The 114,180-nt window shown below is 64.8% G+C and carries 104 protein-coding genes, 4 tRNA genes, 1 other RNA gene, 2 pseudogenes and 1 riboswitch (2 of these 112 cut by a window edge); of the genes and pseudogenes, 43 read left to right on the forward strand and 68 right to left on the reverse strand.

Annotated elements, in window-relative coordinates; all coding sequences use genetic code 11:
• The 3 genes from EPN59_RS17565 to EPN59_RS17575 all read left to right on the forward strand — a co-directional run.
• Positions 1–512, forward strand: partial view of a hypothetical protein gene (locus EPN59_RS17565; RefSeq protein WP_293043366.1) — the final stretch only. It extends 973 nt beyond the left edge of the window; only the last 512 of its 1,485 coding nucleotides appear in the window; the start codon falls outside the window, past its left edge; its stop codon occupies positions 510–512.
• 17 nt (positions 513–529) lie between these two features.
• The gene (locus EPN59_RS17570) at positions 530–2,077 is read left to right on the forward strand and encodes a sigma-54 dependent transcriptional regulator (protein ID WP_293046520.1); all 1,548 of its coding nucleotides are present in this window, start codon (positions 530–532) and stop codon (positions 2,075–2,077) included.
• Between the two features lie 81 nt (positions 2,078–2,158).
• On the forward strand, positions 2,159–2,656 hold the full coding sequence (locus EPN59_RS17575) for a dihydrofolate reductase (RefSeq protein ID WP_293046523.1): 498 nt from the start codon (positions 2,159–2,161) through the stop codon (positions 2,654–2,656).
• A gap of 112 nt (positions 2,657–2,768) precedes the next feature.
• Here EPN59_RS17575 and pmbA read toward each other — a convergent pair whose 3' ends face one another.
• A complete protein-coding gene (gene pmbA, locus EPN59_RS17580) occupies positions 2,769–4,139 on the reverse strand; it encodes a metalloprotease PmbA (RefSeq protein WP_293039047.1) in 1,371 nt (456 codons plus the stop codon).
• A gap of 310 nt (positions 4,140–4,449) precedes the next feature.
• Between pmbA and yjgA the strand changes: the two genes are divergently transcribed.
• A complete protein-coding gene (gene yjgA, locus EPN59_RS17585) occupies positions 4,450–5,055 on the forward strand; it encodes a ribosome biogenesis factor YjgA (protein WP_293039050.1) in 606 nt (201 codons plus the stop codon).
• Positions 5,042–5,665 (forward strand): molybdopterin adenylyltransferase, encoded by a 624-nt coding sequence (mog, locus tag EPN59_RS17590; RefSeq protein ID WP_293039053.1) that lies wholly within the window; start codon positions 5,042–5,044, stop codon positions 5,663–5,665. The genes yjgA and mog overlap by 14 nt, the downstream gene beginning before the upstream one ends.
• An 81-nt stretch (positions 5,666–5,746) precedes the next feature.
• Here the strand turns inward: mog and orn are convergent, their stop codons facing one another.
• Entirely contained in the window at positions 5,747–6,388 is a 642-nt protein-coding gene (orn, locus tag EPN59_RS17595; protein WP_293039056.1) for an oligoribonuclease, read from the reverse strand.
• 120 nt (positions 6,389–6,508) lie between these two features.
• On the opposite strand from orn, the gene EPN59_RS17600 reads away from it, so the two are divergent.
• The 3 genes from EPN59_RS17600 to EPN59_RS17610 are packed head-to-tail and all read left to right on the forward strand — an operon-like array spanning position 6,509 to position 9,076.
• On the forward strand, positions 6,509–7,771 hold the full coding sequence (locus tag EPN59_RS17600) for a M48 family metallopeptidase (protein WP_293039059.1): 1,263 nt from the start codon (positions 6,509–6,511) through the stop codon (positions 7,769–7,771).
• Positions 7,768–8,739: a ribosome small subunit-dependent GTPase A gene (gene rsgA, locus EPN59_RS17605; protein ID WP_293039061.1), complete on the forward strand. Its 972-nt coding sequence runs from the start codon at positions 7,768–7,770 to the stop codon at positions 8,737–8,739. The genes EPN59_RS17600 and rsgA overlap by 4 nt, the downstream gene beginning before the upstream one ends.
• A 13-nt stretch (positions 8,740–8,752) precedes the next feature.
• Positions 8,753–9,076 carry a DUF2007 domain-containing protein gene (locus EPN59_RS17610; protein WP_293039063.1) on the forward strand — a complete coding sequence of 108 codons (324 nt, stop codon included), beginning with the start codon at positions 8,753–8,755 and terminating at the stop codon, positions 9,074–9,076.
• Positions 9,077–9,170: 94 nt separating this feature from the next.
• Here EPN59_RS17610 and EPN59_RS17615 read toward each other — a convergent pair whose 3' ends face one another.
• From EPN59_RS17615 to rpsP, 6 genes and pseudogenes are all read right to left on the reverse strand, one after another.
• Complete coding sequence (locus EPN59_RS17615; RefSeq protein ID WP_293046526.1) at positions 9,171–10,109, reverse strand: CobD/CbiB family protein; 939 nt, start codon at positions 10,107–10,109, stop codon at positions 9,171–9,173.
• A gap of 135 nt (positions 10,110–10,244) precedes the next feature.
• The gene (locus tag EPN59_RS17620) at positions 10,245–10,934 is read right to left on the reverse strand and encodes a CoA pyrophosphatase (RefSeq protein WP_293034521.1); all 690 of its coding nucleotides are present in this window, start codon (positions 10,932–10,934) and stop codon (positions 10,245–10,247) included.
• A gap of 168 nt (positions 10,935–11,102) precedes the next feature.
• Complete coding sequence (gene rplS / locus EPN59_RS17625) at positions 11,103–11,498, reverse strand: 50S ribosomal protein L19 (RefSeq protein ID WP_027795316.1); 396 nt, start codon at positions 11,496–11,498, stop codon at positions 11,103–11,105.
• 149 nt (positions 11,499–11,647) lie between these two features.
• Positions 11,648–12,415: a tRNA (guanosine(37)-N1)-methyltransferase TrmD gene (gene trmD / locus EPN59_RS17630; protein ID WP_293034522.1), complete on the reverse strand. Its 768-nt coding sequence runs from the start codon at positions 12,413–12,415 to the stop codon at positions 11,648–11,650.
• Positions 12,416–12,485: 70 nt separating this feature from the next.
• A pseudogene (gene rimM, locus EPN59_RS17635) lies at positions 12,486–13,121 on the reverse strand (ribosome maturation factor RimM); the annotation flags it as partial.
• Positions 13,122–13,398: 277 nt separating this feature from the next.
• Positions 13,399–13,653, reverse strand: a complete 255-nt coding sequence (gene rpsP / locus EPN59_RS17640; RefSeq protein ID WP_293034524.1) for a 30S ribosomal protein S16 — start codon at positions 13,651–13,653, stop codon at positions 13,399–13,401.
• Positions 13,654–14,016: 363 nt separating this feature from the next.
• Here rpsP and EPN59_RS17645 point away from each other — a divergent pair, with 363 nt between their 5' ends.
• On the forward strand, positions 14,017–15,108 hold the full coding sequence (locus tag EPN59_RS17645) for a PQQ-dependent sugar dehydrogenase (RefSeq protein WP_293034527.1): 1,092 nt from the start codon (positions 14,017–14,019) through the stop codon (positions 15,106–15,108).
• A 118-nt stretch (positions 15,109–15,226) separates the two neighbouring features.
• Positions 15,227–15,691: an NINE protein gene (locus EPN59_RS17650; RefSeq protein WP_293034525.1), complete on the forward strand. Its 465-nt coding sequence runs from the start codon at positions 15,227–15,229 to the stop codon at positions 15,689–15,691.
• Positions 15,692–15,751: 60 nt separating this feature from the next.
• Here EPN59_RS17650 and EPN59_RS17655 read toward each other — a convergent pair whose 3' ends face one another.
• Both EPN59_RS17655 and EPN59_RS17660 read right to left on the reverse strand, forming a co-directional pair.
• Entirely contained in the window at positions 15,752–16,888 is a 1,137-nt protein-coding gene (locus EPN59_RS17655; protein ID WP_293034528.1) for a PA0069 family radical SAM protein, read from the reverse strand.
• Positions 16,889–17,025: 137 nt separating this feature from the next.
• Entirely contained in the window at positions 17,026–17,514 is a 489-nt protein-coding gene (locus EPN59_RS17660) for an Lrp/AsnC ligand binding domain-containing protein (protein WP_293034526.1), read from the reverse strand.
• Between the two features lie 192 nt (positions 17,515–17,706).
• On the opposite strand from EPN59_RS17660, the gene EPN59_RS17665 reads away from it, so the two are divergent.
• Positions 17,707–18,993, forward strand: coding sequence for a D-amino acid dehydrogenase (locus tag EPN59_RS17665; RefSeq protein WP_293034072.1), 1,287 nt, complete (start codon positions 17,707–17,709; stop codon positions 18,991–18,993).
• Between the two features lie 106 nt (positions 18,994–19,099).
• Here the strand turns inward: EPN59_RS17665 and EPN59_RS17670 are convergent, their stop codons facing one another.
• The 7 genes from EPN59_RS17670 to EPN59_RS17700 all read right to left on the reverse strand — a co-directional run bounded on the left by EPN59_RS17670 (position 19,100) and on the right by EPN59_RS17700 (position 26,862).
• The gene (locus EPN59_RS17670) at positions 19,100–20,887 is read right to left on the reverse strand and encodes an acyl-CoA dehydrogenase (RefSeq protein ID WP_293034071.1); all 1,788 of its coding nucleotides are present in this window, start codon (positions 20,885–20,887) and stop codon (positions 19,100–19,102) included.
• A gap of 118 nt (positions 20,888–21,005) precedes the next feature.
• Positions 21,006–21,941, reverse strand: a complete 936-nt coding sequence (locus EPN59_RS17675) for an electron transfer flavoprotein subunit alpha/FixB family protein (protein WP_293034070.1) — start codon at positions 21,939–21,941, stop codon at positions 21,006–21,008.
• 20 nt (positions 21,942–21,961) lie between these two features.
• Positions 21,962–22,711: an electron transfer flavoprotein subunit beta/FixA family protein gene (locus EPN59_RS17680; RefSeq protein WP_293034069.1), complete on the reverse strand. Its 750-nt coding sequence runs from the start codon at positions 22,709–22,711 to the stop codon at positions 21,962–21,964.
• 336 nt (positions 22,712–23,047) lie between these two features.
• The gene (locus EPN59_RS17685) at positions 23,048–23,701 is read right to left on the reverse strand and encodes a methionine ABC transporter permease (RefSeq protein WP_293034068.1); all 654 of its coding nucleotides are present in this window, start codon (positions 23,699–23,701) and stop codon (positions 23,048–23,050) included.
• Positions 23,691–24,725: a methionine ABC transporter ATP-binding protein gene (locus EPN59_RS17690; protein WP_293034067.1), complete on the reverse strand. Its 1,035-nt coding sequence runs from the start codon at positions 24,723–24,725 to the stop codon at positions 23,691–23,693. The genes EPN59_RS17685 and EPN59_RS17690 overlap by 11 nt, the downstream gene beginning before the upstream one ends.
• Before the next feature lie 249 nt (positions 24,726–24,974).
• Entirely contained in the window at positions 24,975–25,784 is an 810-nt protein-coding gene (locus EPN59_RS17695) for an enoyl-CoA hydratase (protein WP_293034066.1), read from the reverse strand.
• A gap of 151 nt (positions 25,785–25,935) precedes the next feature.
• Positions 25,936–26,862, reverse strand: coding sequence for a histone deacetylase family protein (locus tag EPN59_RS17700; RefSeq protein ID WP_293034065.1), 927 nt, complete (start codon positions 26,860–26,862; stop codon positions 25,936–25,938).
• Between the two features lie 240 nt (positions 26,863–27,102).
• Between EPN59_RS17700 and mltB the strand changes: the two genes are divergently transcribed.
• The gene (gene mltB, locus EPN59_RS17705) at positions 27,103–28,440 is read left to right on the forward strand and encodes a lytic murein transglycosylase B (protein ID WP_293034064.1); all 1,338 of its coding nucleotides are present in this window, start codon (positions 27,103–27,105) and stop codon (positions 28,438–28,440) included.
• A gap of 130 nt (positions 28,441–28,570) precedes the next feature.
• Here the strand turns inward: mltB and cysM are convergent, their stop codons facing one another.
• The 16 genes and pseudogenes from cysM to gyrA form a co-directional block, all read right to left on the reverse strand.
• On the reverse strand, positions 28,571–29,473 hold the full coding sequence (gene cysM, locus EPN59_RS17710; RefSeq protein WP_293034063.1) for a cysteine synthase CysM: 903 nt from the start codon (positions 29,471–29,473) through the stop codon (positions 28,571–28,573).
• A 311-nt stretch (positions 29,474–29,784) separates the two neighbouring features.
• Entirely contained in the window at positions 29,785–30,144 is a 360-nt protein-coding gene (locus tag EPN59_RS17715) for a helix-hairpin-helix domain-containing protein (protein WP_293034062.1), read from the reverse strand.
• Positions 30,145–30,222: 78 nt separating this feature from the next.
• On the reverse strand, positions 30,223–31,215 hold the full coding sequence (rfaD, locus tag EPN59_RS17720; RefSeq protein ID WP_293034061.1) for an ADP-glyceromanno-heptose 6-epimerase: 993 nt from the start codon (positions 31,213–31,215) through the stop codon (positions 30,223–30,225).
• An 89-nt stretch (positions 31,216–31,304) separates the two neighbouring features.
• Positions 31,305–32,303, reverse strand: coding sequence for a D-glycero-beta-D-manno-heptose-7-phosphate kinase (gene rfaE1 / locus EPN59_RS17725; RefSeq protein ID WP_293034060.1), 999 nt, complete (start codon positions 32,301–32,303; stop codon positions 31,305–31,307).
• The gene (locus EPN59_RS17730; RefSeq protein WP_293034059.1) at positions 32,266–33,672 is read right to left on the reverse strand and encodes a UDP-glucose/GDP-mannose dehydrogenase family protein; all 1,407 of its coding nucleotides are present in this window, start codon (positions 33,670–33,672) and stop codon (positions 32,266–32,268) included. Before EPN59_RS17730 ends, rfaE1 begins: the two co-directional genes overlap by 38 nt.
• A 108-nt stretch (positions 33,673–33,780) precedes the next feature.
• Positions 33,781–34,956 carry a lipopolysaccharide assembly protein LapB gene (gene lapB, locus EPN59_RS17735; RefSeq protein WP_293034058.1) on the reverse strand — a complete coding sequence of 392 codons (1,176 nt, stop codon included), beginning with the start codon at positions 34,954–34,956 and terminating at the stop codon, positions 33,781–33,783.
• A gap of 65 nt (positions 34,957–35,021) precedes the next feature.
• Positions 35,022–35,465 (reverse strand): LapA family protein, encoded by a 444-nt coding sequence (locus tag EPN59_RS17740; protein ID WP_293034057.1) that lies wholly within the window; start codon positions 35,463–35,465, stop codon positions 35,022–35,024.
• 187 nt (positions 35,466–35,652) lie between these two features.
• Positions 35,653–35,976 carry an integration host factor subunit beta gene (locus EPN59_RS17745; protein ID WP_293035314.1) on the reverse strand — a complete coding sequence of 108 codons (324 nt, stop codon included), beginning with the start codon at positions 35,974–35,976 and terminating at the stop codon, positions 35,653–35,655.
• Between the two features lie 23 nt (positions 35,977–35,999).
• Entirely contained in the window at positions 36,000–37,712 is a 1,713-nt protein-coding gene (gene rpsA, locus EPN59_RS17750; RefSeq protein ID WP_293046530.1) for a 30S ribosomal protein S1, read from the reverse strand.
• A 287-nt stretch (positions 37,713–37,999) separates the two neighbouring features.
• Positions 38,000–38,665: pseudogene (gene cmk, locus EPN59_RS17755) on the reverse strand ((d)CMP kinase); the annotation flags it as partial.
• Positions 38,666–38,684: 19 nt separating this feature from the next.
• Positions 38,685–39,989: a 3-phosphoshikimate 1-carboxyvinyltransferase gene (gene aroA, locus EPN59_RS17760; RefSeq protein ID WP_293035310.1), complete on the reverse strand. Its 1,305-nt coding sequence runs from the start codon at positions 39,987–39,989 to the stop codon at positions 38,685–38,687.
• A 38-nt stretch (positions 39,990–40,027) separates the two neighbouring features.
• Entirely contained in the window at positions 40,028–40,951 is a 924-nt protein-coding gene (locus EPN59_RS17765) for a prephenate dehydrogenase/arogenate dehydrogenase family protein (protein WP_293035308.1), read from the reverse strand.
• A 137-nt stretch (positions 40,952–41,088) separates the two neighbouring features.
• Complete coding sequence (gene pheA, locus EPN59_RS17770) at positions 41,089–42,171, reverse strand: prephenate dehydratase (RefSeq protein WP_293035306.1); 1,083 nt, start codon at positions 42,169–42,171, stop codon at positions 41,089–41,091.
• Positions 42,172–42,259: 88 nt separating this feature from the next.
• Complete coding sequence (gene serC, locus EPN59_RS17775; RefSeq protein ID WP_293035304.1) at positions 42,260–43,342, reverse strand: 3-phosphoserine/phosphohydroxythreonine transaminase; 1,083 nt, start codon at positions 43,340–43,342, stop codon at positions 42,260–42,262.
• Positions 43,343–43,560: 218 nt separating this feature from the next.
• The gene (locus EPN59_RS17780) at positions 43,561–44,166 is read right to left on the reverse strand and encodes a DUF2059 domain-containing protein (RefSeq protein ID WP_293035302.1); all 606 of its coding nucleotides are present in this window, start codon (positions 44,164–44,166) and stop codon (positions 43,561–43,563) included.
• A 172-nt stretch (positions 44,167–44,338) separates the two neighbouring features.
• The gene (gene gyrA, locus EPN59_RS17785; RefSeq protein ID WP_293035300.1) at positions 44,339–46,960 is read right to left on the reverse strand and encodes a DNA gyrase subunit A; all 2,622 of its coding nucleotides are present in this window, start codon (positions 46,958–46,960) and stop codon (positions 44,339–44,341) included.
• A 561-nt stretch (positions 46,961–47,521) separates the two neighbouring features.
• On the opposite strand from gyrA, the gene ompA reads away from it, so the two are divergent.
• The 4 genes from ompA to ssrA all read left to right on the forward strand — a co-directional run bounded on the left by ompA (position 47,522) and on the right by ssrA (position 50,296).
• Positions 47,522–48,169 carry an outer membrane protein OmpA gene (gene ompA, locus EPN59_RS17790; RefSeq protein ID WP_293035298.1) on the forward strand — a complete coding sequence of 216 codons (648 nt, stop codon included), beginning with the start codon at positions 47,522–47,524 and terminating at the stop codon, positions 48,167–48,169.
• A 202-nt stretch (positions 48,170–48,371) separates the two neighbouring features.
• Positions 48,372–49,070 (forward strand): bifunctional 2-polyprenyl-6-hydroxyphenol methylase/3-demethylubiquinol 3-O-methyltransferase UbiG, encoded by a 699-nt coding sequence (gene ubiG, locus EPN59_RS17795; protein WP_293035296.1) that lies wholly within the window; start codon positions 48,372–48,374, stop codon positions 49,068–49,070.
• 40 nt (positions 49,071–49,110) lie between these two features.
• Positions 49,111–49,842 (forward strand): phosphoglycolate phosphatase, encoded by a 732-nt coding sequence (gene gph / locus EPN59_RS17800; RefSeq protein WP_293046533.1) that lies wholly within the window; start codon positions 49,111–49,113, stop codon positions 49,840–49,842.
• 85 nt (positions 49,843–49,927) lie between these two features.
• Positions 49,928–50,296: a transfer-messenger RNA gene (ssrA, locus tag EPN59_RS17805) on the forward strand.
• A 110-nt stretch (positions 50,297–50,406) separates the two neighbouring features.
• Here ssrA and EPN59_RS17810 read toward each other — a convergent pair.
• Positions 50,407–50,673, reverse strand: a complete 267-nt coding sequence (locus EPN59_RS17810; protein WP_293035292.1) for a hypothetical protein — start codon at positions 50,671–50,673, stop codon at positions 50,407–50,409.
• 103 nt (positions 50,674–50,776) lie between these two features.
• Positions 50,777–51,862 carry a substrate-binding domain-containing protein gene (locus tag EPN59_RS17815; RefSeq protein ID WP_293035290.1) on the reverse strand — a complete coding sequence of 362 codons (1,086 nt, stop codon included), beginning with the start codon at positions 51,860–51,862 and terminating at the stop codon, positions 50,777–50,779.
• Positions 51,863–51,993: 131 nt separating this feature from the next.
• Between EPN59_RS17815 and EPN59_RS17820 the strand changes: the two genes are divergently transcribed.
• The 4 genes from EPN59_RS17820 to EPN59_RS17835 are packed head-to-tail and all read left to right on the forward strand — an operon-like array spanning position 51,994 to position 57,315.
• Positions 51,994–52,551 (forward strand): NAD(P)H-dependent oxidoreductase subunit E, encoded by a 558-nt coding sequence (locus EPN59_RS17820; RefSeq protein WP_293035288.1) that lies wholly within the window; start codon positions 51,994–51,996, stop codon positions 52,549–52,551.
• Positions 52,548–54,113: a formate dehydrogenase beta subunit gene (locus EPN59_RS17825; RefSeq protein ID WP_293035286.1), complete on the forward strand. Its 1,566-nt coding sequence runs from the start codon at positions 52,548–52,550 to the stop codon at positions 54,111–54,113. Before EPN59_RS17820 ends, EPN59_RS17825 begins: the two co-directional genes overlap by 4 nt.
• A 15-nt stretch (positions 54,114–54,128) precedes the next feature.
• Positions 54,129–57,068, forward strand: coding sequence for a formate dehydrogenase subunit alpha (fdhF, locus tag EPN59_RS17830; protein WP_293035284.1), 2,940 nt, complete (start codon positions 54,129–54,131; stop codon positions 57,066–57,068).
• Between the two features lie 4 nt (positions 57,069–57,072).
• Entirely contained in the window at positions 57,073–57,315 is a 243-nt protein-coding gene (locus EPN59_RS17835; RefSeq protein ID WP_293035282.1) for a formate dehydrogenase subunit delta, read from the forward strand.
• Between the two features lie 136 nt (positions 57,316–57,451).
• Here the strand turns inward: EPN59_RS17835 and EPN59_RS17840 are convergent, their stop codons facing one another.
• The 3 genes from EPN59_RS17840 to EPN59_RS17850 all read right to left on the reverse strand — a co-directional run bounded on the left by EPN59_RS17840 (position 57,452) and on the right by EPN59_RS17850 (position 60,755).
• A complete protein-coding gene (locus tag EPN59_RS17840; protein ID WP_293035280.1) occupies positions 57,452–59,152 on the reverse strand; it encodes an FAD-dependent monooxygenase in 1,701 nt (566 codons plus the stop codon).
• Between the two features lie 101 nt (positions 59,153–59,253).
• Positions 59,254–60,435: a cation diffusion facilitator family transporter gene (locus tag EPN59_RS17845; protein ID WP_293035278.1), complete on the reverse strand. Its 1,182-nt coding sequence runs from the start codon at positions 60,433–60,435 to the stop codon at positions 59,254–59,256.
• Positions 60,435–60,755, reverse strand: coding sequence for a metalloregulator ArsR/SmtB family transcription factor (locus EPN59_RS17850; protein ID WP_293035276.1), 321 nt, complete (start codon positions 60,753–60,755; stop codon positions 60,435–60,437). Before EPN59_RS17850 ends, EPN59_RS17845 begins: the two co-directional genes overlap by 1 nt.
• A 132-nt stretch (positions 60,756–60,887) precedes the next feature.
• Between EPN59_RS17850 and EPN59_RS17855 the strand changes: the two genes are divergently transcribed.
• The gene (locus EPN59_RS17855) at positions 60,888–62,771 is read left to right on the forward strand and encodes a tetratricopeptide repeat protein (RefSeq protein ID WP_293046536.1); all 1,884 of its coding nucleotides are present in this window, start codon (positions 60,888–60,890) and stop codon (positions 62,769–62,771) included.
• Between the two features lie 248 nt (positions 62,772–63,019).
• On the opposite strand, the gene EPN59_RS17860 is transcribed toward EPN59_RS17855, so the two are convergent.
• Together EPN59_RS17860 and EPN59_RS17865 are read right to left on the reverse strand one after the other, a co-directional pair.
• On the reverse strand, positions 63,020–64,339 hold the full coding sequence (locus EPN59_RS17860; RefSeq protein WP_293039720.1) for a gamma-glutamyl-gamma-aminobutyrate hydrolase family protein: 1,320 nt from the start codon (positions 64,337–64,339) through the stop codon (positions 63,020–63,022).
• A gap of 132 nt (positions 64,340–64,471) precedes the next feature.
• Positions 64,472–66,229, reverse strand: a complete 1,758-nt coding sequence (locus tag EPN59_RS17865) for a cation:proton antiporter (protein WP_293039717.1) — start codon at positions 66,227–66,229, stop codon at positions 64,472–64,474.
• A 162-nt stretch (positions 66,230–66,391) separates the two neighbouring features.
• On the opposite strand from EPN59_RS17865, the gene EPN59_RS17870 reads away from it, so the two are divergent.
• The 9 genes from EPN59_RS17870 (at position 66,392) to EPN59_RS17910 (ending at position 78,616) form a co-directional block, all read left to right on the forward strand.
• Positions 66,392–67,798, forward strand: a complete 1,407-nt coding sequence (locus EPN59_RS17870; protein ID WP_293046539.1) for an amidase — start codon at positions 66,392–66,394, stop codon at positions 67,796–67,798.
• 247 nt (positions 67,799–68,045) lie between these two features.
• On the forward strand, positions 68,046–68,576 hold the full coding sequence (locus EPN59_RS17875) for a disulfide bond formation protein B (RefSeq protein ID WP_293036650.1): 531 nt from the start codon (positions 68,046–68,048) through the stop codon (positions 68,574–68,576).
• A 395-nt stretch (positions 68,577–68,971) separates the two neighbouring features.
• Positions 68,972–70,516, forward strand: a complete 1,545-nt coding sequence (gene xdhA, locus EPN59_RS17880) for a xanthine dehydrogenase small subunit (RefSeq protein ID WP_293036648.1) — start codon at positions 68,972–68,974, stop codon at positions 70,514–70,516.
• A 17-nt stretch (positions 70,517–70,533) separates the two neighbouring features.
• On the forward strand, positions 70,534–72,996 hold the full coding sequence (xdhB, locus tag EPN59_RS17885; protein ID WP_293046572.1) for a xanthine dehydrogenase molybdopterin binding subunit: 2,463 nt from the start codon (positions 70,534–70,536) through the stop codon (positions 72,994–72,996).
• Positions 72,997–73,064: 68 nt separating this feature from the next.
• A complete protein-coding gene (gene xdhC, locus EPN59_RS17890; protein WP_293036646.1) occupies positions 73,065–74,153 on the forward strand; it encodes a xanthine dehydrogenase accessory protein XdhC in 1,089 nt (362 codons plus the stop codon).
• 28 nt (positions 74,154–74,181) lie between these two features.
• Positions 74,182–75,225, forward strand: a complete 1,044-nt coding sequence (locus EPN59_RS17895) for an adenosine deaminase (RefSeq protein ID WP_293046542.1) — start codon at positions 74,182–74,184, stop codon at positions 75,223–75,225.
• A gap of 96 nt (positions 75,226–75,321) precedes the next feature.
• The gene (guaD, locus tag EPN59_RS17900) at positions 75,322–76,641 is read left to right on the forward strand and encodes a guanine deaminase (RefSeq protein ID WP_293038496.1); all 1,320 of its coding nucleotides are present in this window, start codon (positions 75,322–75,324) and stop codon (positions 76,639–76,641) included.
• Between the two features lie 273 nt (positions 76,642–76,914).
• Positions 76,915–77,607: a cysteine hydrolase gene (locus EPN59_RS17905; RefSeq protein ID WP_293038493.1), complete on the forward strand. Its 693-nt coding sequence runs from the start codon at positions 76,915–76,917 to the stop codon at positions 77,605–77,607.
• 199 nt (positions 77,608–77,806) lie between these two features.
• Positions 77,807–77,989, forward strand: a riboswitch (yybP-ykoY riboswitch).
• Between the two features lie 54 nt (positions 77,990–78,043).
• Complete coding sequence (locus EPN59_RS17910; protein WP_293038490.1) at positions 78,044–78,616, forward strand: TMEM165/GDT1 family protein; 573 nt, start codon at positions 78,044–78,046, stop codon at positions 78,614–78,616.
• Positions 78,617–78,700: 84 nt separating this feature from the next.
• Here EPN59_RS17910 and EPN59_RS17915 read toward each other — a convergent pair whose 3' ends face one another.
• A complete protein-coding gene (locus EPN59_RS17915; RefSeq protein WP_293038487.1) occupies positions 78,701–79,378 on the reverse strand; it encodes a DUF4136 domain-containing protein in 678 nt (225 codons plus the stop codon).
• A 252-nt stretch (positions 79,379–79,630) separates the two neighbouring features.
• On the opposite strand from EPN59_RS17915, the gene pepN reads away from it, so the two are divergent.
• A complete protein-coding gene (gene pepN, locus EPN59_RS17920; RefSeq protein ID WP_293041267.1) occupies positions 79,631–82,333 on the forward strand; it encodes an aminopeptidase N in 2,703 nt (900 codons plus the stop codon).
• Between the two features lie 122 nt (positions 82,334–82,455).
• Here the strand turns inward: pepN and EPN59_RS17925 are convergent, their stop codons facing one another.
• Positions 82,456–82,752, reverse strand: a complete 297-nt coding sequence (locus EPN59_RS17925; protein ID WP_293041266.1) for a hypothetical protein — start codon at positions 82,750–82,752, stop codon at positions 82,456–82,458.
• A gap of 319 nt (positions 82,753–83,071) precedes the next feature.
• On the opposite strand from EPN59_RS17925, the gene EPN59_RS17930 reads away from it, so the two are divergent.
• The 4 genes from EPN59_RS17930 to EPN59_RS17945 all read left to right on the forward strand — a co-directional run bounded on the left by EPN59_RS17930 (position 83,072) and on the right by EPN59_RS17945 (position 85,913).
• Positions 83,072–84,088, forward strand: a complete 1,017-nt coding sequence (locus EPN59_RS17930; RefSeq protein WP_293041264.1) for a class 1 fructose-bisphosphatase — start codon at positions 83,072–83,074, stop codon at positions 84,086–84,088.
• A gap of 61 nt (positions 84,089–84,149) precedes the next feature.
• Positions 84,150–84,225 (forward strand) — tRNA-Thr (locus EPN59_RS17935).
• Positions 84,226–84,963: 738 nt separating this feature from the next.
• Complete coding sequence (locus EPN59_RS17940) at positions 84,964–85,113, forward strand: hypothetical protein (RefSeq protein WP_293041263.1); 150 nt, start codon at positions 84,964–84,966, stop codon at positions 85,111–85,113.
• 209 nt (positions 85,114–85,322) lie between these two features.
• On the forward strand, positions 85,323–85,913 hold the full coding sequence (locus EPN59_RS17945) for a chorismate mutase (protein WP_293041262.1): 591 nt from the start codon (positions 85,323–85,325) through the stop codon (positions 85,911–85,913).
• A 29-nt stretch (positions 85,914–85,942) separates the two neighbouring features.
• On the opposite strand, the gene EPN59_RS17950 is transcribed toward EPN59_RS17945, so the two are convergent.
• Together EPN59_RS17950 and EPN59_RS17955 are read right to left on the reverse strand one after the other, a co-directional pair.
• Positions 85,943–87,100, reverse strand: a complete 1,158-nt coding sequence (locus EPN59_RS17950; protein WP_293041261.1) for an exonuclease domain-containing protein — start codon at positions 87,098–87,100, stop codon at positions 85,943–85,945.
• Between the two features lie 277 nt (positions 87,101–87,377).
• Positions 87,378–87,581 (reverse strand): cold-shock protein, encoded by a 204-nt coding sequence (locus EPN59_RS17955; protein WP_293041260.1) that lies wholly within the window; start codon positions 87,579–87,581, stop codon positions 87,378–87,380.
• Positions 87,582–87,994: 413 nt separating this feature from the next.
• On the opposite strand from EPN59_RS17955, the gene EPN59_RS17960 reads away from it, so the two are divergent.
• Complete coding sequence (locus EPN59_RS17960; RefSeq protein ID WP_293033127.1) at positions 87,995–88,204, forward strand: hypothetical protein; 210 nt, start codon at positions 87,995–87,997, stop codon at positions 88,202–88,204.
• Between the two features lie 582 nt (positions 88,205–88,786).
• Entirely contained in the window at positions 88,787–89,977 is a 1,191-nt protein-coding gene (locus EPN59_RS17965) for a porin (protein WP_293033125.1), read from the forward strand.
• Positions 89,978–90,069: 92 nt separating this feature from the next.
• Here EPN59_RS17965 and greB read toward each other — a convergent pair whose 3' ends face one another.
• Positions 90,070–90,633 (reverse strand): transcription elongation factor GreB, encoded by a 564-nt coding sequence (greB, locus tag EPN59_RS17970; RefSeq protein WP_293033123.1) that lies wholly within the window; start codon positions 90,631–90,633, stop codon positions 90,070–90,072.
• Between the two features lie 117 nt (positions 90,634–90,750).
• On the opposite strand from greB, the gene EPN59_RS17975 reads away from it, so the two are divergent.
• Positions 90,751–90,827: transfer RNA gene (locus EPN59_RS17975), tRNA-Arg, on the forward strand.
• An 80-nt stretch (positions 90,828–90,907) separates the two neighbouring features.
• Positions 90,908–90,984, forward strand: a tRNA-Arg gene (locus EPN59_RS17980).
• A gap of 91 nt (positions 90,985–91,075) precedes the next feature.
• Here EPN59_RS17980 and EPN59_RS17985 read toward each other — a convergent pair.
• From EPN59_RS17985 to EPN59_RS18005, 5 genes are all read right to left on the reverse strand, one after another.
• Positions 91,076–91,564 (reverse strand): phage protein NinX family protein, encoded by a 489-nt coding sequence (locus EPN59_RS17985; RefSeq protein WP_293033121.1) that lies wholly within the window; start codon positions 91,562–91,564, stop codon positions 91,076–91,078.
• Positions 91,565–91,716: 152 nt separating this feature from the next.
• Complete coding sequence (locus EPN59_RS17990; protein WP_293033119.1) at positions 91,717–94,083, reverse strand: bifunctional (p)ppGpp synthetase/guanosine-3',5'-bis(diphosphate) 3'-pyrophosphohydrolase; 2,367 nt, start codon at positions 94,081–94,083, stop codon at positions 91,717–91,719.
• 89 nt (positions 94,084–94,172) lie between these two features.
• Positions 94,173–94,376 carry a DNA-directed RNA polymerase subunit omega gene (rpoZ, locus tag EPN59_RS17995; RefSeq protein WP_293033117.1) on the reverse strand — a complete coding sequence of 68 codons (204 nt, stop codon included), beginning with the start codon at positions 94,374–94,376 and terminating at the stop codon, positions 94,173–94,175.
• A gap of 40 nt (positions 94,377–94,416) precedes the next feature.
• On the reverse strand, positions 94,417–95,109 hold the full coding sequence (gene gmk / locus EPN59_RS18000) for a guanylate kinase (protein WP_293033115.1): 693 nt from the start codon (positions 95,107–95,109) through the stop codon (positions 94,417–94,419).
• 14 nt (positions 95,110–95,123) lie between these two features.
• Positions 95,124–96,059, reverse strand: a complete 936-nt coding sequence (locus EPN59_RS18005; RefSeq protein WP_293033113.1) for a YicC/YloC family endoribonuclease — start codon at positions 96,057–96,059, stop codon at positions 95,124–95,126.
• Between the two features lie 359 nt (positions 96,060–96,418).
• On the opposite strand from EPN59_RS18005, the gene rph reads away from it, so the two are divergent.
• The 4 genes from rph (at position 96,419) to EPN59_RS18025 (ending at position 99,172) form a co-directional block, all read left to right on the forward strand.
• Positions 96,419–97,159, forward strand: coding sequence for a ribonuclease PH (rph, locus tag EPN59_RS18010; RefSeq protein WP_293033111.1), 741 nt, complete (start codon positions 96,419–96,421; stop codon positions 97,157–97,159).
• Between the two features lie 37 nt (positions 97,160–97,196).
• On the forward strand, positions 97,197–97,814 hold the full coding sequence (rdgB, locus tag EPN59_RS18015) for an RdgB/HAM1 family non-canonical purine NTP pyrophosphatase (protein ID WP_293033129.1): 618 nt from the start codon (positions 97,197–97,199) through the stop codon (positions 97,812–97,814).
• Complete coding sequence (gene hemW / locus EPN59_RS18020; RefSeq protein ID WP_293033109.1) at positions 97,811–99,028, forward strand: radical SAM family heme chaperone HemW; 1,218 nt, start codon at positions 97,811–97,813, stop codon at positions 99,026–99,028. The genes rdgB and hemW overlap by 4 nt, the downstream gene beginning before the upstream one ends.
• Before the next feature lie 54 nt (positions 99,029–99,082).
• Positions 99,083–99,172 (forward strand) — tRNA-Ser (locus EPN59_RS18025).
• Between the two features lie 119 nt (positions 99,173–99,291).
• Here the strand turns inward: EPN59_RS18025 and EPN59_RS18030 are convergent.
• The 18 genes from EPN59_RS18030 to EPN59_RS18110 form a co-directional block, all read right to left on the reverse strand.
• A complete protein-coding gene (locus EPN59_RS18030) occupies positions 99,292–99,804 on the reverse strand; it encodes a hypothetical protein (protein ID WP_293033107.1) in 513 nt (170 codons plus the stop codon).
• Between the two features lie 174 nt (positions 99,805–99,978).
• Positions 99,979–100,368, reverse strand: a complete 390-nt coding sequence (locus EPN59_RS19750) for a helix-turn-helix domain-containing protein (RefSeq protein ID WP_363928578.1) — start codon at positions 100,366–100,368, stop codon at positions 99,979–99,981.
• Between the two features lie 24 nt (positions 100,369–100,392).
• Complete coding sequence (locus EPN59_RS18035; RefSeq protein ID WP_293046546.1) at positions 100,393–100,692, reverse strand: hypothetical protein; 300 nt, start codon at positions 100,690–100,692, stop codon at positions 100,393–100,395.
• A 43-nt stretch (positions 100,693–100,735) separates the two neighbouring features.
• Positions 100,736–100,906, reverse strand: coding sequence for a hypothetical protein (locus tag EPN59_RS18040; RefSeq protein WP_293033103.1), 171 nt, complete (start codon positions 100,904–100,906; stop codon positions 100,736–100,738).
• A 285-nt stretch (positions 100,907–101,191) separates the two neighbouring features.
• On the reverse strand, positions 101,192–101,764 hold the full coding sequence (locus EPN59_RS18045; RefSeq protein ID WP_293033101.1) for a hypothetical protein: 573 nt from the start codon (positions 101,762–101,764) through the stop codon (positions 101,192–101,194).
• A gap of 64 nt (positions 101,765–101,828) precedes the next feature.
• Positions 101,829–102,737, reverse strand: coding sequence for a hypothetical protein (locus EPN59_RS18050; RefSeq protein WP_293033099.1), 909 nt, complete (start codon positions 102,735–102,737; stop codon positions 101,829–101,831).
• Positions 102,738–102,749: 12 nt separating this feature from the next.
• On the reverse strand, positions 102,750–103,010 hold the full coding sequence (locus EPN59_RS18055) for a hypothetical protein (protein ID WP_293033097.1): 261 nt from the start codon (positions 103,008–103,010) through the stop codon (positions 102,750–102,752).
• A gap of 35 nt (positions 103,011–103,045) precedes the next feature.
• Positions 103,046–103,372 carry a DUF5681 domain-containing protein gene (locus EPN59_RS18060; RefSeq protein WP_293033095.1) on the reverse strand — a complete coding sequence of 109 codons (327 nt, stop codon included), beginning with the start codon at positions 103,370–103,372 and terminating at the stop codon, positions 103,046–103,048.
• A gap of 159 nt (positions 103,373–103,531) precedes the next feature.
• Positions 103,532–106,069: a lytic transglycosylase domain-containing protein gene (locus EPN59_RS18065; RefSeq protein ID WP_293033093.1), complete on the reverse strand. Its 2,538-nt coding sequence runs from the start codon at positions 106,067–106,069 to the stop codon at positions 103,532–103,534.
• A 66-nt stretch (positions 106,070–106,135) separates the two neighbouring features.
• Positions 106,136–106,900: a hypothetical protein gene (locus EPN59_RS18070; RefSeq protein ID WP_293033091.1), complete on the reverse strand. Its 765-nt coding sequence runs from the start codon at positions 106,898–106,900 to the stop codon at positions 106,136–106,138.
• 11 nt (positions 106,901–106,911) lie between these two features.
• On the reverse strand, positions 106,912–107,790 hold the full coding sequence (locus tag EPN59_RS18075) for an SET domain-containing protein-lysine N-methyltransferase (RefSeq protein ID WP_293033089.1): 879 nt from the start codon (positions 107,788–107,790) through the stop codon (positions 106,912–106,914).
• A 12-nt stretch (positions 107,791–107,802) separates the two neighbouring features.
• Positions 107,803–108,081, reverse strand: coding sequence for a hypothetical protein (locus EPN59_RS18080; RefSeq protein ID WP_293033087.1), 279 nt, complete (start codon positions 108,079–108,081; stop codon positions 107,803–107,805).
• 316 nt (positions 108,082–108,397) lie between these two features.
• On the reverse strand, positions 108,398–110,812 hold the full coding sequence (locus EPN59_RS18085) for a primase-helicase family protein (protein WP_293033085.1): 2,415 nt from the start codon (positions 110,810–110,812) through the stop codon (positions 108,398–108,400).
• A complete protein-coding gene (locus EPN59_RS18090) occupies positions 110,809–111,270 on the reverse strand; it encodes a helix-turn-helix domain-containing protein (RefSeq protein WP_293033083.1) in 462 nt (153 codons plus the stop codon). Before EPN59_RS18090 ends, EPN59_RS18085 begins: the two co-directional genes overlap by 4 nt.
• Positions 111,271–111,281: 11 nt before the next feature.
• On the reverse strand, positions 111,282–111,491 hold the full coding sequence (locus tag EPN59_RS18095; protein ID WP_293033081.1) for an AlpA family phage regulatory protein: 210 nt from the start codon (positions 111,489–111,491) through the stop codon (positions 111,282–111,284).
• A gap of 135 nt (positions 111,492–111,626) precedes the next feature.
• Positions 111,627–112,775 carry a hypothetical protein gene (locus EPN59_RS18100; protein ID WP_293033079.1) on the reverse strand — a complete coding sequence of 383 codons (1,149 nt, stop codon included), beginning with the start codon at positions 112,773–112,775 and terminating at the stop codon, positions 111,627–111,629.
• Positions 112,776–112,868: 93 nt separating this feature from the next.
• Entirely contained in the window at positions 112,869–113,078 is a 210-nt protein-coding gene (xisR, locus tag EPN59_RS18105) for an excisionase family protein (RefSeq protein WP_293033077.1), read from the reverse strand.
• A 33-nt stretch (positions 113,079–113,111) separates the two neighbouring features.
• A protein-coding gene (locus EPN59_RS18110) for a site-specific integrase (RefSeq protein ID WP_293033075.1) crosses the window boundary here: on the reverse strand, positions 113,112–114,180 show its 3' portion. The gene runs 173 nt beyond the window's last position; 1,069 of the gene's 1,242 nt are visible here — the last part of the coding sequence; the start codon falls outside the window, past its right edge; the stop codon is at positions 113,112–113,114.

Here is a 114,180-nt window from a genome sequence, read left to right on the forward strand (position 1 = left end):
CGTTCGGCATCAAGCTCGTGCAGATCAGCGCCGACAACACCAACCTCGTCGCGCCGACCAGGCTGCCCACGGGCACCGGCTTCTGGAACATCACGGCGGGCCTGTCCGTGCTGAAGACCTACGACCCGGTCGTGCTGTTCGGCAGCTTCTCGTACACGTACAACATTGCGCGCTCGTTCGCCGATATTTCGTCGGTGGCCGGACAAGTCGAGCCAGCCGAAGTGAAGCTCGGCGATATCTACCAGTTCGGCGGCGGCGTCGCGCTCGCGTTCTCCGACAAGGATTCGGCCAGCATCGCCTACACGATGGCGATCTCGCCGCAGTCGCAGACCCGGGCGCCGGGCGGCGCCTGGGCCAGCGTGCCGGGCAGCCAGACCACCGCGTCGGTGCTCAACTTCGGCTTGAATCACGTGGTCAACAAACACCTGACGATCAACGGCGCGGTTGCCGTGGGCCTCACGCCCGACGCGCCGAACTTCGTCGTCGGCGTGCGGTTTCCCTATACCTTCTGACGAACACGAGGACGATTGTGCGTGAATCCTCTCCCATCAACGCCACCGTGACGCCACTCGCAGGCGCAGGCCAGCGGCCTGCTCTCGCGAGGCCGCCCGATGTGCCCGGCGCTGCGCACGAGACCGGCGAGCCCGCTTCGAATCCCGCTTCGAATCCCGCTACGAAGCCGGCGACAAAGCCTGCTGCAAAGCCCGTGGCGGATCCCGTGCGCACGCTGGTCTATCTCGCCCGCACGCCCGACGCGGCGCGCTCGGCCTACCTGACAAGCCGCGGCTGGGAGCTGGCGGCGGCGCGCACCGCGCACGAGGCGTCGCGGCTCGTGAAGCCCGAGTCCGCGTACGCGGGTCTCATCGATCTGACCGGCTTCGCGCTGCGCGACTGCGCGGGGCTCGAAGCGGTGCTGCGGCTCCAGCAAGTCGGCTGGATCGCGCTCACCGATGCGGCGCACCTCATCGATCCCGAAGTGCGCCGGCTGATCCGCCACTTCTGCTTCGACTTCGTGCATCTGCCGGTGACGGACGCGACGCTCGACTACCTCGTGACGCACGCGTACGGCATGGTGTCGCTCTGCGACCTCGACGCGCCCGCCACCACGGTCCAGGACGAAGACGAAATGGTGGGCACCTGCGAAGCGATGCAGCAGCTCTTTCGCACGATCCGCAAGGTCGCGGGCACCGACGCGACCGTGTTCATCTCGGGCGAATCGGGCACCGGCAAGGAACTCACGGCGCTCGCGATTCACGAGCGCTCGTCGCGCCGCAAGGCGCAGTTCATGCCGATCAACTGCGGCGCGATTCCGCACCATCTTCTGCAATCCGAACTGTTCGGCTACGAGCGCGGCGCGTTCACGGGCGCGAACCAGCGCAAGATCGGGCGCGTGGAAGCGGCCAACGGCGGCACGCTTTTTCTCGATGAAATCGGCGACCTGCCGATGGAAAGCCAGGCGAGCCTGCTGCGCTTTCTCCAGGAAGGCAAGATCGAGCGCCTCGGCGGCCACGAGCAGATTCCGGTGGACGTGCGCATCATCTCGGCGACGCACGTCGATCTCGAAACGGCGATGCACACCGGCGGCTTCCGCGCCGACCTCTTTCATCGCCTGTGCGTGCTGCGCGTGGACGAGCCGCCGCTGCGCGCGCGCGGCAAGGACATCGAGATCCTCGCGCATCACATCCTGCACAAGTTCAAGATGGACAGCGCGCGCAAGATCCGCGGCTTTGCGCCCGACGCGATCGAGGCGATGTACAACTACAACTGGCCGGGCAACGTGCGCGAGCTGATCAACCGCGTGCGGCGCGCGATCGTGATGGCCGAGAGCAAGCTGATCACCGCTGACGATCTCGACCTCGCCAACTTCACCGCGCAGCAGACCGTGACGCTTGCGCAGGCGCGCGAATCGGCGGAGAAGCGGGCGATCGAGGCCGCGCTCCTGCGTCATCGCCACCGTCTTGCGGAAGCGGCCGCGGACCTCGGCATCTCGCGCGTGACGCTGTACCGGCTGATGGGCGCGCATGGCCTGCGCGACGAAAAAACGATCTTTGGCGGCGAGGCCGAAAACGAGCCATAGGGTCCGAGGCAAGCGCCCACGAGAAGCAAGGCGGCGCTCGGGTAAAATCGGGGCGATGTTCCCAACCCTCTGCTCCATTCGATGACAACCCTCACGGTAATCGTCGCGCGCGCCCGCAACGGCGTGATCGGCCGCGACAACGAACTGCCCTGGCGGCTGCCCGAAGACCTCGCCTTCTTCAAACGGACCACGATGGGCGCGCCCATCGTCATGGGCCGCAAGACGCACGAATCGATCGGCCGCGCGCTGCCCGGACGGCGCAACATCGTCGTCACGCGCGACGGCTCGAAGCGCTTTCCCGGCTGCGACACGGTCACGAGCCTCGAAGCGGCGCTCGCGCTCGCGGCGCAGGACGAGGCGCCCGAGGCCTTTCTGATCGGCGGCGCGCAGCTTTACGCAGACGGGCTCGCGCTGGCCCACAAGCTCGTGGTCACCGAAATCGCCGCCGATTTCAAGGGCGATGCGAGTTTCCCGGCACCTGATCCCGCGCTGTGGCGCGAAACGTCGCGCGAGACGCTGCACGCCAATCCGCCCAACGACTTCGACTTCGCGTTCGTGACTTACGAGCGCCGCGACTGAAGCACGCCTCGTAAGCACACGCGACGCAAAAACAAAAACGGCACGCTAATGAAAGCGTGCCGTTTGCGTTGATTCAGGCCAAATTCAGGCCAAATTCAGGCCGATAGCCGCGTTACTGCCCCGCGACCGTCATCCGCTCGATCAGCACCGAACCGGTCTGCCGGGTGCCGCGCGCGAGCGTATCCGCGCCCACGGCGACGATATGGTGGAACATCTCCTGCAGCGTCGAGGCCACAGTGATCTCTTCGACGGGATACTGGATCTTGCCGTTCTCGACCCAGAAGCCCGACGCGCCGCGCGAATAGTCGCCCGTCACGAAGTTCACGCCCTGCCCCATGAGTTCCGTGAGCAGCAGACCGGTGCCGAGCTTCCTGAGCATTGCTTCGAAGTCGTCGCCGGGCTCGGTGAGCGAGCTCTTCAACTGCAGGTTGTGCGAGCCGCCCGCGTTGCCGGTGGTCTGCATGCCGAGCTTGCGCGCCGAATACGACGACAGGAAATAGCCCTGCACGATGCCGTCCTTCACGACTTCGCGGCGATGCGTGCGCACGCCCTCTTCGTCGAACGGTGCGCTGCCCGCTGCGCGCGCCACGTGCGGATCCTCGACGATCTGGATATGCGGCGCGAACACCTGCGTGCCGAGGCTGTCGACGAGGAACGACGTCTTGCGATAGAGCGCGCCGCCGCTCGTCGCCTGCACGAATGCGCCGAGCAGCCCGGCCGCGAGCGGCGCCTCGAACAGCACCGGCACCTTGCGCGTATCGAGGCCGCGCGCGTTCAGGCGCGACAGCGCGCGCTCGGCGGCGTAGCGGCCGACCGCTTCAGGCGAAGCCAGTTCGCTTGCGCTGCGCCGCGACGTGTACCAGTCGTCGCGCTGCATCTGGCGGCCTTCGCCCGCGATCGGCGCGCACGACACGTAGTGGCGCGAATAGGGGTAGCCGTGCAGGAAGCCGCCCGTCGTGCCGAGCACGAACTGCGAGTGCTGCGCGGAAACGCTCGCGCCTTCCGAGTTCTTCACGCGAGGATCCGTGGCGAACGCGGCGTCTTCGGCGCGGCGTGCGATCTCGACGGCTTCCTCCGCCGAAAGATTCCACGGGTGATAGAGATCGAGATCGCGCGGCGAGGTTTCGAGCAGATCGCGCTCGGCGAGACCCGCGCAGTCGTCGTCGGCGGTGAAGCGCGCGATGTTGTACGCGGCGGCGACCGTGTCCTTGAGCGCCTGCGGCGAGAAGTCCGAGGTGCTCGCATTGCCGCGCTTGTTGCCGATATAGACGGTCACGCCGACCATCTTGTCGCGGTTGTGCTCGATGGTCTCGACTTCACCGCGCCGCACGGAGACGGACAGCCCGTCGCCTTCGGAGATTTCCGTCGCCGCGTCGCTCGCACCGAGCGCCTTCGCGTGACGAAGGATGTCCGACGCGATCTCCTTCAGTTCGTCCTGGGTGTGCGGGAAAAAGCGCTGCCGGGCTTCGATGTCTGCTGCCATTGTCGTTACTGTCCGGTTCTGGGCCCATGAATGACCGGGGCCCGCTGGTGTGGTGTGTCGGATGATTCGGCGCCCTTGGCGCATCCCGGGATCATAGCAAGGTATCCGGTTCTCCACCGCAGTCGGGCAGCGGCGAAAACGCGCCGCGGCTTCGGGGCGCGGCGCGTTGCGCGATCGTTCCGGGCTGCGCGCGGCAGTATCGAGCGGCATCGGGCGGCATCGGGCGGCGAAATCGAGCGGCGAAATCGGGCGGTCGCGTGCGGGGCTTGCGCGCGCGGCCGGGCCGTCCCGGCACGCTACAATACCGCCCATGAAACGCAAAACCCGCATTCAACCGATGAACGACGCCGCCGCCGAGGTCGACGACAACGGCTACGACCGCCCGAGCAAGTCGCAGATCAAGCGCGAGATGGAAGCGCTCCAGGAACTGGGCGCGGCGCTCGTCGAGCTGCCGAAAGACGCCCTCAAGCGCATGCCGATGACCGAAGATCTCGCGGACGCCGTCCACGAGGCGCGCCGCATTACCGATCACGAAGGCAAGCGCCGCCAGCTCCAGTACGTGGGCCGCATGATGCGCGGCCTGACCGAAGCCGAAACGGCTGCGCTGCGCACCGCGCTCGACGAGCACCGCGGCGTGAACAAGGCCGCCACGGCGCGCCTGCACTGGATCGAGCGCACGCGCGAGAAACTGCTCGCCGACGACGCCGCGCTCACCGACTTCATCCGCCAGCATCCCGTCGCCGATCCGCAGGAGGGCCGCACGCTGATCCGCAACGTGCGCCGCGAGCAGCAGCAAGGCCGCCCGCCGAAGTACTTCCGCGAACTGTTCCAGTGGATCAAGACGGCGAGCGGCGCGGCGGAAGGCGACGAGGAAGACCACGACGCACAAGAGGAAGCCGGCGATGACGAAGCCTGAGCGCAACCATCCGGACGAACTGGTGATCGGCCTCGTATCGGTCAGCGACCGCGCGAGCGCGGGCGTCTACGAGGACAAGGGCATTCCGTCGCTGATGGAATGGCTCGGCGCGGTGCTGAAGTCGCCCTGGCGAGCCGAAACGCGTCTGATCCAGGACGACGCCGCAACGATCTCTGCAACGCTCGCGGCGCTCGTGGACGGCCTGGGCTGCGACCTCGTCCTGACGACGGGCGGCACCGGCCCGGCGCGCCGCGACGTGACGCCCGAGGCGACGCTCGCGGTCGCGACGAAGGAAATGCCGGGATTCGGCGAGCAGATGCGCCAGATCAGCCTGAATTTCGTGCCGACGGCGATCCTGTCACGCCAGGTGGCCGTGATCCGCGAAACCGAAGACCACGCGGCGCTGATCATCAACCTGCCGGGTCAGCCGAAGTCGATCAAGGAAACGCTGGAAGGTCTGCGCGACGAAACCGGCGCGGTGAAAGTGCCGGGCATCTTCGCGGCGGTGCCGTACTGCATCGACCTGATCGGCGGCCCGTATATCGAAACCGATCCGAACGTCGTCGCGGCGTTCCGCCCGAAGAGCGCGCAGCGCGCCCCGCGCGCGTAACTTGCCCTGCGTACAAAACGGGCGTGCGGTACGTGAATGACGCTCGACTGCCGTGCGCCGGGCGAGCCCGGCGCGGCGCGCTCACTTCGCTGCGCCGCCCGCCGGTACGCCTTCCGGGGCCACGCCTGACGCAGCCGGCACGAGGAAATGCTCACGGTAGTACTTGAGTTCGTCGATCGACTCGTGAATGTCGGCGAGCGCCGTATGCATCGCACGCTTCTGGAAGCCCTTGTAGATCGCGGGCTGCCAGCGGCGGCACAGCTCCTTGAGTGTGCTCACGTCGAGATTGCGGTAGTGGAAGAAACGTTCGAGCGTCGGCATCCAGCGCGCCATGAAGCGGCGATCCTGACAGATCGAGTTGCCGCACATCGGCGACTTGCCCGGCGGCACGTATTGCGACAGGAACGCGAGAATCTGCTCGGTAGCGCTCTCCTCGGTCACCGTCGAGGCGCGCACGCGCTCGATCAGGCCCGAGCGGCCGTGCGTATTGCGGTTCCACTCGTCCATGCGGTCGAGATCGGCCGGAGTCTGATGGATCGCCAGCACCGGGCCTTCCACCACCTTGTCGAGCGTCGAATTCGTCACCACCACCGCAATTTCGATGATCCGGTCGTTGTCGGGATCGAGTCCCGTCATCTCCATGTCGAGCCAGATCAGGTTCATGTCGGTGCGTTCGATGAGTGTTGCCTGGCCGTTCGACGTGGCGGAATTTGTATCTGTCATGATTTGCAACCCGGATCGGTGAGGACGCGGCTGCGCGCTGTCGACGCGCGGAATGCGTGGCGCAGCCGGCTAGAACATATAATTGTCGCATAGATACCACGGATCCCCCGGATGCCCAATATGTCTCCTGCGCTGGTCTTTAGTGCCCTCTTCGTGATCGCGGTCGTTGCCATGGTCGCGACCAAACTCTGGCTCGCTTCGCGCCAGGTGCGCTTCGTCGCCGCACATCGCGGCGCGGTGCCTGTGCAGTTCTCGGCCACGATCCCGCTCTCCGCCCATCAGCGCGCCGCCGATTACACGATCACGCGCACGCGGCTCGGCGTGCTCGAAATCCTGCTCTCCGCCGTGGTGCTGATCGTGCTGACGCTGCTCGGCGGCGTGCAGGCGCTCGATCTCGGCATTTCGGGCTGGCTCGGCCGCAGCTATGCCGGGCAGATGGCGCTCGTCGCGGCGGTGCTCGCCGTCAGCGGCATCGTGGAACTGCCGCTCGACTATTACCGGCAGTTCGTGATCGAAGAGCGCTTCGGCTTTAACCGCATGACGAAGCGCATGTTCTTCGTCGACCGCATCAAGGGTCTCCTGATCGGCGCGGTCTTCGGCATTCCGCTTCTGTTCGTCGTGCTGTGGCTCATGCAGCAGGCGGGCAGCCTCTGGTGGCTGTGGACGTGGGCCGTCTGGGTCGCGTTCCAGATGCTCGTGCTCGTGCTCTATCCGAGCTTGATAGCGCCGCTCTTCAACAAGTTCGAACCGCTCAAGGACGAAGCACTGCGCGCGCGCATCGAAGCGCTGATGCAGCGCTGCGGCTTCGCCGCCAAGGGTCTCTTCGTGATGGACGGCAGCCGCCGTTCGGCGCACGGCAACGCCTACTTCACGGGCTTCGGCGCGGCCAAGCGCATCGTGTTCTTCGACACGCTGCTCGACCGCCTGTCCGGCAGCGAAATCGAGGCCGTGCTCGCGCACGAACTCGGCCACTTCAAGCGCCGCCACGTCGTCAAGCGCATGGCCGTGACGTTTGCGATCAGCCTCGGGCTGCTCGCGCTGCTCGGGTGGCTGTCGCAGCGCGTGTGGTTCTACGAAGGGCTTGGCGTGCGGCCGTCGCTGCTCGGCGGCAACGAAGGGCTTGCGCTCGTGCTGTTCTTCCTCGCCGTGCCGGTGTTCCTGTTCTTCGTGACGCCGCTCGGCAGCCTCAGCTCGCGCAAGCACGAATTCGAAGCCGATGCCTTCGCCGCGACGCAGATCGACGCCCAGCACCTCGTCAACGCGCTCGTGAAGCTGTACGAGGACAACGCATCGACGCTGACGCCCGATCCCGTCTACACCGCGTTCTACTACTCGCACCCGCCCGCCTCGCAGCGGATCGACCGGCTGCTCGCACACGCATGAACCGGCGCGTCTCGAAGGGCAGCGCAGGCAGCACCGGTAGCACGAAAGGCGCGGCCGACGGCACGCTGCACGGGCTCGTGATCGCCGCGCACGGCCGCCACTATCTCGTCGCGCCCGAAGACGGCGGCGCGCCGCTCCAGTGCTTCCCGCGCGGCAAAAAGAGCGAGGTGGCCGTGGGCGACCGCGTCGAGTACCAGTCGACCTCGGCCGACCAGGGCGTAATCGTCGCGATCGGCGCGCGGCGCAACCTGCTCTATCGCTCCGACCAGTACAAGTCGAAGCTCTTTGCCGCGAACCTCGACCAGTTGCTGATCGTGCTCGCCACGGAGCCGCACTTCAGCGAGGATCTGCTGGGCCGCGCGCTCGTGGCCGCCGAAGCCAACGACCTCAAGCCGCTGATCGTGCTGAACAAGATCGACGTGGAAGCCGCGCTGCCGCTTGCGCGCGCGCGGCTCGAACGCTATCGGGCGCTCGGCTACACGGTGCTCGAAGTCTCCGTGAAAGGCCGGCCGGAAGCGGCGCGCGCGACGCTCGCCGAGCATCTGCACGGCCACGCGACGATCCTGCTCGGACAGTCGGGCATGGGCAAGTCGACGCTCGTGAACCTGCTGATCCCCGACGCCGAGGCGGCTACGCGCGAGATTTCGACGGCGCTCAACAGCGGCCGTCACACGACGACGTTCACGCGCCTCTACAAGCTGCCGGACGACGGAACGGCTGGCGACGGCGCGCTGATCGATTCGCCGGGGTTCCAGGAGTTCGGCCTCTACCACCTGACCGAAGGCCGGCTCGAGCGCGCATTCCCCGAGTTCAGACCGTTGCTCGCGCACTGCCGCTTCTACAACTGCCATCATCTGCACGAGCCGGGCTGTGCGGTGCTCGAAGCCGTCGAGGACGGCAGCGTCGCGCCGGAGCGCCAGGCGCTCTACGCGCAGCTCATGCACGAGATCAGCCAGATCGTGCGCTGAGCGGACCAATACCATGCTCAAGCTCGTAAGCGCCCCGAACCTGCTGATCGCCCAGCACTGGATGAACATCCTGGAAACGGCGGGCGTGCCGTGCGAGCTGCACAACCGCTACCTGAGCGGCGCGATGGGCGAGATTCCCGCCGAGCAATGCGCGCCGGAAATCTGGCTCGTCGACGAACGCGACGAGACGCTCGCGCTTCGCCTCATCGACGAAGCGAAGAGCGGGCCGCCCGCCGGCGCGCCTTCCTGGCGTTGCCCGCGCTGCGGCGAAACGCTGGAGGCTCAGTTCACGGTCTGCTGGCAGTGCGGGCGGGAGCGCGACGTGCGCGACGAATGACGGCACAGGTTCACAGCGCAGAATCACGGCACATCATGCAAACGGCCCGCTCGAAGCGGGCCGTTTGCATGTAAGCGTCAGAAAGCGCCGAAGCTCAGAACCACATGGCGATCGTGAGCATGAGCAGCAGGATCATCCACAGAATCACGGCGCGCCACACGAGGCCGACAGCCGACTGGAGCGTGCGCGGCGTGCAGTCGTCGCCGACCGTGTACGGACCGCCCTCGCCCGGCGTGGCGAGCTCATCGAGGCTGGACGGCTCGGCAAGCGGCCCCGACAGGCGCGCACCCAGCGCACCGCTGCCCGCCGCGAGCAGCACGCCTTCGTTGGTGTCGGGCCACTGGTTCGCGTGATTGCGCCAGGCGTAGATCGCATCTTCGAAATTACCGACGATCGCAAAGCCGAGCGACGTGAGGCGCGCAGGCACCCAGTCGATCACGAAGAACAGCTGCTGCGCGACCTTCGAGAACGGCTCGCTGCGCTCGCCGGTGGGGCGCGACCACTCGCGCGCGAGATATTCGGCGATGCGGTACAGCACGGCGCCAGCCGGGCCGAACGGCACGAGAAACCAGAAAAACACGCCGAAGACGTGCCGGTGCGACGCCACCACCGCGCGGATCAGCGTGTGGCGCACGATCTCGCTCGCGGGCATGTCGACGGTGTCCATGCCCGTCCACTCCTGCAGCACTTCGCGGGCGTGCGGCAGGTCGTCGTTGTTGAGCGCGAGGTGAATGTCGGTGAAATAGTGGCTGAACTGCCGGAAACCGAGCGTGAGGTACACCACCACCACGTTCCACAGGAACGCCAGCACGAAGCTGATGTGATAGAGCACGTAGTAGACGAGCGCCGTGACGAGCGTCCACGGCAGCACGACGACGAGCCACGCGATCAGACCGTGCTTCGGCTTGCCGGCGTCGAAGCCGTGCGCCGCCCATTCCGCATTGAGGCGCACGAGACCCATGATGGGGTTGTTCGGCGAAAGCGCCCGCATCTGTTCGATGACGAGAGCGAGCAATACGGAGAAGAAGGTCATGCGACGCGCCGTGCGATTCGTGGTTGTAAAGTTGGTTGTAACAATATCACAGGGCCAGATGTGCCTGAGCGGGGGAGGCAAACCTACAACACTACGGCGCACATGCGCTGTGGTGTTTGCGCGCACCGCACTGCGTCAGGCCAGCAGAAAGCGGTAGAAGTTGCGCAGCATGCCCGCCGTCGCACCCCAGATAAAATGCGGCGCGAGTATACCGCCTGCATCCGCGCCGGAATACGGCATGGCGAAGAAACGGCGCTCGCCGCCCGCCCAGCGCAGCAAGCGTACCTGGTGATGCGCGGGATCCATGAGGAAGCTGAGCGGCACTTCGAAGATCTCCGCCACTTCGAGCGCATCGGCGGCGAGACTGAACGGCTCGTGCACGAGGCCGACCACGGGCGTCACGCGAAAACCCGTGCCGGTCAGATAGTCGGGCAGCGCGCCGAGCACTTCGACACGCGCCGGGTCGAGATTCACTTCCTCATGCGCCTCGCGCAGCGCGGCGGCAACCGGGGTGGGATCGGCGGGTTCGAGACTGCCGCCCGGAAAGCTCACCTGGCCGGCATGGTTGCTCAGATGATCGGCGCGCTGCGTGAGCAGCACCGTCACGCCCGATGCGCGCATCGCGAGCGGCATCAGCACCGCAGCCCGGCGCGGATCGCGCACGTCGAACAGCGCGGCTTCCTGCGGCTCGGGATCCCACGGCAGGCTCTGTTCGAAGCGCGCGCGCAATCCCTGTGGCGTGAGCCGATCGGCGGCCACGAGCGGCAGCCTGGCGCCGGTGGATTCGATCGGCAAGCTTTCAGGTTCAAAAACGGGGCGAATCAACGGTTCTCTCGAAATACACGCACTCCAAGTGCGAATGATCCGCACTTCCCTGCCGCTGGCGGCCATTGGCGGCCGTCGGCAAGGTGGCGGAGCGAACTGTCCTGCACGGCAAACATTTTGCGTCGAAAATAAAAAAAGCACCCCGAAGGGTGCTTTTTCTTACAGCTTTTACGCCTGCTCGCCCGGAGCGGCTGCGCGGTCTTTCGACACCAGCTTTTCCTTGATGCGAGCCTTCTTGCCCGACAGGTTGCGCAGGTAGTAGAGCTTCGCACGACGCACGTCGCCGCGACGCTTCACCACGATGCTGGCCAGCAGCGGCGAGTACGTCTGGAACGTACGCTCGACGCCTTCGCCCGACGAGATCTTGCGCACGATGAACGACGAGTTCAGGCCGCGGTTACGCTTCGCGATCACGACGCCTTCGTATGCCTGAACGCGCTTGCGGTTACCTTCAACCACGTTCACGTTGACGATCACCGTATCGCCGGGGGCGAATTCGGGGATGGTCTTCTCGCCCAGCACGCGCTGGATTTCTTCCTGTTCGAGTTTTTCAATCAGGTTCATGGATACACTCCAAAAGCCATCGTGTCGGCGTTCGCACCTGTGCCGGATTCCGGCAGCCACGGCCCCGATAGAGGATGGGTTCACAACTGGCGCCGTTCACGCATGAAGCGGCGCCGCCTATGCGCCTCGCGGCGCGCCCGTCCGAAGCCTTACGCTCCGCCCGGACCTTTCGCGAGACTAGCAAGCCATGCCTCGTCGGCACGGCTGAGCATCTTGTTCTTTCTGGCCCGCGCGATCAGATCGGGCCGCTTGTTCCACGTATTGCGCAGCGCCTCGCGGCGGCGCCACTGCTCGATTTCCGCATGATGGCCGCCGAGCAGCACATCGGGCACGCGCACGCCGTCGTATTCCTCGGGGCGCGTGTAATGCGGACAGTCGAGCAGACCGTCGACAAAGCTGTCCTGCACCGCCGACTGCGCATCGTTGAGCACACCCGGCAACTGCCGTACCACGGCATCCATCAGCGCCATCGCGGGCAATTCGCCGCCCGACAGCACGAAGTCGCCGAGACTCACTTCCTCGTCGACGCAACGGTCGACCAGACGCTGGTCGATCGCTTCGTAACGGCCGCACAGCAGCACGAGACCGGGTTCGGCAGCGAACTCCATCACACGCTCGTGCGTGAGGCGCGCGCCCTGCGGCGACATCAGCAGCACGCGCGGCGCGGGCAAGCCCGCCTGTGCCTGCGCAGCTTTCGCCGCGCCGATCGCCTCTTCCAGCGGCTTCGCCAGCATCACCATGCCGGGGCCGCCGCCGTACGGACGATCGTCGATCGTGCGGTAGTTATCGGTCGTGAAATCGCGCGGATTCCACGTGCGCAGACCATAACGCGCCTGCTTCGCCGCCCGGCTGGTGATGCCCCAGTCGGTCAGCGCGCGGAACATCTCGGGAAAGAGCGTCACGACATCGAACTGCATCGCCCTCTCCAATCAGCGAAATGTGTACAAAGCAGTGAACAAAAGCAACGGCGCGGGCCCGGTTGCGCAATCAGTAATCGGCTTCCCAGTCGACGACGATGCGCTTCGCCGTCAGGTCCACCGTCTTGACATACGCGCCGACAAACGGAATCAGCCGCTCGCCGGTGGCCGGTTTGCCGTCCTTGCCCGTCGACGGATACTCGATGCGCAACACCGAATGCGCACCGTTGTCGATCAGGTCGGCGACCTTGCCGAGTTCGACGCCCGCCTCGTTGGCGACATCAAGACCCATCAGGTCGACCCAGTAATACTCGTCGGCTGCGGGAGCGGGGAATTCGGCGCGGCTCACGTAGATGCGCGAACCGCGCAGCAGCATCGCGGCGTCGCGGTCGGCCACACCGGCCAGTTGCCCGACGACGCTGTCGCCGTGCACTTTCGCGGCAACCCGCGCCGACGACTGCCGCTCGCGGCCCTTGACGAGCCACCAGCGCTTCGCCGAGAGCAACGCGCCGCCGCCCTGCGCGTGCGGCGCGACTTTCACCCAGCCCTTCAGGCCGTAAGCATCGACCACGGCGCCCACTTCGAGCGCGTCCGCCGGAAAGCTCGCCCCGGTTTCAGGGCGAAGACCTTCAGTCACCGCTGCTGCAGCTTTGCCGCTCGCGCCTGCAGCACCTTCGCGCACAGGCTTGCGCACGAACGCACCGAAGGACGGCGCAGCGCGGCGTCCTGCTTCATCGGCTGCGCTCTTGCGCGGCTTTTCGCGCGCGTTGTCAGGTGATTTATCAGCGGCTGGTGCGTCCGCTTTTGCGTCGTCATGCATCGGCGAACCTCACAACCCACTCACTTGGCAAAGCCTGCGGCAACAGCCGCTTTGCTTTAAAACCCGCCCTAAAACCCGCTCTAAAACCACAACACGCACGCGCGGCTCATGCTGCGCGTGCGTGCGTAAAACCAGTCGGCAAAAAGACACGAACGCTGCTTACTTAAGCAGCAACCGTTGCCTTTTGCGATTCCTTCACGAGACGCTCGACGGCCGGCGACAGCTGTGCGCCCACGCCTTGCCAGTACGTCACGCGGTCTTGCGCGATGCGAAGCGTTTCACCCTTGGTCGCGACCGGGTTGTAGAAGCCCACGCGCTCGATGAAACGGCCGTCGCGGCGATTGCGCGAGTCGGTTGCGACGATGTTGTAGAAAGGGCGCTTCTTCGAGCCGCCGCGTGCCAGACGGATGATGACCATACTAGAATCCTTGAAAACCGGGGTTCGGAACCACTGAAACCGGCGATTATATCCCGAAACCGAAGCCATAACAAACACTTAACTGTGAAAACCGAGCGGGAGCGTGCGATGAACGGCAGTCGACCACGGACGGATGGCCACCGCGAGCGGGCTCTCACGGCGCTGCTGCGGCGCGTTGTGCGCTTCGGGCCGGTTGTGCGAGTTGTTGTGCGACGGCGGCGCGATGCCGGAACGCTGCGGGATGATCGTTCCCCGGTTCGCTCCCCGTCTGCTGAACAAGCCGGTCGGGGCCGCGCGGCCCTGCGCAAGACAGAAGACGCCATTCTGACACGCCGCGCGCACGCCGCTGCGCTTTTTCCGGCCCTGGCAGCCCTCCTCGCCCTGACGGCGCCGCTCGCACACGCGGCGCTGCCGATCGAGCGTATCGTGCTGCCGCCGGGCTTTCGCATCGAAGTGCTCACCGACGACGTCCCCACAGCCCGCGAAATGACGCTGTCGCCCAACGGCATCCTCTATGTCGGCAGCCTGGACGGCCACGTCTACGCCCTCGAACTGCGCGACGGCAAGCTCGTGCGGCGTCATGTGATCGCGTCGGAGCTGCCAATGCCGGTCGGCGTGGCATGGCGCGACGGTTCGCTCTATGTTTCCGCCGTTTCGTCGATCCTGCGTCTCGACGCAATCGACACCCATCTCGACGATCCGCCGAAACCCGTCGTCGTGACGAACACCCTGCCTGCAGCGCGCCACCACGGCTGGAAATTCATCGCGTTCGGGCCGGACGGCAAGCTCTACGTGCCGCAAGGCGCGCCGTGCAACGTCTGCCTCCCCGCGAACGATCCGCAGCGTACGCGTTACGCGATGATCGGCCGCATGGATCCGGACGGCAGCCACTACGAGACGATTGCACGCGGCGTACGCAACTCGGTCGGCTTCGCGTGGCATCCGCAGACGCACGAACTGTGGTTCACCGACAACGGCCGCGATCGGATGGGCGACGACATCCCCGACGACAAGCTCAACCGCCTCGCACGCAGCGGGCTCGATTTCGGCTTCCCCTACTGCCACGGCGGCAATATCGCCGATCCCGAGTTCGGGGCGGGTCATCCGTGCAGCGGCTTCACGCCGCCGGTCGCGAAGCTCGGCGCGCACGTGGCGTCGCTCGGCATGCGCTTCTATACCGGCACGATGTTCCCGCCCGATTATCGCGACAGCATCTTCATCGCCGAACACGGCTCGTGGAACCGCAGCAAGAAAGTCGGTTATCGCGTCGTACGGATCACGGCGAACGCCGACGGTACGAACGCACGCGAGCAAGTGTTCGCACAAGGCTGGCTCAACGCCGACGAAAGCGAATGGGGGCGGCCCGCCGACGTACTGCCGCTGCCCGACGGCTCGCTCCTCATCAGCGACGACTACGCGGGCGCGATCTATCGCGTGACCTATACGCAGCCGTAAGCAGACGACAGCAGCACGCCAGGCACGGCCTCGCCGCAGGTTGCGCGCACGGTCACGGGTGCGACGTACAATCCCCAATTGTCTGCGCCGCCCACAACGCCAACGACTCCGCCCGCCCATGTCCAACGAAAACACTCCCGCACGCTTTCGCTCCAGGACGCTCACCACCGCGCTCGCGTGCTTCCTCGGCAGCTTCGGCGCACACCGCTTCTATCTCTACGGCCCGCGCGACGTCTGGGGCTGGGCGCATGTCATCGGCACGCTGATCGGCATCCCCGGCGTCCTGCTGCTCGCCGCCACCGCACGCGGCTCGATTCCCGGCTGGGCGCTCGCCGTGATCGGCGCGGTTTCCGTGCTCTCGGCATTTCTGGCCGCCATCGTCTATGGCCTGCGCCCCGATGAGAAATGGGACGCGCAATTCAATGCGCAGACCGGCCGCAAAAGCCGCTCGGGCTGGACCGTCGTTTTAATCGTGATCTTTTCGCTCCTGATCGGCGCGTTCCTGCTGATGACGGGCCTCGCCCTCTCATTCCAGACCTATTTCGAATCGCAGGTCGAAGCCGCCAAGGCGATCTCGCAGTAACGCACGCCAACGCCCGCCGACACGCAGACACGCAGACACGCAGACACGCAGACACACACGCTAGAACAGATCGAGCTGCGGCTTCTCGCACGCAGACTTCGCGCCGACGAATGCCGACATATCGAGGATGCCGTGTTGCCGCTCGTTCAGCCCGAGTCGCTTCACGGCCTGGCGAAAGCGCTGCTTGAGCAGATCGGACCAGAGCCCGGCGCCCTTCATGCGTTGCGAGAACGACGCGTCGTAGTCCTTGCCGCCGCGCATGTCGCGCACGCGGTTCATCACGCGCCCGGCGCGCTGCGGAAAGTGCGCGGCAAGCCATTGCTGGAACAGCGGCGCAACTTCCCACGGCAGACGCAGCACGATATAGCTCGCGCTCGTCGCGCCCGCCTCGGCGCAGGCTTCGAGCACCCGTTCCATATCGGGCTCGGTGACGAACGGAATCACCGGCGCGATGCTCACGCCGACCGGAATGCCCGCCTCGGCCAGCGTACGGATCGTGCGCAGACGCCGCGCGGGCGCTGCGGCACGCGGCTCCAGCGTGCGGGCGATCTCCGAGTCGAGCGTCGTGATCGTGATCGCCGCCATGAATTGCCGCCGCTGCGCCATCGGCGCGAGCAGGTCGAGATCGCGCTCGATCAGCGACGATTTCGTGATCGCCGCGAACGGATGCTGCCGTTCGGCCAGCACCTCGATCACGCCGCGCGTGATGCGCAAGTCGCGCTCGACGGGCTGCCACGCGTCGGTATTGACGCCGAGCGCGATGGGTTCGGGTTCGTAGGACGGCTTCGATAGCTCGCGCACGAGCAGTTCGCTCGCGTTGACCTTCGCGTAGAGGCGGCTTTCGAAGTCGAGCCCCGGCGACAGCCCCAGATAGCTGTGCGTGGGCCGCGCAAAGCAGTAGATGCAGCCGTGCTCGCAGCCGCGATAGGGATTGAGCGATACGTTGAACGGAAGATCCGGCGACTGGTTGCGCGTGAGGATGGTTTTCGCCCGCTCCTCGAAGACTTGCGTAAAGAGCGCGGGCGCGCCGTCATGCGGGCCGTCGGAAGGTTGCAGCCAGCCGTCGTCGAACGCCTCGCGCTGATCCGCTTCGTAGCGCCCCTGGAGGTTCGTGACCGCGCCGCGCCCCTTCCTCGGCGCGGGCGGCGCGACGGGTTGCCATGCGTCGGGATCGTCGCGGCGATCGTGGTCGGGAATATTCACGGGGAAAATTCGAAACGAAAAAAAGCGGCCATGTACTGTACAAATATACAGTACATGGCCGCTTTGTCGAGCCCGAAAAAGAGGGCATTTCCCGTCCCGAAACCCGGAGCGCCGGAGCCGCCGGAGCGTCTTTACTCGGGAACGGCGATCATCAGCGTCTCCTTGACCTCTTCCATCACGACGTAGCTCTTCGACTGCACGGCGCCGGGCAACTGCAACAGGATGTCGCCGAGCAGCTTGCGGTAGTCGGCCATCTCGCCGATGCGCGCCTTGATCAGATAGTCGAAGTCGCCCGAGACCAGATGGCATTCGAGCACCTCGGGGATCTTCTGCACCTCGCGGCGGAATTTCTCGAACATGTTGCCGCTTTTATGGTCGAGCGTGATCTCGACGAACACCAGCAGCGCCGCACCCAGCACCGCCGGATTCACGCGCGCGTAGTAGCCCGTGATGACGCCATCGCGCTCCATGCGCTTGACCCGTTCGATGCAGGGCGTAACCGAGAGTCCGACCTGCTCGGCGAGGTCCTTCATGGCCATACGGCCGTCCTCCTGGAGCAGCTTGAGGATGCGGTGATCGAGCCGGTCGAGCGCACGGACCGGTTGGCGCTGCGTTCTCATGTTTTTTTCCTGAATATCTCAAAAATACAATAACAAAATCTAGACATCCAACAATAACATAGCTGTTATTACTAGCCACTCCGTTCAAACCGTATTTTTTCCTGTTTCCCGCATCCTGCGGGCCTCCAGGGCGGTGACGGACCTGCGCGGGCGCACAGACGGCGTGGCATCAACAATCGAATCGGAGCAGCTATGCGAGTTGTCGTCTTGGGCAGTGGTGTGGTCGGCGTGACCAGTGCGTGGTATCTCGCGCGTGCGGGCCACGAGGTCACCGTCATCGACCGCGAAGAGGGCCCCGCACTCGACACCAGCTTCGCCAACGCGGGCCAGATCTCGCCGGGCTATGCCGCGCCGTGGGCCGCGCCGGGTATTCCGCTCAAGGCGGTCAAGTGGATGTTCCAGGAGCATGCGCCGCTCGCCATTCGCCTCGACGGCACGAAATTCCAGCTTCAGTGGATGTGGCAGATGCTGATGAACTGCTCGGCCGAGCGCTATGCGCTCAACAAGGGCCGCATGGTTCGCCTCGCCGAATACAGCCGCGACTGCCTGCAGGCGCTGCGCGCCGACACCGGCATCCAGTACGAAGGCCGCACGGGCGGCACGCTCCAGGTGTTTCGCACGCAGCAGCAATTCGACGGCGCGGCGAAGGACATCGCCGTCCTCAAGGAAGCGAACGTCCCCTACGAGCTGCTCACGGCCGGCGAACTCCAGCGCGCCGAACCGGCGCTCGGCGCGGTGTCGCACAAGCTGACGGGCGGCCTGCGCCTGCCCGGCGACGAAACCGGCGACTGCCAGATGTTCACGACGAAGCTCGCCGCGATGGCCGAGAAACTCGGCGTGAAATTCCGCTACAACACGCCGATCGACGGTCTCGCCGTCACGGGCGACCGCATCGCGGGCGTGCAGTGCGGCAACGAACTCGTGCGCGCGGACGCCTATGTGGTCGCGCTCGGCTCGTACTCGACGAAGATGCTCGCGAACCTCGTGAAGATCCCCGTCTATCCGCTCAAGGGCTACTCGATCACCACGCCGATCGTCAACGCCGACAAGGCGCCGGTATCGACCGTGCTCGACGAAACCTACAAGATTGCGATCACGCGTTTCGACGACCGCATCCGCGTGGGCGGCATGGCCGAGATCGTCGGCTTCGACAAGACGCTGCGCGAAAAGCGCCGCGCCACGCTCGAAATGTGCGTGAACGACCTGTTCCCGGGCGGCGGCGACACGACCGAAGCCACCTTCTGGACCGGCCTGCGCCCGATGACGCCGGACGGCACGCCGGTGGTGGGCCGCACGCCGCTGTCGAACCTGTTCCTGAACACGGGCCACGGCACGCTCGGCTGGACGATGTCGTGCGGTTCGGGCCAGCTGCTCTCCGATCTCATCTCGGGCAAGCAGCCGGCGATCCGCGCCGACGACCTCTCCGTGCATCGCTACCTCGGCGACACGCAAGGCTCGGGCCGCCCCGCTTACGCATAACCTGCTCATCACGTAGCAGCCGCTCCACGGCACGTATAAAACCGGCGCCCTTCGCAAGAAGTGGCGCCGGTTTTCATTGCGGCGTCTGTCGCGACGCGCATCGCGCTCAGAACTGATCCGCCGACAGCGCCAGCACGCCCTCGTCGCCCTTCGCGCTGACGATTGCCGTTTCGAGCGCCACGGCCTGCGGCAGCACATGCTCGGCATAGAACTGCGCGGTCGCGATCTTCGCGCCATGAAACGCGGGATCCGCCGCCTTCAGACGCGCCGATGCGAGCATCGCGCGCGCCATCTGCCAGCCGCCCAGCACGATGCCCGCCAGCAGCAAATACGGCACGCTGCCCGCGAACACCGCGTTCGGATCGCGCTTCGCATTCGCGAGCACGTAGTCCACCACCGACGCCAGCGCCTGTTGCCCCGCCGCGAGATGCTTTTGCATCGACTTGAACGGCGTGCCGTCCTGCTCGCCGAGCGCGGCGACCGTCAGCGCGACGTCGGCAATCAGCGCCCTCGCCGCCGCCCCGCCGTCACGCAGCGTCTTGCGCCCGATGAGGTCGTTGGCCTGGATCGCCGTCGTGCCTTCGTAGATCGGCAGGATGCGCGCATCGCGATAGAACTGCGCGGCGCCCGTTTCCTCGATGAAACCCATGCCGCCGTGCACCTGCACGCCGAGGCTCGCCACCTCCACCGAGAGTTCGGTGCTCCAGCCCTTCACGATCGGCACGAGGTATTCGTAGCGCGCCTCGTGCTGCGCGCGCACGGCGGCATCGGGATGGCCGTGCGCGAGGTCGCTCTGCGCCGCCGCGACGTACGCGAGCGCGCGCGACGCCTCGGTGAGCGCGCGCATCGTCGAGAGCATGCGGCGCACGTCCGGGTGATGGATGATGGTGACGGCCTCTTTCGACGATCCATCGACGGGACGGCTCTGCACGCGCTCCTTCGCGTAGGCGGCGGCCTTCTGGTACGCGCGATCCGACATGGCAACGCCCTGCATGCCCACCGCAAAACGCGCGGCGTTCATCATGATGAACATGTATTCGAGACCGCGATTCTCCTCGCCGATGAGCTGGCCAATCGCGCCGCCGTGATCGCCGAACTGCAGCACGGCCGTGGGACTCGCCTTGATGCCGAGCTTGTGCTCGATCGAGACGCAATGCACGTCGTTGCGCGCACCGAGCGAGCCGTCGTCGTTCACGAGGAACTTCGGCACGATGAAGAGCGAGATGCCCTTGACGCCCGCGGGCGCGTCCGGCGTGCGCGCGAGCACCAGATGGACGATGTTTTCGGCCATGTCGTGCTCGCCCCACGTAATGAAGATCTTCGTGCCGAAGAGTCGATACGTGCCATCGCCCTGCGGCTCGGCGCGCGTGCGCACCGCCGCGAGATCGGAACCGGCCTGCGGCTCCGTGAGATTCATCGTGCCGGTCCAGTCGCCGGAAATCAGGCGCGGCACGTAGCGCTGTTTCTGTTCTTCGGTGCCGGCCGTGAGCAGCGCTTCGATCGCGCCGTCGGTCAGGAGCGGGCACAGTGCGAACGAGAGGTTCGACGCGTTGAGCATCTCGACGCACGGTGTCGCCACCAGCTTCGGCAGCCCCTGGCCTTCGTATTCGTGCGGATGCTTCACGCCCTGCCAGCCGCCCGCGACGAACTGGCGGAACGCGTCGGCGAAGCCCGGCGTCGCGCTCACCTTGCCGTTGTCCCAGCGGCTCGGGTTGCGGTCGCCTTCGACATTCAGCGGCGCGAGCACTTCACCACACAGCTTCGACGACTCTTCGAGCACGGCCCGGACCGTTTCCGGCGTCGCCTCTTCGTAGCCCGGCAGCGCCGCGATTTCGTCAAGGCCCGCCAGGTGCTTCATCACGAACAGCATGTCGCTCGTCGGCGCGTTGTACATGTTGGTCTCCTCTCTCCACTGTTTGCGAACGGCGTAAAAAAAGGGGCGCCGCAGCGCCCCTTCCTGTTATGCCCGATGCCTTGCGCTCAACACACTTTGCACCATTTAGCGCCGACGATCAGCCGAGTTCCTTGACCAGCTCCGGCACGAGCGTGAACAGATCGCCCACAAGGCCGTAATCGGCGACGCTGAAAATCGGCGCTTCTTCGTCCTTGTTGATCGCGACGATGACCTTCGAGTCCTTCATGCCCGCGAGATGCTGGATCGCACCCGAGATGCCCACCGCGATGTACAACTGCGGCGCGACGATCTTGCCGGTCTGGCCGACCTGGTAGTCGTTCGGCACGTAGCCCGCGTCCACCGCCGCGCGCGAGGCGCCGAGCGCTGCATTGAGCTTGTCGGCGAGCGGTTCGAGGATCTTCGTGTAGTTCTCGCCGCTGCCAAGACCGCGGCCGCCCGAGACGATGATGGCCGCGCTCGTGAGTTCCGGACGGTCGAGCTTCGTGACTTCGCGGCTGACGAATTGCGTGAGGCCGCTGTCGGCTGCGGCTTCGAGCTTCTCGACCGCTGCGCTGCCGCCTTCGGCTGCGACCGCATCGAACGCCGTCATGCGAACCGTGATGACCTTGATGGGATCGGCCGACTGAACCGTCGCGATTGCGTTGCCCGCGTAGATCGGACGCTCGAACGTGTCGGCGCTATCGACTGCGGTGATATCGCTGATCTGCGCGACGTCGAGCTTCGCGGCGATGCGCGGCGCGACGTTCTTGCCCGCGGCCGTGGCGGGCGCCAGGATGTGCGAGTAGTTCGTTGCGATAGCAAGCACCGTCGCCTCGACGTTTTCAGCAAGGCCCGCTTCGAGCTGCGGCGCATCGGCCAGCAGCACTTTCGCGACGCCCGCGATCTTTGCAGCGGCTTCCGCTGCGCCCTGCGCGTTGTGACCCGCGACCAGCACGTGCACGTCGCCGCCGATCTTTTGGGCAGCAGCGACCGTGTTCAGCGTTGCGGCCTTCACGGACGCATTGTCATGTTCGGCAATAACCAGAACCGTCATTTCGTAATCTCCTTGAACCCTTACAGCACCTTGGCTTCGGTCTTCAGCTTCTCGACCAGCGTCTTCACGTCCGGCACCTTCACGCCGGCGCTGCGCTTGGGCGGCTCGACCACTTTCAGGGTCTTCAGGCGCGGTGCGACGTCCACGCCGAGGTCTTCCGGCTTGACGGTCTCAAGCGGCTTCTTCTTGGCCTTCATGATGTTCGGCAGCGTGACGTAGCGCGGCTCGTTCAGGCGCAGGTCGGTGGTGATCACCGCCGGGAGCTTCAGCGACAGCGTTTCCGCGCCGCCGTCCACTTCGCGCGACACCGTGGCCTTGCCATCGGCGACAACAACCTTCGAGGCGAACGTCGCCTGCGGCAGGTTCGCGAGCGCGGCGAGCATCTGGCCGGTCTGGTTCGAATCGTCGTCGATGGCCTGCTTGCCGAGGATCACGAGCTGCGGCTGTTCCTTGTCGACCAGCGCCTTCAGGAGCTTCGCCACGGCGAGCGGCTGCAGGTCTTCATTGGATTCGACGAGGATCGCGCGATCCGCGCCAATCGCGAGCGCCGTACGCAGCGTTTCCTGCGCCTGCGCGACGCCGCACGACACGGCGATCACTTCGGTTGCGACACCCGCTTCTTTCAGACGCACCGCCTCTTCCACGGCGATTTCATCGAACGGGTTCATCGACATCTTCACATTCGCGATATCGACGCCCGTGCCGTCCGACTTCACGCGGACTTTCACGTTGTAATCGACTACGCGCTTGACTGGCACAAGGACTTTCATTCACATGCTCCGAAGTTACGAATACGTCAACCTGGCGGACATTATAGCGAGCGCCCTGACGCGCGCGACTACCGCCGGCACTTTTCACGAACAACCGCTTCTGCGCCCTGGGTCGACAGCAGCGAACGATCGTGCGATTTTAAGCCGAAAAAAACCCGGGCTTCAAGCCCGGATCCCGATTGTTATCTCTAACTATCTCTAAAACCGGGTCCGGTAGCCCCCCCAGCAAGACGCTCCATCATGCCGCCCCATCATCCGGCGGCGCTCGCCGCGCCGCCGGACCCGCTATTGCCTGCCCGATCTTCGTCTCGTGTTGTTTTTATGGGGAGCGGCCGATTACTTGTGGCTCAGCCGCCGCACGAGCCAGTCGCCGAACGACTGCACGAGCTGCACGAACACGATCAGGATCACGACGACGATCAGCATCACTTCCGGTTCGAAGCGCTGGTAGCCGTAGCGAATGCCAAGGTCGCCGAGCCCGCCGCCGCCGATCGCGCCCGCCATCGCCGAATAGCCGACGAGCGAAATAAACGTGATCGTCAGGCCCGCGACGACGCCCGGCAGCGCCTCGGGCAGCAGCACCTTGAAGACGATCTGGCGCGTGCTCGCGCCCATGGCGAGCGCGGCTTCGATGAGGCCGCGGTCGACTTCGCGCAGCGCCGTTTCGACGAGGCGCGCGATAAACGGCGCAGCCGCAATCGTGAGCGGCACGACCGCGGCGGCCGTGCCGATCGACGAGCCCACCACGAGGCGCGTAAACGGAATCACGGCGACGAGCAGGATGATGAACGGCGTCGAGCGCACGGCGTTGACGATCACGCCCATCACGCGGTTCACGGCGAGGTTTTGCAGCACGCCGTCGCGATCGGTGAGATAGAGCAGCACGCCGAGCGGCAGGCCGGCAGCCGCGCCGACGACGCCCGAGATGCCCACCATCACGAGCGTCTCCCAGAACGACTGGACAAACATGTCGAACATTTCACTCAACATGGGACAGTTCCTCCACCACAACGCCCTGCTCGCGCAGCCAGTTCATCGCCTGCGCCACCTTGACCGGATCGCCGCCCGCGAGCACCGCGAGCGAGCCGAACGGGCGCCCCTGGATCTCGTCGATCTGGCCGTGCAGGATCGTGAAATCGAGTTCGAAGCGGCGGATCGTCTCCGAAAGCACGGGCTGGTCGACGCCTGTGTCCGTGAACGCCAGCCGCAGCAGATGGCCGCGGCCTTTCGTGAGGCGCTCGGCCACGCGCGCCTTGAGTGCGGGCGGCAGCTCCTGCGCGATGACGTCGCCGAGCAGCGCGCGCGTGACTTCGTGGCGCGGCTGCAGGAATACGTCGATGACCGGCCCCGTCTCCACGACGCGGCCCGCTTCGAGCACGGCCACGCGGTCGCAAACCTGTTTGATCACTTCCATCTGGTGCGTGATCATCACGATCGTCAGATTCAGCTCGCGATTGATCTTGCGCAACAAGTCGAGGATTGAGCGGGTCGTTTCGGGGTCGAGCGCGGAGGTCGCTTCATCGGAGAGCAACACCTTCGGCTTGCTCGCGAGCGCGCGCGCGATGCCGACGCGCTGCTTCTGCCCGCCGCTGATCTGCGACGGATAGCGGTCCTTCTGCGCGGCGAGCCCGACGAGTTCGAGCAGCGGCAGCACCGCCTCTTCGATCTGCGCGTGCTTCATGCCCGCGAGTTCGAGCGGCAGCGCGACGTTGTCGAACACGGTGCGCGACGAGAGCAGATTGAAGTGCTGGAAGATCATGCCGATCTCACGTCGCGCCTCGCGCAGGGCGGCGGGCGCGAGCGACGTGAGCGTGCGGCCGTTGACGACGATGTCGCCTTCGGTGGGCCGCGTGAGCAGGTTGATGGTGCGCACGAGCGTGCTCTTGCCCGCACCACTGCGCCCGATGATGCCGAACACTTCGCCCGGCGGAACCGTCAGATTGACGTTGTGCAGCGCCTCGACCCAGCCCGTTGGCCCGGCAAAACGTTGCGACACATTGCGTATTTCGATCATGGAAAAAACAAAACGGCGGGCGTGCCGCGCGCTGTCGATGTCCGGGCGAATCGCGTGGACTCGCCGGAATCGTCGTGCGCTGGCAGACAGCCGCCGTTGCTGGTCTGAATTCAGTCCGCGATTTTACCCTGGCCCGCAAAATCCCTTTTAATAATCAATTCCGATATTTTCATAACAGGGAAGCATGAGAAACCCGCAGCAGGCGCGTGCGGCCACGATCTGCTGAGAATCTTCTGACGATTGGCTGGATCAGCGCCCGCGCCGCTCGATAAACGCCTGTACGCCGTCGAGCGCAGGGTCGGTCATCATGTTGCAGGCCATCGTCTGACCGGCCAGTTGATACGCGGCCTCGATGCCCATTTCGAGCTGCCGGTAAAAGAGCCCCTTGCCCGCCTCGACGGCCTCGCGCGACTTGGCACAGATGCTCTTCGCGAGCGCGCTCACGGTGGCATCGAGTTCGTCCGCGGTGGCCACGCGGTTCACGAGGCCCTCGCGCTGCGCGGTCGCCGCATCGATGAACTCGCCTGTCATCAGCATCTCGAACGCCGCCTTGCGCGAGACGTTGCGCGTGAGCGGCACGGCGGGCGTCGAGCAGAACAGGCCCAGGTTGATGCCCGACACGGCGAAGCGCGCCGTATCGGCAGCAACGGCGAGGTCGCACATCGCGACGAGCTGGCAGCCCGCTGCGGTCGCGACACCGTGCACGCGCGCGATCACCGGCTGCGGCATCTTCTGGATCGTCAGCATCATCTTCGAGCAGCGCGCGAAGAGTCGCGTGTAGTAGTCGTGCGACGGCGCCGCGCGCATTTCCCTGAGGTCGTGTCCCGCACAGAACGCGCGCCCCGCGCCCGCAATCACGACGACGCGCGCCGCCGACGACGCAAGCGCGCTCAGTTGTTCCTGCAGCGCGTCGATGAGCGCTTCGGAGAGCGCATTGAACGCATCGGGGCGATTGAGCGTGAGCAGCACGACGCCGGGCACGCCGTAAGCATCGTGCGTCAGTTCGACGAGCGGCAGATCGGCGCCGTTCGTGGCCGCCGAGGACGGGTGCGCGTTCATGTCGTGTCTCCTTGAATGTCGATTGTATTTTTCGCGCGTTCACCGGACGACGGCATACGCTGCGTGCAGCGCGATTCGCGCAACGCGCCTGCGCGGCACGGCAACCCAAGATGCCGCGCGGTGCCGCGAGCTACCACGCGGTGCCGCGCGATCAGAGATCGGCGAGCGCGCGCAGATGCGCGACTACGCTGCGGCCGAGCGCCGAGAGGTTGTAGCCGCCTTCGAGGCAGCTCACGATACGGCCCTTCGCATAGCGCTCCGCAATCATGCGCAACTGGTCGGTGATCCACCCGAAGTCGTCCTCGACGAGACCCATATTGCCGAGATCGTCCTCGCGGTGCGCATCGAAACCCGCCGAGATGAATATCATCTCCGGCTTGAATGCGTGCAGTCGCGGCAGCCACAGCAGATCGATGGCCTCGCGCACGTCCATGCCCTTCGTGCGCGCCGCCAGCGGGATGTTGACCATGTTCGGCCGCACCTCGTCAGCGCCCGAGAACGGATAGAACGGGTGCTGGAAGAAGCTGCACATCAGTACGCGCGACTCGCCCACGAATGCCGCTTCCGTGCCGTTTCCGTGATGCACGTCAAAGTCGATGATCGCAACACGCGAGAGACCGTGCACTTCCAGCGCATGGCGCACCGCGACGGCAATGTTGTTGAAGAAGCAAAAACCCATCGCACGATCGGGCTCGGCGTGATGTCCCGGCGGCCGGATGCTGCAAAACGCATTCTCGTAGCGGCCCGCGATCACGGCGTCGGTGGCGGCCATCGCAGCGCCCGCGGCGCGCAACGCCGCCTGCCACGTGTGCGGATTCATCGACGTATCCGGGTCGATCTCGGCATAGCCTTCGATTGGGGAGGACTTGCGCACGAAGTCGATATGCGCCTGCGTATGCACGCGCAATAGCGCGGCTTCGTCTGCGAGCGGTGCGGATTCGTCGCGCTCGAACAGCACGTCGATACGGCTCGCAATCAGTTGATCTTCGATGGCCTGCAGGCGAGCCGGACATTCAGGATGCCATTCGCCCATTTCGTGCAGCAGACAGTCGGGGTGCGAGAAAAAACCGGTTGTCATCGTTATATGTACCGCGGCGTGCGCGTCGCCGTGTCTCCATGCTCGGGGTGCGCCAGATTGCGCGCGAACAGCCAACACGTTACCACAGCGGCCTTTCATGACAGCGCCGCGATTGCCGGAAATACAGCGCTTCCCTGCTGTTTCCGCGCTCTTTCCGCGCTCTTTCCCCGCTGTTTCCTTCAAGGCGCTCGGGTATACTGCCCCGGATCCTCTACCCTCGCTCCGACCACCCCGCTTCCCATGACGCTCAAGTCCGCTCTGTCTGCCTCCGGCCGCCTGCGAACCACGCTTGCCACGCTTTTTGCCCTTGCATTCAGTACTGCATTGCCGCTCGCGGGCGGCGCGGCACAGGCGCAGACGTTGCAGCACCCGCAGCTCACCGTCGCGCAGGCACAGCCGCAGACGCCGGCATCGCAGGGACAGACGTTCGAAGAGGAAATCGTCCCGCAGCGTTATGCGAACAATCCGAACGTCGATGCGTTCATCAACGACATGGTCGCCCGCTACGACTTCGACCCGAACGCGCTGCATGCGCTGTTCGCAAGCGCAAGCTATTCGGCGACGGCAGTCAAGCTCGTCACGCCGTCGCCCACGCCCAGCATCAAGAACTGGCGCGCGTACCAGGCGCGCTTTCTCGATCCGGTGCGCATCAACGCGGGCGTGAAATTCTGGCGCGAAAACCAGGCCACGCTGCAGCGCGCGGCGGATCAGTTCGGCGTGCCGCCGGAGGTGATCGTCGGCATCATCGGCGTCGAGACGATCTACGGGCGCTACATGGGCAACTTCCGCGTGCTCGACGCGCTCACGACGCTCGCCTTCGACTACCCGAACACGCCGAACCGCGCCGACCGCGAAGCGACCTTCCGCAAGAATCTCGAAGACTATCTGGTGTGGACGCGCGATGCGCAGATCGACCCGTCGTCGGTGCTCGGCTCGTACACGGGCGCAATCGGCATTCCGCAGTTCCTGCCGAGCAGTATCGTGCAGTACGCAGTCGATTTCGAGGGCAACAATCACATCGATTTGCGCGCAAGCAAGGCCGATGCGATCGGCAGTGTCGCGAACTATCTGAAATCGAACGGCTGGGAGACGGGCCGCCCGGTGGTGTGGAAGATCGCCGCCGACCCGGGCAGCCAGGGCATTGCGCAGGCCGCCGCCGATGGTCAACCGACTCCGCGCTGGCCGCTGGAACAGTTGCTGCGCTCAGGGCTCGAGCTGAACGAGCCGGATCTGGACATCGCAACCGAAGCGGGCACGCCCGTCACGGTGATCGATCTGCCGACGCCGGGGCGCGCCACCGAGTACATGCTCGGCCTGAAGAACTTCTATGTGATCACGCGCTATAACCGCAGTTTCTTCTATGCGCTCGCGGTGTATCAGTTGGGGCAGCGCGTGAAGGCGCAGATGCTGGCGGCGCAGCCGGATAACGGGACTGGAACCGGGAATGGTATCGACCCGCGTAACGGTGCAGCTAACAGCGCAGGTGCGGTACAGGGGATCGGGAACGGGTCTGCTAAGCCTGTGAATGGCGGGAACGCACCGAAGCCCGCAACAGTACCGGGCGCGGGCCGGCAGTAAGGGCGGCTCGAAAGGCGGCGGAGAGCCGCCTCGCCTCGCCGCGCTTCACTGCGCTTCACACTTCACATCACGCGCGGCGTTGGGCACGGGCAGCAATCGCTACGCCGCTACCCGCACGCCGCGCCGCACATCAGGCCGGGAACACGCCCGTCGAGAGATAGCGGTCGCCGCGATCACAGACGATGAACACGATCGTCGCGTTCTCCAGTTGACGCGCAAGGCGCATCGCCACTTCGCACGCGCCGCCCGACGAAATCCCCGCGAAAATGCCTTCGACTGAAGCGAGGCGGCGCGCCATCGTTTCGGCTGCACCCTGGCTCACGTTCTCGACGCGGTCGACGCGGCTGCGGTCGAAGATCTTCGGCATATACGCCTCGGGCCACTTGCGGATGCCCGGAATGCGCGAGCCCTCTTCCGGCTGCGCGCCGACGATCTCGATCGCCTGATTCTGCTCCTTCAGATACTGCGACACGCCCATGATCGTGCCGGTCGTGCCCATCGACGAAACGAAGTGCGTGATGCGGCCCTCCGTGTCGCGCCAGATTTCGGGACCGGTGCCCTCGTAATGCGCGAGCGGATTGTCCGGGTTCGCGAACTGGTCGAGGATGATGCCCTTGCCGTCGCGCTGCATCTGATCGGCCAGATCGCGAGCGTATTCCATGCCGCCCTTCACGGGCGTGAGCAGGATCTCCGCGCCGTAGGCCGACATGCTCTGGCGGCGCTCCACCGAGAGATCCTCGGGCATGATCAGCACCATCTTGTAGCCGCGCACCGCGGCGGCCATTGCGAGCGCGATGCCCGTGTTGCCGCTCGTCGCTTCGATCAGCGTGTCGCCCGGCTTGATGCGACCGCGCTCTTCGGCCTTGCGGATCATCGAGAGCGCCGGACGGTCCTTCACCGAGCCCGCCGGATTGTTGCCTTCGAGCTTGGCGAGGACGACGTTGTTGCGGGCGCGGATTTCATCGTCCGGGAGGCGGACAAGCTGTACGAGCGGCGTGTTGCCGATCGTGTCTTCAATGGTCTTGTATGACATGGCTAAGTGCGGTCGGGCGCAATGCACAAGGCAAGGCGCGGGTAATGTGATGTGTCGATTCTAAACCACACGGCACAGCAACGTCGGGGAGCCCTGACAGTCACGGGGGCAACGCACCAGCACACACGCCTGCGCACCCGCATTGCGTGATCGCCGTCTACACGAAGCGAGCAAACGATGCATGCAAAAAAACCCCGCGGCCCGGGCCGCGGGTCAACGCCGCCGAAGCGGCGCCTGAAGGAGACGTAACCGTTCAGGGCTGATGCCGTGCCTGACTGTCCTGCACGAATGATGAATACGGAGGCGCCGCGCTACTTCTTGACTGTCACCGTGGTCGCAGGTTGGCCGGGCGGCGCGGCTTTGGCCGGCGTTGCCTGCTTCGCGCCGCCGCTTTTGCCCGCTTGCGCATTCGACGGCCCGAGCGACAATCCTTCGGCCTGCAAACGTTCGACGGTATGACCGCCCATGCCCTTCACGCGCTTAGCGAGATCGGCAGCGTCCTTGAACGGGCCGTGCGCGCTGCGCTCGTCGAGGATCGCTTTGGCCCGCGTGGGACCGATGCCTTTGATGCCGCGCAGGGCGTCTTCGTTGGCCGTATTGACGTCGACCGCGGCGAACGCCTGGCCGAATGCAGCGAGCAGCAAAACCGCCGCAAGTGCTTTCCTGATCATGCTGGATCTCCCTTTAAACCACCTGCCGGCGACCATCGCCGGCAGTGAGAGTCCAGTTTAGAAAGATGCCGCTACGCGTTAAACCTGGCCGGACAGCCAACGTACGTAACGATCGACGCCTTCCTGAACGCTGAGGAACGGTGCGTCGTAGCCCGCGTTGCGCAGCTTCGTCAAATCGGCCTGCGTGAAGCACTGATATTTGCCGCGCAGCGCGTCGGGGAACGGAATGTACTCGATCAGACCTTGCTTCACCTGCTCGTCGAGCGTGAGCGGCGCTGCGCCTTCCATCGCGCGCAGCGTGTTGACGACCGTGCTCGCGATATCGTTAAACGGCTGCGCACGTCCGCTGCCGAGGTTGAAAATGCCGCTCTTTTCGGGGTGATCGAAGAAGAACAGATTCACCTTCACGACGTCTTCGACCGACACGAAGTCGCGCGTCTGCTGGCCGGCTGCGTAGCCGTTGTACTCGCCGAAGAGCTTCACGCGGCCTTCGGCGCGGAACTGGTTGAAGTTGTGGAACGCCACCGACGCCATGCGAGCCTTGTGCGTCTCGCGCGGGCCATAAACGTTGAAATAGCGAAAGCCCGCGATCTGGGTTTGCGCCGTGGGCAGCGCGCGGCGGATCACCTGGTCGAACAGGAACTTCGAATAGCCGTAGACGTTCAGCGGCGCTTCCACTTCGCGGTCCTCGACGAAACGGCTCGAACCGCCGTAGATCGCCGCCGACGACGCATACAGGAACTGCGTGCGCTGCGCGAGGCAGGCATCGAGAATCGCGCGGCTATAACGGAAGTTGTTGTCCATCATGTAGCGGCCGTCGGTTTCCATCGTGTCCGAACAGGCGCCTTCGTGGAACACCGCGCGCACCTTGCCGAAGTCGCCGCGCGCGAAGCGCTCGACGAACCCGGTTTTGTCGAGGTAGTCGTCGATCTCGCAGTCGACGAGATTCCTGAACTTGTCTGCGCGCGTGAGATTGTCGACGGCGATGATGCGGTGTTCGCCGCGTTCATTGAGCGCCTTGACGATGTTGCTGCCGATGAAGCCGGCCGCGCCGGTCACGATGAGGGTCATGGTGTGCCTGTCAAGAAGAAGTCGTGCCCGGCACCGGCCGCGCACCGACTACACACACGGCACGCAAAAAGCGCACCGTGTGCGCTATATCAGTGAAAGAGTTCGTCGTAGTCGACGGTGGCCGTGCCGAGCTTGCCGACCACGATGCCCGCCGCGCGGTTCGCCAGCGCGACGGCCTGCACGAGCGGCAGGCCTGCGCCCAGCGAGACCGCAACGGTTGCGATCACCGTGTCGCCGGCGCCCGACACATCATACACTTCGCGTGCATCGGCAGGCGCGTGCAGCACGCCGTCGTCGGTGAAGAGCGTCATGCCCTCCTCCGAGCGCGTGAGCAGCAGCGCGTCGAATTGCAGTTCGTGGCGCAGCTTCGTCACGCGCGCGCGCAGATCGTCTTCCGATTTCCACGTGCCCACGACTTCGCGCAGTTCCGCGCGGTTCGGCGTGATGACGCTCGCGCCGCGATAGCGCTCCCAGTCGTCGCCTTTCGGATCGACCAGCACCGATTTGCCCGCTGCACGCGCTTTCGCGATCATCTTCGTGACGTGCGTGAGCCCGCCCTTCGCGTAGTCGGACAGGAGGACCACGTCGTGCGCCGGCAAAAGCGCGTCGAAGCGCGCGAGGCCCGCGAGCAGCACTTCGTGCGCGGGCGTGTTCTCGAAGTCCACGCGCAGCAACTGCTGCTGGCGCGACAGCACACGCAGTTTGATCGTGGTGGGCAGCGCGGGATCGCGTTCGAGAAAGGCGTTGACGCCGCTCTCGCCGAGCAGCTTGACGATGCACTCGCCCGGCTCGTCGTGGCCGACCACGCACAGCAGGCCCGCCTGCGCGCCGAGCGCCACCGCGTTGCGCGCGACGTTCGCCGCGCCGCCGAGGCGGTCTTCCTGGCGCTGCACATGCACGACAGGCACCGGCGCTTCGGGCGAAATGCGGTTGACGTCGCCGAACCAGTAACGGTCGAGCATGACGTCGCCCACCACCAGCACGCGCGAGCGCGCGAGCTTCTCGCGCGGCACACGCTCGATGGCGGGCGCTTGCGCCGCCGTGGCGATATCAGACTGCGGGGGTTGCGTCGGTTGCGAGCTTGGCATGCGGCCGCCCAATCGAGTAATAGTCAATGCCGAGTTCCGCCATGGCGTCCGGCTCGTAGAGATTGCGCCCGTCGAAGATACGCGGCGACTTGAGCACCGACTTCAGGTAGGCGAAGTCCGGCGCCTTGAAGGCCGTCCATTCCGTCACGATCACGAGCGCATCCGCGCCCACGAGCGCCTCGTCCTGGCTCGCTGCGAACGTCAGGCGCGCGAGCAGTTCCGGCGCGCCCTTGAGGTCGAGTGCGAACACGCGCTTCGCTTCGTCCGTGGCGACCGGATCGTACGCGGTGACCGTCGCGCCGCGCAGGAGCAGCGCCTCGATCAGGCGGCGGCTCGACGCTTCGCGCATGTCGTCGGTGTTGGGCTTGAATGCGAGGCCCCACAAGGCGAAGTGCCGGCCCTTCAGGTCGTCGCCGAACGTGCCGACGATCTTGCCCACCAGCACTTCCTTCTGATCGTGGTTCACGTCCTCGACGGCTTCGAGGATGCGCAGGTGCTGCCCCGATTCGGCGGCGGTGCGGATGAGCGCCTGCACGTCTTTCGGGAAGCACGAGCCGCCATAGCCGCAGCCCGCATAGAGGAAGTGATAGCCGATGCGCGGATCGGAGCCGATGCCGCGCCGCACCGATTCGATATCGGCGCCCACGCGGTCGGCGAGATTCGCCATCTCGTTCATGAACGAGATGCGCGTGGCGAGCATGGCGTTGGCCGCGTACTTCGTGAACTCGGCGGAGCGCACATCCATGTAGATCGTGCGCTCGTGATTGCGGTTGAACGGCGCATAGAGGCGCTTGATCTTCTCGCGCGCAACGTTGCCCTGCTCGTCCTCGTCGATGCCGATGATGATGCGATCCGGCCGCATGAAGTCTTCGACGGCCGCGCCTTCCTTCAGGAACTCGGGATTCGACACGACCGAGAAGCCGTGCTGCTCGCTGTCGGCGAGACCGCGCTTCGCCAGTTCCTCGGCGAGCACGCCGCGCACGCGCTGCGCGGTGCCGACGGGCACCGTCGACTTATCGACGACCACCTTGAAGCCGTCCATGTAGCGGCCGATGCTGCGCGCCGCTTCGAGGACGTACTGCAGATCGGCCGAGCCGTCCTCATCGGGCGGCGTGCCCACCGCGATGAACTGGACATCGCCATGCGCGACGCTCGCGGCGATATCGGTCGAAAACGTGATGCGGCCTGCCGCACGGTTGCGCGCGATGAGTTCGAGCAGACCCGGCTCGTGGATCGGCACGCCGCCGCCGTTCAGGATGTCGATCTTGCGTGGATCGACATCGAGGCAGAACACGTCGTGACCGATTTCAGCGAGGCACGCCCCGGTGACGAGACCGACGTAGCCGGTACCGATAATGGTGATTTTCATACGCGCTCCGGTGACATTTTCGGAAATGGGTTTGGCGGCGAGCCGCCCGTTTGCGGGCGGCCAGTCAGGCGCGCAGTACGCACGAGCGCCGCCCGACGTTCAGTTCATTCAGTTCGAGGCGGGAACGGGCTCGACGCGGCGCGGTGCATAGGTTTCCCAGCCGCTGCACCCAGGGCACTGCCAGTAGAAGAGGCGCGCCCGGAAACCGCAATTCTGGCACGTGTACCGTGGCAGATTTTTGGTGCGCTGCTGGAGCAGCGAGCGCATCAATTCGATTTCGCTTCGGCGCGGCTCCTCCGCGGCGGCCTGCTGCGCTTCGAGCAGACGCGACATGCCGGCGAGATTGGGCGACTTCTGCATCTGCGTGCGCGCGAGCACGTGTGCCGCGTCGGGGCCGCGCAGCGCCGCCACGTACTTGTAGGCGACGTCGAGCAGATCGTTCGACGAATACGCATCGACCCACTCGGTGAGCAGTTGCGCGCCGTCTTCAGCATGGCCGAGCGCTTCGTAGGCCTTCATGACCTTCTCGGCGACGAGCGGCAGGTACGCGGGGTTTTGCTCCTCCACGCGGCGCCACTGCGCGAGCGCGGCTTCGAATGCGCCGCTCGCCGCATCGACGTCGCCGCCGAGGATCGTCGCGCGCACGTTCTGCGGATTCGCTTTCAGCGCCAGGTCGAGCTGGCGCCGCGCCTCGTCAGGCTTTTTCTGCTGCAGGGCTTCTTGCGCGAGTTCGCAGTGGAACTGGGCGATTTCGAGGTCGAGCGAACCCGCGCCCATCGTTTCGAGGTGACGCGCGGTCTCGATCGAGCGGTTCCAGTCTTTCTCGATCTCGTAGATCGTGAGGAGCGCGCGTTGCGCGCCTTGCGCGTAATCGCCCGACTGCAGCGAAACGAACGTTTCTTCGGCGCGGTCGAGCATGCCCGCCTTCAGGTAATCCTGGCCGAGTTCGTAGAGGGCGTGATCGCGTTCGTTCACAGGCAGGTCGGGACGCGAAAGCAGGTTCTGATGCACGCGGATCGCGCGATCGGTTTCGCCGCGGCGGCGGAACAGGTTACCGAGCGCGAAGTGCAGCTCGACCGTTTCGGGGTCGAGTTTGGCGACCTCGATAAATGCGTCGATGGCTTTGTCCGGCTGCTCGTTGAGCAGGAAATTCAGTCCGCGGAAATACGAGCGCGGCAGATTGGCGCTTTCGGATAACAGCGCCTTGAGATCGTAGCGCGACGCCATCCAGCCGAGCGCGAATGCGACGGGAATGACGAGCAGCCACCAGAAATCGAGATCCATGCGAGCGATGGTTTAAGCAGGAGGATGAGCCGCGCGCGTATGCGGCGCGCGGTGACACTAGCGATTCAGATGAGCGGCGGCAGCGGCGGTTCGGCGACAGGCGCGGGCGTTTCGCGAGCGGTGCGCAGATCCCGCTTCAGGCGGCCGTTTTCCATGCGCAGCTTGAACAGGGCCGGCAGCGCCGACAGCAGCCCGGCGAGCAAACCGACCACGAAGAACGCGAGGCCGATCAGGATCAGCGGAGCCTGCCACGCGTACCCGGCAAGGAAGCTCAGCGTTGCGGGTTGCGTGTTGGAGAGCGCGAGCACGAGCAGCAACACGAACACCAGCACACGGATCACCCAGGCAATCAATTTCATGAAAGGGTCTCTCGGCAGTTGCGAAAAAGGCGCCGGCGACGGCCGCCGTGCGGCGTGGCGGCACAAATCGAGCCGAATCGCCCCGTATTGTAAATGAACGCCCTGCCGCAGGGCACCTGCACGGGAAGCCGCCGCGCTGAGGCCGATCATCACGCCTTGCCGCCCTGCGCGCGCAGGCACAGGAACAAGCAAGGGAACAAGCACAGGAACAGGCATCGGACGAGCACGGCACAGGCGAAAAAAAAAAGCGCCCTGAGGCGCTTTTTCCGGTCCATGCGGCTGGCCAACTCGATTGAGCGCCGGCGATCCGCAAGGTTGCCGTTACTGCGGGCAACGCTTACAGATCGTCGTCTGGCTCGTCTGCCTTCAGTGGTTCGCCCGAGCGCTGGTCGACGCGCTCGCGCAACTCCTTGCCGGGTTTGAAGTGAGGCACGAACTTCTCGGGCACCAGCACTTTTTCTCCCGACTTCGGGTTGCGTCCGACGCGCGACGGCCGGCGGTTCAGGCCGAAACTGCCGAAGCCGCGAATTTCGATGCGATGACCCTTCGCAAGCGCGTCGGACATCGCATCGAGCATCGTCTTGACCGCGAAATCCGCATCCTTGAGGACAAGTTGCGGAAATCGCGTAGCCAGCTGCGCGACCAATTCAGATTTGGTCATACTTCAGCTGCCCCCGTTGAGGCTTACTGGTTCTGGCCGTCGAGCTTGGCCTTCAGCAGCGCGCCGAGGTTCGTCGTGCCGCTTGCCGCTGCGTTCGAATCAGCCGACATGGTGCGCAGCGCTTCTTGCTGCTCGGCCGAATCCTTCGCCTTGATCGACAGGTTGATGCCGCGCGACTTGCGATCGATGTTGATGATCATCGCGTTGACCTTGTCGCCTTCCTTCAGCACGTTGCGGGCGTCTTCCACGCGGTCCTGGGCGATTTCCGAAGCACGCAGGTAGCCTTCGACATCGGCGTTCAGCGTGATCACAGCGCCCTTGGCATCGACCGACTTGACCGTACCGTCGACGATCGAGCCCTTGTCGTTGACAGCAACGAAGTTGCTGAACGGGTCGCCTTCGAGCTGCTTGATGCCGAGCGAAATGCGTTCCTTCTCGACGTCGATACCGAGCACCACTGCCTCGACTTCGTCGCCCTTCTTGTACTTGCGCACGGCTTCTTCGCCGGTTTCGCTCCACGACAGGTCCGACAGGTGGACGAGACCGTCGATGCCGCCGGGCAGACCGATGAACACGCCGAAGTCGGTGATCGACTTGATTGCGCCCTGGATCTTGTCGCCCTTCTTGAAGTTGCGGCTGAAGTCATCCCACGGATTCGGCTTGCACTGCTTCATGCCGAGGCTGATACGGCGGCGGTCTTCGTCGATCTCGAGGACCATGACTTCGACTTCGTCGTCCAGCTGGACAACCTTAGACGGCGCAACGTTCTTGTTGGTCCAGTCCATTTCCGAAACGTGGACGAGGCCTTCGATGCCCGACTCGACTTCGACGAACGCGCCGTAATCGGTGATGTTCGTGACCTTGCCGAACAGGCGCGTGCCCGACGGGTAACGGCGCGAGATGCCTTCCCACGGATCGTCGCCCAGTTGCTTGATGCCGAGCGAGACGCGGTTCTTTTCCTGGTCGAACTTGAGGATCTTCGCGGTGACTTCCTGGCCAACCGAGAGGACTTCGCTCGGGTGACGCACGCGACGCCATGCGATGTCGGTGATGTGCAGCAGGCCGTCGATGCCGCCGAGGTCGACGAACGCACCGTAGTCGGTGATGTTCTTGACCACGCCGTTGACGATCGCGCCTTCCTTGAGCGTCTCGAGCAGCTTCGCGCGCTCTTCGCCCTGCGTGGCTTCGATCACTGCGCGGCGCGACAGCACGACGTTGTTACGCTTGCGGTCGAGCTTGATGACGCGGAATTCGAGGGTCTTGCCTTCGTACGGCGTCGTGTCCTTGACCGGACGCGTGTCGACGAGCGAACCCGGCAGGAACGCGCGGATGCCGTTGACCATGACGGTCATGCCGCCCTTGACCTTGCCCGTGATCGTGCCGGTCACGAGTTCGTTGTTGTCGAGAGCCTTTTCCAGCGACAGCCACGAAGCAAGGCGCTTGGCCTTGTCGCGCGACAGGATCGTGTCGCCATAGCCGTTTTCCAGCGCGTCGATCGCGACGGAAACGAAATCGCCCGACTGAACCTCAACCTCGCCCTGGTCGTTCAGGAATTCCTCGATGGGAATATAGGCCTCGGACTTCAGGCCAGCGTTGACGACCACGAAGTTGTGGTCGACGCGCACGACTTCAGCGGAGATGACTTCGCCGGCGCGCATGTCCTGGCGGGTCAGCGACTCTTCGAACAGAGCCGCGAAAGATTCGGTATTCGGGGTAGAGGTTTGCAGGTCGGACATAGAAATCTGAATTTGCATGGATCTTGCCCGGCGTCTCACTGCTCACCGGCCATCCTGACCGGTTTCACGCCGATGCCGGAACACCAGTTCGCGGCACGAATGCAAAAACCATACGGGGTTAAAGGGTTTAACACACGCTCCGCTCACGCGGAGCACCACTACTACTGCAGCTACAACTGAAACTAATCGTGATGACGCGACGGTTGTCCGTGTTGGGCCTCATGCGCCCTTTCATGGACTCCCGCGTGTATTCCCGCTTGTACTCCCGCTTGTACTCCAGCATGTACCCGGTACCACTGCACGACCTGTTCGACCGCCTGGTCGATGGACAGCGCCGAGGTATCGAGCAGCATCGCGCCCTCCGCGGGCTTAAGCGGCGCGGCAGCGCGGTTGCTGTCGCGTGCATCGCGCTCGCGCAAATCCCGGAGTAAGTCATCCATATTAGCAGAAAATCCCTTCTGGATCAATTGCTTATACCGGCGGGCCGCGCGTGCCTCGACGCTGGCCGTCAGAAACACCTTCAGGACGGCGTCCGGGAAGATCACCGTGCCCATGTCGCGGCCGTCCGCGACAAGCCCAGGCAGCTTGCGAAACGCCCGCTGGCGCGCCACCAGCGCCGCGCGCACGGGTGGATGCGCCGCGATCATCGAGGCCCGGTTGCCGATCGCCTCTTCACGGATTTCGCTCGACACATCCACGCCGTCGAGCTGCGCGAGCCCTTCGCGGAACGTGATGTGCAGATCGTCGACGAGTTTGGCCAGGCCGTCGGCATCGTCGGGCGCGATCGCGTACCGCACGCTCGCGAGCGCCGACAGCCGGTAGAGCGCGCCGCTGTCGAGCAGGTGAAAGCCGAGATGCGCGGCAACCAGCGTAGCCACCGTGCCCTTGCCGGACGCGGTCGGGCCGTCAATGGCGATGACGGGGACAGGATAAAAGGGGCGGGACGATTTCATGCTGACGTCAGGGCCGGGCTCAGGGTTGTGCGAGCGAGAGGAAACGCTCGAAATAATCGGGGAACGTCTTGCCGACGCACTTCGGATCGTTGATCCGCACCGGCACGCCGCCGAGGCTCACGAGCGAAAAGCACATCGCCATGCGGTGGTCGTCGTAGGTGTCGATCGCAGCGTTCGGCGTGAGGCGCGCGGGCGGGCGCACGATCAGATAGTCCTCGCCTTCCTGCACATCCGCGCCGACCTTGCGCAGCTCCTTCGCCATCGCGGCGATGCGATCGGTTTCCTTCACGCGCCAGCTCGCGATGTTGCGCAGCGTCGTGGCGCCGTCGGCGAAGAGCGCGGCCACCGCAATCGTCATTGCCGCGTCGGGAATCAGGTTGAAGTCCATGTCGACCGGATTGAGCTTGCCGTGGTCGTTGCCGATGCCGCGCACCTCGATCCAGTCGTCGGACATCGTGACGTTGGCGCCCATGCGGCCGAGCGCGTCGGCGAAACCGATGTCGCCCTGGATGCTCGTGCGGCCCACGCCCACGACGCGCAAAGGTCCGCCGCCAAGCGCGCCCGCGGCGAGGAAATAGGACGCCGACGAAGCGTCGCCCTCGACCATGATCTTGCCCGGCGACTGGTAGCGCACGCCGGCCGGCACTTCGAAGCGATGCGTGCCGGGGCGCTCGACCTTCACGCCGAAGCGCTCCATGAGCTTGATGGTGATATCGATGTAGGGCTTCGAGATCAGCTCGCCATCCACTTCGACGATGCTCACGCCGTCCTTCGCGCGCACGAGCGGCAGCGTCATCAGGAGCGCGGTGAGGAACTGGCTCGACACGTCGCCGCGCACGCGGATCGGCCCATCCACCGAAACCTGCGCCGGGCGGATGCGCAACGGCGGATAGCCCTCTTTTTCCTCGTAATCGATCGACGCGCCGATCTGGCGCAGGCCGTCCACGAGGTCCCCGATGGGCCGCTCGTGCATGCGCGGCACGCCGAAGATGCGGTAGTCGCCGCCGTTGACCGCGAGCGCCGCCGTAAGCGGGCGCACCGCCGTGCCGGCGTTGCCGAGGAAGAGATCCGCGCGCCGTGCCTGGAAGGCGCCGCGCGTGCCCTGCACGACGCAGGTTTCGCCTTCGCGCCTGAGCTTCACGCCGAGCGTTTCGAGCGCATCGTGCATGACGCGCGTGTCGTCGGAGTCGAGCAGATTCGTGATCGTCGTCTCACCTTCGGCCAGCGCCGCAAGCAGCAGCACGCGGTTCGAAATGCTCTTCGAGCCTGGCAGATAGATCGTGCCGGAGGCACGGGAGAACGGTCCGAGATCGAGGTAGTCCATGAGCTAGTCCTGAGAATTCGGTCGGGCGCTTATTTCGCTTATTTGTCGGGGGATACGTCGGCGACCCGCTTGCCGCCGCGCTCCTGCCACGCGGTGCGGGCCTCGCGCGAGCGCGCGAAGAGTGCTTCGAGCGCGGCGCCGTCACCGGTATCGATGGCCGCGCGCAGCTTCACAAGCACTCCAGTGTAGGCGTCGAGTTCGGCGAGCAGCGCGCTGCGGTTCGCAAGGCACACGTCGCGCCACATTTCGGGGCTCGACGCGGCGATGCGGGTGAAATCGCGGAAACCGCCCGCCGCAAACGAGAATTTGAGTTCGGCATCCCGCGACGCAAGAATCTGGTCGACGAGCGCGAACGACAGCACGTGCGGCAGATGGCTCACCGCCGCGAACACGCGGTCGTGCTGCGCGGCGCTCATCGTGCCCGTCACGGCGCCGGTCGCGCGCCACATTGCAGCGATACGCTCGACCGCTTGCGGCGCGTTCTCCGGGAGCGGGCACAACACGACGTTGCGGCCGACGTAGAGATCGGGCAGCGCGGCCTCGATGCCGCTCGATTCCCGGCCCGCGATCGGATGCCCGGGCACGAACTGCGCGATGCGCGCGCCGAGCGCTGCGCGTGCCGCTTCGATCACGTCGCTCTTCGTGCTGCCCGCGTCGGTCACGAGCGTCTGCGCTTCGAGGTATGGCGCGATGCGTTCGAGCAGCGTGCGCGTCTGCGCAACGGGCGCGGCGAGCAGCACGATATCGGCGCCCTTGAGGGCTTCGGCCAGCGCCGCTTCGTCGGCGAGCGTCGTCGCCACGTCGATCACGCCCAGTTCGAGCGCACGCTCGACGGCGTGCGCATGCCGCCCGACGCCGATCACGCGGCCCGTGGCGCCGCGCTCGCGCAGGCCGAGCGCAAGCGATCCGCCAATCAGGCCGACGCCGAAAATCACCAGTTTGTTAAAGGGAAACGCGCTCACGACATCACCGGAAAGTGGGAAACATACGCCGCGATCACATCGTCGCGAGCGAGCCTTCGAGCGCCGCTGAAAACGCCACTGCGACACCACTACGAACGCGGCAGCCTCTTAAGGCAGGGCGATCGTCACACGCAGCGTTAGCGCAGGCGCGGATACGATCCCAGGATCTTCAGATACGCGGCCTTCTTGCCGAGGTCATCGAGCGCCGCAGCCACGGCGGGATCGTCGCGATGGCCCTCGAAATCGATGTAGAAGTAGTACTCCCATGTGCCGACGCGCGCCGGACGCGACTCGAAACGCGTCATCGACACGCCGTGGCGCGCGAGCGGCTCGAGCAGCTTGTAGACGGCGCCCGGCTCGTTCTTCACCGAAACGATCATCGACGTCTGGTCGTGTCCCGTCACACCCGCGAGTTGCTTGCCGATGATCACGAAGCGTGTGCGATTGTGCGGATCGTCCTGAATCAGCGCGTTCGCGATCTGCAGACCGTAGTGCGCGGCCGCGCGCTCGCCGGCGATGGCGGCAACGGACGAATCGGCGGCAGCCAGACGCGCGGCCTCGGCGTTGCTCGCCACGGCCTGGCGCTCGAGCTGCGGCGCATTTGCAGTGAGCCAGTGCTGGCACTGCGCAAGCGCATGCGGATGCGCGCACACGCGCGTGACGCCCTTGAGCGTGCCGCTTTGCGTCATCAGGTTGTGCTGGATCGGCAGCGCGATTTCGCCGCCGATGGCGAGCTGCATCTCAAGGAACAGATCGAGCGTGCGCGACACGGCGCCTTCGGCCGAATTCTCGACCGGCACGACGCCGAATTCGGCGGCGCCCGCCTCGACCGAGCGAAACACTTCGTCGATCGACGGGCACGGCAGTCCTTCGATCGTCTGACCGAAGTACGCGTGCATCGCCTCTTCGCTATACGTGCCGACCGGGCCGAGATAGGCGGTCGTAATGGTCTTTTCGAGCGAGCGGCTCGCGGCCATGATCTCGCGCCAGATCGCGCTGATGTGATCGTTGCCGAGCGGCCCTGGGCTCATGTCCTGCAGGCGTGCGATGACCTGCAGCTCGCGCTCGGGACGAAACACCGGCGCGTTGAAGTGCTTCTTGACCTCGCCCACTTCGAGCGCGACCGCCGCACGCTGGTTCAGCAGTGCGATCAGCTGCGCATCGATCGCGTCGATGCGCTCGCGCAGCGGCTTGAGTTTTGAATTGAGTTCGTCGTCCATGCGTGAAACCGGCAATATGAAAGGATGCGCGCACGCTAGCGCCCGATGCGGTCAACCCGGCAGCCAACCCGGCGGACCACCCGGGGACTCATGCGTGCTTTGCTTCGAATTCCTTCATGTACTCGACCAGTGCTTTCACTGCCTCGAGCGGCACCGCGTTGTAAATCGACGCCCGCATGCCGCCGACGGACTTATGGCCCTTCAGCTGCAACAGCCCGCGCGCCTTCGCGCCGGCGAGGAAATCTTCGTTACGTGCTTCGTCGGCGAGGAAGAACGGTACGTTCATCCGCGAGCGCGCGCGGCGCTCCACCTTGTTGATGTAGAAGCTGCCCGCGTCGATCGTGTCGTACAGCAGCTTCGATTTTTCGATGTTGCGCGCTTCCATGGCGGCCAGGCCGCCCTGGCGCTTGAGCCACTTGAACACGAGTCCGGCGATGTAGATCGCGTAGGTGGGCGGCGTGTTGAACATGGAGTTGTTCGCGGCAACCGTCTTCCATTCGAATGCGGACGGGCAGATCGGCATCGCGCGGTCGAGCAGATCCTCGCGCACGATCACGACCGTAACGCCGGCCATGCCGATGTTCTTCTGCGCGCCGCCGTAGAGCACGCCGTACTTGGCGATGTCCATCGGACGCGAAAGGATGTGCGACGAAGCATCCGCCACGAGCGGAATATCGCCGAGGTCGGGGATCTCGAACGTCTCGACGCCGTCGATCGTTTCGTTCGTGCACAGATGCACGTAGGCGGGATCGTCGGAGAGCTGCCACTCGCTTTTCGGCGGCGAATGCGTGAAACCGGCGCCCGTGCGGCCCGTCGCGGCGATATGGGCCGCGCCGTACTTGAGCGCTTCTTTCTGCGACTTCTGCGACCACGAGCCGGTCACCACGAAATCCGCGCGCGGCTTCGTGCCGAACAGGTTGAGCGGAACGATGGCGTTCTCGCCGATACCGCCGCCCTGCAAAAACAGGATGTGGTGGCTCGCCGGAACCTGCAGCAAGTCGCGCAGATCGAGCAGCGCTTCGCTGTGGATCTGCATGAATTCGGGGCCGCGATGGCTCATCTCCATCACGCCCATCCCGCTGCCGTGCCAGTCGAGCATTTCGTCGGCGGCCTGGCGCAGCACCTCTTCGGGCAGCGCCGCAGGTCCGGCGGAGAAGTTGAACACGCGCATCGTAATGAGATCCCCGAGGCAGGCGCTGCGGCAAAAAAGGCCGAAAAACGCGCCGAAAAAAGAAAATGGCCGTCTGCGCTCACGCGCAAACGGCCATTATCGCACTGTCACCGGGAACCCGCCAACGCGGCTCCCGGCTAGCAAAGGCGCGCGCCTTTCGATCCCTGATCGATCCCTGAAGCCGTTCGGCCGGGACTCGCGCGCCCTTTTTCGACCGATTACTTGGCCGGCTTGACCGTGGCGACTTCCTTGTCGGCCTGGTCGCGCGTTGCCTTGATCGATTGCGGCATGTACTTCTGCATCAGACCGCTCACGACGTCACGGCCGACTTGATCTTGCACCTGGATGAACTTGCGGCCGGTCGGGCTGCGGTAGAACGTGGTCAGGTCCTTGATTTCCTGCGTGCTGTAGTACTTTGCGTAGGCTTCGTACTGAGCCGTCATTGCGTCCTGGCGGAACGCGTCGGTTGCGAAGACCTGGCCTGCCTGGTCAACCAGCTTCGGCACGGCATTCTTTTGCAGCGCCGGGACGGAAGCCTGCTTTTGCTTGTCCGTCATCGTCTTGTTTTCGGACAGTGCATCCGACAGGATCGCCGGAACGAGCTGCTTGGCCTGCATCTGTGCGCTGTTACCGATTGCGCCGACGAGCTTCTGGGCGTCGATCGCGTCGAGCAGGTCCTTGATCGCGGCTTGCTTGGCCGAATCGATCGGTGCTGCCGCAGCGGCCGGAGCTTGCGCGGGCGCCTGGGACTGGAGCGCCTGGGCCATTGCAAACGTCGGCACGAGAGCGGCCAGCAACAAAACCTGCTTGAATCGTTTTTGCATCATTACTCCCTTATTAGAGAAATTAGTCGAACTGCCCGCGCTGCGGACCGTGCGATGCGTCGTTCGCCCGCAACCGGTTCCGCCTCGCGCCAGTCAGGACTTTCCTGCACTGGCTGGCCCGCTCGCGCGGACCGCCCCTATGATTGACTGCCGGCGATTTACAGCTGACGGGTTATAGCTGATTCTCGCCCTCACCCTCACCCGGTTCGACGTCGCCCGCCTCGCCTTCTGCGTCGGCCTCTGCGACCTGTTGCAGACCGGAAAGCTTCGTGCCCTCGTCAAGGCTGATGAGTGTAACACCTTGCGTCGCGCGTCCCATTTCACGGATTTCCGATACGCGCGTGCGGATCAGCACACCCGTTGTCGTAATCAGCATGATCTGGGCTTCGGGGTCGACGAGCGTCGCCGCGACAACCTTGCCGTTGCGCTCGGACGTCTGGATCGCGATCATGCCCTTCGTACCGCGCCCATGACGCGTGTACTCGGTGATCGGCGTGCGCTTGCCGTATCCGTTCTCGGTTGCGGTGAGCACCGACTGTTGCTCATCGCCGGCAACGAGCAGCGCGATGACCTGCTGCGCCTCGTCGAGTTGCATGCCACGCACGCCGCGTGCTTCTCGGCCCATCGGACGCACATCGTTTTCGTCGAAGCGAACGGCCTTGCCGGCATCGGAGAACAGCATGACGTCGTGCTGGCCGTCCGTGATGGCCGCGCCAATCAGGTAGTCGCCGTCGTCGAGACCGACCGCGATAATACCCTTGCGCATCGGGCGGCTGAAGGCTTCAAGCGGCGTCTTTTTGACCGTGCCGAGCGCGGTCGCCATGAAGACGAACTTGTCCGCGGAGAATTCCTTCACCGGCAGCACGACGGTGATCTTCTCACCGTCCTGCAACGACGGGAACATATTGACGATCGGACGGCCGCGCGCGTTGCGCGAGCCTTGCGGCACCTCATACACCTTCACCCAGTACACGCGCCCGCGGTTCGAGAAGCACAGGATGTGGTCGTGGGTATTGGCGATGAAGAGCGTGTCGATCCAGTCGTCTTCCTTCATCGACGTCGCCTGTTTGCCGCGACCTCCGCGCTTCTGGGCGCTATATTCGGACAACGGCTGCGATTTCACGTAACCCGCGTGCGACATGGTGACGACCATATCCTGCGGCGTGATCAGGTCCTCGGTGTTCAGTTCGGTCGCGTTCAGCTCGATCTTCGAGCGGCGCTCATCGCCGAATTCGCTCTTGATCGCGGTGAGTTCACCGGAGATCATCTCCGTTACGCGCTCGGGGCGCGCCAGGATGTCCAGCAGGTCGGCAATCTGCGCCATCACATCGCGGTACTCGCCGATGATCTTGTCCTGCTCCAGACCGGTCAGGCGCTGCAGACGCATCTGCAGGATTTCCTGTGCCTGGGTATCGGACAGACGGTAAAGGCCGTCGCCCTGCATGCCGAAGAGCGGATTGAGGCCTTCCGGGCGATAGGCTTCGCGCCCGCCGGCAGCCGCGTTCTCGGCTTCGGCGCGCGCGAGCATCTCGCGCACGAGCGACGAATCCCACGCGTGGTTCATCAGCTCCTGCTTCGCGATCGGCGGCGTGGGCGCGGCCTTGATGATCGCGATGAATTCGTCGATGTTCGCGAGCGCAACCGCGAGACCTTCGAGCACATGTCCGCGTTCGCGGGCCTTGCGCAGTTCGTACACGGTGCGCCGCGTGAGCACCTCGCGGCGATGCGACAGGAAATGGTCGAGCATTTCCTTCAGGTTCAGCAGCTTCGGCTGGTTGTCCACCAGCGCGACCATGTTCATGCCGAACGTGTCCTGCAGCTGCGTCGCCTTATACAGATTGTTGAGGATGACCTCGGGCACTTCGCCGCGCTTGAGTTCGATCACGACGCGCATGCCGCTCTTGTCGGATTCGTCGCGGATGTCCGAAATGCCTTCGAGCTTCTTCTCGTTGACGAGCTCGGCGATGCGCTCGAGCAGCGAACGCTTGTTCACCTGATACGGCAGCTCGTCGACGATGATCGCCATGCGCTGGCCACGGTCGATCTCTTCGAAGTGGGTGGCCGCGCGCATCACGACACGGCCGCGGCCGGTGCGATAGCCGTCGCGCACGCCGGCAACGCCGTAGATGATGCCCGCCGTCGGGAAATCCGGGGCCGGAATGATCTCGATCAGCTCGTCGATGGAAGCGTGCGGGTTCTTGAGCAGATGCTGGCAGGCATCGACGACTTCACCGAGGTTGTGGGGCGGGATGTTCGTGGCCATGCCGACCGCGATGCCCGACGAGCCGTTGATCAGCAGGTTCGGGATGCGCGCGGGCAGGATTTGGGGCTCGTTTTCGCTGCCGTCGTAGTTCGGCCCGAAATCGACGGTTTCCTTGTCGATATCGGCAAGCAGCTCGTGGCCGATCTTCGCCATGCGGATTTCGGTGTATCGCATGGCCGCGGCGTTGTCGCCGTCGATCGAGCCGAAGTTGCCCTGCCCGTCCACCAGCATGTAGCGCAGCGAGAAATCCTGCGCCATGCGGACGATCGTGTCGTAGACAGCGGTGTCGCCGTGGGGGTGATATTTACCGATGACGTCGCCGACGATACGCGCCGACTTCTTGTAGGCACGGTTCCAGTCGTTGTTCAGCTCGTGCATCGCGTAGAGCACGCGCCGGTGCACGGGCTTCAAGCCGTCGCGAACATCCGGAAGCGCCCGCCCGACGATCACGCTCATCGCGTAATCGAGATACGAGCGGCGCATTTCCTCCTCGAGAGAGATAGGCAGAGTCTCTTTGGCGAATTGATCCATTATCGATGTCGTATACAGGCACGCCCGGTGCAGCCGGGAAATCCCGACTGGCACCGCGGCGCGCCCATGCTGTCGCATGGACGCCGCGGACGCAGCGCATCACGCGATTCTACCATGCGCGACACCCCCGACCGCGCCCTACGTATACCTATTAGCAGGCACCGCAAGGAACCGCTCAAAAACGCGCTGAATGGACGCAGAAGGGAAATAGCAGCGCAACATGGGAACCACAGCGGGACCGCAGATGAAACAGGCGGGCGACAGCGCACCGTCTATTGCAGGAAACTGTGACCACCGTCGTGCCCAGGGTATGTCGCGGGAACTTTTTGTTGCGGGTCTACCACATTCGACTGACCCCGAAGAAAGGGGCGGATTTTTTTTATCGTCGGACGGGAACGATATGGCAAAATGCGAACGCAAAGTCAGTGTTAGACACGGCTCGAAGTCTACACAACACGTAACCGATAACGCGCCGATGTTATACTTCGAGCAATGTATGACTTGTCTTCGTCACATGGCTCGCAGTAAACCTGCGGTAATCTCAAATTCGAGAGGAGAAATATGAATAAACTTTCAAAGCTCGCGTTCATTGCAGCTACCGCAGTTATGGCTGCATCCGCCTCGGCACAATCGGTGCCGGCGTCGCGACAAGCCGTCAACGACAACTGGGTGAATGGTACCGGCGAATACGTGTGGATGAACGGCACGAACGAGCTTTGCTGGCGCGGTGCATTCTGGACGCCGGCCACCGCCAACGCCAAGTGCGATGGCGCACTGGTCGCCCAGGCACCGCAACCGCCGGTCGCACCGGCACCGGCACCGGCCATCACCAGCCAGAAGATCACGTATCAAGCTGACGCCCTGTTCGATTTCGACAAGGCCACCCTGAAGCCGGCCGGCAAGGAAAAGCTGGACGAACTGGCAGGCAAGATCCAGGCGCTGAACCTCGAAGTCGTCGTCGCAACGGGCCACACCGACCGTATCGGCTCGACTGCCTACAACGACCGTCTGTCGCTGCGCCGCGCACAAGCCGTGAAGTCGTATCTGGTCAGCAAGGGCGTTCCGGCCGACCGCATCTACACGGAAGGCAAGGGCAAGCGCCAACCGGTTACGACGGGCTGCAACCAGAAGAACCGCAAGGCTCTCATCTCCTGCCTCGCACCGGATCGCCGCGTGGAAGTCGAAGTCGTCGGCACCCAGAAGCAGTAATTCGCGAGCCGCGACTGAAAGTATCAGAACCCCGCTTCGGCGGGGTTTTTTTTCGCCCTGCTTTTCTTCCTGCACCGGGGCACGAACAGCCACCCGGGTCAGCGGCGGCAAAGGGAAACACGGGGCGCCATTTTGCGAGCCTGCCCGGCCCCTATATACTGAAGCTTTCCTCCACCCGCAACCGCGCCTCAGGTCTTACAACATGACGAACGCCGATCCCCATGAACTGCAGAAATTCAGCGATCTCGCTCATCGCTGGTGGGATCCGAACGCAGAATTCAAGCCGCTTCACGAACTGAACCCCATTCGCCTGAACTGGATCGACAGCTACGCGCACCTCGCCGGCAAGCGCGTGCTCGATGTGGGCTGCGGCGGCGGCATTCTGTCCGAGTCGATGGCCGGACTCGGCGCGAACGTCAAAGGTATCGACCTGTCGTCAGAGGCGCTCGGCGTTGCTGACCTGCATAGCCTCGAAAGCGGCGTGACCGTCGACTACGAAGAGATTTCCGCCGAACCGCTCGCCGCGCGCGAACCTGCGTCGTTCGATGTCGTGACCTGCATGGAAATGCTCGAACACGTGCCAGATCCGGCCGGTGTCGTCGCTGCGTGCGCCACGCTCGTCAAGCCGGGCGGCTGGGTGTTCTTCTCGACGCTCAACCGCAACGTGAAGTCCTACATGCTCGCAGTGATCGCCGCCGAATACGTCGCGCAGATGCTGCCCAAGGGCACGCACGATTACGCGCGCTTCATCCGCCCGTCCGAGCTGGCCGGGTTCGTTCGCGAGGCCAGGCTGCACCTCGCCGAGATCCGGGGCGTGACGTACAACCCGCTCACGCGGCGCTATGCGCTCTCGAACGATTCCAGCGTCAATTACATGGTTGCCTGCCAGCGCGAAGCCTGAGGCGCAGGTTGCACGACTTCAGCGCGACTTCACGTCCGACATGAATTCATCCACGAAAGTCCCGGCTGCGGCCGATGACGGCGCAGCGCTCGCCGCCTGCGAAGCCGTGCTGTTCGATTTTGACGGCACGCTCGCCGACACGGCGCCCGACCTTGCCGCCGCCGTCAACCAGATGCGTCACGCGCGCGGTCTTGCGCCCGCGCCGATTGAGCGGCTGCGTCCGCTCGCCTCGGCAGGTGCGCGGGGACTGATCGGCGGCGCGTTCGGGATCGGTCCCGATCATGCCGAATTCGCTGCGCTGCGCGAGGAGTTTCTCGCCAACTACGCAGCCAACCTGCGCATCGAGACGGCGCTCTTTCCCGGCATCGACGCCGTTCTCGACGACCTCGACGCACGCGGAGTACGCTGGGGCATCGTGACGAACAAGGTCGCGCGGCTGACCGATCCGCTCGTCGCGCTCATGCACCTCGATACGCGTGCGGCCTGCGTCGTCAGCGGCGACACCACGCCCTACGCGAAGCCGCATCCCGCGCCGCTGCTCCATGCGGCGCAGGCGCTTGGCATTCATCCGCAGCGCGCGGTGTACGTGGGCGACGACTTGCGCGACGTTCAGGCGGGCGTTGCCGCCGGTATGGCGACGATCGCAGCGGCCTACGGCTACTGCGGCAACGACATACCGCCGTCGCAGTGGAGCGCGCACTTCGTGGCGGACACGACGACAACGCTGCTCGCGCTGCTTGGCAACGTCCGCAAAGGGCCGCCAGCAGCGTAATTGCCATCGACGACACGGCACGCGCCCTTGAAACGGGCGCGGTTCGCCTCATCTGGCGTACTGTGGGATAATTGCCACTTCCTCTGGGGCCGACCTGGTTTCGACAGGGGTTATGAAGCAGTCAGGGCATGCCGAGGACCCGTCACCTCGTTAATCAATGGGAAAAACGTAACTGCAAACGACGATACGTTCGCACTGGCAGCCTAAGGCCGCCGTCCTCTGCCTGGCTCACTGACGGGTCAGCGTCGCAAGACCGGTAGCAATACCGCCAGAGGTCATTTACGTCAGTTAAGCTTTGTCGGCGTCACGACGCCAAAGTCGAAAATCTAGTGAATCGCCGTAGCGCAGCGTGTTCGTCCGCGTCGCTGCGGTTAAATCAAATGACAGAACTACGCATGTAGAACTGGGTGTGGACTGCCTTTGGACGCGGGTTCGATTCCCGCCGGCTCCACCAATTTTCCGCCCGCTCAAACAAAAAGCTCGCGAAGCCCTTTCGGGCTTCGCGAGCTTTTTGTTCTGCGCGCCGGGAACCGCCTCGTTCCCGGTACGCAAGCGCTCAACGCATCACTCGTCCTGCGGGCACTGCAGATTACAGCCGTTCGGATCGCCCAGATCACCCTGGCGACGCCGGGCCGAAGGCTTCCCATGCTGGTATTTGTTGTCCGGCGCCGAAGCCGCAAACTGCAGTTGAGGATGCGCCTGGAGTTTGAACTCGTCGTTGAGGATACCGCCTGGCACGCCCGGCGAATTCTGGGCGAAAGCAATCGAAACGGTGGCAAACAGGGCGCCCGCAGTTGCTGCTGCGGCACAGACATTAAGCACGAATTTCATGATCGATTGGCGCGTTGGACGCGCGTCTGAAACGGAAAGCAAGACTCGCTCGAAGGTATCACAAAATGTGTTGCTCACAGCAGCGCAGACACATTGCATCGTATTACAGCGCCAGATGCTTGCCCACCCACCCGTCGGCAAGCTCCACAACTTCGCCGCATTCAGCCGGATCGTAGCCAGCGAGACGCGCAACAACCTGTTTGAACGCGTCGCCGCGCAGCCGGTTCAACACGGAAACCAGCGGCTCCCGTTCAAGCTGCGCCCGATCGCAGGCGAAATAATAATCTTCATCGGCGATCGGCACGAAATCGAGTCCGAAATGGTGCGCCGCCGGCTCGACGCCAAAACCAACGTCAGCCATCCCGCTCGCGACAAATGCCGCAATTGCCGAGTGCGTCAGCTCGGCGGAGGCATAGCCGTTCACGCGTTCGGGATCGACGCCGATTCGCGTGAGCAGCAAGTCGATCAGCAGCCGCGTGCCCGAGCCCGGCTGCCGGTTCACAAAGCGGATATCGGGGCGGGCGAGGTCCGCGAGCCCGGCAATCCGCTTCGGGTTGCCGCGGCCGACGAACAGGCCCTGCTTGCGGCGCGTCAGGTGAATGAACACATGGCGCTGCGGATCGAGCGAGCTTCGGTACGCATCGGCGCATGCCGAGCGGAATTCGCCGAGCGGCAGATGAAAGCCCGCCAGATCGCATTCGCCGCGTGCGAGCGCCGTGATGGCGTCGACACTGTCGCGGTACTTGATTTCCACCGGCACCTGATCCGCGACGAGCGCCGTGACCATCGACGCCACCGCGTAACCATGCGACGCATGAATGCGCAGATTCTGCGCGTTCGGCGCGAGCCAGCGGTTGAGATCGCTCGCCACCTCGCTCGCAAGCGCCTGGAGATTGCCCTGCAAGCGCTCGCCGCAAAGTCGTTGTGAGCGCAACACGGCTTCGCCGAGTTCCGAGAGCACGGAGCCGCGTCCGCGCGATTTGGCGATCAGCGCACCCCCTAGCCGAGCCTCGACTTCGCGCAGCACCCCCCATGCATGCCGATAGGACAAACCCCTACGCTGTGCGGCCTGCGCAATGCTGCCCTCCTCGGCGACCAGCGTAAGCAGGGGCACAACGTCCGTCAGGCTTGCCTCGCGGCCATCGGCATCCCGCACGAGCAACTGCGCCTGGCACTCGACCTTGATCATTATGAAGTCTCTCTTCCTATTGCGAAACGCATCGCACCGGCCTATCGTTCAGCCAAACTACGAAGCAACCGCAGGATAAATGCACAGTTTATGAATAACAAGTGCATATATGTCCCAGGAGGACCCCCGCTTTGGACAACTCGACAGTGAACGCACCGGATGATCTCGTGCGCCGGCACGCGCAACCAGGACGCACGCTGCTCGCGATCCTGCACGCGATTCAAGACGAAACCGGCTTCGTGCCGCCCGAAACCGTTGTGCCGCTCGCGAAGGCGCTCAATCTCTCGCGCGCGGAAGTGCACGGTGTCGTCAGCTACTACCACCATTTCCGCACCACGCCGCCAGCAGCCGTGACCGTTCAGCTCTGCCGCGCCGAGTCGTGCCGCAGCATGGGCAGCGAGGCGCTCGCGCAGCACATCGAATCGCACACGGGCTGCTGTTTCTCGCAACAGCATGGCCACGAGCGCGAGCACGCTCAGGAACAAACTCAGGAACAAGCCGGGCCGCTCGCGCTGGAATCGGTCTATTGCCTCGGCCAGTGCGCCCTCTCGCCTGCCATGACGATCAACGGCACGCTGCACGCGAAAGTGACGCCGCAGAAGTTCGACGCACTGCTCACCGCCGCCATGGCCGCCGTGGCCAGAGCCGACAGCACCAACCGCAGCGACAGCACCGGGGAGGCGGCATGACGCGCATCTACGTTCCCCGCGATTCGTCTGCGCTCGCGCTCGGCGCCGACGCCATCGCGCGCGCCATCACGAGCGAAGCCGCCGCGCGCAGCATCGACATCGAAGTCGTACGCAACGGCTCGCGCGGCCTGCTCTATCTCGAACCGCTCGTCGAAGTGGAAACGGCCGAAGGCCGCGTCGGTTATGCCAACGTCGAGCCCGAAGACATCGCCAGTCTCTTCGACGCGGGTTTCGCGGAAGGCGCGCCGCACGCGCGCAGCGTCGGGCTCGTCGAACAGATCCCGTATCTGCGCAAGCAGCAGCGGCTCACTTTCGCGCGCATCGGCATCACCGACCCGCTTTCCACCGCCGATTACCTCGCGCACGGCGGCCTCGACGGATTGCGCCACGCGCTCGCGATGACCGGCGCCGCAGCCTGCGAGGCGCTGATCCACTCCGGCCTGCGCGGCCGCGGCGGCGCGGCGTTCCCCGCCGGCATCAAGTGGCGCACCGTCGCGAACGCGCAAGCCGACCAGAAGTACATCGTCTGCAACGCCGACGAAGGCGACTCGGGCACGTTCTCCGACCGCCTCATCATGGAAAGCGATCCGTACGTGCTGATCGAGGGCATGACGATCGCGGGCATCGCGGTCGGCGCAACCGTCGGCTATATCTATGTGCGCAGCGAGTACCCGCATTCGATTGCGGCGCTCGAAGCCGCGATCCGCCGCGCGCGCGCAGTGGGATGGCTCGGCGACGACGTGCTCGGCAGCGGCAGACAGTTCGATCTCTTCGTCGCAAAGGGCGCGGGCGCGTACGTGTGCGGCGAGGAAACGGCGCTGCTCGAATCGCTCGAAGGCAAGCGCGGCATCGTGCGCGCGAAGCCGCCGCTGCCCGCGCTCGCCGGTCTCTACGGCAAGCCGACCGTCATCAACAACGTCATCACCCTCGCCACGGTGCCGATCATCTTCGCGAAGGGCGCCGCGTACTACAAGGACTTCGGCATGGGCCGCTCGCGCGGCACGCTGCCGTTCCAGCTCGCGGGCAACATCGCGCGCGGCGGGCTCGTCGAGCTCGCGTTCGGCGTGACGCTGCGCGAGCTCATGTACGACTACGGCGGCGGCACCGCAAGCGGTCGCCCCGCGCGCGCCGTCCAGGTGGGCGGCCCGCTCGGCACCTATCTGCCCGAAAGCCAGTGGGATATTCCACTCGACTACGAAGCGTATGCCGCAGTCGGCGCCGTGGTGGGCCACGGCGGGCTCGTCGTTCACGACGACACCTCCAGTCTCGCCGAACTCGCGCAATACGCGATGGAGTTCTGCGCAATCGAATCGTGCGGCAAGTGCACGCCGTGCCGCATCGGCTCGACGCGCGGCGTCGAAGTGATCGCGAAGATCCGCAACGGCGACACCTCGGAAAAGCAGGTCACGCTGCTGCGCGATCTGTGCGACACGATGGTCTGCGGCTCGCTCTGCGCGATGGGCGGCATGACGCCTTACCCGGTGCTCTCGGCACTGAACCACTTTCCCGAAGATTTCGGTCTCGAACCTGTCCAGCCGACCGCTCGCGCGGCGACCGCCTGAACGAGGAGCCACCCCATGTCCGACGCGCTCACCTCCAACGCCGGCTGCGGCTCCGGTAATTGCAGCTGCAAATCGCAGGCGATGAAACAACGCCCGCCGTTCGACGACACCGACTACGGCACGCCCGAGCGCCATTCCGACGTCGACGTGACGCTCGAAATCGACGGCCAGTGCGTGACGGTGCCCGCGGGCACGTCCGTCATGCGCGCCGCCATCGAGGCAGGCGTGAACGTGCCGAAGCTCTGCGCCACCGATACGCTCGAACCCTTCGGCTCGTGCCGTCTGTGTCTCGTCGAGATCGAGGGACGGCGCGGCTATCCGGCTTCGTGCACGACGCCCGTCGAAGCAGGCATGAAAGTGCGCACGCAAAGCGATCGGCTCCAGGTGCTGCGCCGCAATGTGATGGAGCTGTATATCTCCGATCATCCGCTCGACTGTCTCACCTGCCCCGCCAACGGCGACTGCGAACTGCAGGACATGGCCGGCGTGACGGGCCTGCGCGAAGTGCGCTACGGCTTCGAGGGCGCCAACCACCTCAAGGACCAGAAGGACGAGTCGAATCCGTACTTCACCTACGATCCGTCGAAGTGCATCGTCTGCAACCGCTGCGTGCGCGCATGCGAGGAAACGCAGGGCACGTTCGCGCTGACCATCTCGGGCCGCAGTTTCGATTCGCGCGTCGCGGCGGGCATGAGCGAGCCGTTCATGGATTCGGAATGCGTGTCGTGTGGCGCGTGCGTGGCCGCCTGCCCGACGGCGACGCTGCAGGAAAAGACCGTCGTGATGCTCGGCCAGCCCGAGCACTCGATCGTGACGACCTGCGCCTATTGCGGCGTGGGCTGCGCGTTCAAGGCCGAGATGAAGGGCAACCAGGTCGTGCGCATGGTGCCGCACCGGAACGGTCAGGCGAACGAGGGGCACGCGTGCGTGAAGGGCCGCTTCGCGTGGGGCTACGCGACGCACAAGGACCGCATCAAGAAGCCGATGATTCGCGCGAAGATCACCGATCCGTGGCGCGAAGTGAGCTGGGACGAAGCGATCCAGTACGCCGCGAGCGAGTTCCGCCGGATTCAGGACAAGTACGGCCGCGACTCGATCGGCGGCATTACGTCGTCGCGCTGCACGAACGAGGAAACCTATCTCGTGCAGAAGCTCGTGCGCGCCGCGTTCGGCAACAACAACGTCGATACCTGCGCGCGCGTGTGCCACTCGCCGACCGGCTACGGCCTGAAGACGACGATCGGCGAATCGGCCGGCACGCAGACGTTCGCATCCATCGACCACTCCGACGTCATCGTGGTGATCGGCGCGAACCCCACCGACGGCCATCCGGTATTCGGCTCGCGCCTGAAGCGCCGCGTGCGCGAGGGCGCAAAGCTGATCGTCGTGGACCCGCGCCGCATCGACATCGTCGATACGCCGCACGTCAAGGCCACGCATCACCTGCAACTGCGCCCGGGTACGAACGTCGCCATCGTCAACGCACTGGCGCACGTGATCGTCACCGAAGGGCTCGTCAACGAAGCGTTTGTCGCCGAGCGTTGCGAAACGCCTGCATTCGAGCAATGGCGCGATTTCGTCGCGCTGCCGGAAAACGCGCCGGAGGCAACCGAAGCGCTTACTGGCGTGCCCGCGAAAAGCGTGCGCGAAGCCGCGCGTCTTTACGCCAAAGGCGGTAACGCCGCGATCTATTACGGCCTCGGCGTCACGGAGCACGCGCAAGGCTCGACGATGGTGATGGGCATCGCGAACCTCGCGATGGTGACCGGCAACATCGGCCGCGAAGGCGTGGGCGTGAATCCGCTGCGCGGCCAGAACAACGTGCAGGGCTCGTGCGATATGGGCTCGTTCCCGCACGAACTGCCGGGCTATCGCCACGTGGGCGACGTCGCCACGCGCAGCCTCTTCGAGGACGCGTGGAACGTCGCGCTGCAGGCGGAACCGGGGCTGCGCCTGCCGAACATGTTCGATGCGGCGCTCGACGGCACCTTCATGGGCCTCTACTGCCAGGGCGAGGACATCGTCCAGTCGGACCCGAATACGCAGCACGTCACGGCGGCGCTGTCGTCGATGGAATGCATCGTCGTGCAGGACATTTTCCTGAACGAGACGGCCAAGTATGCGCACGTCCTGCTGCCCGGCTCGTCGTTCCTCGAAAAGGACGGCACGTTCACCAACGCCGAGCGCCGCATTTCGCGCGTGCGCAAGGTGATGCCGCCGCTCGGCGGTTACGCCGACTGGGAAGTCACGATCCTGCTCTCGCGCGCGCTCGGCTACGAGATGAACTACACGCATCCGTCGCAGATCATGGACGAGATCGCGCGCCTCACGCCGACGTTCCACGGCGTCTCGTACAAGCGTCTCGAAGCACTCGGCAGCATTCAGTGGCCGTGCAACGAAGCAGCGCCCGACGGCACGCCGATCATGCACGTCGACACCTTCGTGCGCGGCAAGGGCAAGTTCGTGATCACGAAGTTCATCGCGACGCCGGAGAAGGTCACGCGGCGCTATCCGCTGCTGCTCACGACGGGCCGCATCCTCTCGCAGTACAACGTGGGCGCGCAGACACGGCGCACCGACAACTCGCGCTGGCACGAAGAGGACCGGCTCGAAATCCATCCGGTCGACGCCGAAGATCGCGGCATTCGCGACGGCGACTGGGTCGGCATCGAATCGCGCGCGGGGCAAACCGTGCAGCGTGCGAAGGTCAGTACGCGCATGCAGCCGGGTGTGGTCTACACGACGTTCCACTTCCCCGAATCGGGCACGAACGTCATCACGACCGAGTCGTCCGACTGGGCCACCAACTGCCCCGAATACAAGGTGACCGCGGTGCAGGTGAGCCACGTGCATCAGCCGTCCGAGTGGCAGCGCGCGTACGCCCGCTTCAACGCCGAGCAGCTCGAACTGCTCCGCTCGCACGAAAGCATTACTGTTACGGCCTCTGGAAAATGACGCGATGAAAGCAGACCATCTTGTTGATATGGCCAACCAGATCGGCATGTTCTTCGACTCGCTGCCCGATCGCGAGGAGGCGCTCAAAGGCATTGCGGAGCACATCCGCCGCTTCTGGGAACCGCGCATGCGCCGCGCGCTGCTCGCCGAACTCGACGGCGGCGCCGAGGCAGCCGGGCTCACGGAGATCGTGTTCGTCGCGTTGACGAAGTATCGCGAGTCGCTGACACCCGCCGCAGTGGGCTGAAGAGCGGGCTGAAGAGCGGGCTGAAGACACGCGGGGCTGAACCCGCCGAGTCGAACCCTTGAAGGTAGGACGATGAGCGGCGCGCACGGGCAGTCTGCCGTGCGCGCCGTTTGCTATTGGTCTTGCGCCAGGGCGCTCACTCCCGGTCGACGCTTGCGGGCTGGATACCGTTCGCCGCGAACCACGTCTCGCACAGGCGCAGCACGCCATTGGTATCGGACGACGGGCGTCCGCGCGCGCACAGATATCCGTCCGGGCGCACGAGATAGAACGCCGGGCGCGTGCGCCCGTACGACTCGGCGAGCGACGGCGCGCCCTCGCCTTCGGGCGTCGTGTCGCCGTTCGGCGCGTCGCTGAGCCACCATACGCGCAGCGCCTGCGGCAAGATCCGCTCGATGGCCTCCACGAAGTTCTTCAGCGCCTCGGTCGCGCGCGCGGCGCTGCCGTTCTGCGCGGCGCCGTTCGTCCCGCCGTCCTCCACGAGCAGGAACAGCGAGAAGCTCGCCGGGTCGTGCAGGTCGAAAATGCGCCCTTTGCCGGGCGCCTTCCCGAGCGGTCCGTCGATTACGCGCGCAAGCGCATCGGGTGCGCGTTCGCCCGCGCGCGGGCCGCCGTCCACCATGTGCTCGAGCGTGAGCGGGCTGCGCCGGTACTGGATCGACAGTTCGCTCACGGCCTGGCGCGCGGCATCGCGCAACGGCCCGAGCGCGACGAGCGCGGGCATCACGCGCTCGCGCAGCAGCTTCATGGGTCCATGGTCCGCTTCCGCGAGTTGCATCATGAAGCTCGTCTGCTGCAGCACGAGGCGCTCGATCGGATAGCGTTCGGCGTGATAGGTGTCGAGAAGGCGCTCGGGCGCGCCGCCCGCGAGCACGCGCGCAAGCTTCCAGCCGAGATTGAACGCTTCCTGAATGCCGGTATTCATGCCCTGCGCGCCTGCCGGGCTGTGCACGTGCGCCGCGTCGCCCGCGAAGAACACGCGCTCCATGCGCAGCTCGCGCACCATGCGGCTGTTCACGCTGAAATACGACGCCCAGGTCATGTCCGCGAGCGAGACGGGATGATGCACGCGCCGCTCGACGATCGCCCGGCATTCTTCGAGCGTCGGCACCGGAATCGCGCCTTCGGGTGCCGCAGGCACTGCGGCCTTGCAATCGGCGATCAGACGCCAGCGGCCTTTGCCGAACGGAAAGAGCGCCGCGAGGCCGTCACCGGATGCGAACACATGGAACTCGTCGTCGGGCCAGGGCGTCTCTGCGGCGACGTCGGCAAGCAGAAACGACTGCGCGAGCGTCTCGCCGTCGAACTTCATCGCGAGCTTGTGCCGTATCGTGCTGTGCGCGCCGTCCGCTGCAATCAGATAGGCACTGCGTATCGACTCGCTGCGCCCGTTCGCGCGCCGCACTTCGGCATTCACGCCTGCAGAACCCTGCGTGAACGTCAGCAATTCGCTGCCGCGCTCGACCTCGACGCCGAGTGTCGCGAGATGATCGGTGAGAATGCGCTCGGTGACGGCCTGGTCCAGAAACAGCAAGTACGGATAACGCGTGAGGAGCGGATCAAAATCGAGCCGTGCGCGCCGCAAGCCGTTCGAATAGAGGTTCGCGACGTGGGCGCGATGACCGAGTTCGAGAAACGGTTCGACGATGCGATGCTGTTCGAAGAGTTCGAGCGTGCGCGCCTGAATGCCGATGGCGCGCGTGTGACGTCCGGGCTCGGGCGCGCGATCGATCAGGCGGACCGGAATGCGCGCGCGGGCGAGACTCATCGCAGCGGCGAGACCCGTAGGCCCCGCGCCGACGATGAGCACGGGCGGCAAGGAAGAAGCCACGGTCATGCAGACCTCCATGCGGTCGACATGAACCGTAGTGTACGCCCGCCATCCGCACGCCCACGCGGCGGCGCATCAATGGGCGGGATAGTCCTGGTCCGTGCGGATCAGTGCGGATACGGCGGGTGATCGAGCGCGCAGCGGTGTCCGGACGTGCCCATGTCGACCTGCAGCGTCACGTGCTTCATGCGGTAGCGCGTGCCGAGCGTGTGGACGATGCCGTCGAGCACGTCGTCGCCCGGATGGCCTGCGGGCATCACGAGGTGCACGCTCAGTGCGTTGCCCGTGGTCGAGAGCGCCCAGACGTGCAGATCGTGAACGTCCGTCACGCCGTCCTGCGCCGCGAGAAACGCATGGATGCGCTCCATGTCGACGCCCTGGGGCACGGCGGCGAGCGCGAGCCGGACCGACTCGCGCAAGAGGCCCCACGTGCCGTAGAGGATCACGAGCACGACCAGGATGCTCATGACCGGGTCGATCCAGGTCATGCCGGTGGCGAGGATCACAAGCCCGCTGACGGCAACGGCCGCCGACACGCCCGCATCGGCGGCCATGTGCAGGAACGCGCCGCGGATGTTCAGATCCTCCTTCTGGCCGCGCATGAAGAGCCAGGCGGAGAAACCGTTGACGACCATGCCGAGGGTCGCGACGACGAACACGTCGAAGCCCGCCACGGGTGCGGGCGAGATGAGCCGGTCGACCGCCTCCATGATGATCGCGCCGCACGCGACCAGCAGGAGCGCGGCGTTCGCGAGCGAAGCGAGTATCGACGAGCTGCCGAAGCCGAACGTGTAGCGTGCCGATGGCCGGCGCGTGGCGAGCCACGCGGCGCCCCAGGCGAGCAGCAGGCCGAGGACATCGGAGAGATTGTGGCCGGCGTCGGCGAGCAGCGCGGTCGAATGGGCGAGGACGCCGTAAATCGCCTGCACGACAACGATCACGACGTTCAGCACGACGGCCAGCGCGAACGCGCGGCCATGGCCTACCGCGGGCGTGTGGTGGTGATGGTGGCCGTGGCCATGCGCGTGATCATGCCCGTGGCCGCCGTCGTGATCCTCATCGTGATCGTGATCCTGGCCGTGCTCGTGATCGTGATGCTGGTCGTGATCGTGCTCGTGCTCGTGGTCATGCGGGTGGCCCGCTTCATGCACGTGCTCACCCTCATGCGCGTGCCCATGCCGACCGGTGCGATGGGCGGTCTCGCCCGCCTTGTCGTGGTCGAACCACACGGGCGCGTGTTCGTCCTCGCGCTCCTCGGCCAAGCCCTGCTGCTTGCGCTCCCCGTTCATCACGCGTGCTCCTGCCAGTCCGTGACCGGCTCCGCAACGTGCTCGAGCATGCCCGCAAGCATCGCGCTGATGTGCGCGTCGGCGGCCGCGTAGAACACCTGCTTGCCCTCGCGTTCGGCCCTCACGATGCGGGCCGCGCGCAACAGTCGCAAATGATGGCTCACGAGCGACGGCGAAAGCCCGAGGGCTTCCGCAATCGCACCGACCGCGAGCCGGTCGTGCGCGCAAGCGAGCACGATGCGCAAACGCGTGGGGTCGCCAAGCAGACGAAAGAGGTCCGCAAGCGGCGCCACGCGTTCATCGTCGTAAAACGGGGTCATGCATTCCGCCTAAACATGTGAATATGTGTTCACACGTTATCTCAACGTGATTTTACGGTCAAGCGTCGGGGCGCTCTCCCGAGTATGGGAAAATGCGCCCTTTGGAGCTTTTCGGGTTTTGCCTTTTCGGCCATGGAACAGGATTTTGTCCGCGCGTACGCCGCGCATCGCGACGGCCGACTGGACGACGCCGAGCGCGGCTATCGCGCGACGCTCGCCGCCGATCCCGTGCACGTCGATGCGCTGCACCTGCTCGGCGTGCTGCGGCACCAGCGGGGGCAACACGCGGAAGCGGCGGATCTCGTCCGGCGTGCGGTCGATCTGCGCCCGGACGACGCCGCGCTCCAGCTGAACCTCGGCAACGCGCTGAAGGCGCTCGGCGAAATCGAGGGTGCGATCGAACGTTTTCGCAACGCCCTCACGCTCGCGCCCACCTTCCCGCTCGCGCACTACAACCTCGGCAATGCCTATGCCGCGCTCGGCCGTCACGAAGACGCGATGTTCTCGTTCGGCCACGCGGTGCGCCTGCAGCCGGGCGATGCGTCGGCGCACAACAACCTCGGCAACGCATTTCACGCACTCGGCCGCTACGACGAAGCGATCGACTCGTTTCGCCGCACGCTGAAGATCCGTCCCGGGCACGCTGGCGCGCACAACAACCTGGGGATGTCGCTGAACGCGCTCGGCGACACGGCGGACGCGCTCGTGCAGTTCCGCGCGGCGCTCGCGGCGCAGCCGCGTTTCGTCGCGGCACACTTCAACCTCGCGAATACGCTCGACGCCACCGGCCAGCACCATGAAGCGGTCGCCTCGTTCGAGGCCGCGCTCGCGCTGCAGCCGCGTTTCGCGCCCGCGCTGTTCGGCCTCGGCAATGCGCTGGCCGCGCTGGGCCGGCACGACGAAGCGGTCGTGCCGCTCGAACGCACGGTCGGCATCGATCCGAAATTCGCGCTTGCGTGGCTCGCGCTCGGCACGACGCACCACGCGCTCGGCAACCATGAAGCCGCCGTGCGCGCATTCGACCAAGCCCTGCGCGTGCGCCCCGAACTCGCGGCGGCGCATCTGAACCGCGCCATTGCGTGGCTCACGACCGGCGACTTCCGGCGCGGCTTGCCCGAATACGAATGGCGGCTCGATCCGTCCGCGTGCGAACCCGCGCCATTCGATGCGCCCCCGGCGCGCGTTGCACCGGCCATGGCGTTGCCGCGCTGGCGCGGCGAACCGCTCGACGGCCGCACGCTCTTCGTCGAAGCCGAACAGGGCTTCGGCGATACGCTGCAGTTCGTGCGCTTCGTGCCGCTCGTCGCTGCGCGCGGTGCGCGCGTCGTGCTGGAAGTGCAGCCGCAACTGGTCCCGCTCATCGCGCCAGTTGCCAAGGCCGCACAGATCACGCTGATCGCCCAGGGCGCACCGCGACCGGCCGCCGACCTGCACTGCCCGCTGCTCTCGCTGCCGCTCGCGCTCGGCACGACCTTCGACGACTTGGCCGCGCACACGCCCTACCTGTCGGCGCCCGCGCCGTACCTGCGCAAATGGCGCGGATCGCTTGGCGGCCAGGCGAAGCGCAAGATCGGCATTGCGTGGTCGGGGCGAATCCAGAAGCATGAAAATCGTTCGCTGCCGCTGCACGCGCTCGAACCGCTTTTCGCGCTCGAAGGCATCGACTGGATCGTGCTCCAGCCGCAACTGAGCGACGCGGAACGCGCCACGCTCGACGCGCATCCGTGCGCGCGCGCGATTCACCGTCTCGACGGCAAGATCGCCGATTTCGCCGATACGGCCGCCGTGATCGAACGTCTCGATGCGGTGGTGTCGGTCGATACGTCGATTGCGCACCTCGCGGGCGCGCTCGGCGCGAAGCTCTGGGTCATGCTGCCGTTCGCCGCCGACTGGCGCTGGTTCACCGGCACGGACGAAAGCCCGTGGTATCCGCGTGCGCGGCTCGTGCGCCAGCCGCAGCCGGGCGCGTGGGCCGAAGTGATCGAGGCCGTCGCGAACGACTTGCGTTACTCATGAGCGTAACGAACCTCCAGGCGCATATTTCACGCACGAAAAAAAGGTCATCGAGGATTACCGGGGAACGCGGCACACGCGATTGCCTCCCCTGGTGGGCGATCATCATCCCGACGCGGCGTGAAGCCGGGCTCGGGGTGCGACACGCATGACACGCAGTCCCAATCAATCGAATCCTTCCCCGCCAGCCTTACTTTGACGCGCTGGGCACGCGGCTCCCCGCGGCCCATCGGACTAGAACCAGAAACGCACTAAAAGCGCGTCTCCCGCGCCGAGCGCAGAAAGGTATCGAGCAGCGGCGTGCAGTCGAGCAGTTCCGGCCCGCCCGCGCGATGGAATTCCGGGTGCCACTGCACGCCGAGCACGAACGGCGCACGGCGATAGCGCACCGCTTCGATCAGGCCGTCACCGGCAGACACCGCCTCGACCGTCAGATCGCGCCCCAGCGTTTTCACCGCCTGATGGTGGATCGAGTTGACGATCGCCTCGCGCCGCCCCGGAAACATGCTCGAAAGCGTGGAGCCCTCGGGGAACGTCACCGCATGACGGTGCTGATCGTAGTGCTCACTCACGTGCACGCCTGCGGTCGGCACGTCGGTCGCGATGTCCTGGTAGAGCGTCCCGCCGAATGCCACGTTGATCAGCTGGCAGCCGCGGCAAACGCCCAGCACCGGCTTGCCCGACTCCACGAACTCGTGCAGCAGCTCCAGTTCGTACATGTCGCGCACGCGGTCGCCCGGCCATTCGGGCCGCGCCGCCGCTTCCGCGTAGGTCTGCGGCGAGACGTCGGCGCCGCCCTGAAGCAGCAGGCCGTCGAGATGCTTCGCGTAATCGCGCAGGCGGATATTGCTCGGATGCAGCATGCCCTGGTGGCCGACCGTCGGGATCATGAACACGATCACGTCGCGCGACATGACCCAGTGCGCAATCGACTCTTCGAGATATTGCAGCGTCTTGCCGCGCAGGCCTCGCGCGCCCGGCTCCGGGTGAAAGATCCGTGCCGAAACGCCGATGCGCAGCGTGCGCTGCGTGATGCGCTGCCCCGCGCGGTCGAACAATTGCCGCGCACGCGCGGCGACGATGCGGCCAAACACGGACCACGCCGAATCGTTCGGCTGCAGATAGCGCGGCGGATTGGGCGGCAGCGCGCCGGGCGGCGGCGGATTCTGCTTGCCGAAGTCCGGCGCCTGGCCAAAGCCCGCAGGCGCTGCGCCCGGACGCGGAGTTTCCGCCGGGGCAGGCGCGGTCTTGCCCGCGTCCGTCGTCTGCGGGAGGGGAATCTCAGGCACGTGCGCCGCCTCCTGCTGCGCGGGCGCGGGCTCGCGTGCTGTTCCGCCCTGCCCCGTGGCCGGCACCGCGGTCGGCCCCGCAGTCGGCCCTCCAGTCGGCACGCTCGCGGGCGCATCGGCCGGGGCTGCGGGCGATGTGGAAGCGGGAGCAGAGGGTGAACCGGAAGAAGCGCCGGACGAGCCGGCTGAGGCGGTGGATTGGGCGGTGCCGGGCGATCCGGCATCGGGGGGACGGCCAGCGCCGTCGGGAATCTCTGAGTGGTCGGAGTTGTTGTCGCTCATGACGTGGGGTCAGGCGCGCGGCGCGCGAACGATTAACACGGGACGATTATGCGTCGCCCCGCCAGGAGCCGCCAGTCCCGTGCACAGTTACCGCCAGCCCGCCATCACCGGCGCACTGGCGAAACCGGGCATTTACGCGTCGGGCCGCTCGTCGAAAGTCTCGCGCAACGCGATCTGCATCGACGCGTGGATCTTCACGCACCAGCGCCACAGCAGCATCGTGAGCCCCGCCGCGCCCGCCAGCAGGCCGATCAGATAGCCGGTTGGCGGCAGGATCGTCCGCGAAAGCCCTGCGACGAGGAGGAAAACGCCCACCATCGCGAGCACCGGCACGATTTCGGCGATCGTATGACGCAGCGCGCGCGTCAAGCGCCCCGCATGCTCGGGATTCACGCTCACCTCGGCCAGCAGCAGCGCGAGCGACTGCATCTTGCGCCATACGGCCACGAGAAACGGCATCGCGATCAGCAGCGCCCCGCCCCACAGCACGACGCGCTGAATGTTCGCATCGGGCAGCCACGCCGACAACGCCGGCGCCGCATAGTACGCGCCATAGGACACGCCGATGAAAATCGCCGACACGAGCGCGAGATTCACGGCCACCTGCACCACGATGCGCCGTACGAGCGTGAAGAAGGTCGGCCCCGACGAGCGCGGCATCAGGCTGCTCAGCCACTGGCCGTACAGCGCGAACACGTTCGAGACGACGGGCGGCATGGCGCGCGCGAGTTTTTGCGAAAGCGGATCGGCGAAGCGGATCAGGTACGGCGTCGTGAGCGTCGTGATGGCCGAAACCGCGACGGCAATCGGATAGAGGAAACCGCTCGTCACCTTGAGCGTGAGGCCGAGCGACGCGATGATGAACGAAAACTCGCCGATCTGCGAGACGGTCATGCCCACGCGCATCGACGTGCGTCCGTCGCTGCCCGCGAGGAACGTGCCGAGCCCGCACGAAACGAGTTTGCCGAGCACCACCGCCAGCGAAATCACGGCGATCGGCCACGCGTATTCCACCATCACGTGCGGATTGAGCATGAGCCCGACCGTCACGAAAAAGATCGCGGAAAAAGCGTCGCGCAACGGCGCGATCAGGTGCTCGATACGATGCAGGTGCCGCGACTCGGCCATGATCGCGCCAATGAGGAACGCGCCGAGCGCAATCGAATAATCGAGCTTCACCACCAGCAGGCAGAACCCGAAGCAAAAGCCCAGCACCGAAATGAGCAGCATCTCGTCGCTCCCCACGCGCGCGACGTAGCCGAGCAGGCGCGGCACGACCATGATGCCCGCGAGCAGCGATACGACCATGAAGAGCAGCAGCTTGCTGAGCGTGATGAACGCGATGCCGGGCGAGAGTTCGCCGGTCTGCGCGAGGCCGCCGAGCAGCACGAGCATCGCAATGCCGAGGATGTCCTCGACGATCAGGATGCCGAACACGAGCTGCGCGAACTTCTCGCGCTTGAGGCCGAGGTCGGAGAGCGCCTTGACGATGATCGTGGTCGAGGAGATGGCGAGAATCGCACCGAGAAAGAGCGCATCCATGGCGCTCCAACCGAACGCGCGGCCGATCTCGTAGCCGATCCACATCATCAGCGCGATTTCGGAGACTGCCGCGATGATCGCGGTCACGCCGACCTGGAAGAGCTTCTTCAGGCTGAATTCGAGCCCGAGCGAGAACATCAGGAAAACGACGCCGAGCTCGCCCATCGTCTGGATGGTCTGCTCGCCGTGAATGAGCGGAAACGGCGGCGTGTACGGCCCGATGATGACGCCCGCGGCGATATAGCCGAGCACCACCGGCTGCTTCAGGCGATGAAACAGCACCGTGACGACGCCGGCCAGCGCCATCACGACAGCCAGATCCTGAATGAAGCCGATTTCCTGATGCATGCGGGATAGACCTTACAAATTGCTGACGAAGGACGAAATCTTAACCGATGGATGCGTCAATCCCAACTACGCTACGGTGAAAATACAGCCCTACAATAACGAGCCCGTGACTGCAGTCCGTACGCCGCTGCCGGGCCGGGCAGTTCACCCTTTCATGACGCCATGACGACCGAATTCACCCCGTTTCCCCCGCTCGCCCGGCTTGCCGCCGATCTCGACGCCGGCCGCACGACGAGCCGCGCGCTCGTCGAAACCGCACTCGCGCGCATCGCTGACCCGGCAGGCCAGGGCTCGACCGTCTTCACACACGTCGATGCCGCACGCGCGCGCGCCGTCGCCGACGCGCACGACCGCCTGCGCGCATCGGGCACCGTGCTTTCGCCGCTCGCGGGCATTCCTGTCTCGGTGAAAGATCTGTTCGACATCGAAGGCGAAGTCACGCGGGCAGGCTCCACCGCGCTGCGCGACGCGCCGCCCGCGCAGGCCGACGCCGCCGCCGTCGCGCGACTGCGCCACGCGGGCGCCGTGCTGATCGGAAGGACCAACATGAGCGAGTTCGCGTTCTCGGGGCTCGGGCTGAATCCGCACTATGGCACCCCGCTCTCGCCGTACCGGCGGGGCGTCGCGGGCAGCGCGGGCAAGGCGGACAAGGCGAACGATAAGCGCGTGGCGGGCGGCTCGTCGTCCGGGGCGGCGGCCTCCGTGGCCGACGGCATGGCCGCCGTCGCGCTCGGCACCGACACGGGCGGCTCGATCCGCATCCCGGCAGCGTTCTGCGGCCTCACGGGCTTCAAGCCGACTGCCGCGCGCGTCCCGAAGACCGGCGCCGTCCCGCTTTCGCCGACGCTCGACTCATTCGGCCCGATCGGCAACAGCGTCGCGTGCTGCGCGCTCGTCGACCGCATCCTCGCCGGGCTCGCGCCGCACGTGCCGGCCGCGCGCCATCTCGAAGGCGTGCGGCTCGGCGTGCTGACCAACTATGTGAACGACGGCGTCGAGCCGGAAGTTGCCGACGCAATCGACACCGCGCTCAGGCACCTCGACGCGGCGGGCGCGATCGTCTCCGAAGTGCGCTTCGCCGCACTCGACCGGCTGCCGGAGATCAACCGTTACGGCTTCTCGCCGATCGAAGCCTACGCGTGGCATCGCGAGCTGATCGCGCAGCACCGCGACGAATACGATCCGCGCGTGCTGGTCCGCATCCTGAAGGGCGAGCCGGCCCGCGCCTGCGACTATCTCGACCTGGTCGCCGCGCGCGCATCCGTGCTCGAAGAGGCACAGGCGACGCTCTGGTCGCGCTTCGACGCCGTGATCGCGCCCACCGTGCCGATCGTGCCGCCGCCGCTTGCGCCGCTCGCCGCCGACAACGACGTCTTCGCGCAGACCAACGCCCTCGTGTTGCGCAACCCGAGTGCGTTCAATTTCCTCGATGCGTGTGCGCTCTCGCTGCCGTGCCACCACCATGGCGCGGCGCCGGTCGGGCTCATGCTCGTCGGTGCGCCTTACGCCGACGACGCGCTGCTCGCCATCGGGCGCGGCGTCGAAGCCGTGCTCGCGCCGTTGCGCTGAGGTGTGCCGACGGGCGCTGATGCATGCTTGAAGCGCCCGGTGAAGTGCGCTGTGAAGTGCCCTGTGAAGCGCCCCGAATGGCGCTGAAACCCGGGGACACGGCCCGCCTCGCGCGGGCCGCGCTGATCACGAACCCTGCACACGATCAAGTCCGCCGAGCGCGCCGCGCGCATCCTTCGCGCTAGAATCGCGGACACGCCGTCGCAGCCCGCACACGCTGCGCCATTCAAATCGCCATCCGACACACATGAACGACGATAACGCGCTGTTGCGCCGCGAGCGCGGCCTCCTGGTCCTCCTCGCTCTGCTTTCCCTCGCGCTACTGGGCGGCGCTCTCTACATGCAGCACTACAGGAGCGAAGATCCCTGTCCGCTGTGCATCATCCTGCGCTACTTCTTCCTGCTGGTTGCCGTGTTCGCGTTCCTCGGCGCGCGCCTGTCGAGCTGGCGCGGCGTGCGCGTGCTCGAAGCCCTGATCGTGCTGTCGGCGCTGGGCGGCATCATCGCCGCGGCGCGGCTCGTCTGGGTCCAGGCGTTCCCGAACATGAGCTGCGGCTTCGACGTCCTGCAGCCCGTCGTCGACGGCCTGCCGCCCGCCAAGTGGCTGCCGGGCGTGTTCAAGGTCGGGGGCCTGTGCGAGACGATCTATCCGCCGATCCTCGGCGTGTCGATGCCCGCGTGGTCGCTGATCGCGTTCGTCTGCATGTTCGTGACCGTGCTTTCGAGCCTGTGGCGCAACCGTCGCCGCCAGGTGTCGTGGCCCGGCATCCGCCGCTGATCCACCGCCAGGCAGCACGGCGGCTCATCGCGATCGTTGCACCCGCCGCACCGATTGCACCGGCCTCGCCGCTTGCACCAGGCTTCACCCGCCGCACCTGTGGCGCATGCGGCATTTCCTGCACCCATGGCGCCCATCCCGGCGCCACCGCTGCGCCGTCTTCCCTGGGCGTCCCGCCGCCAAAGCGCGGGGAAAATGCAGGGAAAGGGCGGGATCACACCCGCCCGCCGTCATTCATGACGGCCGCCAGATAACCCCCATCCGCGGCGGGGAATACTTTCCTCGCCCGAGCAGTGCTATCTTGCAAAAAGGATGGCGATCTACGTGCGCGAGGCCGGCTCCGGCAAGCCCCCTGCGTAACGCGCGCCCGATCCGCAATGTCTTCCGGATCCATCATGACAAGGCAAACCATCCGATTCCTGCGCCGGGGCGCCGTGCACGAAGTGAGCGACGTTCCGGTCACGCGCACGGTACTGCAATACCTGCGTGAAGACCTGCATGCCTGCGGCACCAAGGAAGGCTGCGCAGAAGGCGACTGCGGCGCATGCACGGTGGTCGTCGGCGAACTCGATGCCAACGGACGCCTCGTCCTCAAAGCCGTCAACGCCTGCATCCAGTTCCTGCCCACGCTCGACGGCCGCGCCCTCTTCACCGTCGAAGACCTGCGCGCGCCCGATGGCGCACTGCATCCGGTCCAGCAAGCGCTTGTCGATTGCCATGCCTCGCAGTGCGGCTTCTGCACGCCGGGCTTCGCCATGTCGCTGTGGGCGCTCTACGAACACCAGAGCGTCGATGCGGGCGTGCCCTCGCGCGACGAGATCAACCGGACCCTTTCGGGCAACCTGTGCCGCTGCACCGGCTACCGGCCCATCGTCGACGCGGCCCGCAGCATGTTCGACTACACGCGCCATGCCCGCGTCGCGCTCGATCGCACGGCTATCGAAGACGCCCTGCACAAGCTCCAGCGCCCCGCCACGTTCGAATACCGCGGCCCCGATGCGCGCGGCGCCGGGTACGGCGAAGCCACGTTCTTCGCGCCGCGCACGCTCGCCGAGTTCGCCGCGCTGCGTGCCGCACGGCCCGAAGCGCGCGTGCTCGCCGGCAGCACCGACATCGGCCTGTGGGTCACGAAGCAGTTTCGCGATCTGGGCGACTTGATCTACACGGGCAACGTCGCCGAACTGCGCGCGCTCACGCACGACGCGCACGCCATCACGATCGGCGCCGCCGTGCCGCTCGAAGAGGCATACGCCGCGCTGGCCGTCGACTATCCCGAGCTCGCGGAACTGTGGACGCGCTTCGCGTCGCCGCCGATCCGCAATGCGGGGACGCTCGGCGGCAACATTGCGAACGGCTCGCCGATCGGCGATTCGATGCCCGCGCTGCTCGCGCTCGACACGCAACTCGTGCTGCGCCGCGCCGACGACGTGCGCACGCTGCCGCTCGACGCGTTCTACACCGGCTATCAGAAGAATGCGCTCGCAACGGGCGAGTTCATCGAGGCGCTTCGCGTGCCGCGCCGCGCCCCCACGCTGCGCTTTCGCACCTACAAGATCTCGAAGCGCTACGACCAGGATATTTCTGCGGTGTGTGCCGCGTTCGCACTCGATATCGGCGACGATGGCGTGATCGCGCTCGCACGCATCGCGTTCGGCGGCATGGCCGCCACGCCGCTGCGCGCCGCGCTCGCCGAAGCCGCGCTGAGCGGCGCGCACTGGGACGAAGCGGCCGTGCTGCGCGCGATGGACGCGCTCGCCGACGACTACACACCGCTCACGGATCTGCGCGCGAGCGCCGCGTATCGCATCAAGGTCGCGCGCAACCTGTTGTGGCGCTGCTGGCTGGAGACGCGCAACGACGCTCCGCTTGCGCCGCGCGAGGTGAACGCGTTCGCCTTCGAAGGCGAGGACAACATGGCGCTCGCAGGAGACACGCGATGAACCATCAGTCCGATCCGATGGTTGCGCACACAGCGTACGCGGCGCACGTGGCACACCCGACACACACGGCCCGCTCGGCGGCGGGCGCGCCGTTGCCGCATGAATCCGCCGAACTGCACGTGAGCGGCGAGGCGCGCTACACCGACGACATCCCCGAACGGCACGGCACGCTGCATGCGGCGCTCGGCCTTTCGCGCCACGCGCATGCGCGCATCGTGTCGCTCGATCTGCGCCGCGTGCGTGAAGCGCCGGGCGTGGTTGCCGTGCTCAGCGCCGCCGACATCCCCGGCGAGAACAACTGCGGCCCGGTGGTGCACGACGACCCGGTGCTCGCGAGCGGCGAGGTGCAGTACCTCGGGCAGCCCGTGTTCGCGGTGATCGCAACGAGCCACGAACTCGCGCGGCGCGCCGCCGCGCTCGCCGCAAGCGACGACGTCGTGCGTTACGAACCGCTCGAAGCCGTGCTCTCGATCGCGCAGGCGAAAGCGATGCAGCACTACGTGCTGCCGCCGCTGCGCCTGTCGCGCGGCGAGCCTGCCGCGCGCATCGTCGCGGCGCCGCATCGCATCGCGGGCACCTTCGAAGCAGGCGGCCAGGAACAGTTCTACCTCGAAGGCCAGGTCGCCTATGCGCTGCCGGAGGAACAGGACGGCATGCTCGTCTACAGTTCGACGCGGCATCCGTCCGAAATGCAGCAGGTCGTCGCGCATCTGCTCGGCTGGCCCGCGCACCGCGTCGCGTGCGAATGCCGCCGCATGGGCGGCGGCTTCGGCGGCAAGGAATCGCAGTCGGCGCTGTTCGCGTGCGTCGCGGCGCTCGCGGCGTACAAGACGGGCCGCCCCGTGAAGCTGCGCGCCGACCGCGACGACGACTTCATGATCACCGGCAAGCGCCACGACGCGCTGTACACCTACGAAGCAGGCTTCGACGATACGGGCCGCCTGCTCGGCACGCGCGTGGAAATCGCACTGCGCGCAGGCTATTCCGCCGATCTGTCCGGCGCCGTGGCCACCCGCGCGGTGTGCCACTTCGACAACGCGTATTACCTCTCCGATGTCGAGATCGTCGCACTGTGCTGCAAGACGAACACGCAGTCGAACACGGCGTTTCGCGGCTTCGGCGGACCGCAGGGCGCGCTCGTGATGGAAGTCATGCTCGACGCCGTCGCGAAGCAGCTCAACCGCGATCCGCTCGACGTGCGGCTCGCGAACTACTACGGCATCGGCGAGCGCGACATCACGCCTTATGGCCAGCGCGTCGAGGACAACGTGCTCGCCCCGCTCACGCGCGAACTGCTCGCGTCGAGCCGCTACGCCGAACGACGCGCCGCGCTCGCCTCGTATAACCGCACGAGCCCGGTGCTCAAGCGCGGCATCGCGATCACGCCGGTCAAGTTCGGCATCTCGTTCAACGTGCCGCACCTGAACCAGGCGGGCGCGCTCGTGCATGTCTACCGCGACGGCTCGGTGCTCGTGAACCACGGCGGCACCGAAATGGGCCAGGGGCTCAACACGAAGGTCGCGCAGGTGGTGGCGGGCACATTCGGGCTGCCGCTCGCGCGCGTGCGCGTGAGCGCCGCCGATACCGCGAAAGTGGCGAACACGTCGGCCACCGCCGCCTCGACGGGCAGCGACCTCAACGGCAAAGCCGCCGAAGATGCCGCGCTCACGATCCGCGCCCGTCTCGCCACGCTCGCCGCCGCCGAATACGGCGGCACGCCCGACGCCGTCACGTTCGAGGACGGCGCAGTGCGGGCGAACGGCGTGTCGATCGCGTTCGCGCAGTTCGTCGAACTCGCGTATATGAAGCGCGTACAGCTCTGGTCGGACGGCTTCTACGCGACGCCGAAGGTCCACTGGGACGCCCGCACGCTGACCGGCCATCCGTTCTACTACTTCGCGTATGGCGCGGCGGTATCGGAAGTGGTCGTCGATACGCTCACCGGCGAATGGAAGCTCGTGCGCGCCGACGTGCTGCACGACGCCGGCCGTTCGATCAATCCGGCTATCGACATGGGCCAGGTGGAGGGCGCGTTCATCCAGGGCATGGGCTGGCTCACGACCGAAGAACTCTGGTGGGACAGCAACGGTCGTTTGATGACACACTCGCCGTCCACGTACAAGATTCCAGCGGTCAGCGATACGCCCGCCGTATTCAACGTGCAGCTTTATCGCAACGAAAATGCCGAGCCGACCATCTTCAGCTCGAAGGCCGTCGGCGAGCCGCCGCTGTTGCTGCCGTTCTCGGTGTTTCTCGCGATTCGCGACGCGATCGGCGCTGCGGTGCCCGAGGCGCGCGAAGCCGCGCCGCTTCGTGCGCCCGCGACGCCCGAGGCCATTCTCGACGCGCTCGATGCACTGCGCGCCATCGCAGCGGCTACGTCGAGCGCTCAGTCGCCAGCGCTTACACCCGCGGCCGGGAACGCCGCGCCCGGCCATGCCGCCGTGCCCGCAGCGGCGCGCACCGTGAAGATGGACTGAAAGCGCATAACCGTGAAGATCAACCGGCGGCGCGCCTTGCGCGCCGCCCGACGAGGGAGAAGCGCCAGATGCACGCCTGGCTCACCGATCTGCAGTACCTGCTCGCGCGCGGCGACGCCGCCGTGCTCGTGACGGTCGCGCGCGTCGAGGGATCGGCGCCGCGCGACGCCGGCACGAAGATGATCGTGACGCGCGACGCCGCGCGCCACACCATCGGCGGCGGCCATCTCGAATGGAAAGCCATCGAGATCGCACGCCAGGCGCTGCGCGACGGCATGCGCGCGCCGCACATGCGGCGACTCGAACGCCTCGCGCTCGGGCCGAGCCTCGGCCAGTGCTGCGGCGGCGCGGTCGTGCTCGCGTTCGAGCGGCTCGATGTGGGCGACCTCGGCTGGCTCGCGTCGCTTGCGCGCCGCCTCGCGGCGGGCGAATCGACCGTACGCAGCGTCTCGTTTCGCGCCACGCGCAACGGCGGCCCGAGCGCGAGCCAGGGAGCCCAGGGCAGCGCAGCAGCGGCGGTAGCAGCAACAGCGGCAGCGGCAGCCGATGCCGTGATGCTCTCGCAGCCGGAACCGGGCGTCGAAGCGCCCGACTGCCTGCTCTGGGAGTCGGGCGAGCACGCAGGCGACGCGCTTCTCACCGAAACCATCGCGCCCAACGACTTCCCCGTCGTCGTGTTCGGCGCGGGCCATGTCGGCGCGGCATTGGTGCGCGTGCTCGGCACGCTGCCCTGCCGCGTGCGCTGGGTGGACGAGCGCGACGCCGCGTTCCCGCCACCCGAAGCGCTCGCGGCGCTCGGCGCGCGCAACGTCGAGATCGACGCGAACGACGCCCCCGACGAAGCCGTCGACACCGCCGCGCCCGGCACGAGCTTCATCGTGATGACGCACGATCATTCGCGCGACCTCGCGCTCGCCGAACGCATCCTGCGGCGCGGCGATTACGCGTTCTTCGGCATGATCGGCTCGCACACGAAGCGCAAGCAGTTCGAGCACCGGCTCGCGGCGCGCGGCATCGATCCCTCGCAGATCGCACGGATGAAGTGTCCGCTCGGCGTCGAAGGCATCGCCGACAAATCGCCCGAAGCCATCGCGATCTCGGCCGCCGCACAACTCTTGCAAGTTATCGGGGCACGCGCAGGCAGTCATGGCGCGTGACATCACCCTTTTACCCACCGACCAGATCATGGCAAACACAAACCAGGCAATCTCCCTCACAGAAAAGGCCGCTCGCGCGCCGAAGTCCGAACTGCACATCCATATCGAAGGCTCGCTCGAACCCGAGCTGATCTTCAAGCTCGCGCAGCGCAATAACGTCAAGCTCGCGTACAACTCGATCGAGTCGTTGCGCGAGGCGTATGCGTTCACCGATCTGCAGTCGTTCCTCGACATCTACTACGCCGGTGCGAGCGTGCTGCTCACGGAAAACGACTTCTACGACATGACGATGGCCTACTGCGAGCGCGCGCTCGCGGACAACGTCGTGCATGCCGAGATTTTCTTCGATCCGCAGACGCACACCGAACGCGGCGTAGCCATCGAAACGGTGGTCGCAGGCATCGACCGCGCGCTGGCCGATGCCGAAAAGCGCGGGCTCACGAGCAAGCTGATCCTGTGTTTCCTGCGCCACCTGAGCGAAGCCGATGCGCTCGCAACCTTCGACGCCGCGCTGCCGCTCTTCGAGCGCCATGCGCGCCTCGTCGGCGTGGGACTCGATTCGTCCGAACGCGGACATCCGCCCTCGAAATTCGAGCGCGTGTTCGAACGGGCGCGCGCCAGGGGCCTGAAACTCGTTGCGCACGCAGGCGAGGAAGGCCCGCCCTCGTACATCTACGAAGCCCTCGATCTGCTCAAGGTGGACCGCGTCGATCACGGCGTGCGCAGCATCGAAGATGCGGCGCTCGTCACGCGTCTGGCGGACTCGCGCGTGGCGCTCACGGTCTGCCCGCTGTCGAACATCAAGCTGTGCGTATTCGACGACATGACGAAGCACACGCTGAAGGATCTGCTCGACCGCGGCGTCGCGGTGACCGTCAATTCCGACGATCCGGCCTACTTCGGCGGCTACGTGAACGAGAACTACACCGCCATCATCGATGCGCTCAAGCTCGACGAGAACGAGGTGTACGCGATCCTGCGCAATGGCTTCGAGGCGTCGTTCGTGACGCCGCAGGAACGCGACGCGCTGATCGCGAAACTCGACGCTTACTGGCACGGCGCGAGCGCGTAAGCACATAAGCGCGTAGGCGAGCACGGCGCGGCAGGGCATGTCCAACCGCATGCCCCGCTGCATGCCCTACCCGCATCGATCGGAGACGCTGTTCCCATGACTCAATCGGCTTACCGGGCGAAGCTTCTGACGTTCACGGGCGATCCTGCGCAATCGCCCGACGCCGCGGTCTTTCACGAAGACGGCGTCGTGATCGTCGAAGACGGCCATGTGGCGGCAGCGGGCGCGTGGACGGCACTCGCCGGGCTCGTCGCGGGCGATGCGAGCGTCCATGATCTGCGCGACAAGCTGATCGTGCCGGGCTTCATCGACACGCATATCCACTATCCGCAGACCGACATGATTGCGTCGCCCGCGCCGGGCCTGCTGCCGTGGCTCGAAACGTGGACGTTCCCCACCGAGCGACGCTTCGAAGACGAAGCCCTCGCGCAGGATACGGCGCGCTTTTTCGTCGATGAACTGCTGGCGAACGGCACGACCACGGCGCTCGTCTATTGCACCGTGCACAAGCAGTCCGCCGACGCGCTCTTCCGTGCGAGCGAGGCGAAGAACCTGCGCATGATCGCGGGCAAGGTGCTCATGGACCGTCACTGCCCCGCGTTCCTGCGCGATACGCCGCAATCGGGTTACGACGACAGCGCCGAACTGATCGGCCGCTGGCACAAGCGCGGCCGCCAGCTTTACGCGCTCACGCCGCGCTTCGCGCCCACCTCGACCGAGGCGCAGCTCGAAGCCTGCGCGACGCTCGCGAAGGCGCATCCGGACATCTTCATCCAGAGCCACGCCGCCGAGAGTCGCGAGGAGGTGAACTGGGTAAGCGAACTCTTTGCGCACCGCCGCAGCTACATCGACGTCTACGATCATTACGGGCTGCTGCGACCGCGTGCCGTGTATGGCCACTGCATCTGGCTCGACGACGAGGACCGCCGCCGCATGGCGCAAACGCGCGCGGTCGCCGCGCACTGCCCGACGTCGAACCTGTTCCTCGGCAGCGGCCTGTTCGATTTCGATCGCGCCGACGCATCGGCCATGCTCGTGACGCTCGCGACGGACGTGGGCGGAGGCACGTCGTTTTCGATGCTGCAGACGATGAACGAAGCGCACAAGGTCGCGCGCATGGGCGGGCATCACCTGAGCGCGACGCGCATGTTCTGGCTCGCAACGGCGGGCGCGGCCGAGGCGCTCGATCTCGGCGACATGATCGGCACGCTCGCGCCGCAAAGCGAAGCGGACTTCGTCGTGCTCGATCCGCAAGCGACGCCGCTGCTCGCACGGCGCACGGCGCGTGCGCAATCGCTCGAAGAACTGCTCTTCGCGCTCGCCATGCTCGGCGACGATCGCGCCGTGTACGAAACCTACGCGGCGGGAAAGCGCGTGCATCGGCGCGGCGAGCGCACGAAGCGAAGGAATGTTTGACCTCGGACGGTAAACCTTTCCCACCCTTCGCCACCGCCGCCGCCATGCAGAGATAAATCGCAGACGGATCCTCCATACGGATCCTGCATTTTTTGTCAGAAATTATCTCCGCCGCGTAGACGCTCTCCAGAGGTTTTTACCGCCTGATTCAAGACAGAAACTGTGCGCCGTGCTTCATAGGACTGCTTTAGAACAGATATTTTTTCCCGGTGGTAAGGTCGCGCTTGAGAAAGTTGCCAACCGCCCAACCCGGGTCTCTGGAGAACGTCAGAAATGGACAAATACGCCGCCCCTGCCTCATCGATGCTTCCGCCCTCGGACATGGCTCTTGTTCTGCCGCGTACCGCTCTCGTTGTCATTGACCCCCAAGTCGACTTTCTAAGTCCGAAGGGTGTCGTCTGGGGCGCAGTGGGCGAGAGCGTCACGGAACTGAATACCGTTGAGAATCTCGGCAAGTTGTTTGCCGCCGCGAAGAAAGCCAATATTGTTGTGGCGATCTCGCCGCACTACTACTACCCGTGGGATAACAACTGGAAATTCGAAGGCGCGCTTGAAAAGCTCATGCATAAAGTGGGCATGTTCAAACGGCCGAGTCCTTATTCCGTGGATGGCTTCGAGAATTCCGGCGCCGATTTCATGCCTGAGTACAAGCAGTACATCCTCGACAATAAAACCATCATTGCTTCGCCGCACAAGGTCTACGGGCCGCAGCAGAACGATCTCATCCTGCAGTTGAGAAAACACCGTGTCGATCAGGTGATTCTGGCGGGCATGTCCGCGAACCTGTGTGTCGAATCGCATCTGCGTGAATTGCTGGAGCAGGGATTCGAGGTGGCGGTCGTCCGTGACGCAACGGCTGCGGCGATTCTTCCGGACGGTGATGGCTACCAGGCCGCAATAACGAACTTCCGCTTCATGGCGAATGCCGTGTGGACGACCGAAGAGGCAGTCAAGAGGCTTTCGTAAGCGTTTTATTTAGACGTACGTTTCAAACGTATTGCGTTACTCAGGGTATTGCGCGAACACGCAATACCCTGATTTTTTGTGTGAGCCGTAGTTTGTCGCGCCGTCATCGAGCCAACACCCTCCGTAGTTTCGTAGCGGCACAAAGCGGTGCAGTTCGACGCGAATTGATGCAATTTGACGCCAAACCGCGTGCTATAATCCGCCGCTCATTGGGGAGTAGCCGCCCCGCATCGTGCCGCGCCACGAGCCTGTAACCAGGTTTGACGCGATCCGCGCACGATCCGCGGGGGCACCTGTCAACAGACTTGGCCGAAACAGCCATGGCAGGTGCAGCCTCTGGCCTGGCGAGACCGATGACCCACGCGCGCCGCTAACAGGGCCCGGCGCGTCGCGGGTCGTCGCTCGCACACATTCCGGCCCGAGGATCCATCAAAACGTGAACCAGGCATTTCTCGTCTCCGCAGGCGCCGTTGCGCTCGCTGAAATCGGCGACAAGACCCAGTTGCTGTCGCTCGTCCTCGCCGCACGCTATCGCAAGCCGGTGCCGATCATCCTCGGCGTACTGGCCGCCACGCTCATCAACCACGCGGGCGCCGGAGCGCTCGGCGCGTGGCTCGGCGCGCTCGTCACCCCTTCGGTGATGCGCTGGGCGCTCGCCGCGTCATTCGTCGCGATGGGCCTGTGGATACTCGTGCCCGACAAGCTCAGCGAAGGCGAATCCGATGTCAACCGCACGCAACTCGGCGTGTTCGGCGCGACTGTCGTGACCTTTTTCCTCGCCGAGATGGGCGACAAGACGCAGATCGCCACCGTCGCTCTCGCGGCACGCTTTCACGATTTCTTCGGTGTGGTGGCCGGCACGACGCTCGGCATGATGATCGCCAACGTGCCCGCGATCCTGCTCGGCGACCGCTTTGCCCACAAGCTGCCGACAAAGCTCGTGCACGGCATCGCCGCGGTTCTCTTCGTCGTGCTGGGCGTGCTCGCGCTGATGGGCGTAGGCGTTTAAAGCCAGACAAGCGCGGTTTTTGCCGGCTGCTTTTGCCACGCCTCTACCGGCCTGCCCCTGGCTGCGGCTGCTCGCGTGCGCCCGCTACTTCGCCGTAGCGGCGGCAGCCGAAGCCGGGGCCGGCGCGCTCACCTCGTTCGGCATCCCGGCGTTCTTGTCGACCGGCAGCCTGACGTCGCGCACCGAACCATTCGCCATCGGAAAATCCGCGAGTGCGCTGCGCACCAGATACGGCATCACGCGTATGAGCGAAGGCTCGTCGCCCTCGGTGCGCGCCGTCACGTTGTAGCGCTCCGCGCCCGTCGCGCGGTCGGTGATGCGGATGCCGAGCATGTGCGAATACACCGGAACCATCTGGTCCACATAGGCAGGCGGGAACGCGCCCCACGGCGCCCACGGACCGAACCGCCTCCAGTACGGTCCCGGCCACGGCTGGAAGAACATCGGCTGCTCGACGATCATCTGACCCATGTGGCTGCCATAAACGAGCGCCACCAGATAGCGCGCCTGCGGTTCGGAAACCTGGCGGAACGCGTGCGAGGCCAAAGCATCGGCGACGAATACCTCATAAGTCGCCTGCTCAATGGTCTGCTTCTGACTCGCAGCGCGCGTGAAGGCGTAGGTGCGCGTGGCGTCGCTGCCGCCGTCCCACGCGGAGAGCGCCGTCACCTGGCTCGTCACGTAAGTCGTGCAGCCGGACAGCGTCACGGCGAGCGCCGCCAGCAGCATCAGTGCGCGGCGCGTCCATCGGTGGTGCTTCATTGTTTTCTCGTACCCATTCCAGTTTCCTGCCAGATCAAAACAGCCGCGCCGCGTCTGCAGGCCGGGTCTGCAGGCGCAGCAGTGCGATCATACTGACTTGCCCGCACGATCGGAAAGAAGTTCGCGCTGCGGCCCCGCTGCCGGACAACCGGTCCGCGCCTTTGTACAATGGGGCGATCTGCGGCGCCTGCCGGCCGGAACCCGCTGCGGGACCACGCGCGCCGCACCACTCGACGAAACCGCAACCAGACCATGTCCGATACCGCCACGCCCAACGTGATCCGCCGCGCCGACTACGCCCCTCCTGCCTTTCTGATCGACACCGTCGATCTCGAGTTCGACCTCGTCCCCGAACGCACGATCGTCAAGAACACGATGCGCGTGCGCCGCAATCCTGCCGCTGCACACGCCACCGATTCCACAGCCGATCTCGAACTGATGGGCGAGCAACTGGAATTCGTGAGCGCAGAGATCGACGGCAAACCGTACGCGCGCGTGCGCGCCCACGAGCACGGACTCACGCTCGAGAACGTGCCTGACGCATTCGAACTCGTGCTCACCGGCGCCTGTGCCCCTGCCGCCAACACGACGCTGTCGGGTCTCTATGTGTCGAGCGGCAACTTCTTCACGCAGTGCGAAGCCGAGGGCTTTCGCCGCATTACCTGGTTTCTCGACCGCCCCGACGTGATGGCGACCTACACGGTCACGCTGCGCGCCGACAAGACCGCGTATCCGGTGCTGCTCTCGAACGGCAACCTGATCGCCGAAGGCACGCTGCCCGATGGCCGTCACTACGCGAAGTGGGAAGACCCGTTCCGCAAGCCGAGCTATCTGTTCGCACTGGTCGCGGGCAAGCTCGTCGCACTCGAAGAGCGCCTCAAAAGCGGCTCGGGCAAGGAAAAACTGCTGCAGGTCTGGGTAGAACCGCAAGACCTCGACAAGACGCGCCACGCGATGGATTCGCTGATCCACTCGATCCGCTGGGACGAAAAGCGCTTCGGGCTGGAACTCGATCTCGACCGCTTCATGATCGTCGCGGTCAGCGACTTCAACATGGGCGCGATGGAGAACAAAGGGCTCAACATCTTCAACACGAAGTACGTGCTGGCCAATCCCGAAACGGCCACCGATACCGACTTCGCCAACATCGAAGCCGTGGTCGGCCATGAGTACTTCCACAACTGGACCGGCAACCGCGTGACCTGCCGCGACTGGTTCCAGTTGAGCCTCAAGGAAGGGCTCACGGTGTTTCGCGACCAGGAGTTCTCGGCGGCGATGTCGGGCGGCGACGAAAACGACGCCGCGCGTGCGACGAAGCGCATCGAAGACGTGCGCGTGCTGCGCCAGGTGCAGTTCGCGGAGGATGCGGGCCCGATGGCGCATCCGGTGCGCCCCGAGAGCTACGTCGAAATCAACAACTTCTACACGATGACCGTCTACGAAAAAGGCTCGGAAGTCGTGCGGATGTATCAGACGCTGTTTGGCCGCGACGGCTTTCGCAAGGGCATGGACCTGTACTTCCAGCGCCACGACGGCCAGGCCGTCGCCTGCGACGACTTCCTCGCGGCGATGGCCGACGCCAATGGCCGCGACCTCGCGCAATACGAGCGCTGGTACAGCCAGGCGGGCACGCCGCGCGTGACGGTCACGACGCACTACGACGAAGCGCACAGGCGCTACAGCGTGACGCTCGCGCAGGATTACGCCAACAGTTCGCCCGCGGCGCGCGAAACGCAGAAGGGACCGCTGCTGATTCCGTTCGCGATCGGCCTGATCGGGCCGGACGGCGCGGACCTGCCGCTGCGTCTCGAAGACGAAAGCGCCGTGAGCGGCACGACGCGCGTGCTCGAATTCACCGAGGCGCAGCAAACCTTCACCTTCGTCGACGTACCCGTGAAGCCGCTGCCTTCGTTGCTGCGCAATTTCTCGGCGCCCGTGATCGTCGAGTACGACTACAGCAGCACTGAACTGGCATTCCTGCTCGCCCACGACAGCGATCCGTTCAACCGCTGGGAAGCGGGACAGCGCCTCGCGACACGCGAACTGCTCGCGCTCGCCGCGCGCGCGGCGCGCTCGGAGCCGCTCGAAGTCGACGACGCGCTCGTCGACGCCTTCCGCCGCGTGCTCAACGACGAAACGCTTTCGCCGTCGTTTCGCGAACTCGCGCTGATGCTGCCGTCGGAAACCTATCTCGCCGAGCAGATGGCCGAATCGAATCCGGCCGCCGTGCACGCCGCGCGCCTGTTCGTGCGCAAGCGCCTCGGCGCGGCGCTCAAGGCCGACTGGCTCACGAGCTACGACAAGCACCTCACGCCGGGCGCCTACGAACCGACGCCCGAGGCTGCGAGCCGCCGTGCGCTGAAGAATCTCGCGCTGTCGTATCTTGCGGAACTGGACGACCCGGCCGATGCCGTGCGCCTCGCCACTGCGCAATACGATGCGGCCGACAACATGACCGACCGCGCGGCGGCGCTCCAGGCGCTGCTGAACGCAGCGGCGGGCACGGGCCGCGACGTCGCGCGGCATGCACTGGAAGACTTCTACACGCGCTTCGAGCGCGAGCCGCTCGTCATCGACAAATGGTTCGCCCTGCAGGCCGCGCAGCGCGGCAGCGCACAGCATCCGGTGATCGAAACCGTGCGCGCGCTGATGAAGCATCCGGCGTTCAACCTGAAGAACCCGAACCGCGCGCGCTCGCTGATCTTCAGCTTCTGCGCGTCGAATCCGGCGCAATTCCACGCCGCCGACGGCTCGGGCTACGCGTTCTGGGCCGAGCAGGTGCTGGCGCTCGACGCGTTCAACCCGCAGGTCGCGGCGCGTCTCGCGCGCAATCTCGAACTGTGGCGCCGCTTCACGCCCGCACTGCGCGAGCCGATGCGCGCGGCGCTGGAGAAAGTTGCGGCAGAAGCGAAGTCGCGCGACGTGCGCGAGATCGTCGAGAAGGCGCTGGCCTGACGCGGCGACGCGGCTGAAGCCGAGGCAAGCAAGAGAAAGGCCGCTGTCCCTGGGGGACAGCGGCCTTTCTTGCGACGGGCGGCAAAAATAATCGTCCGTTACGACACGCGCGAGGATCGCTCTTATTTACCGGCGGGCGACGCGGTGCTCGGAGTCGCCAGCGTGTTGTTGACCCCGTAAGCGGGCATGCTGGGCGCCGGGTTGCTGCTCATGCCCGTCTGCGAAACCGAGTTCGGCAACCCGCCCATGCCGCTATCCGTATTGGTAGCGCCAGGCGCGCCGTAGCCGCTCGTTGCATGGGCGGCGGCCGGCGAGACGGTGGTCGGGGTCGCCAGCGTGTTGTTGCTCTGTGCGTAAGCGCCGCCCGAAAATGCGAGTGCTGCGGCGGCCGCGATTAACGTACTGAATGCCTTGTCCATAGCTCGTATCTCCTTGATTGGGCTGAAATATCGACGCAGCCGATCGCCGCCTGCTTGACCACGAACCGGGCAGTCACCGTGGCCAGTGCGCTCATAAAGGGACCGATTTCCTGAAGCATTTCCTGAAGTATAGGTCGCGCTGTAAGGGCACGCTGTCAGCGAACCAGAACATCGACGATCTGCGCATCCGCTCCGGCCAGCCGTTGCCTCGTTTCCCGGAAATCCGCGCTGAACCTTATTTTTCCGTCCGCCACTGTCAGGCCCGGTGGGGCCGAGCGGGTAGAATCGGGCTATTCCCTAGCGTATCCGGAGACTCTCCATGGCTTTGCAACGTCGAACCACCCTCACGAAGTACCTGATCGAGCAGCAGCGCGAAAATCACAACCTGCCTGCCGATCTGCGTCTGTTGATCGAAGTCGTTGCGCGCGCATGCAAGGCGATCAGCTACAACGTCAGCAAGGGCGCACTCGGCGATGCGCTCGGCACCGCCGGCAGCGAGAACGTCCAGGGCGAAGTGCAGAAGAACCTCGACATCCTGTCGAACGAAATCCTGCTCGACGCCAACGAATGGGGCGGCAACCTCGCCGCGATGGCGTCGGAGGAAATGGAAACGTTCTTCCCGATTCCGGCCAACTACCCGAAGGGCGAATACCTGCTGGTGTTCGACCCGCTCGACGGCTCGTCGAACATCGACGTCAATGTGTCGATCGGCACGATTTTCTCGGTGCTGCGCTGCCCGGACGGCCAGCAGGCCAGCGAAGAGTCGTTCCTGCAGCAGGGCACGCAGCAGGTCGCCGCAGGCTACGCCGTGTACGGCCCGCAGACCGTGTTCGTGCTCACGACCGGCCACGGCGTGAACTGCTTCACGCTCGATCGCGAACTGGGTTCGTGGGTGCTCACGCAGAGCAACATGCGCATCCCCGAAGAGACGCGCGAGTACGCGATCAACGCGTCGAACGCGCGCCACTGGTACGAACCGGTGCAGAAGTACATCGGCGAGCTGAACGCAGGCAAGGAGGGTCCGCGCGGCGAGAACTTCAATATGCGCTGGATCGCCTCGATGGTCGCCGACGTGCACCGCATCCTGAACCGCGGCGGCGTCTTCATGTATCCGGCCGACCGTCGCGATCCGTCGCGGCCCGGCAAGCTGCGTCTCATGTACGAAGCGAACCCGATGGCGTTCATCGTCGAGCAGGCGGGCGGCGCGGCGACCAACGGCAACGAGCGCATTCTCGACATCAAGCCGAAGGGGCTGCACGAGCGCGTGGCGGTGTTCCTCGGCTCGAAGAACGAAGTCGAGCGCGTGACGCGCTATCACCACGAAGCCCAAAAATAGAAAAGGCAGGGAGAAGGCTTGCACATCTGCGAAATTCTTCCTATAATCTTCTTTCTCTGATGCCGGAATAGCTCAGACGGTAGAGCAGCGCATTCGTAATGCGAAGGTCGGGGGTTCGATTCCTCTTTCCGGCACCAACAGGTTTCAGGCAAAAGCCCAGTCCTCGCGACTGGGCTTTTTGCTTTCTGGCTGCACTACCAGTGCTACACAACGAGGCTGCACCGCCAGCCTACACCGCCAGCGAACCATGCCGAGACTACGGCGCACGCCTGCGCCGTAGTCTGCCGAAATGTAAACGGCGGACTGCGGCAGAAAATCAGCAAGCGGTGCGAACGATCCGCTTCGCCATCGCACGCGCTTATGCGCACCGCACAATAAATCGTATGGATTGACTTTTACGTCGCCCAATAAATCAACTGGGCGAGCGCCTACGATTTTTTGAAGTTTTTAAAGACGGAATTAATGCTTTTAGCGTCAACGCCAACGAATAATCATCCGTTGAGCCGACAGGCGCAGCAATACAGCAACAGCGGAGCAATAACAGGGCATCGACGCTACGCATACAACGCAGCCCTTGCGTCGAGGCGCGTCCGGCGGCGGAGAGGCTGCAGACAGGCTGGAATGGGTGACGAACGGTGCGGAGCCCCTCGTGTGGAGGGTTCGCGAAGGGATCGTCAGAACGACGAAGGAATGCTCCCGCGCGTTTGCAGGAATGGAATGGAATGGAACTTGGCGATTATATTCCCGGACTCCTATTCCAATGTGTCGTTGTGCGGTGAAAGCAACACGCGCGCACGAAAAGCACTGTTACGGTGATGACGGCTAGCGCGATTGAAGTGCCGAGTCAGATAATCGACTCATACAGGAGAAAGATCATGGACGCCAAACCGCCCCGCATCCCGGCCCCGGACCAAGTATGCAGCCCGGACCCGGAACCGGTGGCCGTCGAGTTCCTCGGCGATGAATTGCCCGCACACGTGCGGGCGTTTCTCGACGAGCAACGCAAGGCACACGACCAGCAATAACGGCGATCCCACACACGTCGGCGGGGTGACGAGGCGCGAGGCTCGCGCCGCCCGCTGCGCGTGATTCACTCAGCCACCCGCCTGTACGCGCCTGACCGGGCGCACAATCCTGGCGTTGCACCCCGATCCATCGCGCGATTCGCCGCATCCGCGCCAATTCCGGCTATTCTTCGCTTTTGCGCTCCGGGACTGCCCGCTTTATCTCCAATATGAATGTCATCATTCGCGCGAGCGCGTGCTGCGCCGCCGCATTGCTGTTCGCACTCCCCCTTTCCAGCGCCCGCGCAGACGGCGACGACACCGCATTGACCAACCTGATTGCACTCGTGTCGCAACGCCTGTCTTTGGCGGAGCCCATCGCACACTGGAAGTGGGAGCATCACAAGCCGATCACCGACGCGCCGCGCGAAGCCGCGCTACTCGACGATGTGCAGAAGCGCGCGTCGGCGGCGGGCGTCGATCCCGCTTTCGCGCGCACGTTCTTCCGCGATCAGATCGATGCCAGTACGCAGATGCAGAAGAACCTGTTCGAAACGTGGCGCACGTCGCAAGGCCCGAGCGGTGAGGCGCCCGATCTCGCGACCGTGACCCGCCCGCAGCTCGACCGGCTCACCGGACAGCTGGTTGGTGCGCTTGCGCGCGTGCAGCCGTTGCGCGCATCGGCCGACTGCCCGGCGCGCGTGGCGCGATCGATCGCGAACTGGAAGCAATTGACGCGCTATGACTCGGCTCGCACCGAGGCGATGAGTCAGGCGCTCGAACACGTCTGCACGGCGGGCGGCGTGGGCGCAACGGCATAGCCGTCACGCGCACCCGACAAACGAACCGGTCAGGCAACCGTCGCGGCACCGTCCGTTCCACATGCCGCCAGCGGTTGCACGCGCAAACCGCGTTCGAGACGACTCTGCAAAATGCGCCACGTCGAGATTTCGAACGGCGACTCGCCCGCTTCTCGCGCGAGCGCGACCGCCTCACCCATACTGGCCGCTGCGCCCAGATAGCACCACCGGTCTATCAGATGCAAGACGGCAGAACCGTCCGCCGCATCACGCTCCTCCACCAGCACCGCGCCCTCGAACGGCCAGGGCGCCGATTGCGGATCGTGCTTCGCCACACGCGGCAAACGGTTGAAGACGGGCCGAAGAGCGGCGATCCATTGGGCCTCGACAAGCAGTGCACCAATCTCGCCGCCCGTCGCGCGCCACTCGACCCGGCGAACCTGCTGCGCCAGACGCTGCTCACGCGACGAGCGCCGCTCGCCCGACAAATGCGCACGGATGCGCTGACGCACACGCACGCTGCGCCCCACGTAGAGCGGCGCATCGTTTTCGCCATAAAAGGCGTAGACGCCGTGGCCAGCCGGAGCGGTATCGATCAGTTCGTCGGTGATGTCGCCGGCGAGGCGATGACGGCGCGTCAGCCGCTCGATCTGCGTTTCCAGCGTCGCCACGGGCACAAGCGCCGGGAGTTGCTGCCAGAATTGCCAGATCAGGTCGGCATCGGCGAGCGCGCGGTGGCGGTCCGACGGCACGAGCGCGTGCCGTTCAACGAGCGCATCAAGACCATGCCGCTTTTCACCCGGAAAGAGCGCCCGCGAAAGACGCACCGTACACAGCACATCGGGGTTGAACGAGTAGCCGGCGCGTTCGAACTCCACGCGCAGAAAACCCCGATCGAATGCCGCGTTGTGGGCGATGAACAGCTTGCCCGCGAGGCGCTGGAAAAGCGCAGGCGCAATTTCGTCGAAGGTGGGCGCGCCCCGCACCATCTCATTGGTGATGCCGGTGAGCTGCTGAATGAACGGCGGGATCGCCTGCCGGGGATCGACCAGCGTGCTCCAGCGCGCCACCTGGCCTGCCGCCACCTCGACGACGCCCACTTCGGTGATCCGGTGCTCGCTGGCGGAGCCGCCCGTCGTCTCGAGGTCCACGAAAACGATGGGAACGTCGGCTTGCGCCGCGTCGGGGCTCAAATGAGTGTCGAACATGGTGAAACAGCAAGACTGAATAGAGGAAACAGGCGAAGTATGCCCTGTTCATGCGCAGATTGCCTGGTTTACCTGAGCGGCGCGGCATGGATTCATTTGCAAGACGATCCGCGCATTGAGGTCCGGCGTTTACCCGATTGCGTAAAAGCAAACTATTCAACCGATTATTACGACGATATTTAACGCATCCAAACAAGGCATCAATAAAATAAAAGCCCTGGATTTACCAGGGCTTTCTTCATACTACAGACGCAAGGCGACTTTACGCCACAGGCAATTACAGCGGCTGGATGTTCGCCGCCTGCTTGCCCTTCGGGCCAATCTTGACGTCGAACGTGACGCGTTGATTTTCCTTCAGCGACTTGAAGCCGTCGGCGCGAATCTCAGAAAAGTGTGCGAACAGATCGTCGCCGCCAGCGTCAGACGTAATAAAGCCAAAACCCTTTGCATCATTGAACCATTTGACGATACCGGTTTCCATGTTTCCGTTTCCCTCGAAATTTTGATGACGCAGGAATTAATCCTCGCGCCGTAAGCCAACCGACCCCTACCCCACCGCAATCGCAGCGCGCCGCCAGGATATTGAGCACAGCAGGAAAATCAGCCTTGCCGTTATAAATTGAAGATCAATCACCAGTCAAGCGAATTTTTTATAAACGATCTTCCGATCCCCGAATAAAGCCAGCGCGCATCAATATTGATGCAAAAAATACGCATCAAAGAAGACCTGCGCCGATTTCCGTCATTTTTACCCAACCCATCTTCAAATAATTCTTCAGTGGAAAGAATTCCCTGTGTGTAACAATTGGTGTCAAACGTAAGTGTTTTTCCCGGTTGTTAAAGCAAAATATTCAAACCAGTATGAATAGAGTTAGCGCGTATCAGGAGAGCATCATGCTGACGAGCCTGCATCGCTGGTTGAAGTGGCTAGTGCAAACCGACGACGTTACGCCTCACGAGCCAGGCGAACTCGACACTTACGGTTCGTGGCACGGCGACCACTGGCACAACCTGCTCTGTTCCCCTATGGACGCACGCCATTACGTGATGGAGGACTGGACTGCGCAAGACGAATCGCAGCCGCCCGGAGCGAGCGCCAAGTAAGTCATTGTGCCGAACCCCGTACAAATAGCAGCGAAGGCTGGAAAGCAGCGGATGAACCGCGCGCGCCCCCCAAAAAAGCGCGGCTTTGGGCCGCGCAACAACGGTTTGGAGATCTTTTTCGTCAACGAAAAAGTCTGCTTCGAAAAGCAGCGTTGACAGTGTAGACGCTGCCTGCATTGCGTATTAAGCATAGAGAACACGACCATCTGTTACATAGGTCGCAATAATCGATTCCGACGCCCATTTGCAGTCTTTCTTCCGCATCATTTGGTGCAGCAATCGGTGTAGCAATCACACAACGCCACGCGGTTGACATCCTGCCCCCACTCGGGGCCGATGGCCCCCAAAGCCTTTGCCAGCAAAGGCTCACCACGATCCGCCGGATAATTTCGTATAGCGCAATATTTTATTGCGTGAATCGAAATCACAGGTTTCAAAGCCCCCTCTCTACACTCTGCCTGTCCGGAAACCGATTTCGGCGGACTAATACCCACGCAGTATCAGCTGTCGATACCACTCGCGTGGGCGGTTTCCACAAGCCTGGGTTCCCCGAAACCCATACTGTTCTCGGAGTTTACAAAGATGAAAAAGACTCTCATGGTCGCTGCCCTTGCGGGCGTTTTTGCAACGGCTGCGCACGCACAAAGCAGCGTGACGCTGTACGGTCTGATCGACGCCGGCATCACGTACACGAACAACCAGGGCGGCCACAGCGCCTGGCAAGAAAAGAGCGGCGTGGTCAACGGCAGCCGTTGGGGCCTGCGCGGTGCTGAAGACCTCGGCGGCGGCCTGAAGGCGATCTTCACGTTGGAGAACGGCTTCAACATCGCCAACGGCACGTTCGGCCAGTCGAGCCGCATGTTCGGCCGTCAGGCATTCGTCGGCCTCGCAAGCGACCAGTTCGGCGCCGTGACCCTCGGCCGCCAGTACGACAGCGTCGTTGACTACCTGGCACCGCTGTCGAACACCGGCTCGCAATACGGCGGCACGCTCGCTGCACACCCGTTCGACAACGACAACCTGAACAACTCGATCCGTTTCAACAACACGATCAAGTACTCGAGCATCAACTACTCGGGTTTCAAGTTCGGCGGCACGTACTCGTTCTCGAACAGCTCGCAGTTCGCGAACAACCGTGCGTACAGCTTCGGCGCAACGTATAACTACGGTCCGTTGAACGTTGCTGCGGGTTACCTCCAGCTGAACAACGACATCGCGTCGGCCTCGTTCGCCGCCAACCGGGGTGGGAGCTTCACGGGCGCAGGCGGCGCGGGCGCACAAACCGGCGAATGGACGTTCCTGGCAGGCCGTCAACGCACGTTCGGCGCTGGCCTGAACTACGCGTTCGGCCCGGCAACGGCAGGCTTCGTGTACACGCAGACGAACCTGTCAGACGCAGCAGGCGGCGGCATTTCGGGTACGCAATCGGGCACCGGCAACGCAACGAGCGGCGGCATCGCCTTCCGCGGGGACAGCGCCCGCTTCCAGAACTTCGAAGGCAACATCCGCTACGCTCTGACCCCGGCCCTGAGCCTGGCAGGCGCATACACGTACACCCGCGCGAACCTGGGTGGCGGCGTGAACCCGAACTTCAACACGGTTTCGCTGCAGTCGGACTACCTGCTGTCGAAGCGCACCGACGTGTACCTGCAAGGCAACTGGCAGCACGTTTCGTCGAACTCGGAAGTCGGCGCTTACCTGAACGGCCTGAGCTCGGCATCGACGACGCAAAACCAGGTTGCTGTGACGGTCGGTATGCGTCACCGCTTCTAAGAAGCACCCTGCTGGCAGTATTGCAGCTGAAAAAGGCGCCCGTTGCGGCGCCTTTTTCTATTGCTGTGTGCAAAACGCGCGACGTACGCCGCTCAACCGCCCTGTGCCGGATAGTGCACGTCGAGCACGTCGATGGGCACAGCACCTGCGGGTGTATGCAGCGTCACCTGATCGCCGATTTTCGCCTTGAGCAGCGCCCGCGCTACCGGTGAAATCCAGCTCACGTGCCCGTGATCGAGATCGATCTCATCGATTCCGACAATCGTCACCGTATGCACTTCGCCGTCCTCGGTGCCGTATTCGACGGTTGCGCCAAAGAACACCTGGTCGGTGTTTTCCTGACGACTGCTGTCCACCACCTCGGCCAGATCGAGCCGCCGGGTGAGAAAACGGATACGCCGGTCGATCTCCCGCAGACGCCGCTTGCCGTAAATGTAGTCGCCGTTCTCGGAGCGATCGCCGTTCGAGGCGGCCCACGATACGAGCCTGACCACCTCGGGGCGCTCCTCGTCGATCAGATGCAGCAGTTCGCTGCGCATGCGCTGGTAGCCGGCGGGCGTGATGTAGTTTTTCGCTCCTGGGGGAATCTCGGGCAGACCGCCTTCGAGATCGTCATCGTCGTCATCGGACGATTCTTTTACAAATGCCTTGTTCATGATGAGCCACTGCGGTACGGACGACATATCTTGAGGTTATACGAAGCGCACCGCAAGACAACCCGCACCAAAACCCTTCCCTTTTCTTGAAGCCCTGCTATAATCCCTCTTCTGCGTGCGGCTGTAGCTCAGTTGGATAGAGTACTTGGCTACGAACCAAGGGGTCGTGGGTTCGAATCCTGCCAGCCGCGCCACCTATTTCAAGCAATTTCAAGTGCTCTCGGTTTTTGAAGGCGCTTTCGCTTTACCGCAGTAGGTAGTACCGTTTCAGTGTGCGGCTGTAGCTCAGTTGGATAGAGTACTTGGCTACGAACCAAGGGGTCGTGGGTTCGAATCCTGCCAGCCGCACCATCCTCGAAGGGCCTTCCTGATCCGTCAGGAAGGCCCTTTGTCCTTTTGGCATGCCTTTGCGTAGATATCGCGCTAGCGCGTGCCCGGAGCGTTAGCGCGGTGACGTGCCGATATCGCCGATCTGGGCATCCGGGTGCGGCAGATCCTCCACCGCGCCGACAGCGCTCGGCTCGCTCACCTGCTCGGCATGCAGGCCGTTCAGCGCTTGTGGCTGGCGCAGCATCTCAGGCACCGTATCGCCGAAACGGCTCTTCACGAACGCACGCAGTAGCGCGACACGCACCGTCTCGCCCTGTGCCTCGACCGTCCGGTGACTGCCCTCGAACTCGGCGACGCAAACTGCCTCGCCCCCGTCACGGCGCTCGCGTAATTCGAAACGCTGCGCGCGCTCCAGCACAACACCCGCGGCTTCCCACGACGTCGACGGCGTGAAGCGGCCGTCCCACGGCCGCCCGCGCTCGTTGCCGCGCACGGCGACCTTCGTGCCGCTGTCGGTGAAATAGATCTCGCGGACAAAATCATGGAGACTGCGCGCGACCCAGTAATCGAGCGTCATGCCGGTCAGATCAGCTGCATTCATCGCTACTTCCTCAACTCGAATCGGGAACGGGATGACCGACGGCGGCTCGATGCTCGACCCGCAGAGCCAGCCCGCGCGGTGAGGCCGTTCAAAGTCCGGCCAGACAGATTCTGTTCTACGCGCCTATCGTGCCGCAGCGGGCTGCGCGGGTGTCAGTAGTCGGCGCGCTCGCGCTCGATCCGCATGCCGCCGTCATGGCGATGGTGACCTTCGTCGCTCGAACGCTCGCGCGAAATACGCATGACATCCGGGTTCGTGCGCACACGGCGCATCACATTCGCGAGGTGCAGACGATCGCTCACCTGGATCACGAAGCGCAGGAGGTTCGATTCCTGCGCGAGGTCGTCGTCCATCGCGATGTGCACGATGTTGGCATCTGCCGACGTGATGTCGGCGGCGACGCGCGCGAATACGCCTTTGGTGTTCTTCACGAGCACTTTCACCGCGACGTCGAACAGACGCCCCGGCTGCGGCGCCCAGGCCACGTCGATCCAGCGCCCCGGGTCGCGACGGTGAATGCGCTGCGCGACGCGGCAGTCGGTCGTATGGATTGCCATGCCGAGCCCGATGCCGATGTAGCCCATGATGTCGTCGCCCGGAATCGGACGGCAGCACGCCGATAGCTGCACCGACATGCCTTCGGTGCCCGTGATGACCACAGGCGGCGCATGCGGCGCATTCTGCTCGCGCGGCGGATTCTGGTGCTCGTCGTCGTCCGCGTCCTGCCCGCTCATCAGCACTTCGATGCGCTTGGCCATCACCGCTGCCACACGACGGCCGAGGCCGATGTCCGCGAAGATTTCCTGGCGATTCTTGTTGCCGGTCCACAGCACGAGCTTGTCCCAGACCTCCGGCGTGACGTCCGAAAGCTGGTAGCCGTAGCCCTTGAGCGCCTGATCGACGAGCCGCTCGCCAAGCTGCACCGACTCGGTCAGGCGCATCGTCTTGAGGTAGTGACGAATCGCCGAACGCGCCTTGCCGGTGCGCACGAAGCCGAGCCACGCCGGATTCGGTTTGGAGTACGGCGCAGTGATCACCTCGACGATGTCACCGCTCTTCAGTTCGGTGCGCAGCGGCAGAAGCTCGTTGTTGATCTTCACGGCGACGCACTGGTTACCGAGGTCGCTGTGGATCGAATAAGCGAAGTCGAGCGCCGTCGCGCCGCGCGGCAGCGCCATGATCTTCGACTTCGGCGTGAAGACGTAGACCGCGTCAGGGAACAGGTCGATCTTGACGTGCTCGAGGAACTCGCTCGAATCGCCCGCCTCGCTCTGGATGTCGAGCAGCGACTTGAGCCACTGGTGCGCGCGCTTCTGTACGTCGTTGAGATCGGCGCCGCCATTCTTGTAGAGCCAGTGCGCCGCCACGCCCGCTTCGGCGATCTCGTGCATCTTGCGCGTGCGCACCTGGAACTCGATCGGCGCGCCGAACGGGCCGACCAGCGTGGTATGCAGCGACTGATAGCCGTTCACCTTCGGAATGGCGATGTAGTCCTTGAACTTGCCCGGCACAGGCTTGTAGAGCGCATGAAGCGCACCGATGCAGGTATAGCATTCGAGCGCCGATTCGACCACGACGCGAAAACCGTAAACGTCGAGCACCTGCGAAAACGACAGTTGCTTGTCGCGCATCTTCTTGTAGATGCTGAAGATGGTTTTCTCGCGGCCCGTGACTTCGGCGTTGATCTTCGCCTCGGCAATGGCGCGCTGCACCGATTCGAGGATCTTCCCGACCACCTCGCGGCGATTGCCGCGCGCCGCCTTGACCGCCTTTTCGAGCGTGGCGTAGCGGTGCGGGTTGAAGTTCGCGAAGCTCAGGTCCTGCAGTTCGCGATAGGTATTGTTCAGGCCGAGCCGGTGTGCAATCGGCGCATAGATGTCGAGCGTTTCGCGCGCGACGCGGCGGCGCTTCTCGGGCGGCACCGCACCGAGCGTGCGCATGTTGTGGAGCCGGTCCGCAAGCTTCACGAGAATCACGCGCACGTCGCGCGCCATCGCGAGCAGCATCTTGCGGAAGTTCTCCGCCTGCGCCTCTTCGCGATTGCGGAACTCCATCTTGTCGAGTTTCGACAACCCGTCGACCAGTTCCGCGACCTTCGGGCCGAAGCGCTCGGCGATCTCGGCCTTGGTCACGCCCTGGTCCTCGATCACGTCGTGCAGCAGCGCGGCCATGATCGACTGGGCGTCGAGCTTCCACCCCGCGCAGATTTCCGCGACGGCGACAGGATGCGTGATGTAGGGCTCGCCGCTCTGACGATATTGCCCGAGGTGGGCTTCGTCGCTGAAGTGGAACGCCGCTTTGACTTCCTTGATTTCCTCGGGTGTGAGGTAACCGGAGAGCGCGGCGGTCAGATTGGCGATGGAGACGACCCCGTGCTTGCGGGGCTGCTCCGGTGTGGCAGTCGGTCCGAACAGATGGCGGAACGACTGTTCGAGAACTGCGTCGATGTAATTGCGCGCAGGGCTCGCGGTCTCGGCTTCCTGGTCCACTTCCGTGGCCGGCGAGGGTGTGGTGCTCATGTTCCCCTCCGTATCAGGTTGGCGTTGACGTTAAAGCAACTGCGCGCGGAACTACTGACTAGCCAAACGGGAAAGCGTGCGAGGCGCCGTTAGACAGGTACCTTTTTCAGCATTTCCAGGCCGACCTGGCCAGCCGCGATCTCGCGCAGCGCAGCGACCGTGGGCTTGTCGCGGCTCTCGATCTTCGGCGTGTGACCTTGGGCGAGCTGGCGGGCGCGATACGTCGCGGCAAGTGCCAGTTCGAAGCGGTTCGGGATCTGTTTCAGACAGTCTTCGACGGTGATGCGGGCCATGTCGGTTTCCTTCTCATTCTCAGCAGGTTCTTATTCTACCTTATGTGCCCGATGCTCCGGGCTGCGGCTGGTGGATACCGAGCTCCACGAAGAGCGCCGTATGCCGCGCGTATTGCGACGCGAAACGCAGACGCGTTGCCTTAACGACATTGCGCAGATCCTGCAGCGCGCGGTCGAAGTTTTCGTTGATCACGACGTACTCCGCCTCGCTCGCATGCGCCATCTCGCTGCCCGCTGCGAGCAGGCGCCGCGTGATGACGTTCGGCTCGTCTTCGCCGCGCTTTCGCAGACGATCCGCGAGCACATCGAGCGACGGCGGCAGGATGAAAATCTCCACCGCGTTGCGAAACTGCTTCTTCACTTGCTGCGCGCCTTGCCAGTCGATTTCGAGCAGCACGTCATGGCCGATCTTCATCTGATCTTCGATCCACACGCGCGACGTCGCATAGTAATTGCCGTGCACTTCGGCGCTTTCGAGAAACTCGCCTTCGCCGTGACGCTTGAGAAAATCGGCCACGTTCGTGAAGTGATAATGCTCGCCGTCGCGCTCCTTCGAGCGCGGCGCGCGCGTCGTGTACGAAATCGAAAGACAAATCGCACTGTCCTCGGCGAGCAGCGCGTTCACGAGCGTCGACTTGCCCGCGCCGGACGGGGCCACCACCATGAAGAGGTTGCCCGGATAAACGCCCACGTACGGATTGCGCTGTTGCGTTTCGCTGCTTTGACCAGTCATGTTCGTTGCTTCCTTCATTCGAGATTCTGAACCTGCTCGCGCATCTGTTCGATGAGGAGCTTGAGCGTCATCGACGCATCGGCGAGTTCCTTCGCCGCCGCCTTCGAGCCGAGCGTATTCGCTTCGCGGTTGAGCTCCTGCATCATGAAGTCGAGACGCTTGCCGACCTTGCCGCCCTTCTCGATCACGTGACGCGTTTCGTTCAGGTGCGCCGTGAGACGCGACAGTTCTTCGGCGATGTCGATGCGAATGCCGTACATCGTCACTTCCTGGCGGATGCGCTCGGCGATTTCTTCGCGCGAAACGCCGCCGATCGTGCCGTTGCCGCTCGCTTCGGGCGCCGCGATGCCGAGCGCCTCCTGCAGCCGCTCGACGATCTTCTGCTGATGCTTCACGATCAGCTCGGGCACGAGCGGCGTGATCTTCGCAACAATCGCTTCCATTTCGGCGACGTTCGCGAGCAGCATGGCGGCCAGCTGCGCGCCTTCGCGCGCGCGCACGTCGATGAGGTCCGCGATGGCCTGCTTGCCGCAGCCGAGCACCGCGTCGCGCAGGACTTCGGGTGCGATGCCGCTTTCGGCCAGCACGCCGGGCCAGCGCAGGATTTCGCCGGTGCGCAGATGGCCCGATTCCGGGAACGCTTCGAGCACGGCGCGTTCGAGCGCGGCGAGCTGATCGAGCGCATCGCGGTTCAGCGCGCCCGCATTCGCACCCTGCTCGCTGCGCTGCACGTTGATGCGGATATCGACCTTGCCGCGCGAGAGCTTCGTCATCAGCATTTCGCGCAGCGTCGGCTCGCAGACGCGCACGTCTTCGGGCATGCGGAAATTCAGGTCGAGAAAACGCGAATTCACCGTGCGCAATTCGACGGACACGCTCGCGCCGCCAGTGCCCGAGGCAGCCGCAAGCTCGCGCGTGGCGCTGGCATAGCCGGTCATGCTGTAAATCATGGTTCGTCTCGCGATAAAGCCGTGCCGTCGCGCGTCGACGCACGGGACACGGCGGAGGGATCGAGGCGCCCGGCGTGTTGGAGATGACGCGGGGCGGAGAAAGCGCATTATCCCATTTTTGGCTGCACCGACATCCGGGGCGGCATCCGCGGCGACATCGCGAGCAGCCGCGCCGCAACTGGCTCACGCGCGGCTCACGCGCGGCTTAGAAGCGGCTCACGAGCGACCTGGAAGCGGCCCACAGGCGACTCACAAGCGCACGGCGACGCTACCGTCAGGGGCATCGCGCGCACGCGGCGCATCCGACGGTAAAATTAGCGTTTCGCTCCCTGCTTCGTGCCTGCGCGCACGCCTCACCGATGACCCAATCCATCCAGCGCCCGAGCGGCCGCCCCGCCAGCCAGCTTCGCGACGTCCGCATCACCCGCCACTATACGAAGTACGCCGAAGGTTCCGTGCTCGTCGAATTCGGCGATACGAAGGTGCTGTGCACCGCGAGCGTCTCCGAAAGCGTGCCGCCGTTCCTGCGCGACAAGGGCCAGGGCTGGCTCACCGCCGAATACGGCATGTTGCCGCGCGCCACCCACACGCGCAGCGACCGCGAAGCCGCGCGCGGCAAACAGACGGGCCGCACCCAGGAAATCCAGCGCCTGATCGGCCGTGCGCTGCGCGCCGTGTTCGACCTCGAAACGCTCGGCGCGCGCACGATCAACCTCGACTGCGACGTGATCCAGGCCGACGGCGGCACGCGCACGGCGAGCATCACGGGCGCCTTCGTCGCCGCACACGACGCGGTGTCGAAGCTGCTCGCGATGGGCCGCATCGAGCGCTCGCCGATCACCGATTACGTCGCGGCGATCTCGGTCGGCATGTACGAAGGCGCGCCGTTGCTCGACCTCGACTACGCCGAAGACTCGCAGTGCGACACCGACATGAACGTCGTGATGACCGGCTCGGGCGGCATCGTCGAAATCCAGGGCACGGCTGAGGGCACGCCGTTCTCGCGCGCCGAAATGGACGCGCTGGTCGACCTCGCGCAAAGCGGCATCCGCACGCTCGTCGAGAAGCAGAAGGCCGTGCTGGAGAGCGTGCATGGCTGAGACGCGCGACATGACCGCTGACGCGCTCGCGCGCGAGATGGTGGCTGCTGACGCGCTCGCGCGCGTCGTGCTCGCGTCGAACAACGCGGGCAAGCTGCGCGAGTTCGCAGCGCTCTTCGCGACGGCGGGCATCGAACTCGTGCCGCAGGGCGAATTCAACGTGCCCGACGCACAGGAACCGCATCCGACCTTCGTCGAAAATGCGCTCGCCAAGGCGCGTCACGCGGCGAAGCTGACCGGCCTGCCCGCGCTGGCCGACGATTCCGGCCTGTGCGTGCGCGCGCTGCGCGGCGCGCCGGGCGTGCATTCCGCACGCTACGCGCAGCTCGCGGGCGGCGAAAAGAGCGATGCGGCGAACAACGCGCTGCTCGTCGAGCACCTGAAGGACCACGCGGATCGCCGCGCGTATTACTACTGCGTCCTCGCGCTCGTGCGCCACGCGGACGACCCCGAGCCGCTCATCGCCGAAGGCCGCTGGCACGGCATCGTGCTCGACGCGCCGCGCGGCGCCAACGGCTTCGGCTACGACCCCTACTTCTTCCTGCCGGCGCTGAACGCGAGCGCCGCCGAACTCGATCTGGCCGTGAAGAACGCATCGAGCCACCGGGCGATTGCGCTGAAGCAGTTGCTCGCACGGCTCAGGGAGGACGCATGAGCCAGGCGCATGAAACCGGTAACCGCGTGATCCAGGCGTTCTCGATGCCGGGCAGCATCCGGCTGACCTCGCTGCCGCCGCTCTCGCTCTACGTGCATTTCCCGTGGTGCGTGCGCAAGTGTCCGTACTGCGACTTCAATTCGCACGAATGGAAAGGCGAGCGCTTTCCCGAGAACGAATACCTCGACGCGCTGCGCGCCGACCTCGAACAGTCGCTGCCGCTCATCTGGGGCCGCCAGGTGCACTCGGTTTTCATCGGCGGCGGGACACCGAGCCTGCTCTCGGCGGCCGGGCTCGACCGGCTGCTCTCGGACGTGCGCGCCCTGCTGCCGCTCGACGCCGATGCCGAAATCACGCTCGAAGCGAACCCGGGCACATTCGAAGCCGACAAGTTCGCGCAGTTTCACGCGAGCGGCGTGAACCGGCTTTCGGTGGGCATCCAGAGCTTCAACGAAGCGCACCTGAAGGCGCTAGGACGCATCCACGATGCGGCGCAGGCGCGTCACGCCGTCGAAGTCGCGGCGAAGACCTTCGACAACTTCAACCTCGACCTGATGTACGCGCTGCCGAAGCAGACGCTCGCCGAATGCCAGGCGGACATCGAAACGGCGCTCTCATTCGCGCCGCCGCATCTGTCGCTCTATCACCTGACGCTCGAACCGAACACGCTGTTCGCGAAGTTTCCGCCGCCGCTGCCCGACGACGATCAGTCCGCCGACATGCAGGAGTGGATTCACGCGCGCACGGCGCAAGCGGGCTACGAACGCTACGAGGTGTCGGCGTATGCGAAGCCGAATCGGCAATGCCGCCACAACCTCAATTACTGGCGCTTCGGCGACTACCTCGGCATCGGCGCGGGGGCGCACACGAAGCTGTCGTTCCCGAACCGCATCGTGCGCCAGGCGCGCTACAAGCATCCGACGACGTTCATCGAGCAGGCCCGCGCAGGCACGGCGGTGCAGGAGGAGCACGAGGTCGGCCCGCACGATCTGCCGTTCGAGTTCATGCTCAATGCGCTGCGGCTCGTGGAAGGTTTCCCGGTGTATCGCTTCGCCGAGTCCACCGGGCTTTCGATGACGTCGATCGAACCAGCGCTCGAGGAGGCCGAGCGGCGCGGGCTCATCAGCCGCGATTACGAGAAAATTGCGCCGACCGAACTCGGACAGCGCTTTTTGAACGATCTGCAGGAGATGTTTCTCAAGGACGCCGGCTAACGCAACGCGCAGGCTGCTGGCGACACCGGCTTTTGAGTTACAATGCGCGGCTTCGGAGGTGTGGCAGAGTGGTTGAATGCACCGGTCTTGAAAACCGGCGAAGGGGTAACCCTTCCGTGAGTTCGAATCTCACCGCCTCCGCCAGACATCCAATGAATACGGGCCTTTCGGCCCGTTTTTCATTTCTACCCGCCAAAACACCCGCCATCCGCTGAAGTGCTTGAATGGCGTTGTATCGTCACCACGCCGCCGGCTGTTCACCGTCACTCGTTGGCCAGTCCTTCCGCGTTCTCGACCGTCAAACTGTCACTGACACCGTACACCGCCCGCATCGTCGCGAGTGCAATGTCGATTCCTGCAATTGCCAGCACAAGCCGATGGCGGTTCGTGTTCAGTGTGCCCGACGTCGTGCGCCGGAACATCGCGAGCGGCGCCAGCGTCTGCTCCCGCATCGTCAGCAGCTTCGTGACGTTCTGGCACACCGCCCGGACCTGCTTCTGGTTATCGTGAAACTCGCGGGCCGAACGCACGCGCCGACTCAAGCCAGCCACCGGCACCCGCTCCGCCCGCCAGCCGGCCGCCGAATGACGCCAGACGACAGGCTGCGGCACCAGGCGCCCGTTTCGCTTCCACCATTCGATCCGTATCTTGCCGGTGTGCGGGGGCTGCAGGAAGTTCAGCAGCTCATCAAGCCCGTGCAATGCCTGATCGATCTGGGCGATCTCTTCCGCGATGCGCGCCGCCACCGCACGCGCCTGCTTTTCGATTTCGGGCAATTGCTCGATCGTGGGAGGGGTCCGTGTCTCAATAGCGTTAAGCATGGCGGCGCGGGGTCCGTAACGTAAGGATTAGCCTGTCTCTAGAATCGTACCGCGCGCAACGGCCTGTAAACGAAAACAGGCCGGCAACGGCCAGCCTGAAATTGCCACACGGGCGGCGTCTGCACTACGTTATCGACCCCGACGCCTCGCGATAAAGGCTGCAATACTTTCTCCCGGAACACAGCTCGCGCGCAGGCCGATCTTCATGAGTTCCAGTTCCCCCCTGCGCACTAGCCCATATACAGTTGCCTTCGAAACACCCAGCTTTTGCGCAACGTCGCTCACGCGGTATAACGCCCCGGCTCGGACCAGATGCTCACTTGAAGGCGTTTCCGCTGCCCCCGATGCGCGTTGCGGACTAACGATCGTTGTCGCTACAGTCCGATCGCGTAGCCGTGCCGCTACGCGACATGCAATGCGCTCGGCGAGCACGTCGAGCAGTTCGACGCACAGCTCCAGTTCACGGGTGCTCAGTTGGTTCAATTCCGGCTTCGAAGCCTTGGGTAAGCGCGCCATCATCCCTCCTCGATGTCATAGATACGCTCAGCCATGATGCACCTTCGCCCTTTTCTCAACGTGGGCGTGCGCCTGATCGTGCATCTTCCCGGCGATCTGGTGGAGGTACTGGCCAATGAGATCAGCGGCATTCAAAAGCCCGCAGTGCGCCTCATGCCCAAGTGGCACGACATCGACATCGACATCGTCCACCGTTTCACACAGACTGTTGTGCACCAGTCGCGAAATCGTCGAAATCGCATTGGACGCGCGACTGATCTCGCCGATCAGATCGCTCGATACGGTCGACCATTCGGGCGCGTTGGGGCGTGCGTAGTGGTCGAACATAAGCGCGCCACGAAAGCACGCATCCTTGGGCGTGAGTTTGGAATCAGCCATGACGCACCTCCGCACGGGCTAGCTCGGCCAGACGGCGCAGCGCGTCGCCGGTCACGTCGAGCGCATCGAACACAGTCGGAGCGGTTGCAGCGTCACGTAAGGCGGCGCGGATGATTTCGAGGGGGGATTGCAGCTGATCGGGGTGAGCGAGGGTTTGACGCATTGTGCGACCTCCTTGTACGGGTAAGACCCGCAGCCCCGTCGCCAAACGGGGTGAGCGGGCACTGAGCGGGGTTGGCGAACCGGCGTACAAGGTAACCGGCAGACCCGAGGGTCTCCCCACCCAGGCCCGCCCATTGAAAGAGGCGCGCAAAGGCGAGCGCAAATAGAAAAGCCGCAGGTCGAACGACGGCGCGGCTTACTTGCGCCTTGTACATGTCAGGTCGCCAAACCCGAGCCGCTGTTGTTTCAGCAGCAAGCCGATCATGCCTGCGTCAGGTGGGCGGCGTCAAGCCCCGCCTTTCGTTTTGGAGCGCCTTTCGGTCCGTCGCGCCAGCAGCTCGTCCAGCTCGGCTGCCGCCTCCCGCGCAGAGCGCGAAAGGCCGAGCATCTGAGAAACACCGGCACCGGTTCGAAGTTGAGAGGGTTGCGGTTCCTCTGACTTCGCCTGCTTTGCGACTGAACCCGACGTCGCCGCCTTCAAGTCTTCGGGCCAAACTCGCCATGCGGCGCCGACCCGAAAAAAGCCGAGCGACGCCTTGTGCTCAAACGCGGTCCGGTATGAGACGCTGAGCAGCGCGGCAGCTTCTTTGACACTGAGCGCACGCATGCCGGGCGGTAGCGACGCCTCACGCTCGACCGTCGGCGCTACTTCGACCGCCGACGCCTTGCCCCTCTCGTTCTCCGTGCGCAAGGTTCGGTTTTCGGCATCGAGACGCGTGTTCTCGGCCTGCAGAGCTTCAATTTTCGCGCGCAGCTCGTCGATCGCACCGGCGGCCTTCCAGTCGAGAGATTTTTCGCGGCTCGCACTCTGCTCCACACGTGCCCGCAGCCGCCGCGCCAAATCATCGAACTTGCCCATACGCCCCTCGCTGGTTCCTGTGCGCCAGACGATACCCGATCTTTCGTGAGCCCTACGCCGTAGATCATGCGAATGCCATCGACTCCAGCTCACGGCGTAGCAGCATCGCTCGCTGCTGCGAGCAGCTGAGGAACCGGCGGATATCCGCTACCGTGCAGCGCAGTCGCCCCGCGGCGATCTCGGCCGCTACTCGCTCTCGATCTCCCGCGTCCGGCGGCCCGTTACTGGCCACCGTTTCCGTGACTGCGGGCTCCGCAACCGTTACCGCCGGCGGTACCTCCCTTTCGCACGGTGCTTGCGGGACGACCTTCGCCGCGCCTGCGGGACGATCGAGCGCCAGCGCCCAACACAGGCATCCCACCCCTTCTAGCGTGAGCGCGCACAACATCCCGACCAGCAGATCAAGCCTCGACTCAGGCACGCCCAGGGCGCTCGCGAGTCGGCCCGTTACCGGGTCGGCGCGCAGCTCGTCACGGCGAGTAACGGCACGATCAGCGGCCGTTTCCCGGCGACGCGCGTCGTCCGCCTCGGCGTCCAGCGCATCAATGCGCGCCCGAAGCGTGACGTGCTTCGCCTCGCACCGGCTCGCACACCGGGCCACCAGCTGCGCCACCGCCGTTGCCCTGTCCGTTGCAATCGCGCCCAGATCGCGCCCGACGTCGTGCGGCCCGGTCACTGCCTGCGCCCGGTGCTCGCCGGCGTGCTGCTGGGCGAGCAGGAAGAACACTGCGTGCCCATAGCACGTCGCAGCCATGCAGCCCATCCAGATTCCCGCTGCGATGATGCGGTGCGGGAGGCTTGCGCCGCTCCACAGCGCGGGCAGCAGATGCGCGGCTGCGGTCAGCAACACGCCGATCATCACCCACGCCACACGCTCGGAAGGCAACCCGCCGCGCTGCATTCCCGACAGGATCGAGAGGAACACCGCAGCACCGGTCGCCGGTACCGCCAGCCCAAAGGGTGCGTATCGCATGTGATCCTCTCGTTACCGCGGCTGGATCGCGTCCAGTACGTTGAACGCCGCATCGGGGCCGTCTTCTGCAAGAGCAGCCAGCGAGGCAAGCGCAAGCGCGAATTGCTGGTCATCCGCAGACTCGGCGGCGTCGTTCATATCGTGCGCGTCCGCCATCAGCTCGGCCGCAATTCGCGCGCGCTGCTCGGTGGTCAGGGCGTGGCAAATTGCTTTAAGCAGCGATGCCGTATAGAGAAACGGGTCTTCATCCAGCGAAGGTTTTTTCTGGCTCATCACACTCTCGCATGGTCGGTTGGAACGGTTCCCGGTCACGCCAAATCCTCGCCGCTGTGAAGATCGATGATCCGGCGAGTAATGGTCTGAATCTGCCCGCTTACGTTGGCATCGATCTCCTGCCGTGGCTTGCCGTACGCGCGCTCGATCACGGCCAACGCGGCCGCCAGCCGGGTACGCTCGCTCGCGCCGCGCAGCATGATCTGCTCGACAACGTCGAGCGCGGCGCGCGATTTCATTCGGCACATGTCAATCAGTTCCTGTTCTTCAGGCGTCTTTTTAGGCCGCCCCGTCGGATTGCCGCTTGTGCCCGGCTGGAACTGCTTGCCCGCGCCACGTGGCTTTTTGCTGTTTGTCGCCATATTTGCTCCTACAATGCCCCGAGATCGTTTCATCCCGAAGAGTCATGGTGTTGGCCCAGATCGAGTCCATTGCCGTCGTGCTGGCGGCAGGCATCGTCCTGTACGTCGTCGGGGCGATGTTGGGCACGCTCCGGGCCAACTCCTATCTGATCGGCAAGCTCACTGGCCGGGCTGTTCGTCGGCGGGTGCTGCGTTGGCTGGGATTCCAGCGAGATCCGAAAGCCTCATCCCACCCGCCGGAAACAATCGACGTGGAAAGCCGGTGGCTCGACTAGATCCGGATCGCGCTATGTCGGGAGCGACCACGCTCGCGGCCATCTTCTGTCGGTTGACCACGTTTCCAATACCCCGCGCCGCAGCGGCTCCCAGATCCACTACGGGGCCCAGTCCCGCCGCGCGGCCGAGAGCGGTCAACCCGCTCAGTGCCACGCCGCGTGCACCGTTCTGCGCCATGTCCGCCAGCGCCCCCGCCGTGCCCGAGGTGTTCACGTTCGCGCCTGGCGGCGCGGTTTTGATGTTGCGCGCAACGTTGTTGATCGACTGAATCGTGTCAAACCCATCGGGACCGAACACGGCCTGCAGTCGCTGCACGTTGTTTGGATCGGTCACCAGCCGGTCGAACGTAGCGTGGTTGAACACAGGAACTTCGTCCGCCGTCGCGCGTGGCGTAGCCTTACTCTTGAGGAAGTCGGCCGTGGCGTTCCGCACGTTTTGCGCAATGTCCGGATTGTTCTTCTGCAGGCCTTGCATCATGTTCGTCAGCGGTTGCGAATTGGCTTGCAGCACGTTGCGCTTGAAGAAGTTATCGGGTTCCACGCCGTTGATCGCGTCTCGATACCACGGATTCGCGTCGATGAAATCGAAACGCTGCTTTGCCGCCGAACGCGCGTAGTTGTACGCGGTCACGGCGTCCTGCCCTGTTGCGCCGTCGATCGTCGCGTTGCTGAGCCCGCTGCGGATCTGCCCGATCGCGTATTTGGCGTTCCCATCCGTCGCGCCCTGCTGGGCCCGTGACAACATCTTGTCGACCGCCATCATGTCGCCAGCCGTGAGCGGGAGCGCGCCGGTCTGCAACCCTTGATAGACCCGCTGCACGTCGCCGGGGAGGGATTCCGGCGAGATAAACGAATCCTTGAGGCTCTGCGCGACTGGCTTCATAGCGTCCACCGTGTTCACAGCCGCCGACGTTCCCCCGGTGTTCCTGACTGCGCTGTATAGGCGGGTGATATGGTTCGACCAACCGTTGTCGAAGCTGTTCGCGGCACCTATGATCTGCCGCCCAACGTCGATCGGTGCTGGCGCCTGATTCGCCCCGAGCGCGTCGAGGTTTCCGGCCAGTTGCGCGTTCTGGCGCGCCTCCAGCGCCTGCACCGTCTCGCCGACACCCGACACGCCGCGCCAGTTGCGCTCCTGGGCGAACTGCATCGGATCGCGACTGGCCTGACCGGCCGACAGTTCCACCGGAACCGGCAACGATGCCGCCTCCCCCATACGGGCGATCGTCGCTGCGGCGTTGGGCGATGGCGTACCGCCAGTGCGCAATGCATCGGCGATTTGCGACACCGGACCGGACATGGCGGCCGGCGAAACCTTGGACGGATCGACACCGGCTCGTTGCAAGACGTCGTTCACGACGCCCGCAGCGGCGCTGGATGCGTTCGACTGCGAACCGAGGATACCCAGGCGGCCGCGCATCGAATTGACCGTGTTCGAGAGGTATGGAGACACAAACTGGGTGAGCTTGGCACCAATCCCGCCGAGCAGGCCGCCAGCGACCGCGTCGACAGCTTTCTGAGGCAGGTAATTGACGTTCGGGTTGGATGCCCGGGCCGTCGCACCGTACGCGGCACCCTTGGCGGCATTCGCCAGAAAGCCGGTGCCTTCAAGCGCCTTGACCTCGGGAAGCGCCGCCATTCCACCAATGCCGCCGACGATATCGCCAGCGCCTGTCGCAACATCGTGCGCCGACTGATACGGCGCCACCTCGGCGTCCAGCTTCTGCTGCCCCTGCTGCGCGTCGTTCGTGAGCCACTGACCGACAGTATTGGCGCCGACGGCATTGAGCCCACGCCCGATGAGTTCCTGCGCCCCCATCGCCATCGAGCCGAGGCCGTGGCCGGCGCCAGCAGCGAGCGAGGCCACAACACCGGGGGACTGCTGCGGCTGCGCAGGCGCTTTCGCTGGCTGCTTATCCGGTGCGTCGGCGAACGCCTGCAATGTCGACAGCAAGTCCGATTTCGGGCCGCTGTAACCCGATGGCTGCTGACCGACGCTCGACTGACCGGGCACGGTGCCGCCACCGAAGTCCGGCACGCCGTTCATCACGTGGTTGACATACTGCGTAGGGTCGGCGTGCACGAACCCGCCATAGGCCTTGAGCGCGCCCTGGTATGTGCCGCCGTTCTGCTGCTTGAGCTGCTGAATGTACCAGTCGGCCGCCGCGCGCGACTGCTGCGGATCGAACGGATCGAACTTGACGCCCTGGTTGCGCAGCGCCGCGAGCGTGGACGGCAGGAACTGGTACGGGCCCATCGCGCCCGTCTTCGGATTCACGAGGTTCTTGCCGCCGCTGCTCTCCTGATTCTGGAGGTTATCCAGCATCGACGCGGGCGTGCCGTAGCTCTTCGCGGGATCGAATGTGGGCTGCTCATCCGACGCATCGACAAACGCCTGCAATGTCGAAAATAAGTCACTCATAATTTAACGCTCCCTGTGCTGGTCGACTGCTCGGGGTACGGCCTAAATCCCCGAGCGGGCTTATGTTTAGGCTCCTGCCGGTGTCCAGCCGGGCACCCCATAGTCGGCAGCCGCTCCCCCGCCGAACAGGTTGCCGCCGGAAAGATTGTTGAGCATGTAGTACCCCATACCGTTATTCACGGCACCGGTGACCGCGTTGCCCATACCCATGATCCCGGCTGCCTGCGCGTTCCCGGCTGCCTGCATCGTGTTCGCGACATTCGCACCGGTCTGCGTGGCCGCCTGACCCACATTCGCGCCCGCGTTTTCGCCGAGGTTCGCGAGATTCGACAGGCGGTTGTAGATGTTCTGGTTCTGCGTCTGGTACTGGTTGAACTGGTTGCCGTATTGCGTCTGGTAGTCGTTGAACGCGTTCTGGAACGCGGTGCCGGCGGCCTGCTGGTTGTAGTTGACGAGCCCCTTGAGTGCGGCCCCGGAGAGCACGCCATCGCTGGCGGCCTGACTGTTCTGCAATGCTTGCTGACCCTGCTGCAGCTGGAACTGGTAGGCCGGGCTCATCAGCGACTGCCAGTTCGTGTTGTTGATCGACGGCTGGATCGCCATCGGGTTGTTCAGTGCGCCCAGTTGCCCGGTCAGTGTCGAGAGCGCGGTGTTACCTGCATCCATGTACGGTTGCAGGTTTTGCTGCGTCTGGTTGAACATCGCAAGCTGCGCCTGCGTCGCGTTGTTCGCTGCGTCGGCCTGCGTATTGGCCGCACTTTCCGAGGCGCCTGCACCAACGAGACTGGAGACAAGGCCTCCACCTACAACAGCTACGGCTACTGCGGACATATACCCTCCTGTTAGCAAATGCCAGACAGCGCAAGCGCCTGGCGATAGTCGATAGTGATTTCGTCCCCGTCCTGACCGCCGCGACAACCGCCGATATCGCACAACGCAACAAGATCGATATCGCCGTTGGCGCGCGACACCATTTCGGCATTCGGCGCACGGGAATGGTTCGTGAAGCGACCGGCCGGCGTGCGCAAACCACCGATGCGAGCAGGCGCAATCAGTTCGCCAGAGGCGATCGGCGTCGTCGCGAAAAGCCCCGTACCTTCGATGGGAGATGGCCCAGTCTTCACGCGCCATGCACCGTGCGGGAACGGACATTGGTCAGCGGTCGATTCGGATATGGCCCGCGCGGTTGCTTCGTCGAAACCCGTCTGGAGCAACGCGGCGGCATAATCGGCGCGGTCATCCGCATGCTCGCCGGCACGTGCCAACAGCTCACGTTCCTGATGGGCTGCAAAACCTTCGCTCTTGTCGAGAAACTGCGCCTCGATCTTCTGGATGTCGGTTTCCTCGGTTGCAAAGATGTTCTGCCAGACAACATCCTCGATGACGTAGCAGCACTTCCGCCCCGGTTGCCCGACAAACATCATTGGCGCGACCAGTTCCTCCGTGCTGCCGTCATCCCGCACCATCCGTAGCCGGCCTTTCAGGAAAACGTTCAGGTGCGCCGTCTTGTGCCGGTGGCCAACTACGAACGCGCCGGCGGGCAGGAACACCTCGCGAACGCATAGCCCCGGGCCGAAGTGGTGAATCACCGAACACTGCGCTTGCGGGGCGTCGAGCATTGCGTGTTCGGCGCGCGTGAGATCGCGAGATCGCAACGCGTCGAGGATTTCATGATCGCGCCGCGCAACTCGGTCCAGCTCCTGCACATCAAACATTTCCATATCGATCCCCTGTCAGTGCACCACGGGTCCAGACACTGCACCGGCTTGATCGTCAGGGGCGCCCGACTGTTGCGGCGCGCCTGACGACACAGCAAGCGATTCACCCTCCAGCCAGCCCTGCATCAGCGAAATGTCGGCGCACAGGATGCGTATGTCGTCCACGACGGGAAGCCCGCTCTGCGCCCGCTGGGTCGCAGCCAACGCTGTGGCGAGCAGTGCCCGAAAACGCGCGTGCGTCATGTTGACCGCGTTCAAGAGCCGGTCCCGTTGAAGTTGTTCAGCCAAAGTCACGATGAAATCTCCTGTTGATCGCACTGCCTTGGTTACCCTGCTTTCTGGCTGTTAGCAGCCGCCTATACGTGGAGTCGTGGAGCACACATGGAGCACGCCAAACCCTTGCTGCACGGCCTCGGCTCCACTACTCCACTTAACTCCATGTAAAAAGATATAAATAGAAAATAAGCACTACTACTTATGATCTTCACGCTCCGATTCGCACTCCGCTGCACAAACAGAAATTGGTAGTGGAGCAATGGAGTCATGGCGCAAGTCTTACTGGATAAGGCTTTCACGGCTCCACGTTATTTTTTGCGTGGAGCCAAGCCGCTCATGCCAAGTCGCTACCATCATCCGAACAGGCAAAAAACCGCGCATCCGCAATTTCTTGCGCGCTCGCTCGCGCCGCATGGGCTGGTTCGTCGTCGTCCAGTTCAATCTCCACCTTCATACCGTCCGCGAACGCATCTCGAGCCGCAGACCAACCGGACATGACCCACTCCCGCGGGTTCGAACCAATGCGGACCTCCTTCCAACCAAACACGCGCTTGATCCACCGACCGAAAACCGCCTGGTTCACGATGAATCGCCGCCCCTGTACTGAATCGGCAAACACCTGATAGAGCGCCTGCTTGGAGAACCGCATGCTTTCCTCGGTCCACGGGCCGCCACCAATTTCCTGATTGGTGAGGCAGTCCCGGAAGAACTGCTCGTGCGGCTCGAACGTCGCGGCGCGCTGCTCACGCAGCCCTATGGTTTCCGGAATTGCCCGGATCTCGAAGCGGCTCAGGTCGAGCGCCGCGAGGAAGGTCAGCAGTGCCTGCAGTCCGGGTGCCGCGCTGCCGCGCTTGTGCCGGCGAAGCCCAGCGCCGTACATCTGGTCATCAATCGCGCGGAAGTACGCATAGTCCCGCTGGCGGCGGTTTCCGCACGTCATAGCAAACAGGCGCCGCTCGTCCGCTGTCGCCGGGAAGATCCACTCGGCGTTGCCGACGAACATGAACCGCGTCAGCGACTGCATCTCGACCGCGTCCACACCCTTGCGCTCCATCATCGCGCTCGGGCTCGTGATCAGATGCTTGAGCGCACCCTCAGCCTTCTTGTCGCCAGCCCAGAACGACTCCTCAGCAGCGACAAGGAGCGCCTGCGCCTGGTGGGCATTGAAGCGGCCCACCAAGTGCTCGGGCTGGCTGACTGACAGCGCGTGCCGCCCGAGCAGTGCCGCCAGCACCTCGACAACCTTGGTCTTCCCGGTCCCCTTCTCGCCGCTGATCGCCACCGCGACGCCGGGTTTTTCATCGGGCCGCTGCACCATGTCCGCGCACCACTGCATGAAGTACCGGAACTGCTCGCGATTGCCATGACAGACGTTGTATTTGACGTGCGAGAGAAAGCGCCGGCAGCGCAGCCCCGCGCGAAACATCGTCATGCCGGGGAGCTGTTCGACGGCGAAGCCTCGCCAGAGGTTGTACCAGCCGCGCCGCGCGCCGCCGGGGGCGAACTCGATGCCGTCGAACGTGCGCCGCTCGCGGTGCCTCAGCCATACGTCGGCCACCGGCGCCCACTTCGTGGCCTCCCGCCCCTGCTTGTCGACGCTTTCGACCGGCACGAGCTGGTTCGCGTAGTAGGCGCGAAATGCATCGAGCTTGATGAAATCAGCGCCGGACTCGTGTTCGTTCAGCACGGCCCCGGAACCGCCCAGCAGCACGTACGCGTGACGCTGGTTCAGCTCGTGCACGGCCTTGTCGGCAGGCGTGAGCTGAACCGGTTGCGCTTCGGTGTTCCCTCGCAGCCGATCCCAGTACCGCGCGCCCTGCGCCCGGCCAGAGGCGCTACCGTGTTGCCAGCCCGCCATCAGCGTCACGATGTCGTCGTGGGCGAACCGCCGTGCGATCAGCATCGCGTACAGCGACAGGTCCATTGCGCTGCCCGACGTGTCGGCGAGGCCCGTCGTGCCGCCAGCCCATCGGTCGCGCAGCTTCACGTCCGTTTTCAGCAGATCCGCGAACCGGCGCTCGGCGTCCACCTCGCCAGTGTCGGCATCAACGCCGGCTGGCGGCGCGCCCGGCTCGTCTACTTTCACAAGCTCGCCGAGCTGCTCGAGGGTGAACGTTCGGGTCGACGCTGACACGATGCGCGCCATGCCCGGTGCTTCGGGGTAGCCCTTTTTGCGCTTCGTAGTCGTCGGCCAGTTCCACGTACCCGGCACGCGCATGATGCGGTCCACGTTGAACGTGCCGGGGCCCGCGAATGCCTCGCCGACCGCCTGATTGATGCGCTCGTAGGCATCAAGGCTGGCGGGCAGCGCGACTGGCTGGGCAAGCCGGAAAAACGCCTGCAGGCCGTTGCCTGAGTCGATCACGAACGACGCAACTGGCTCAAGCTGCGCGGCGTGAGTGCCGGTCAGGTGCACACGCGCCGCGTCGTAACTGCCGAATCGCTTGATATCGGGATCGCAGTCCGCCCACGCGAAGCGCGCCGCCGTCATATCACCCTTGGCGGGCTTGCGATCGCGGCATGCGGCTGCGTTGGGCAACCAGTAGATATTGGAGCGCGCGGCATTGTGCTGGCGGGCGTACTCGATCAGCGCGTCGAGCTCGGCCGGCACGTCGAACGTCCGCGCTTGCGGTGCGCCACCGGCGGCCGCAATATGCAGCAACGTCAGCGCGCCCCCGCTCGGCCGTGCCAGTTGGATGAACTGCCGAAGCGTGTCGATGTCGACGGGGTACGGAAACGCAGCATTCATGCGCGCACCTCGCGCAACCGCGTGAAGCCCAAGGCGAACAGTGGCGGCAGCGCGCGTGCGGCATGGAATTTGTCGAACGTGGTCGAACGGACAATCTGGCCGGACTCGTCGTACTGAACGAACGTGACGAGCTGCGCGGTACCTCTTTGCATTCCCGGCGCCGCACGCATCAGACGGTACTGTGCAACGCGATGCGTGCCACCTTCGGGCGTCATCTCGCGCGCCCAATTGGTCAAGATCGGGTGGCCCTGCCGACGCAGCTCCATCACACGCGCCGCAGGATGCATCACGTCGATCTCGTGCCGAGCATCGAGCGTGCTCAACGCGCCACGGCGACGCAGGAAATCGAGAATTCGTGCGCGTTGTGCCGCCAGACTGTTGCCCGTAGAATTGACGGCGCTGGTCTTCTGGGTCGCGCCCTGCTGGGGGTTGCGGCCCTTTTCATTTTTGCTGGTCATCGCGCGCCCCCTTATGCGAGGACTGCGCCGCGCGCTTCCGCGATCCGCTTCTGCAGATAGGCGTCGAGTTCGTGCTCGACGAAAATCGTGGTGCGCATGCTGAGCTTTACCGGCTTCGGGAAGTCAGCTTCGCGCTTGGCGCGCGCCCACAGTGTGCTCACGCCGATGCCGAGCTTTTCGGCAGCTTGAACAGGGCGCAGGCCCTTGAGGTTGACGGACATCGACTCTCTCCTTAGAGGTTGTCTCGACACATGCAAGTTCGTGCATGTCGATGTCCGTCATTAGATTTTCACAACCATCCCCCGCCGCAACCGTCTACCGTGTACCAACTTGGGGTAGGGTCGTGCGGGTAGGGTTTAGGCCTCCCGGATTGAGCCGTCATCGAGGAGGCGCTGCCAGGCTTTCGTGTGGATGCTTTTCGTCCATCCGGGGCCGGTGAGCTTGTCGCGCACATCGGCGGCCACCCATCGTTTGCCGTTGACCCGCTTGGGTAGCTTGCACGGGTCGTGCCCAAGTTCGCGAAGCACCCGCAGAATCTCTTGCTCTTGGTGTCGCTGCCGGGAAATTGGTTTGCTTGCGGGCGTAGTACCCGGCACATCGGCGGGTGCATCGCGAATTTCAAAACGATACGACACCAGCCACTCCGGGTGGGCATCGAGCCATCGATTTACGGCCGCACGATCGACCTGCTCGTGCTTGGTACGCACACCGTGCTTCCAATGGGGAGCGGCCGGCATGTTGTAGGGGCGCGCGTCTGTGGGATCTCGCGGGTTGAGCGCCACGAGATTGGCGCCCGTTAGCTTTGATTTCGGATCTTCACGGAGCTTCTGGGATGTCTGGATGGTCCCTACGATCAGTTCAAGCCAGCTGACAGCGTCCTGGCCCGTTCCTTTGGCCAGATCCTGCGCAGCCTCGTCGATCGTTAAACGGCCAGCCGCGGCCTTCCGGGCTTCATGCCGCGCGTGTAGCTCCGTCTCCTTGCTTCCCGTAAGCCACCCGGGCAGCGGGTATTCGCATCGGAATGCCCACTCGATCGCATCGAGCGGCTGGATTCGCCAGACCCCACCGTAGACAGCTTCGCCCGGCCTGGCGTCCGGATTGCGGTCCCCGGGCAACGAACCGTCCCCCAGCGCATCCCGAATTGCCTTCTTCATCCCCTCCCGGCTGTGTTCCGGCGCAATATCGTCGCGGTCTGCATACCGGGGCACGCCGAGGCACAGGCCCAAAAGCTCAACCTCGTTCCAATGTTCAGCTTCGGCGAAATACGTACGTTCCTGCGCGTTGAATGCAGGCGTTTGCATGGGCGCGTAAGCCTCGGCAGGCTCGATCGGCGCTACGGTTCCGTCTGCTTTCGTGATCGAAGCACTGCCGCCACCGGACACCATTGGAGCTTGCTGACTGCCTCCGGCCATCCCGGCAGCTTGCACATATCCGCCGTCGATCTGCAGTGATTCGCTTGCTACACCTTGAGTTGCTGGATTGAATGTAAAAGGTTTTTGGGTCATCGCTAGTCAGGCCAGAATGTTGTTGTCGCCGCCAGCTGGCGGCCGCCGCTTTGCCTGATACCGTCGGCAGCGGTCTTGTTGATCGGCGTTACGCTACCTGCGGCCGCGCTCGATCCACTGCTGATACCCCTTGATCGAGATGAACACCCCGCCATCGGGGGAGCGACGATATTCGCGGCCCTCGATCCACTTGCCTTCCTCGATCTTGCGGCGGATCGCCTTCTCTGTGAGGCCCGTAATTGCGGCCGCCAGCGCAACCGTCACGTACGGCGCGGGAGAGATATGAACAATCGGCTCCTGCATGGATGTCTCCGTCGGCTAGTCTGCCTGACACCATCAGGCGGCAGATTTCTTGTTGAGATGCGTCACGTTGGCGGCGGCCTTCATCGGCTTCGCGATGAACTTCGCCCAATCGCTCATCATTCGGCGTCGACGTTCGAGCACGTCGCTGCGCCAGTACGCCGCCTCGGTTGCATCCCCTTTGACGTGCGCCAGCGCGACTTCCGCCAGCTCGCGCGGATAGTTCGTCATCTCGCCAGCCCAGTCGCGGAAGGTCGAGCGGAAGCCGTGCGGCACGGCATCGATGCCGGTTCGGCGAACCAGCATCAACATCGCCATATCGGAGAGTACCTTCCCGCGCGGGCTCGGGAAGATCAGGTCCTGATCCTCCGCGCGCGGCATGGACGTCAGCAGCTTGACCGCATCTGCCGACAGCGGGACGCGATGCTCTTTCTTCGCCTTCATCCGCTCAGCAGGCACACGCCAGACGTTGGTGTTCCAGTCGATCTCGCTGAACCGGACACCACGGGCTTCCCCCGAGCGGGCTCCGGTCAGGATCGCGAATTCAAGGCACCGCGCGCTATTGCCCTCGACGGCGCGCAGCTTCTTCATGAAGTCGGCCATTTCCGCGAGCGGCACGGCAGGATGGTTGCGGACCTCCTGCACCTTCGACGGCCGGGCCAGCAGGTTTTCGAGGTTGCCGCGCCACGCCGCCGGGTTCTCCCCGTCCCGGTAGCCCTTGACCTTGCCCCAGCTCAGGATCGCCTCGATACGCCCGCGCAGGCGCGACGCAGTTTCGTTCTTTTCCAGCCAGATCGGCTCAAGCACCTGTACTACGTGCTCACGCTGGATATGCCGAAGATGCAGACGACCGATGAACGGATAGGCGTAGGTTTCAAGCGTGTTTTTCCACTGGTCCGCGTGCTTGGGATTCTTCCACTCGGAAACCTTGGTCGCCATGTAGGTCCGCGCGGCATCCTCGAACGTGACTTCGGTTACCTGCTCAGCCTTGATGCGACTGCGCGCGGCGCGGCGCACCAGCACTGGATCGACGCCCGACTTGATCTCGTCGCGCGTCGTCCGCGCCTTGTCATGGGCATCCTTGAGCGTGACCGCTGGATAGCCA

It is taken from the genome of Paraburkholderia sp., from assembly GCF_004298475.1.
Taxonomy (GTDB): Bacteria; Pseudomonadota; Gammaproteobacteria; order Burkholderiales; family Burkholderiaceae; genus Paraburkholderia; species Paraburkholderia denitrificans.

Coding starts and splice junctions, on each gene's coding strand:
- EPN59_RS18045 (WP_293033101.1), bottom strand. CDS start 101,764: ATGGGCAAGTTCGATGATTTGGCGCGGCGGCTGCGGGCACGTGTGGAG.
- EPN59_RS17700 (WP_293034065.1), bottom strand. CDS start 26,862: ATGACAACCGGTTTTTTCTCGCACCCCGACTGTCTGCTGCACGAAATG.
- EPN59_RS17670 (WP_293034071.1), bottom strand. CDS start 20,887: ATGTACAACGCGCCGACGAGCGACATGCTGTTCGTGATGAAGCACCTG.
- xdhC (WP_293036646.1), top strand. CDS start 73,065: ATGCACGCCTGGCTCACCGATCTGCAGTACCTGCTCGCGCGCGGCGAC.
- EPN59_RS17905 (WP_293038493.1), top strand. CDS start 76,915: ATGGACAAATACGCCGCCCCTGCCTCATCGATGCTTCCGCCCTCGGAC.
- rsgA (WP_293039061.1), top strand. CDS start 7,768: ATGAACCGGCGCGTCTCGAAGGGCAGCGCAGGCAGCACCGGTAGCACG.
- cysM (WP_293034063.1), bottom strand. CDS start 29,473: ATGTCATACAAGACCATTGAAGACACGATCGGCAACACGCCGCTCGTA.
- EPN59_RS17685 (WP_293034068.1), bottom strand. CDS start 23,701: ATGTTGAGTGAAATGTTCGACATGTTTGTCCAGTCGTTCTGGGAGACG.
- EPN59_RS17615 (WP_293046526.1), bottom strand. CDS start 10,109: ATGACCTTCTTCTCCGTATTGCTCGCTCTCGTCATCGAACAGATGCGG.
- EPN59_RS18090 (WP_293033083.1), bottom strand. CDS start 111,270: ATGACCAGCAAAAATGAAAAGGGCCGCAACCCCCAGCAGGGCGCGACC.
- EPN59_RS18005 (WP_293033113.1), bottom strand. CDS start 96,059: ATGATTTACAGCATGACCGGCTATGCCAGCGCCACGCGCGAGCTTGCG.
- EPN59_RS17875 (WP_293036650.1), top strand. CDS start 68,046: ATGAACGACGATAACGCGCTGTTGCGCCGCGAGCGCGGCCTCCTGGTC.
- EPN59_RS17960 (WP_293033127.1), top strand. CDS start 87,995: ATGCTGACGAGCCTGCATCGCTGGTTGAAGTGGCTAGTGCAAACCGAC.
- serC (WP_293035304.1), bottom strand. CDS start 43,342: ATGCGCGTGTTCAACTTCTCCGCCGGACCTGCGGCGCTGCCCGAAGAG.
- EPN59_RS18050 (WP_293033099.1), bottom strand. CDS start 102,737: ATGCGATACGCACCCTTTGGGCTGGCGGTACCGGCGACCGGTGCTGCG.
- mltB (WP_293034064.1), top strand. CDS start 27,103: ATGACGCTCAAGTCCGCTCTGTCTGCCTCCGGCCGCCTGCGAACCACG.
- rpoZ (WP_293033117.1), bottom strand. CDS start 94,376: ATGGCCCGCATCACCGTCGAAGACTGTCTGAAACAGATCCCGAACCGC.
- EPN59_RS17860 (WP_293039720.1), bottom strand. CDS start 64,339: ATGAGCGACAACAACTCCGACCACTCAGAGATTCCCGACGGCGCTGGC.
- EPN59_RS18095 (WP_293033081.1), bottom strand. CDS start 111,491: ATGTCCGTCAACCTCAAGGGCCTGCGCCCTGTTCAAGCTGCCGAAAAG.
- EPN59_RS17865 (WP_293039717.1), bottom strand. CDS start 66,229: ATGCATCAGGAAATCGGCTTCATTCAGGATCTGGCTGTCGTGATGGCG.
- EPN59_RS17870 (WP_293046539.1), top strand. CDS start 66,392: ATGACGACCGAATTCACCCCGTTTCCCCCGCTCGCCCGGCTTGCCGCC.
- aroA (WP_293035310.1), bottom strand. CDS start 39,989: ATGGACTACCTCGATCTCGGACCGTTCTCCCGTGCCTCCGGCACGATC.
- orn (WP_293039056.1), bottom strand. CDS start 6,388: ATGACAGATACAAATTCCGCCACGTCGAACGGCCAGGCAACACTCATC.
- EPN59_RS17600 (WP_293039059.1), top strand. CDS start 6,509: ATGTCTCCTGCGCTGGTCTTTAGTGCCCTCTTCGTGATCGCGGTCGTT.
- EPN59_RS18085 (WP_293033085.1), bottom strand. CDS start 110,812: ATGAATGCTGCGTTTCCGTACCCCGTCGACATCGACACGCTTCGGCAG.
- EPN59_RS17895 (WP_293046542.1), top strand. CDS start 74,182: ATGGCAAACACAAACCAGGCAATCTCCCTCACAGAAAAGGCCGCTCGC.
- yjgA (WP_293039050.1), top strand. CDS start 4,450: ATGAAACGCAAAACCCGCATTCAACCGATGAACGACGCCGCCGCCGAG.
- EPN59_RS17950 (WP_293041261.1), bottom strand. CDS start 87,100: ATGTTCGACACTCATTTGAGCCCCGACGCGGCGCAAGCCGACGTTCCC.
- greB (WP_293033123.1), bottom strand. CDS start 90,633: ATGAACAAGGCATTTGTAAAAGAATCGTCCGATGACGACGATGACGAT.
- EPN59_RS17610 (WP_293039063.1), top strand. CDS start 8,753: ATGCTCAAGCTCGTAAGCGCCCCGAACCTGCTGATCGCCCAGCACTGG.
- pepN (WP_293041267.1), top strand. CDS start 79,631: ATGTCCGATACCGCCACGCCCAACGTGATCCGCCGCGCCGACTACGCC.
- EPN59_RS17965 (WP_293033125.1), top strand. CDS start 88,787: ATGAAAAAGACTCTCATGGTCGCTGCCCTTGCGGGCGTTTTTGCAACG.
- EPN59_RS18075 (WP_293033089.1), bottom strand. CDS start 107,790: ATGGAAATGTTTGATGTGCAGGAGCTGGACCGAGTTGCGCGGCGCGAT.
- EPN59_RS18055 (WP_293033097.1), bottom strand. CDS start 103,010: ATGAGCCAGAAAAAACCTTCGCTGGATGAAGACCCGTTTCTCTATACG.
- EPN59_RS17665 (WP_293034072.1), top strand. CDS start 17,707: ATGCGAGTTGTCGTCTTGGGCAGTGGTGTGGTCGGCGTGACCAGTGCG.
- EPN59_RS18100 (WP_293033079.1), bottom strand. CDS start 112,775: ATGACCCAAAAACCTTTTACATTCAATCCAGCAACTCAAGGTGTAGCA.
- EPN59_RS17925 (WP_293041266.1), bottom strand. CDS start 82,752: ATGGACAAGGCATTCAGTACGTTAATCGCGGCCGCCGCAGCACTCGCA.
- EPN59_RS18060 (WP_293033095.1), bottom strand. CDS start 103,372: ATGGCGACAAACAGCAAAAAGCCACGTGGCGCGGGCAAGCAGTTCCAG.
- EPN59_RS17675 (WP_293034070.1), bottom strand. CDS start 21,941: ATGACGGTTCTGGTTATTGCCGAACATGACAATGCGTCCGTGAAGGCC.
- EPN59_RS17850 (WP_293035276.1), bottom strand. CDS start 60,755: ATGACCCCGTTTTACGACGATGAACGCGTGGCGCCGCTTGCGGACCTC.
- EPN59_RS17985 (WP_293033121.1), bottom strand. CDS start 91,564: ATGAATGCAGCTGATCTGACCGGCATGACGCTCGATTACTGGGTCGCG.
- EPN59_RS17690 (WP_293034067.1), bottom strand. CDS start 24,725: ATGATCGAAATACGCAATGTGTCGCAACGTTTTGCCGGGCCAACGGGC.
- EPN59_RS17845 (WP_293035278.1), bottom strand. CDS start 60,435: ATGAACGGGGAGCGCAAGCAGCAGGGCTTGGCCGAGGAGCGCGAGGAC.
- guaD (WP_293038496.1), top strand. CDS start 75,322: ATGACTCAATCGGCTTACCGGGCGAAGCTTCTGACGTTCACGGGCGAT.
- rfaD (WP_293034061.1), bottom strand. CDS start 31,215: ATGACCCTCATCGTGACCGGCGCGGCCGGCTTCATCGGCAGCAACATC.
- EPN59_RS17835 (WP_293035282.1), top strand. CDS start 57,073: ATGAAAGCAGACCATCTTGTTGATATGGCCAACCAGATCGGCATGTTC.
- EPN59_RS18035 (WP_293046546.1), bottom strand. CDS start 100,692: ATGTTCGACCACTACGCACGCCCCAACGCGCCCGAATGGTCGACCGTA.
- EPN59_RS17650 (WP_293034525.1), top strand. CDS start 15,227: ATGTCCAACGAAAACACTCCCGCACGCTTTCGCTCCAGGACGCTCACC.
- ompA (WP_293035298.1), top strand. CDS start 47,522: ATGAATAAACTTTCAAAGCTCGCGTTCATTGCAGCTACCGCAGTTATG.
- EPN59_RS17730 (WP_293034059.1), bottom strand. CDS start 33,672: ATGAAAATCACCATTATCGGTACCGGCTACGTCGGTCTCGTCACCGGG.
- rdgB (WP_293033129.1), top strand. CDS start 97,197: ATGGTGGCTGCTGACGCGCTCGCGCGCGTCGTGCTCGCGTCGAACAAC.
- EPN59_RS17740 (WP_293034057.1), bottom strand. CDS start 35,465: ATGATCGGCCTCAGCGCGGCGGCTTCCCGTGCAGGTGCCCTGCGGCAG.
- hemW (WP_293033109.1), top strand. CDS start 97,811: ATGAGCCAGGCGCATGAAACCGGTAACCGCGTGATCCAGGCGTTCTCG.
- pmbA (WP_293039047.1), bottom strand. CDS start 4,139: ATGGCAGCAGACATCGAAGCCCGGCAGCGCTTTTTCCCGCACACCCAG.
- EPN59_RS17825 (WP_293035286.1), top strand. CDS start 52,548: ATGACGCGCATCTACGTTCCCCGCGATTCGTCTGCGCTCGCGCTCGGC.
- EPN59_RS17930 (WP_293041264.1), top strand. CDS start 83,072: ATGGCTTTGCAACGTCGAACCACCCTCACGAAGTACCTGATCGAGCAG.
- fdhF (WP_293035284.1), top strand. CDS start 54,129: ATGTCCGACGCGCTCACCTCCAACGCCGGCTGCGGCTCCGGTAATTGC.
- rph (WP_293033111.1), top strand. CDS start 96,419: ATGACCCAATCCATCCAGCGCCCGAGCGGCCGCCCCGCCAGCCAGCTT.
- EPN59_RS17680 (WP_293034069.1), bottom strand. CDS start 22,711: ATGAAAGTCCTTGTGCCAGTCAAGCGCGTAGTCGATTACAACGTGAAA.
- rpsA (WP_293046530.1), bottom strand. CDS start 37,712: ATGTCCGACCTGCAAACCTCTACCCCGAATACCGAATCTTTCGCGGCT.
- EPN59_RS17715 (WP_293034062.1), bottom strand. CDS start 30,144: ATGATCAGGAAAGCACTTGCGGCGGTTTTGCTGCTCGCTGCATTCGGC.
- EPN59_RS18065 (WP_293033093.1), bottom strand. CDS start 106,069: ATGAGTGACTTATTTTCGACATTGCAGGCGTTTGTCGATGCGTCGGAT.
- xdhB (WP_293046572.1), top strand. CDS start 70,534: ATGGTTGCGCACACAGCGTACGCGGCGCACGTGGCACACCCGACACAC.
- EPN59_RS19750 (WP_363928578.1), bottom strand. CDS start 100,368: ATGATGGCGCGCTTACCCAAGGCTTCGAAGCCGGAATTGAACCAACTG.
- xisR (WP_293033077.1), bottom strand. CDS start 113,078: ATGCAGGAGCCGATTGTTCATATCTCTCCCGCGCCGTACGTGACGGTT.
- rpsP (WP_293034524.1), bottom strand. CDS start 13,653: ATGGTCATCATCCGTCTGGCACGCGGCGGCTCGAAGAAGCGCCCTTTC.
- pheA (WP_293035306.1), bottom strand. CDS start 42,171: ATGGACGACGAACTCAATTCAAAACTCAAGCCGCTGCGCGAGCGCATC.
- EPN59_RS17915 (WP_293038487.1), bottom strand. CDS start 79,378: ATGAAGCACCACCGATGGACGCGCCGCGCACTGATGCTGCTGGCGGCG.
- mog (WP_293039053.1), top strand. CDS start 5,042: ATGACGAAGCCTGAGCGCAACCATCCGGACGAACTGGTGATCGGCCTC.
- EPN59_RS17940 (WP_293041263.1), top strand. CDS start 84,964: ATGGACGCCAAACCGCCCCGCATCCCGGCCCCGGACCAAGTATGCAGC.
- trmD (WP_293034522.1), bottom strand. CDS start 12,415: ATGCAGTTCGATGTCGTGACGCTCTTTCCCGAGATGTTCCGCGCGCTG.
- EPN59_RS17745 (WP_293035314.1), bottom strand. CDS start 35,976: ATGACCAAATCTGAATTGGTCGCGCAGCTGGCTACGCGATTTCCGCAA.
- xdhA (WP_293036648.1), top strand. CDS start 68,972: ATGACAAGGCAAACCATCCGATTCCTGCGCCGGGGCGCCGTGCACGAA.
- rplS (WP_027795316.1), bottom strand. CDS start 11,498: ATGAACCTGATTGAAAAACTCGAACAGGAAGAAATCCAGCGCGTGCTG.
- ubiG (WP_293035296.1), top strand. CDS start 48,372: ATGACGAACGCCGATCCCCATGAACTGCAGAAATTCAGCGATCTCGCT.
- EPN59_RS17855 (WP_293046536.1), top strand. CDS start 60,888: ATGGAACAGGATTTTGTCCGCGCGTACGCCGCGCATCGCGACGGCCGA.
- gyrA (WP_293035300.1), bottom strand. CDS start 46,960: ATGGATCAATTCGCCAAAGAGACTCTGCCTATCTCTCTCGAGGAGGAA.
- EPN59_RS17695 (WP_293034066.1), bottom strand. CDS start 25,784: ATGAACGCGCACCCGTCCTCGGCGGCCACGAACGGCGCCGATCTGCCG.
- lapB (WP_293034058.1), bottom strand. CDS start 34,956: ATGGATCTCGATTTCTGGTGGCTGCTCGTCATTCCCGTCGCATTCGCG.
- EPN59_RS18070 (WP_293033091.1), bottom strand. CDS start 106,900: ATGTCCGCAGTAGCCGTAGCTGTTGTAGGTGGAGGCCTTGTCTCCAGT.
- EPN59_RS17955 (WP_293041260.1), bottom strand. CDS start 87,581: ATGGAAACCGGTATCGTCAAATGGTTCAATGATGCAAAGGGTTTTGGC.
- gmk (WP_293033115.1), bottom strand. CDS start 95,109: ATGACTGGTCAAAGCAGCGAAACGCAACAGCGCAATCCGTACGTGGGC.
- EPN59_RS17990 (WP_293033119.1), bottom strand. CDS start 94,083: ATGAGCACCACACCCTCGCCGGCCACGGAAGTGGACCAGGAAGCCGAG.
- gph (WP_293046533.1), top strand. CDS start 49,111: ATGAATTCATCCACGAAAGTCCCGGCTGCGGCCGATGACGGCGCAGCG.
- EPN59_RS18040 (WP_293033103.1), bottom strand. CDS start 100,906: ATGCGTCAAACCCTCGCTCACCCCGATCAGCTGCAATCCCCCCTCGAA.
- EPN59_RS17945 (WP_293041262.1), top strand. CDS start 85,323: ATGAATGTCATCATTCGCGCGAGCGCGTGCTGCGCCGCCGCATTGCTG.
- EPN59_RS17780 (WP_293035302.1), bottom strand. CDS start 44,166: ATGCAAAAACGATTCAAGCAGGTTTTGTTGCTGGCCGCTCTCGTGCCG.
- EPN59_RS17840 (WP_293035280.1), bottom strand. CDS start 59,152: ATGACCGTGGCTTCTTCCTTGCCGCCCGTGCTCATCGTCGGCGCGGGG.
- rfaE1 (WP_293034060.1), bottom strand. CDS start 32,303: ATGCCAAGCTCGCAACCGACGCAACCCCCGCAGTCTGATATCGCCACG.
- EPN59_RS17660 (WP_293034526.1), bottom strand. CDS start 17,514: ATGAGAACGCAGCGCCAACCGGTCCGTGCGCTCGACCGGCTCGATCAC.
- EPN59_RS17815 (WP_293035290.1), bottom strand. CDS start 51,862: ATGATCAAGGTCGAGTGCCAGGCGCAGTTGCTCGTGCGGGATGCCGAT.
- EPN59_RS17810 (WP_293035292.1), bottom strand. CDS start 50,673: ATGAAATTCGTGCTTAATGTCTGTGCCGCAGCAGCAACTGCGGGCGCC.
- EPN59_RS17575 (WP_293046523.1), top strand. CDS start 2,159: ATGACAACCCTCACGGTAATCGTCGCGCGCGCCCGCAACGGCGTGATC.